111 protein-coding genes (2 of these 111 only partly in view) are annotated in these 112,836 nt (G+C 69.0%); 37 read left to right on the top strand and 74 right to left on the bottom strand.

Annotation, left to right across the window (positions count from 1 at the left end):
• Positions 1-391: the 5' portion of a HEAT repeat domain-containing protein gene (locus DL990_RS23745; RefSeq protein ID WP_125799926.1), read on the bottom strand. 290 nt of this gene lie to the left of the window's left edge; 391 of the gene's 681 nt are visible here — the first part of the coding sequence; it begins with the start codon at positions 389-391; its stop codon lies beyond the left edge, outside the window.
• A 131-nt stretch (positions 392-522) separates the two neighbouring features.
• On the opposite strand from DL990_RS23745, the gene DL990_RS23740 reads away from it, so the two are divergent.
• On the top strand, positions 523-1,560 hold the full coding sequence (locus tag DL990_RS23740; protein WP_125785498.1) for an acyl-CoA desaturase: 1,038 nt from the start codon (positions 523-525) through the stop codon (positions 1,558-1,560).
• Here the strand turns inward: DL990_RS23740 and hsaB are convergent.
• From hsaB to DL990_RS23715, 5 genes are read right to left on the bottom strand one after another with little or no spacing between them, the layout of a single operon-like run.
• Positions 1,526-2,080, bottom strand: coding sequence for a 3-hydroxy-9,10-secoandrosta-1,3,5(10)-triene-9,17-dione monooxygenase reductase subunit (gene hsaB / locus DL990_RS23735; protein WP_125785497.1), 555 nt, complete (start codon positions 2,078-2,080; stop codon positions 1,526-1,528). The two genes, DL990_RS23740 and hsaB, sit on opposite strands and share 35 nt — an antisense overlap.
• The gene (gene hsaC, locus DL990_RS23730) at positions 2,077-2,991 is read right to left on the bottom strand and encodes an iron-dependent extradiol dioxygenase HsaC (RefSeq protein ID WP_125799925.1); all 915 of its coding nucleotides are present in this window, start codon (positions 2,989-2,991) and stop codon (positions 2,077-2,079) included. Before hsaC ends, hsaB begins: the two co-directional genes overlap by 4 nt.
• On the bottom strand, positions 2,991-3,839 hold the full coding sequence (gene hsaD, locus DL990_RS23725; RefSeq protein ID WP_125799924.1) for a 4,5:9,10-diseco-3-hydroxy-5,9,17-trioxoandrosta-1(10),2-diene-4-oate hydrolase: 849 nt from the start codon (positions 3,837-3,839) through the stop codon (positions 2,991-2,993). Before hsaD ends, hsaC begins: the two co-directional genes overlap by 1 nt.
• Positions 3,839-5,014 carry a 3-hydroxy-9,10-secoandrosta-1,3,5(10)-triene-9,17-dione monooxygenase oxygenase subunit gene (gene hsaA / locus DL990_RS23720; RefSeq protein WP_125785494.1) on the bottom strand — a complete coding sequence of 392 codons (1,176 nt, stop codon included), beginning with the start codon at positions 5,012-5,014 and terminating at the stop codon, positions 3,839-3,841. The genes hsaD and hsaA overlap by 1 nt, the downstream gene beginning before the upstream one ends.
• Positions 5,015-5,057: 43 nt before the next feature.
• The gene (locus DL990_RS23715; protein WP_125785493.1) at positions 5,058-6,656 is read right to left on the bottom strand and encodes an FAD-binding protein; all 1,599 of its coding nucleotides are present in this window, start codon (positions 6,654-6,656) and stop codon (positions 5,058-5,060) included.
• Between the two features lie 99 nt (positions 6,657-6,755).
• Between DL990_RS23715 and kstD the strand changes: the two genes are divergently transcribed.
• The 7 genes from kstD (at position 6,756) to DL990_RS23680 (ending at position 13,258) form a co-directional block, all read left to right on the top strand.
• Positions 6,756-8,426 (top strand): 3-oxosteroid 1-dehydrogenase, encoded by a 1,671-nt coding sequence (gene kstD / locus DL990_RS23710; RefSeq protein ID WP_125799923.1) that lies wholly within the window; start codon positions 6,756-6,758, stop codon positions 8,424-8,426.
• Entirely contained in the window at positions 8,423-9,562 is a 1,140-nt protein-coding gene (locus tag DL990_RS23705) for a Rieske 2Fe-2S domain-containing protein (protein WP_125793563.1), read from the top strand. The genes kstD and DL990_RS23705 overlap by 4 nt, the downstream gene beginning before the upstream one ends.
• Positions 9,559-9,819 (top strand): hypothetical protein, encoded by a 261-nt coding sequence (locus DL990_RS23700; protein WP_125785490.1) that lies wholly within the window; start codon positions 9,559-9,561, stop codon positions 9,817-9,819. The genes DL990_RS23705 and DL990_RS23700 overlap by 4 nt, the downstream gene beginning before the upstream one ends.
• Positions 9,816-10,841, top strand: coding sequence for a ferredoxin--NADP reductase (locus tag DL990_RS23695; RefSeq protein ID WP_125799922.1), 1,026 nt, complete (start codon positions 9,816-9,818; stop codon positions 10,839-10,841). Before DL990_RS23700 ends, DL990_RS23695 begins: the two co-directional genes overlap by 4 nt.
• Positions 10,842-10,952: 111 nt before the next feature.
• Complete coding sequence (locus tag DL990_RS23690) at positions 10,953-11,816, top strand: MaoC/PaaZ C-terminal domain-containing protein (protein WP_125799921.1); 864 nt, start codon at positions 10,953-10,955, stop codon at positions 11,814-11,816.
• Positions 11,817-11,868: 52 nt separating this feature from the next.
• Positions 11,869-12,618: a methyltransferase domain-containing protein gene (locus tag DL990_RS23685; protein WP_125799949.1), complete on the top strand. Its 750-nt coding sequence runs from the start codon at positions 11,869-11,871 to the stop codon at positions 12,616-12,618.
• Positions 12,619-12,799: 181 nt separating this feature from the next.
• Positions 12,800-13,258 (top strand): riboflavin kinase, encoded by a 459-nt coding sequence (locus DL990_RS23680; protein ID WP_125785525.1) that lies wholly within the window; start codon positions 12,800-12,802, stop codon positions 13,256-13,258.
• 49 nt (positions 13,259-13,307) lie between these two features.
• Here the strand turns inward: DL990_RS23680 and DL990_RS23675 are convergent, their stop codons facing one another.
• The 7 genes from DL990_RS23675 to DL990_RS23645 all read right to left on the bottom strand — a co-directional run bounded on the left by DL990_RS23675 (position 13,308) and on the right by DL990_RS23645 (position 20,140).
• On the bottom strand, positions 13,308-13,871 hold the full coding sequence (locus tag DL990_RS23675; RefSeq protein WP_125799920.1) for a DUF5134 domain-containing protein: 564 nt from the start codon (positions 13,869-13,871) through the stop codon (positions 13,308-13,310).
• A 75-nt stretch (positions 13,872-13,946) separates the two neighbouring features.
• Complete coding sequence (locus DL990_RS23670; protein ID WP_125799919.1) at positions 13,947-15,116, bottom strand: lipid-transfer protein; 1,170 nt, start codon at positions 15,114-15,116, stop codon at positions 13,947-13,949.
• Positions 15,116-15,511, bottom strand: coding sequence for a MaoC family dehydratase (locus DL990_RS23665; RefSeq protein WP_125799918.1), 396 nt, complete (start codon positions 15,509-15,511; stop codon positions 15,116-15,118). The genes DL990_RS23670 and DL990_RS23665 overlap by 1 nt, the downstream gene beginning before the upstream one ends.
• Positions 15,508-16,422: a bifunctional MaoC family dehydratase N-terminal/OB-fold nucleic acid binding domain-containing protein gene (locus tag DL990_RS23660; RefSeq protein WP_125799917.1), complete on the bottom strand. Its 915-nt coding sequence runs from the start codon at positions 16,420-16,422 to the stop codon at positions 15,508-15,510. The genes DL990_RS23665 and DL990_RS23660 overlap by 4 nt, the downstream gene beginning before the upstream one ends.
• The gene (locus DL990_RS23655; RefSeq protein ID WP_125785483.1) at positions 16,419-17,591 is read right to left on the bottom strand and encodes an acyl-CoA dehydrogenase family protein; all 1,173 of its coding nucleotides are present in this window, start codon (positions 17,589-17,591) and stop codon (positions 16,419-16,421) included. Before DL990_RS23655 ends, DL990_RS23660 begins: the two co-directional genes overlap by 4 nt.
• Before the next feature lie 4 nt (positions 17,592-17,595).
• Positions 17,596-18,660: an acyl-CoA dehydrogenase family protein gene (locus DL990_RS23650; protein WP_125799916.1), complete on the bottom strand. Its 1,065-nt coding sequence runs from the start codon at positions 18,658-18,660 to the stop codon at positions 17,596-17,598.
• An 88-nt stretch (positions 18,661-18,748) separates the two neighbouring features.
• Complete coding sequence (locus tag DL990_RS23645) at positions 18,749-20,140, bottom strand: wax ester/triacylglycerol synthase family O-acyltransferase (RefSeq protein ID WP_125799915.1); 1,392 nt, start codon at positions 20,138-20,140, stop codon at positions 18,749-18,751.
• A 66-nt stretch (positions 20,141-20,206) separates the two neighbouring features.
• Here DL990_RS23645 and DL990_RS23640 point away from each other — a divergent pair, with 66 nt between their 5' ends.
• The gene (locus DL990_RS23640) at positions 20,207-21,457 is read left to right on the top strand and encodes an alpha/beta hydrolase (RefSeq protein ID WP_125799914.1); all 1,251 of its coding nucleotides are present in this window, start codon (positions 20,207-20,209) and stop codon (positions 21,455-21,457) included.
• 96 nt (positions 21,458-21,553) lie between these two features.
• Here DL990_RS23640 and DL990_RS23635 read toward each other — a convergent pair whose 3' ends face one another.
• The 3 genes from DL990_RS23635 to DL990_RS23625 form a co-directional block, all read right to left on the bottom strand.
• Positions 21,554-22,738, bottom strand: coding sequence for an SWIM zinc finger family protein (locus DL990_RS23635; RefSeq protein WP_125785479.1), 1,185 nt, complete (start codon positions 22,736-22,738; stop codon positions 21,554-21,556).
• The gene (locus tag DL990_RS23630; RefSeq protein ID WP_199746554.1) at positions 22,738-25,503 is read right to left on the bottom strand and encodes a DEAD/DEAH box helicase; all 2,766 of its coding nucleotides are present in this window, start codon (positions 25,501-25,503) and stop codon (positions 22,738-22,740) included. Before DL990_RS23630 ends, DL990_RS23635 begins: the two co-directional genes overlap by 1 nt.
• Positions 25,504-25,619: 116 nt before the next feature.
• Entirely contained in the window at positions 25,620-27,695 is a 2,076-nt protein-coding gene (locus DL990_RS23625) for an acyl-CoA dehydrogenase (RefSeq protein ID WP_125799912.1), read from the bottom strand.
• Between the two features lie 149 nt (positions 27,696-27,844).
• On the opposite strand from DL990_RS23625, the gene kstR reads away from it, so the two are divergent.
• On the top strand, positions 27,845-28,492 hold the full coding sequence (gene kstR, locus DL990_RS23620) for a cholesterol catabolism transcriptional regulator KstR (protein ID WP_125785524.1): 648 nt from the start codon (positions 27,845-27,847) through the stop codon (positions 28,490-28,492).
• Between the two features lie 72 nt (positions 28,493-28,564).
• On the opposite strand, the gene DL990_RS23615 is transcribed toward kstR, so the two are convergent.
• The 3 genes from DL990_RS23615 to icmF are packed head-to-tail and all read right to left on the bottom strand — an operon-like array spanning position 28,565 to position 33,674.
• Positions 28,565-29,554: a TIGR03557 family F420-dependent LLM class oxidoreductase gene (locus tag DL990_RS23615; protein ID WP_125799911.1), complete on the bottom strand. Its 990-nt coding sequence runs from the start codon at positions 29,552-29,554 to the stop codon at positions 28,565-28,567.
• Positions 29,551-30,396 (bottom strand): LLM class F420-dependent oxidoreductase, encoded by an 846-nt coding sequence (locus tag DL990_RS23610; protein WP_125799910.1) that lies wholly within the window; start codon positions 30,394-30,396, stop codon positions 29,551-29,553. Before DL990_RS23610 ends, DL990_RS23615 begins: the two co-directional genes overlap by 4 nt.
• Before the next feature lie 41 nt (positions 30,397-30,437).
• Positions 30,438-33,674: a fused isobutyryl-CoA mutase/GTPase IcmF gene (gene icmF / locus DL990_RS23605; protein ID WP_125799909.1), complete on the bottom strand. Its 3,237-nt coding sequence runs from the start codon at positions 33,672-33,674 to the stop codon at positions 30,438-30,440.
• 135 nt (positions 33,675-33,809) lie between these two features.
• Between icmF and DL990_RS23600 the strand changes: the two genes are divergently transcribed.
• From DL990_RS23600 to DL990_RS23585, 4 genes are all read left to right on the top strand, one after another.
• Positions 33,810-34,148 carry a helix-turn-helix transcriptional regulator gene (locus tag DL990_RS23600; protein WP_125785473.1) on the top strand — a complete coding sequence of 113 codons (339 nt, stop codon included), beginning with the start codon at positions 33,810-33,812 and terminating at the stop codon, positions 34,146-34,148.
• Positions 34,141-34,584 carry an SRPBCC domain-containing protein gene (locus DL990_RS23595; RefSeq protein ID WP_125799908.1) on the top strand — a complete coding sequence of 148 codons (444 nt, stop codon included), beginning with the start codon at positions 34,141-34,143 and terminating at the stop codon, positions 34,582-34,584. The genes DL990_RS23600 and DL990_RS23595 overlap by 8 nt, the downstream gene beginning before the upstream one ends.
• Positions 34,581-35,231: a DUF899 domain-containing protein gene (locus tag DL990_RS23590; RefSeq protein WP_125799907.1), complete on the top strand. Its 651-nt coding sequence runs from the start codon at positions 34,581-34,583 to the stop codon at positions 35,229-35,231. The genes DL990_RS23595 and DL990_RS23590 overlap by 4 nt, the downstream gene beginning before the upstream one ends.
• 135 nt (positions 35,232-35,366) lie before the next feature.
• Positions 35,367-35,924: a dihydrofolate reductase family protein gene (locus DL990_RS23585; protein WP_125785470.1), complete on the top strand. Its 558-nt coding sequence runs from the start codon at positions 35,367-35,369 to the stop codon at positions 35,922-35,924.
• A 36-nt stretch (positions 35,925-35,960) separates the two neighbouring features.
• On the opposite strand, the gene DL990_RS23580 is transcribed toward DL990_RS23585, so the two are convergent.
• From DL990_RS23580 to DL990_RS23565, 4 genes are read right to left on the bottom strand one after another with little or no spacing between them, the layout of a single operon-like run.
• On the bottom strand, positions 35,961-36,524 hold the full coding sequence (locus tag DL990_RS23580) for an ATP/GTP-binding protein (protein WP_125785469.1): 564 nt from the start codon (positions 36,522-36,524) through the stop codon (positions 35,961-35,963).
• Between the two features lie 28 nt (positions 36,525-36,552).
• Positions 36,553-37,299, bottom strand: a complete 747-nt coding sequence (locus DL990_RS41520) for a DUF742 domain-containing protein (protein ID WP_199746553.1) — start codon at positions 37,297-37,299, stop codon at positions 36,553-36,555.
• Positions 37,300-37,306: 7 nt separating this feature from the next.
• The gene (locus DL990_RS23570) at positions 37,307-37,759 is read right to left on the bottom strand and encodes a roadblock/LC7 domain-containing protein (RefSeq protein WP_005166055.1); all 453 of its coding nucleotides are present in this window, start codon (positions 37,757-37,759) and stop codon (positions 37,307-37,309) included.
• The gene (locus DL990_RS23565) at positions 37,756-41,163 is read right to left on the bottom strand and encodes a nitrate- and nitrite sensing domain-containing protein (protein ID WP_125799906.1); all 3,408 of its coding nucleotides are present in this window, start codon (positions 41,161-41,163) and stop codon (positions 37,756-37,758) included. Before DL990_RS23565 ends, DL990_RS23570 begins: the two co-directional genes overlap by 4 nt.
• A 969-nt stretch (positions 41,164-42,132) precedes the next feature.
• On the opposite strand from DL990_RS23565, the gene DL990_RS23560 reads away from it, so the two are divergent.
• Both DL990_RS23560 and DL990_RS23555 read left to right on the top strand, forming a co-directional pair.
• The gene (locus tag DL990_RS23560) at positions 42,133-42,558 is read left to right on the top strand and encodes a DUF485 domain-containing protein (RefSeq protein ID WP_125785467.1); all 426 of its coding nucleotides are present in this window, start codon (positions 42,133-42,135) and stop codon (positions 42,556-42,558) included.
• Positions 42,555-44,129 carry a cation acetate symporter gene (locus DL990_RS23555; protein ID WP_125799905.1) on the top strand — a complete coding sequence of 525 codons (1,575 nt, stop codon included), beginning with the start codon at positions 42,555-42,557 and terminating at the stop codon, positions 44,127-44,129. The genes DL990_RS23560 and DL990_RS23555 overlap by 4 nt, the downstream gene beginning before the upstream one ends.
• Before the next feature lie 62 nt (positions 44,130-44,191).
• Here the strand turns inward: DL990_RS23555 and DL990_RS23550 are convergent, their stop codons facing one another.
• Entirely contained in the window at positions 44,192-44,761 is a 570-nt protein-coding gene (locus tag DL990_RS23550) for a TetR/AcrR family transcriptional regulator (protein ID WP_125799904.1), read from the bottom strand.
• Positions 44,762-44,898: 137 nt separating this feature from the next.
• Here DL990_RS23550 and DL990_RS23545 point away from each other — a divergent pair, with 137 nt between their 5' ends.
• Positions 44,899-46,320, top strand: coding sequence for an MFS transporter (locus DL990_RS23545; RefSeq protein WP_125799903.1), 1,422 nt, complete (start codon positions 44,899-44,901; stop codon positions 46,318-46,320).
• Here DL990_RS23545 and DL990_RS23540 read toward each other — a convergent pair.
• The 5 genes from DL990_RS23540 to DL990_RS41515 form a co-directional block, all read right to left on the bottom strand.
• The gene (locus DL990_RS23540; protein ID WP_125785463.1) at positions 46,317-46,670 is read right to left on the bottom strand and encodes a DUF3817 domain-containing protein; all 354 of its coding nucleotides are present in this window, start codon (positions 46,668-46,670) and stop codon (positions 46,317-46,319) included. The genes DL990_RS23545 and DL990_RS23540 overlap by 4 nt on opposite strands.
• 24 nt (positions 46,671-46,694) lie before the next feature.
• Positions 46,695-47,066, bottom strand: coding sequence for a hypothetical protein (locus DL990_RS23535; RefSeq protein ID WP_125785462.1), 372 nt, complete (start codon positions 47,064-47,066; stop codon positions 46,695-46,697).
• A gap of 234 nt (positions 47,067-47,300) precedes the next feature.
• On the bottom strand, positions 47,301-48,188 hold the full coding sequence (locus DL990_RS23530; RefSeq protein WP_125785461.1) for a lytic transglycosylase domain-containing protein: 888 nt from the start codon (positions 48,186-48,188) through the stop codon (positions 47,301-47,303).
• Positions 48,189-48,319: 131 nt separating this feature from the next.
• A complete protein-coding gene (locus tag DL990_RS23525) occupies positions 48,320-48,802 on the bottom strand; it encodes a helix-turn-helix transcriptional regulator (RefSeq protein ID WP_125785460.1) in 483 nt (160 codons plus the stop codon).
• Positions 48,803-49,152: 350 nt separating this feature from the next.
• On the bottom strand, positions 49,153-49,308 hold the full coding sequence (locus DL990_RS41515; RefSeq protein WP_162182762.1) for a hypothetical protein: 156 nt from the start codon (positions 49,306-49,308) through the stop codon (positions 49,153-49,155).
• Positions 49,309-49,441: 133 nt separating this feature from the next.
• On the opposite strand from DL990_RS41515, the gene DL990_RS23520 reads away from it, so the two are divergent.
• Both DL990_RS23520 and DL990_RS23515 read left to right on the top strand, forming a co-directional pair.
• Complete coding sequence (locus DL990_RS23520) at positions 49,442-50,227, top strand: crotonase/enoyl-CoA hydratase family protein (RefSeq protein ID WP_125785459.1); 786 nt, start codon at positions 49,442-49,444, stop codon at positions 50,225-50,227.
• Positions 50,228-50,237: 10 nt separating this feature from the next.
• A complete protein-coding gene (locus DL990_RS23515) occupies positions 50,238-50,774 on the top strand; it encodes a GNAT family N-acetyltransferase (protein ID WP_125785458.1) in 537 nt (178 codons plus the stop codon).
• Here DL990_RS23515 and DL990_RS23510 read toward each other — a convergent pair.
• Together DL990_RS23510 and DL990_RS23505 are read right to left on the bottom strand one after the other, a co-directional pair.
• Complete coding sequence (locus DL990_RS23510) at positions 50,771-51,913, bottom strand: CaiB/BaiF CoA-transferase family protein (protein ID WP_125799902.1); 1,143 nt, start codon at positions 51,911-51,913, stop codon at positions 50,771-50,773. The two genes, DL990_RS23515 and DL990_RS23510, sit on opposite strands and share 4 nt — an antisense overlap.
• 32 nt (positions 51,914-51,945) lie before the next feature.
• Positions 51,946-53,097, bottom strand: coding sequence for an acyl-CoA dehydrogenase family protein (locus DL990_RS23505; protein WP_125785522.1), 1,152 nt, complete (start codon positions 53,095-53,097; stop codon positions 51,946-51,948).
• Positions 53,098-53,201: 104 nt separating this feature from the next.
• Between DL990_RS23505 and DL990_RS23500 the strand changes: the two genes are divergently transcribed.
• From DL990_RS23500 to DL990_RS23490, 3 genes are all read left to right on the top strand, one after another.
• A complete protein-coding gene (locus DL990_RS23500) occupies positions 53,202-53,816 on the top strand; it encodes a TetR/AcrR family transcriptional regulator (protein ID WP_199746552.1) in 615 nt (204 codons plus the stop codon).
• A 104-nt stretch (positions 53,817-53,920) separates the two neighbouring features.
• Positions 53,921-54,709: a hypothetical protein gene (locus DL990_RS23495; RefSeq protein ID WP_125799901.1), complete on the top strand. Its 789-nt coding sequence runs from the start codon at positions 53,921-53,923 to the stop codon at positions 54,707-54,709.
• 116 nt (positions 54,710-54,825) lie between these two features.
• Positions 54,826-56,439, top strand: coding sequence for a succinic semialdehyde dehydrogenase (locus DL990_RS23490; RefSeq protein ID WP_125799900.1), 1,614 nt, complete (start codon positions 54,826-54,828; stop codon positions 56,437-56,439).
• A 72-nt stretch (positions 56,440-56,511) separates the two neighbouring features.
• On the opposite strand, the gene DL990_RS23485 is transcribed toward DL990_RS23490, so the two are convergent.
• From DL990_RS23485 to DL990_RS23450, 8 genes are all read right to left on the bottom strand, one after another.
• Positions 56,512-59,535: a helix-turn-helix transcriptional regulator gene (locus DL990_RS23485; RefSeq protein WP_125799899.1), complete on the bottom strand. Its 3,024-nt coding sequence runs from the start codon at positions 59,533-59,535 to the stop codon at positions 56,512-56,514.
• 63 nt (positions 59,536-59,598) lie between these two features.
• Complete coding sequence (locus DL990_RS23480; RefSeq protein WP_125785453.1) at positions 59,599-59,811, bottom strand: hypothetical protein; 213 nt, start codon at positions 59,809-59,811, stop codon at positions 59,599-59,601.
• Between the two features lie 154 nt (positions 59,812-59,965).
• Positions 59,966-60,184, bottom strand: coding sequence for a DUF397 domain-containing protein (locus DL990_RS23475; RefSeq protein WP_125785452.1), 219 nt, complete (start codon positions 60,182-60,184; stop codon positions 59,966-59,968).
• Between the two features lie 50 nt (positions 60,185-60,234).
• Entirely contained in the window at positions 60,235-61,113 is an 879-nt protein-coding gene (locus DL990_RS23470; protein ID WP_125785451.1) for a helix-turn-helix transcriptional regulator, read from the bottom strand.
• Between the two features lie 456 nt (positions 61,114-61,569).
• Entirely contained in the window at positions 61,570-62,469 is a 900-nt protein-coding gene (tesB, locus tag DL990_RS23465) for an acyl-CoA thioesterase II (RefSeq protein WP_125785450.1), read from the bottom strand.
• 173 nt (positions 62,470-62,642) lie between these two features.
• Complete coding sequence (gene pyk, locus DL990_RS23460) at positions 62,643-64,067, bottom strand: pyruvate kinase (RefSeq protein ID WP_125785449.1); 1,425 nt, start codon at positions 64,065-64,067, stop codon at positions 62,643-62,645.
• Between the two features lie 108 nt (positions 64,068-64,175).
• Positions 64,176-64,841, bottom strand: coding sequence for a DUF2461 domain-containing protein (locus DL990_RS23455; RefSeq protein ID WP_125785448.1), 666 nt, complete (start codon positions 64,839-64,841; stop codon positions 64,176-64,178).
• 99 nt (positions 64,842-64,940) lie between these two features.
• Complete coding sequence (locus DL990_RS23450; protein WP_125799898.1) at positions 64,941-66,161, bottom strand: glycoside hydrolase family 18 protein; 1,221 nt, start codon at positions 66,159-66,161, stop codon at positions 64,941-64,943.
• 164 nt (positions 66,162-66,325) lie between these two features.
• Here DL990_RS23450 and DL990_RS23445 point away from each other — a divergent pair, with 164 nt between their 5' ends.
• Positions 66,326-66,634, top strand: a complete 309-nt coding sequence (locus DL990_RS23445; RefSeq protein WP_125799897.1) for a helix-turn-helix transcriptional regulator — start codon at positions 66,326-66,328, stop codon at positions 66,632-66,634.
• Here DL990_RS23445 and DL990_RS23440 read toward each other — a convergent pair.
• Positions 66,628-66,969 (bottom strand): helix-turn-helix domain-containing protein, encoded by a 342-nt coding sequence (locus tag DL990_RS23440; protein WP_125799896.1) that lies wholly within the window; start codon positions 66,967-66,969, stop codon positions 66,628-66,630. The genes DL990_RS23445 and DL990_RS23440 overlap by 7 nt on opposite strands.
• Positions 66,970-67,074: 105 nt before the next feature.
• Between DL990_RS23440 and DL990_RS23435 the strand changes: the two genes are divergently transcribed.
• The 3 genes from DL990_RS23435 (at position 67,075) to DL990_RS23425 (ending at position 69,535) form a co-directional block, all read left to right on the top strand.
• Positions 67,075-67,545: a group II truncated hemoglobin gene (locus DL990_RS23435; protein ID WP_125785445.1), complete on the top strand. Its 471-nt coding sequence runs from the start codon at positions 67,075-67,077 to the stop codon at positions 67,543-67,545.
• Between the two features lie 38 nt (positions 67,546-67,583).
• Positions 67,584-69,026, top strand: a complete 1,443-nt coding sequence (locus DL990_RS23430) for an aromatic amino acid ammonia-lyase (RefSeq protein WP_125799895.1) — start codon at positions 67,584-67,586, stop codon at positions 69,024-69,026.
• Between the two features lie 71 nt (positions 69,027-69,097).
• A complete protein-coding gene (locus DL990_RS23425; RefSeq protein ID WP_125785443.1) occupies positions 69,098-69,535 on the top strand; it encodes a VOC family protein in 438 nt (145 codons plus the stop codon).
• Positions 69,536-69,539: 4 nt separating this feature from the next.
• Here DL990_RS23425 and DL990_RS23420 read toward each other — a convergent pair whose 3' ends face one another.
• Together DL990_RS23420 and DL990_RS23415 are read right to left on the bottom strand one after the other, a co-directional pair.
• The gene (locus DL990_RS23420; protein ID WP_125799894.1) at positions 69,540-71,051 is read right to left on the bottom strand and encodes an amidohydrolase family protein; all 1,512 of its coding nucleotides are present in this window, start codon (positions 71,049-71,051) and stop codon (positions 69,540-69,542) included.
• Positions 71,052-71,184: 133 nt separating this feature from the next.
• Positions 71,185-72,210 (bottom strand): 6-phosphofructokinase, encoded by a 1,026-nt coding sequence (locus tag DL990_RS23415; protein ID WP_125799893.1) that lies wholly within the window; start codon positions 72,208-72,210, stop codon positions 71,185-71,187.
• 282 nt (positions 72,211-72,492) lie between these two features.
• Between DL990_RS23415 and DL990_RS23410 the strand changes: the two genes are divergently transcribed.
• Complete coding sequence (locus DL990_RS23410; RefSeq protein ID WP_125799892.1) at positions 72,493-73,569, top strand: 3-deoxy-7-phosphoheptulonate synthase; 1,077 nt, start codon at positions 72,493-72,495, stop codon at positions 73,567-73,569.
• A 370-nt stretch (positions 73,570-73,939) separates the two neighbouring features.
• On the opposite strand, the gene DL990_RS23405 is transcribed toward DL990_RS23410, so the two are convergent.
• Positions 73,940-74,425, bottom strand: coding sequence for a polyadenylate-specific 3'-exoribonuclease AS (locus tag DL990_RS23405; protein WP_034322519.1), 486 nt, complete (start codon positions 74,423-74,425; stop codon positions 73,940-73,942).
• Positions 74,426-74,445: 20 nt separating this feature from the next.
• On the bottom strand, positions 74,446-75,207 hold the full coding sequence (locus DL990_RS23400) for a 1-acyl-sn-glycerol-3-phosphate acyltransferase (protein WP_125785439.1): 762 nt from the start codon (positions 75,205-75,207) through the stop codon (positions 74,446-74,448).
• Between the two features lie 214 nt (positions 75,208-75,421).
• Between DL990_RS23400 and DL990_RS23395 the strand changes: the two genes are divergently transcribed.
• Genes DL990_RS23395 through DL990_RS23385 form a run of 3 tightly spaced genes read left to right on the top strand, consistent with a single transcriptional unit; the run spans position 75,422 to position 77,855 of the window.
• Positions 75,422-76,192 carry a carboxylesterase gene (locus tag DL990_RS23395; protein WP_125785438.1) on the top strand — a complete coding sequence of 257 codons (771 nt, stop codon included), beginning with the start codon at positions 75,422-75,424 and terminating at the stop codon, positions 76,190-76,192.
• Positions 76,189-76,692 carry a hypothetical protein gene (locus DL990_RS23390; protein WP_125785437.1) on the top strand — a complete coding sequence of 168 codons (504 nt, stop codon included), beginning with the start codon at positions 76,189-76,191 and terminating at the stop codon, positions 76,690-76,692. Before DL990_RS23395 ends, DL990_RS23390 begins: the two co-directional genes overlap by 4 nt.
• Positions 76,693-76,712: 20 nt before the next feature.
• Positions 76,713-77,855 carry a glutamate--cysteine ligase gene (locus DL990_RS23385; RefSeq protein ID WP_125785436.1) on the top strand — a complete coding sequence of 381 codons (1,143 nt, stop codon included), beginning with the start codon at positions 76,713-76,715 and terminating at the stop codon, positions 77,853-77,855.
• A gap of 20 nt (positions 77,856-77,875) precedes the next feature.
• On the opposite strand, the gene DL990_RS23380 is transcribed toward DL990_RS23385, so the two are convergent.
• From DL990_RS23380 to DL990_RS23350, 7 genes are read right to left on the bottom strand one after another with little or no spacing between them, the layout of a single operon-like run.
• A complete protein-coding gene (locus DL990_RS23380; RefSeq protein WP_125799891.1) occupies positions 77,876-78,745 on the bottom strand; it encodes an NUDIX domain-containing protein in 870 nt (289 codons plus the stop codon).
• A gap of 4 nt (positions 78,746-78,749) precedes the next feature.
• The gene (locus DL990_RS23375; RefSeq protein ID WP_125785520.1) at positions 78,750-79,709 is read right to left on the bottom strand and encodes an ROK family protein; all 960 of its coding nucleotides are present in this window, start codon (positions 79,707-79,709) and stop codon (positions 78,750-78,752) included.
• A gap of 16 nt (positions 79,710-79,725) precedes the next feature.
• Positions 79,726-80,148: a hypothetical protein gene (locus tag DL990_RS23370; protein ID WP_125799890.1), complete on the bottom strand. Its 423-nt coding sequence runs from the start codon at positions 80,146-80,148 to the stop codon at positions 79,726-79,728.
• Positions 80,145-81,287, bottom strand: coding sequence for an ArsA family ATPase (locus tag DL990_RS23365; protein WP_125785433.1), 1,143 nt, complete (start codon positions 81,285-81,287; stop codon positions 80,145-80,147). Before DL990_RS23365 ends, DL990_RS23370 begins: the two co-directional genes overlap by 4 nt.
• Before the next feature lie 14 nt (positions 81,288-81,301).
• Positions 81,302-81,742 carry an SRPBCC family protein gene (locus tag DL990_RS23360; RefSeq protein ID WP_125785432.1) on the bottom strand — a complete coding sequence of 147 codons (441 nt, stop codon included), beginning with the start codon at positions 81,740-81,742 and terminating at the stop codon, positions 81,302-81,304.
• A 27-nt stretch (positions 81,743-81,769) separates the two neighbouring features.
• Positions 81,770-82,558, bottom strand: a complete 789-nt coding sequence (locus tag DL990_RS23355; RefSeq protein WP_125785431.1) for a metallophosphoesterase — start codon at positions 82,556-82,558, stop codon at positions 81,770-81,772.
• 8 nt (positions 82,559-82,566) lie between these two features.
• A complete protein-coding gene (locus DL990_RS23350; protein WP_125785430.1) occupies positions 82,567-82,977 on the bottom strand; it encodes a polyketide cyclase / dehydrase and lipid transport in 411 nt (136 codons plus the stop codon).
• A 125-nt stretch (positions 82,978-83,102) separates the two neighbouring features.
• Between DL990_RS23350 and DL990_RS23345 the strand changes: the two genes are divergently transcribed.
• A complete protein-coding gene (locus DL990_RS23345) occupies positions 83,103-84,893 on the top strand; it encodes a long-chain fatty acid--CoA ligase (protein ID WP_125799889.1) in 1,791 nt (596 codons plus the stop codon).
• 218 nt (positions 84,894-85,111) lie between these two features.
• Here DL990_RS23345 and DL990_RS23340 read toward each other — a convergent pair whose 3' ends face one another.
• The 3 genes from DL990_RS23340 to DL990_RS23330 form a co-directional block, all read right to left on the bottom strand.
• On the bottom strand, positions 85,112-86,221 hold the full coding sequence (locus DL990_RS23340) for an NAD(P)/FAD-dependent oxidoreductase (RefSeq protein ID WP_125799888.1): 1,110 nt from the start codon (positions 86,219-86,221) through the stop codon (positions 85,112-85,114).
• 67 nt (positions 86,222-86,288) lie between these two features.
• Complete coding sequence (locus tag DL990_RS23335) at positions 86,289-87,236, bottom strand: ferritin-like domain-containing protein (RefSeq protein WP_125799887.1); 948 nt, start codon at positions 87,234-87,236, stop codon at positions 86,289-86,291.
• 404 nt (positions 87,237-87,640) lie between these two features.
• Entirely contained in the window at positions 87,641-88,885 is a 1,245-nt protein-coding gene (locus DL990_RS23330; RefSeq protein ID WP_125799886.1) for an aminotransferase class I/II-fold pyridoxal phosphate-dependent enzyme, read from the bottom strand.
• Between the two features lie 177 nt (positions 88,886-89,062).
• On the opposite strand from DL990_RS23330, the gene DL990_RS23325 reads away from it, so the two are divergent.
• Entirely contained in the window at positions 89,063-89,566 is a 504-nt protein-coding gene (locus tag DL990_RS23325; protein ID WP_125785425.1) for a hypothetical protein, read from the top strand.
• A 71-nt stretch (positions 89,567-89,637) separates the two neighbouring features.
• On the opposite strand, the gene DL990_RS23320 is transcribed toward DL990_RS23325, so the two are convergent.
• The 13 genes from DL990_RS23320 to DL990_RS23260 all read right to left on the bottom strand — a co-directional run bounded on the left by DL990_RS23320 (position 89,638) and on the right by DL990_RS23260 (position 101,411).
• On the bottom strand, positions 89,638-90,132 hold the full coding sequence (locus DL990_RS23320; RefSeq protein WP_125785424.1) for a hypothetical protein: 495 nt from the start codon (positions 90,130-90,132) through the stop codon (positions 89,638-89,640).
• Positions 90,129-90,617 carry a hypothetical protein gene (locus tag DL990_RS23315; RefSeq protein ID WP_125785423.1) on the bottom strand — a complete coding sequence of 163 codons (489 nt, stop codon included), beginning with the start codon at positions 90,615-90,617 and terminating at the stop codon, positions 90,129-90,131. Before DL990_RS23315 ends, DL990_RS23320 begins: the two co-directional genes overlap by 4 nt.
• The gene (locus DL990_RS23310) at positions 90,617-91,852 is read right to left on the bottom strand and encodes an MCE family protein (RefSeq protein WP_199746551.1); all 1,236 of its coding nucleotides are present in this window, start codon (positions 91,850-91,852) and stop codon (positions 90,617-90,619) included. The genes DL990_RS23315 and DL990_RS23310 overlap by 1 nt, the downstream gene beginning before the upstream one ends.
• The gene (locus DL990_RS23305) at positions 91,849-93,054 is read right to left on the bottom strand and encodes an MCE family protein (RefSeq protein ID WP_125799885.1); all 1,206 of its coding nucleotides are present in this window, start codon (positions 93,052-93,054) and stop codon (positions 91,849-91,851) included. The genes DL990_RS23310 and DL990_RS23305 overlap by 4 nt, the downstream gene beginning before the upstream one ends.
• Positions 93,051-94,232: an MCE family protein gene (locus DL990_RS23300; protein WP_125799884.1), complete on the bottom strand. Its 1,182-nt coding sequence runs from the start codon at positions 94,230-94,232 to the stop codon at positions 93,051-93,053. Before DL990_RS23300 ends, DL990_RS23305 begins: the two co-directional genes overlap by 4 nt.
• Positions 94,229-95,260 carry an MCE family protein gene (locus DL990_RS23295; RefSeq protein WP_199746550.1) on the bottom strand — a complete coding sequence of 344 codons (1,032 nt, stop codon included), beginning with the start codon at positions 95,258-95,260 and terminating at the stop codon, positions 94,229-94,231. The genes DL990_RS23300 and DL990_RS23295 overlap by 4 nt, the downstream gene beginning before the upstream one ends.
• A complete protein-coding gene (locus DL990_RS23290) occupies positions 95,257-96,294 on the bottom strand; it encodes an MCE family protein (RefSeq protein ID WP_125785419.1) in 1,038 nt (345 codons plus the stop codon). Before DL990_RS23290 ends, DL990_RS23295 begins: the two co-directional genes overlap by 4 nt.
• 136 nt (positions 96,295-96,430) lie before the next feature.
• On the bottom strand, positions 96,431-97,747 hold the full coding sequence (locus DL990_RS23285) for an MCE family protein (protein ID WP_125799883.1): 1,317 nt from the start codon (positions 97,745-97,747) through the stop codon (positions 96,431-96,433).
• Complete coding sequence (locus DL990_RS23280; RefSeq protein ID WP_125799882.1) at positions 97,744-98,592, bottom strand: ABC transporter permease; 849 nt, start codon at positions 98,590-98,592, stop codon at positions 97,744-97,746. The genes DL990_RS23285 and DL990_RS23280 overlap by 4 nt, the downstream gene beginning before the upstream one ends.
• A 1-nt stretch (position 98,593) precedes the next feature.
• Positions 98,594-99,379 carry an ABC transporter permease gene (locus DL990_RS23275; protein WP_091597335.1) on the bottom strand — a complete coding sequence of 262 codons (786 nt, stop codon included), beginning with the start codon at positions 99,377-99,379 and terminating at the stop codon, positions 98,594-98,596.
• 91 nt (positions 99,380-99,470) lie between these two features.
• Positions 99,471-100,232: a glucose 1-dehydrogenase gene (locus DL990_RS23270; RefSeq protein WP_125785416.1), complete on the bottom strand. Its 762-nt coding sequence runs from the start codon at positions 100,230-100,232 to the stop codon at positions 99,471-99,473.
• A 17-nt stretch (positions 100,233-100,249) separates the two neighbouring features.
• Positions 100,250-101,134, bottom strand: a complete 885-nt coding sequence (locus tag DL990_RS23265; RefSeq protein WP_125799881.1) for a 3-oxoacyl-ACP reductase — start codon at positions 101,132-101,134, stop codon at positions 100,250-100,252.
• Positions 101,135-101,219: 85 nt separating this feature from the next.
• Positions 101,220-101,411, bottom strand: coding sequence for a ferredoxin (locus DL990_RS23260; protein WP_125785414.1), 192 nt, complete (start codon positions 101,409-101,411; stop codon positions 101,220-101,222).
• A 103-nt stretch (positions 101,412-101,514) separates the two neighbouring features.
• On the opposite strand from DL990_RS23260, the gene DL990_RS23255 reads away from it, so the two are divergent.
• From DL990_RS23255 to DL990_RS23245, 3 genes are read left to right on the top strand one after another with little or no spacing between them, the layout of a single operon-like run.
• On the top strand, positions 101,515-102,696 hold the full coding sequence (locus DL990_RS23255; RefSeq protein WP_125785413.1) for an acyl-CoA dehydrogenase family protein: 1,182 nt from the start codon (positions 101,515-101,517) through the stop codon (positions 102,694-102,696).
• Positions 102,697-102,705: 9 nt separating this feature from the next.
• A complete protein-coding gene (locus DL990_RS23250) occupies positions 102,706-103,779 on the top strand; it encodes an acyl-CoA dehydrogenase family protein (RefSeq protein WP_125799880.1) in 1,074 nt (357 codons plus the stop codon).
• Complete coding sequence (locus DL990_RS23245; protein ID WP_125799879.1) at positions 103,776-105,284, top strand: long-chain-fatty-acid--CoA ligase; 1,509 nt, start codon at positions 103,776-103,778, stop codon at positions 105,282-105,284. Before DL990_RS23250 ends, DL990_RS23245 begins: the two co-directional genes overlap by 4 nt.
• On the opposite strand, the gene DL990_RS23240 is transcribed toward DL990_RS23245, so the two are convergent.
• The 6 genes from DL990_RS23240 to DL990_RS23215 all read right to left on the bottom strand — a co-directional run bounded on the left by DL990_RS23240 (position 105,281) and on the right by DL990_RS23215 (position 110,483).
• Positions 105,281-105,826, bottom strand: a complete 546-nt coding sequence (locus tag DL990_RS23240; protein ID WP_158632650.1) for a LuxR C-terminal-related transcriptional regulator — start codon at positions 105,824-105,826, stop codon at positions 105,281-105,283. The genes DL990_RS23245 and DL990_RS23240 overlap by 4 nt on opposite strands.
• A gap of 238 nt (positions 105,827-106,064) precedes the next feature.
• Positions 106,065-107,831 carry an ABC transporter ATP-binding protein gene (locus DL990_RS23235; protein WP_125799878.1) on the bottom strand — a complete coding sequence of 589 codons (1,767 nt, stop codon included), beginning with the start codon at positions 107,829-107,831 and terminating at the stop codon, positions 106,065-106,067.
• Positions 107,828-108,259, bottom strand: a complete 432-nt coding sequence (locus DL990_RS23230; protein WP_125785408.1) for a lasso peptide biosynthesis B2 protein — start codon at positions 108,257-108,259, stop codon at positions 107,828-107,830. Before DL990_RS23230 ends, DL990_RS23235 begins: the two co-directional genes overlap by 4 nt.
• Positions 108,256-108,513, bottom strand: a complete 258-nt coding sequence (locus DL990_RS23225; RefSeq protein ID WP_125799877.1) for a lasso peptide biosynthesis PqqD family chaperone — start codon at positions 108,511-108,513, stop codon at positions 108,256-108,258. Before DL990_RS23225 ends, DL990_RS23230 begins: the two co-directional genes overlap by 4 nt.
• Positions 108,510-110,354 (bottom strand): lasso peptide isopeptide bond-forming cyclase, encoded by a 1,845-nt coding sequence (locus DL990_RS23220; RefSeq protein ID WP_125799876.1) that lies wholly within the window; start codon positions 110,352-110,354, stop codon positions 108,510-108,512. Before DL990_RS23220 ends, DL990_RS23225 begins: the two co-directional genes overlap by 4 nt.
• Before the next feature lie 21 nt (positions 110,355-110,375).
• Positions 110,376-110,483, bottom strand: a complete 108-nt coding sequence (locus DL990_RS23215; protein ID WP_125785405.1) for a keywimysin-related RiPP — start codon at positions 110,481-110,483, stop codon at positions 110,376-110,378.
• Positions 110,484-110,706: 223 nt separating this feature from the next.
• Between DL990_RS23215 and DL990_RS23210 the strand changes: the two genes are divergently transcribed.
• Positions 110,707-111,801: an alpha/beta hydrolase gene (locus DL990_RS23210; protein WP_125799875.1), complete on the top strand. Its 1,095-nt coding sequence runs from the start codon at positions 110,707-110,709 to the stop codon at positions 111,799-111,801.
• Here DL990_RS23210 and DL990_RS23205 read toward each other — a convergent pair.
• A complete protein-coding gene (locus DL990_RS23205; RefSeq protein WP_125799874.1) occupies positions 111,753-112,358 on the bottom strand; it encodes a TetR/AcrR family transcriptional regulator in 606 nt (201 codons plus the stop codon). The genes DL990_RS23210 and DL990_RS23205 overlap by 49 nt on opposite strands.
• 65 nt (positions 112,359-112,423) lie before the next feature.
• On the opposite strand from DL990_RS23205, the gene DL990_RS23200 reads away from it, so the two are divergent.
• Positions 112,424-112,836: the 5' portion of an SgcJ/EcaC family oxidoreductase gene (locus tag DL990_RS23200; protein WP_125785402.1), read on the top strand. Its footprint extends 13 nt past the window's final position; the window shows 413 of its 426 coding nt (coding positions 1-413); its start codon is at positions 112,424-112,426; its stop codon lies beyond the right edge, outside the window.

Genomic DNA, 112,836 nt, shown 5'->3' with positions numbered 1-112,836 from the left:
CGGCGGCACGCCACGCGCTCCGCGCGACCTCGTCGTCGGCGTCGTGCAGCAGCGACCGGGTGATCGCGGGCCACGCGGTGACGTCCCCGATCTTGGACAGCGTGTGCAACGCCTGGCTCCGCGCCTGCGGGACGTCGGAACCGAGCTCCGTCAGGAGCGCCGGCATCGTGTTCTCCGCCGGGAGCCGGGTCAATGCCCAGGTCAGCATGTCCCGCACGAAGAAGTCCGGCTCGACCGCGCACCGTGCCATGAGCGCGTCGACGAACCGGGCGTCCGGGTGCGTCCCGGCCGCCAGGGCCGCCTGGAGCCGCGTCGACGAGCTTTCGGAGCTCAAGGCGTCGAGCAGCCGTGTGTCCGGTGTAGTCCGTTGTGTCGTGTCGATGACGATCACCTCCTGCCCACCAGTGAAGACCTTGTCACAATGTCAAGGTCAAGTGCGAGCCCGGTGCGGGGTAGGGCCAGCCCCCGCAGGGACCCACCGGCGCACCGCATTCACCCTGGCCCACCCCATGGACCAGACTCATGACGGTGACCGCAAACCTCCGCACAGGCAGCGATTTCGCCCGCCTGTCCCGCCGCGTCAGCGAAGCGGGCCTTCTCGACCGCCGTCCCGGCTACTACGTCTTCCGCATCGGACTGGTGGCCACCCTCTTCGTCGCCGGCTGGATCGCCTTCTTCGCGATCGGGGATTCCTGGTGGCAGCTGGGGATCGCCGTCTTCCAGGCGGTGATGTTCGGCCAGATCGCCCTGCTGTCGCATGACCTGGCACATCGCCAGGTGTTCCGGACCCGCCGCCCGGCCGAGATCGCCGGCCGCATCGCGGGGAACCTCGGCGTCGGTATGAGCTACGGCTGGTGGATGGACAAGCACACCCGCCACCACGCGAACCCGAACCACGAGGGCCTCGACCCCGACGTCGATCCGGACATCCTCGTGTGGTCGAAGGACCAGGCGCGGGCCAGCAAGGGCATCCCCCGGTTCATCGGCCGCTACCAGGCGTTCCTGTTCTTCCCGCTGCTCACCCTCGAAGGCCTGAACCTGCACGTCTCCGGTATCCGCGCGGTTTCGAAGCCGGGCATCCGGGCCCGCTGGCTCGAAGCTGCGTTGCTGCTGACGCATTTCGCGCTCTACTTCAGCGCGCTGCTCGTGGTCCTCTCCCCCGCCAAGGCGCTCGTCTTCTTCATCGTCCACAAAGCACTGTGGGGCGTCTACATGGGATCGATCTTCGCGCCCAACCACAAGGGGATGCCGATCCTGTCCGGGGACACCGAACTCGACTTCCTCCGCAAGCAGGTGCTCACGTCACGCAACGTCCGCGGCGGCCGGATCGTCGACGTCGCGCTCGGCGGGCTCAACTACCAGATCGAGCACCATCTCTTCCCGAGTATGCCGTCACCGCACCTGCGCCGCGCCCGGCCCATCGTCCAGGAGTACTGCGCCGAGCTCGGTGTTCCGTACCACGAGACGGGGCTCGCCGAGTCCTACAAGCTCGCGTTGCGCAGCCTGCACGAAGCGGGCGAGCCGATCAGAGCCAATCGTCAGGACGCGGCCAGGGCATGAGCGCCGCGAGTTCGTCCGCGACCGGCTCGGTCACCGTGTACCGCCCACGATGGAACAGCAGCGGACGATCGTCCGAAGGTTCCCCGAGCGCGGTGACCCTGCCGACGACGACGTAGTGGTCACCCGCCTCGTGCACGGTTTCGAGCGTGCAGTCGATCCACGTCAACGCCCCTGTCAGCAAAGGGGAACCGGACGGGGCGGGGGTCCAGTCGATCGACGCGAACTTGTCCGCTCCCCGCGCGCCGAACACGGCGCTGACGTCCTGCTGGTCCTCGGCGAGCACGTTGACGGCGAACCGGCCGGACTCGGCGAGGACCGCCCAGGTCCGGGAAGTCTTGGCGGGACAGAAGAGCACCAGCGGCGGATCGAGGGAAAGCGCCGCGAACGACTGGCACGCGAAGCCCACCGGGGCCCGGCCGTCGTGCCCGGTCACCACCGCGACGCCGGTGCAGAAGTGCCCGAGCACCGTCCGGAACCGCGCCGGATCGATCTCCGCGCCGAGGTCCGTCACCGGGGTCACGACTGCCCCGGCGGGCGCGCGCCGACTGAAAAGTCGTGTCCCCACAAGGAAACCGCCGTACTCTCTCGGGCGATCCAGCTTTCGTCGTCCACTTGACGCCCCTCGCAGCCGTATTCGACGTCGAATCCGCCGGGGGTCTTCATGTAGAACGAGAGCATCAGATCGTTGACGTGCCGCCCGAGGGTGGCCGACATCGGCACCTTCCGGCGGATGGCCCGGTCGAGGCAGAGGCCGACGTCGTCGGTGTTCTCCACTTCGACCATGAGGTGCACGATGCCGCTGGGAGTCGGCATCGGGAGGAACGCGAGGCTGTGGTGACGCGGATTACAGCCGAAGAACCGCAGCCAAGCCGGAGCGCCGTCGGCGGGCCTGCCGACCATCTGCGGCGGCAGTTTCATCGAGTCCCGTAACCGGAATCCGAGCACGTCACGGTAGAACCGCAGAGAAGCGTCATCGTCGTGTGTGGACAGTACGACGTGTCCGAGGCCTTGCTCGCCGGTGACGAACTTGTGGCCGTACGGGCTGACCACGCGCCGGTGTTGCAACGCGACACCGTGGAACACTTCGAGCGTGTTGCCGGAAGGGTCCTCAAAGGACACCAGGCCGTCGACCCGGCGATCGGCCAGCTGATCCGGGGCGCCTTCCTTGTACGGCACCGAATGCGCGTCGAGCGATGCCCGGATCTCGTCGAGTTCGCCGGCGTTGGCGACCTCCCAGCCCGCCACGGCGAGCCGGTCGTGCTCACCGGGGAAGATCACGAGCCGCGCGGGGAAGTCGTCCATGCGCAGGTAAAGCGCTTCCGGATTCGTGCCGGAACCCTCGACCATGCCGAGGACCTTCAGCCCGTATTCGCGCCACGCGGCCATGTCGGTGGCTTCGATGCGAAGGTAGGCGAGCGAACGGATACCCATCAGGAGGCTCCCAGGAAGTCGAGTGCCAGCCGGTTGAACTCGTCGAACTTCTCCAGCTGCGCCCAGTGGCCGCAGCCACCGAACACGTGCAGCTGGGCACGCGGGATCGTCTTGAGCGCGAGCAGGGCGCCGTCGAGCGGGTTGACCCGGTCTTCCCTGCCCCAGATGAGCAGCACGCGTTGGCGCAGGCGATGCGCCTCACGCCACAGCATGCCCTCTTCGTAGGTGTCGGGCTGGGCGAACGACTTGCCCATCGCCTTCATCGCCGCCAGGGACTCCGGCGCGCTCGCGGCGGCGAACCGTTCGTCGGGCTGTTCGTCGGTGATCAGGGACTGGTCGTGCACCATGATCCGCAGGAAGGCTTCGAGCTTCTCGCGGCTCGGACCCGGCGGTGCGCTGAACCGGCCGAGGTTCTTGATGCCCTCGGTGGGATCGGGCGCGAACAGGTTCAAGCTCAGGCCGCCAGGCCCCATCAGGACAAGGCGGCCGGCGCGCTTCGGATGGTTGAGCGCGAGGCGCACCGAGGCGCCGCCGCCGAGCGAGTTCCCGACGAAATGGGCGCGTTCGATGCCGAGTTCGTCCATCAAGCCGACCACGGCGTCCGCGCTGTGGCGGAAGTACTGCGGATGCTCGGCCGGTTTGTCCGACCGGCCGAACCCGGGCTGGTCGATCGCCAGCGTCCGGTAGTTCTTGCCGAAGACCGGCAGGTTGCGGCCGAAGTTGCTCCACGCCGACGCGCCGGGCCCACCGCCGTGCAGCAGGATCACCGTCTCCGGATGTTCCGCGCCCGCCTCGTGGTAGTGCAGCTTGAGTCCATCTTGGACGGTGACGTACTTGCCTTCGGTCATCAGACCATCGCATTCTCGACGGGCAGCCCGAAGGCGCCGGTTCCGAACATGACGTAGGCGCGCTCGGCGTCGTTCGCCGCGTGCACCCGGCCGGCGTGGGCGTCGCGCCAGAACCGCTGGATCGGGGTTCCGGCTTGCAAGGCCCGGCCACCGGAGTTCTCGAAAAGCCTGTCGATCGCGAAGATCGCGCGTTCCGTGCCGCGGACCTGGTCACGGCGCACTCGCAGCCGGGTGGGGAACGGCAGCTTCTCCCCCTTGCACGCCAGCTGGTACAGCTCGTCGATGTTGTGCGTCAGCTGGAGCCAGGCCGCGTCGATCTCGCTCGCCGCCTCGGCGATCCGCACCTTGGCGAACGGGTCCTCTTTGGACTGTTCGCCCGCGTACGCCGCGCGGACGCGCTTGCCCTGGTACTCGACGTGCGCGTCGTAGGCGCCTTGCGCCATCCCGATGATCGGCGCGGTGATCGTGCTCGGATGCACCGATCCGTAGGGGAGCTTGTACAGCGGCCCCGGATTGATCTCCTGTCCGGGCGTCTTGCACTTCGACGTCGCGATGAAACTGAGCGCACGGTGCTTCGGCACGAAGACGTCGTTCACGATGATGTCGTTGGACCCGGTGCCGCGCAGGCCCACGGTGTCCCAGACGTCCTCGATCGTGTAGTCGGAGATCGGCACCAGATAAGTGCAGAAGTCGACCGGTTTGCCATCCTTGAACACCGGGCCGCCCAGCAGCACCCAGGTCGCGTGGTCGCAGCCGGAGGAGAAACTCCAGCGCCCGCTGAGCCGGTAGCCGCCGTCGACGACGTCCGCCTTGCCCATCGGCGCGTACGACGACGAGATCCGGACGTCGGTGTCGTCGCCCCAGACGTCCTGCTGTGCCTGCGCCTCGAACAGGCCGAGGTGCCACGGGTGGACGCCGAGGATGGAGGCGACCCAGCCCGTGGACCCGCACGCGCTCGCGACGAGTTTGACCGCGGTGTAGAAGCTCACCGGGTCGGCTTCGAGACCACCGAACGTCTTCGGCTGCAGGAGTTTGAAGAACCCGGTCTCCTGCAAGGATTTGACGGACTCCTCGGGAACGCGCCTGGCGTCCTCCGCCTCCTGCGCCCGCTCCCGCAGGACCGGCAGCAGCTCCCGGATCCCCGCGATCACGTCCTGCGCGGCGTGCTCGCTCATATGCGTTCCCTCTCTCGCCATACTCGGTGAACCGAGTCCAAGACTAGAACACGTTCTCGTTTTTGTCGACCGAACCCCGGTCGAGCGCACTGTGCAGTCCGGCACGCCGACCGGAAAACACGCAGTCGGCCAGCGACAGACCGCTCACATAGGACCTAGAACAGATTCCCACCGCGGTCCGCCCCGCCGCGTACAGCCCGCGGATCGGAGTGCCGCCGGCGGAGCGCACCGCCCCGGTCTCCTCGTCCACGACCAGGCCGCCCAGCGTCAGCATCGGGCACGGATAGCCGAGGTTCGGCTTGATCGAAACGTCGATCATCGAGTACGGCGCCTGATCCAGCGGCCGCGCGAACTCCGCCGGTTTGCCCGTCGGGTCCGCGCCGGACCGTGCGGCCTCGACACTGGCGGCCAGCCCGCCGGGGTCGACGCCCGCCTTGCGCGCGACCTCGTCGAGCGAACCGGCGACGACGCGTTGCCGCAGCAGATACCGCACCTGAAGTCCTTGGAACCATTGACTTTGCCCGCGTGCTTCCCGCTGGACCTGCCGGACGATGGCGTCGTCGACCAGCAGCCAGCCACGCCCTTCGTGTCCGGTGATCATGCGTTCGCCGACGGCCGCGCCGTACCGGGATTCGTCGATGATCCGGCCGCCCGTCTCGTCCACGAGCAGGCCACCCAGGAACGCCGACGGCGGCGTGATGAACCGCCAGGCCGAGATCCGGCCGAGTTCGGCGGTCGCCCCGCCGGCCTCGACCCCCATCCGGATACCGGATCCGTCGTCGGCCGACGTCCCGAGCGCCAGCCCGCCGCGATACGCGGGGGCGTGCTCACGCACCATCTCGCGGTTCGCGATGAACCCGCCCGCCGCGAGGACGACCCCGCGCGAGGCGGAGATCCGCAGCTCACGGCCGTAGCGACGCTCGATCCGCTCCACCCGCCGGTGCAGCGACTTCCGCAGTGACGGCACGTAGATCCCCGGTTTCGCGGCATACGCCGACAGCCTCCGGTGTGCGGCCCGCACGCGAGCGGGCGCGTCCCGCAGGGTGGACACGACGACGCCGGTCACAGCACCGTCGGCGTCCACGATCAGGTTTCGGGCGGCGGTCTGCGGCAGCACCTGGATCCCGCGGCTCCGGACGGCCTCCATGAGCCGTTTCATCAGCAGTTTTCCCGACGTACCCGGCCCTTTGACGCGATGTCCGCGCGGCGCGGGCTTGGCGGCGTCGCGGAAACCGCCCGCCGCCTCGCTGCCCGAGTAGTACAGATAGTGCTTGTCGCTCGGGTAAGACGTCTTGTACGGGCACAGGCTCCCCTCGAAGGGGACACCGTTGCCCTCCAGCCAGGTCACCATCTCCGTACTGCCCGCGCAAAACCGCCGCAGGGTCTCCTCGGAGACGACGTCGCCGACCTCGAGCCGCAGGTAGTCGTACATCGCGTCGACACTGTCGTCGACGCCCGCGTCCCGCTGCTGCGCCGTCCCGCCACCGGCATAGACGACACCACCGCTGACCGCGCTCGCGCCACCACCGGAAAACCGGTCCAGCACAAGCACCCGAGCACCGGCGTCGGCGGCCTCGATCGCCGCACAGGCGCCTGCCGCTCCGAAGCCCACGATCACCACATCCGCGACGAGGGAGTCCATGACCCCACCCTAGAACTAGAACACGTTCTCGTCTATGGTGACTGGAGCAGCGCGGATGCTGCTACATGCTTCCTACAACGTGTTCCAGGTGAGGGGCGTATGGACTACGACGTGATCGTGGTCGGCAGTGGTGCCGCCGGGATGACCGCCGCACTGTCCGCGGCCCACCGGGGACTCGAGGTCCTGGTCGTGGAGAAGGCCGCCCACTTCGGCGGCTCGACGGCGCGCTCCGGCGGCGGCGTCTGGATCCCCGGCAACCACGCGCTGCGGGCGGCGGGGATCTCCGAACCCCCGGAGCGGGCGCACGAATACCTCGAAGCGATCGTCGGTGACGTCGTCCCCGCCGAACTCCGGTCGGCCTTCCTCGACCGCGGCCCCGAGGTCCTGTCCTTCGTCTGCGACAAGACGCCGTTGCGCTTCCGCTGGGTCCGCGGCTACTCGGACTACCACCCGGAGGCCCCCGGCGGGCGCGCCGGCGGACGGTCGGTCGAACCGGCCGCGCTCGACGGCAACCTGCTCGGACCGGAGCTGGCGAAGCTGGAGCCACCGTACAGCGCTCCCCCGCTCGGCGCCCCGATCACCCAGGCGGACTACCGGTGGCTGAGCCTGCTCGCCCGGCATCCGCGCGGCATCCTCCGTGTACTGAGTCTTGGCGGCCGCTGGCTCACGGGCCGGATCCGCCGTCAGCGGCTGCTTTCCATGGGGCAAGCGCTTGCGGCCGGTCTCCGTGAAGGTCTGCGGCGAGCGGATGTCCCTGTCTGGCTGAATACGCCGCTGGTGGACCTCGAGATCGAAGGCGACCGGGTGACCGGCGTCGTGGTCCGCCATGAGGGTGCGGAGAAGACGATCCGCGCGCGGCTCGGCGTCGTCCTCGGCGCGGGCGGGTTCGAGCGCAACGAAGAGATGCGGGTCAAGTACCAGCGCGCGCCCATCGGTACGGAGTGGACCGTCGGCGCCGAGGCCAACACCGGCGACGCCATCGACGCCGGGCTCAAACTCGGCGCGGCCGTCGACCTGATGGACGACGCGTGGTGGGGTCCGTCCATCCCGCTGACCGGCGGCCCGTGGTTCGCGCTCGCCGAACGGTCGCGGCCGGGCTGCCTGATGGTCAACGCGCGCGGCGAACGCTTCGTCAACGAGTCGGCGCCGTACGTCGAGGCCGTGCACGCGATGTACGGCGAAGGTGACGGTCCCGGCGCGAACATCCCGACCTGGCTGGTGTTCGACCAGCGCAACCGCAACCGGTACATGTTCACCGGCCTCGGCCCGCGCCAGCCGCTGCCCGGCCGCTGGTTCAAAGCGGGCATCGCGGTCAAAGCGAGCACGATCGCGAAACTCGCCGAGCGGATCGAGGTCCCGGCCGACGCGCTGGAGGCCACCGTCCGGCGGTTCAACGGCTTCGCGAAAAGCGGCGTGGACGAAGACTTCCACCGCGGACGCAGCGCGTACGACCACTACTACGGCGACCCGCGGAACAAACCCAACCCGAGCCTGGGCCCGCTGGACGTCGCGCCGTACTACGCGGTGAAGATCGTGCCCGGCGACCTGGGCACCAAGGGCGGTTTGAGGACCGACCGGCACGCGCGCGTCCTGCGCGAGGACGGGGCGGTGATCGACGGACTTTACGCGGCGGGCAACACGAGCGCGGCGGTGATGGGCCGCACCTACGCCGGCCCCGGCGCGACGATCGGCCCGGCGATGGTGTTCGGCTACCTTGCGGCCGAGCATCTCGCGCAGCAAGATCACACCAAAGCGGGAGGCAGCCGATGACGACGGAATCCGTACGGCAGATCGACGCGGGCGCGCCCCCTTCGCGGTTCGCGCGCGGCTGGCACTGTCTCGGCCTGGCCGAGCCGTTCCGCGACGGGAAACCGCACGCCATCACGGCGTTCGGGACGAAACTGGTGGTCTTCGCCGATTCGTCCGGCAAGCTGAACGTGCTCGACGGGTACTGCCGTCACATGGGCGGCGACCTCACCCAAGGCGAGGTCAAGGGCGACGAGATCGCCTGCCCGTTCCACGACTGGCGCTGGAACGGCAACGGCAAATGCGTCTCGATCCCCTACGCCAAGCGGGTTCCGCTGCGGGCGCGGACCAAGTCGTGGACCGTGCTGGAGGAGAACAAGCAGCTGTTCGTCTGGCACGACCCGGAGGGCAACCCGCCGCCCGAGGACGTCGTCATCCCGCGGATCGAAGGCGTGTTCAACGGCGAGTGGAGCAACTGGACCTGGGACTCGGTGCTGATCGAGGGCTCCAACTGCCGCGAGATCATCGACAACATGGTCGACATGGCGCACTTCTTCTACATCCACTACGCCTTCCCGACCTACTTCAAGAACGTGTTCGAAGGCCACATCGCCACGCAGTACCTGAACACGAAGGGCCGTCCGGACAAGGGAATGGCGTCCAACTACGGCGGCGAGGAGAACCTGCTGCGGTCGGAGGCGTCGTACTTCGGGCCGTCGTACATGATCAACACGCTGCTCAACACGTACCAGGGTTTCGAGATCGAGAACGTGCTGATCAACTGCCACTACCCGGTCACCGAGAACTCGTTCGTGCTGCAGTGGGGCGTGAGCGTGAAGAAGTTCGAGGGCGTCTCGGACGAGCACGCGGACAAGATCGCCGGGAAGTTCGCCAAGGGCATCGGCGTCGGCTTCCTGCAGGACGTGGAGATCTGGCGCAACAAGACGCGGATCGACAACCCGTTGCTGTGCGAGGAGGACGGGCCGGTCTACCAGCTGCGCCGCTGGTACGACCAGTTCTATGTGGACGCCGCAGACGTAACCGAGGACATGACGCGGCGGTTCGAGTTCGAAGTGGACACCAGCCGCGCCAACGAGGTCTGGGCGGCGGAGGTGGCCGAGAACCTGGCGCGGCAGCAGTCGGAAGAGGCCGGGGTGTGAAGCCGGAAACCGTCGAGTTCCTCACCGCCGGGCTGCGGCCGCTGAGCTGCCGCGCGTGCGGAACGTGCGTGCTGGTCAAGAAGAACAGCATGCAGCACACCAGTATCCAGTGGACGAGCGACGCGTCCCGGAGCTGCCCGGTGTTCGCCGAGCAGAAGGCGTCGGGCGCGCAGACGGCGTTGCTCGACACCTGCGGCAATCTCAGCGAAAGCATCGACGCCGCGTTGAAGGACGGCCTGCTGGAGGTGCCCGAATGAGCGGCCCCGTCACCGTGACCGTGGCCGAGGTGATCACCGAGACTGCCGACGCGCGCTCGATCGTGTTCGAGATCCCGGCCGAGCACGTCTCCGTTTTCGCTTACATCCCAGGGCAGTTCCTCACCGTGCGCGTGCCGAGCGAGCGAACCGGGTCGGTGGCCCGCTGCTACTCGCTCTCCAGCGCGCCGCACGAGAACCGGGTGCAGGTCACCGTCAAACGCACCGCCGACGGCTACGGGTCGAACTGGCTCTGCGACAACCTCCAGCCCGGTCAGGAGGTCCAGGTCCTTCCGCCGGCCGGGGTGTTCAGCCCCGCGTCGCTCGACGAGGACTTCCTGCTGCTCGCGGGCGGCAGCGGCATCACACCGGTGATGTCGATCCTCAAGTCCGCGCTGGAACACGGAACCGGCAAAGTGGTGCTGCTGTACGCCAATCGCGACGAGCGGTCGGTGATCTTCGCGCGGGAACTCGCGGACCTCGCCGCTCGATACCAGGACCGGCTGGTCGTCATGCACTGGCTGGAAAGCCTGCAAGGACTTCCGACCGAGGCACACCTTCGCGCCTTGGTGGCGCCGTACACCGCGCACGAGGCGTTCATCTGCGGTCCTGGCCCGTTCATGGACGCCGCGCGCACGGTGCTCAAGGACCTCGGACTGCCGCGCAAGCGGATCCACCTGGAGCGCTTCCTGTCTTTGGGCGGGAACCCGTTCGAGGTGGCCGAGCCCGTCGCCGTCGAAGAGGCCGAGACCCCCGCGGCGGTCGAAGTCACCCTCGACGGGGAGACGAAGAAGCTCACCTGGCCGCGCCGGACTAAACTGCTGGACCTGTTGCTGGAAAAGGGTTTCGACGCGCCGTACTCGTGCCGCGAGGGCCAGTGCAGTGCCTGCGCTTGCCGAGTCACCTCCGGTGAGGTGAAGATGCTGAACAACGAGGTCCTCGACGGCGACGACATCGCCGATGGCATCGTGCTGGCGTGCCAGTCCCTTCCACTGACCGACGAGGTCACCGTCACCTACGAGTAGGAGTTCCGCCTCCAGTCACGTGTGTTACGCCTCCAATCACGCGAGATCGGCCTCCGATCACGGGTGTTCCGCCTTCGATCACGAACCAACCACAGCATCTGAGGAGTTCCCGTGCCCATCGATCCCTCGGTCGCGATCGGCGCCGACCTCGGCGAGGTGAGTTTCGCCTGGACCGCGTCGGACGTGCAGCTCTACCACCTGGCGCTCGGCGCGGGCGCGGATCCGACGAGCCCGCGGGAACTGCGCTACACGTACGAGGACGGCCTCCAGGTGCTGCCGACGTTCGCCACCGTGGCGGCGAACCTGCGCGTGTTCGAACCGCCCGCGGTCTCGTTCCCCGGTGTCGAGGTCGATCTCGGGAAAGTGTTGCACGGCAAGCAGGAAGTGATCGCGCACCGGCCGATTCCGACATCGGGCAAGGCGGTGGCGCGCACGCGGATCGTGGACGTCTTCGACAAGGGCAAGGCGGCCGTGATCGTGAACGAGACGGTCGCCACCGACTCGGACGGCACTCCATTGTGGACACTCCGGTCGAGCATCTTCGCCCGTGGCGAAGGGGGTTTCGGCGGCGAACGCGGCCCGTCCGACCGCGTCGAACTCCCGCCGCGCGAACCGGACGCGGTCATCGACACGCCGACGTCGCCGCAGCAGGCGCTGCTCTACCGGCTCTGCGGCGACCGCAACCCCCTGCACGCCGACCCCGGGTTCGCCGCGGCGGCCGGGTTCGACAAGCCGATCCTGCACGGCCTGTGCACCTACGGCGTCATCGCGAAGGCCGTCACCGACGAGTTCCTCGACGGCGACGCCTCCCGCGTCGCGTCGTTCTCGGCCAAGTTCGCCGGCGTCGTCTTCCCCGGCGAACCGCTGCGGACCCGCGTCTGGCGCGAGCCCGCCGGGCTGATGATCACCACCACGGCACCGGATCGGGGCGAAGCACCCGTCCTTTCCGACACTTTCTTGACCACGACAGACTGAATCATCGTTCCCGCAGGTAGCGGCTCTGGCTAGACTCGGGCAGGTGCGCCCCTTGATCTCGGACCCGTATGCCGAACTCGGCCGGGACTACGCGCGATCAAGACGCCCGGATCCCCGTATCGCCGCCGCCGTCACCGCCGCCCTCGGTGACGCGCGCTCGGTGGTGAACGTCGGGGCCGGAGCCGGTTCCTACGAGCCGGAAGACCGCGACGTGGTGGCCGTCGAGCCCTCGCGGCGGATGATCGCGCAGCGTCCGGCCGCCGCGGCCCCCGCCGTCCAGGCGTGCGCGGAAGAGCTGCCGTTCCCCGACGACGCCTTCGACGTGGCCCTCGCGGTGCTCACCGTGCACCACTGGGCGGAGGTGACCGCCGGGCTGGCCGAGTTGCGGCGCGTGTCCCGCCGCCAGGTGATCGTGACCTGGGATCAGGCGGTGTTCGCGCGGTTCTGGCTGGTGCGGGACTACCTGCCGGAGATCGCCGAACACGAGAGCAGGCTCGCCTGCCTCGACCGGGTCGTCGAGGAGCTGGGCGCGGCGGGCGTGACACCCACGGTGGACCCGCTGCCGGTGCCCTCGGACTGCGTCGACGGGTTCCTCGGCGCGTATTGGCGCAGGCCGGAGGCGTACCTGTCCGAACGCGTGCGCGCGGGGATGTCCGGGGTGGCGCTGCTGGACCAGAACGTCGTCGCGACGGCGGTCGAGCGCCTGCGTGCCGATCTCGCCGACGGACATTGGCATCGGCACCACGTCGCCCTGCTCGGCCGGACGGAACTGGACCTGGGATACCGGCTCGTCACGGCCTGATCGAGGCCGGACGGCGAGGGGCCTGGACGACCAGGCGGCGCCCTGCCGACGCCGACCGCGGACGCGGGTTCTTCCAGGTGATTCAGTACACAGTGGACACTCTCGCGGCGTGGACGGCGGTCGACCCCGGGTGCGGGGCGTGGTATTCATGGCTCTCGTGACGACTGCGACGGGGAGCGGCATGACGGCGGAGTACTTCGTGGTCCGTGGCCAGGTGGAGAAGGGCGATCAGCGGGGCCGGGAACTGGGCTTCCCGACCGCCAACATCGCGCTGCGCGACCAAGACGGCCAAGTCGGCGACGGAGTGTGGGCGGGCTGGGCCGAACGCGCCGACGGCACCCGGATCGCGGCGGCGGTCTCGGTCGGCAGGCGGCCGACCTACTACGGCGCGGACGGCTACCGGCTCGTCGAGGCGCATCTGCTGGAGTTCAGCGGCGACCTCTACGGCGAGGTGCTGACCGTGTGGCTGGGCCACCACCTGCGAGAACAGGAGGCGTACCCGTCGTCCGAGGCGCTGATCGTCGCGCTCAACAAGGACATCGCCGACGCCGCGAAGTGGGCCGCGGACAACCCTGCCGACGGCCTGCCGGCCGCGGGCACCGCCGAGGCGGGGGTCGTGCGCCGCATCCCCCGCAATTAGTCACCTGGTTGCGCTCGCCGACCGCGCAAGCAGGTGACTGATTGCGCGGTCAGACGGCGGCGCCGAGCAGCATGTAACCCATCCCCAGCCCCATGACGACCCGGCACACCCGCCGCGACGTCTGGGCGGAGCCGCCGTCGCCCCGCGCCGCCGAAAAGCCGGCACGCACCGCGTCCGCGGCGAAGTACGCGGCCACGACACCGAAGACCAGCGAAAGCCACAGCGCCGAAGCGCCGCCGGGGCCGGACATCACCAGCCACGGACCGTGGGTGACGTCGCTGTGCGGCATGAACGTCACCATGAACAGCATCGCGGTGGCGGAGACGGCGTGGTGCCCGCACGCGGCGTGCCCGGATCGCCGTCCCTTCCACCACGCGACGGCGAACCAGCCCGCGGTCAGGGCCAGGACCGCCTGCCAGCCCGCCGCGGGGATCGGGCCGCCGACCGGGGACAGCATCGCGACCATGGCGACGACGAGCAGCAGTTCGGCCAGGTCACCGTTGCGGATCGCCGCGCCCTGCGTGCCGTAGTCCAGTCGGACGAGTCTCAGCACGCACGGCAGGACCAGCGCGGCGAACACCGCGGTGAGTGTCCAAGCGACGATTCCGGACATGGCACCTCCTCCGGCGGTGGTCCCTTTCACCGTCGCAGGTACCGCTCTAGTACACCATCGGACATTGAGGTGATCTCAGCCCGTGGTCAAGACCAATCCGCTCGTAGGTACGCCGGTGCCGGCGGTCACCAGCACGCGTGCGGCCCCGTCGACCTGGTTGACGGCGTCGCCCCGCAGCTGCCGGACACCTTCGGCGATCCCGTTCATCCCGTGGATGTAGGCCTCCCCGAGCTGTCCGCCGTGCGGGTTGAGCGGGAGTTTCCCGTCCAGTTCCAGGGTGCCGCCGCCGATGAAGTCCTTGGCCTCGCCCTTCCCGCAGAAGCCGAGTTCTTCCAGCTGCATCAGGACATAAGGGGTGAAGTGGTCGTACAGCACAGCGAGGTCCATGTCGCCGGGTCCCAGCCCGGACTGCGCCCACAGCTGCCGTCCCACGACACCCATTTCGGGCAGCGCCGGGAGGTCGTCGCGGTAGTAGCTGGTCATCACGTACTGGTCCGGCCCGCTGCCCTGCGCGGCCGCCGCGATCACGGCGGGCCGGTGCGGCAGGTCGCGCGCCCGCTCGGCGCTGGTGACCACGAGCGCGACGCCACCGTCGCTCTCCTGGCAGCAGTCCAGCAGGTGCAACGGTTCGGCGACCCAGCGGGACGCCTGGTGGTCTTCGAGCGTGATCGGCTTGCCGTGGAACCAGGCCTTCGGGTTCGTCGCCGCGCGGGCGCGGTCGATGACGGCCACCCGGCCGAAGTCCTCGCTGGTCGCGCCGTACTCGTGCATGTAGCGCCGGGCGAGCATGGCGACGGTCGCGGCCGGGGTCGCGATGCCCATCGGGTAGTGGAACGCGTTGTCGACACCGGAGGAGTTCACCTGGCCTGCCGCCGCCGAGGACACCTGCCCGAACCGCATCCCGGACCGTTCGTTGAAGGCCCGGTACGCGACGACGACGACCGCGACGCCGGTCGCGACGGCCATCGCCGCCTGCTGCACGGTCGCGGCCGCCGCCCCGCCGCCGTAGTGGATCCGGCTGAAGAACTTGAGTTCGGGGATGCCGAGCTCACGCGCCACGGCGATCTCGCTGTTGCCGTCCATGGTGAACGACACCAGACCGTCCACATCGGACGGCGCGAGCCCGGCGTCCTTCAACGCGCTCGAAACCGCTTCGGCCGCCAGCCGCAGCTCGCTGCGACCCGAGTCCTTGGAGAACTCCGTGGCGCCGATCCCGGCGATGGCCGCCCGTCCGGACAGGGTCATCACTCGCCTCCCAACGTGAGCGCCACGGTGCCCACCACGTGTTCGCCGAGACTGTCCACACCGGACACCGCGACCACCACGTCGTCGCCGTCCCGTTCCGTGACCCTGCCGGTGAAGGTCAGGGTGTCGTAGGCGTAACAGGGCACGCCGAGCCGGATCTTGATCGACCGCACGAACGCCTCCGGGCCCGCCCAGTCGGTCACGAAGCGTTGCACCAGGCCGGTGTCGGTGAGGATGTTGAGGAAGGTGTCCTTCGATCCGCGCCGCTCGGCGGCGTCGCGATCGTGGTGGACGTCCTGGAAATCCCGCGTCGCCAGCGCGGTGCTCACCACGAAGGTCGGGGTGGCCTCGATCTTCAGCGGCGGCAACTCGGTGCCGACCGAACAGTCCTTCATCGCGCGACCCTCCAAGCGGGCAACGTCAGTTCCTCGTCGATCTTCACGAAGGCGGCCTCCACCGGGAGTCCGATGTGGACGGACTCGGGATCGGCGTCGAGCAGCTCGGCCATCACCCGGACGCCTTCCGCCAGCTCGACGAGCGCGACCACGAACGGCAGCTCCTTGCCGGGAACCTTCGGATGGTGGTGCACCACGTAGCTGTAGACCGTTCCGCGGCCGCACGCGACGACGTAGTCCGGCTTGACGTCGAGATCACCGTCCGGCGGCATCGGGCCGGGCGGATGCCGCAGGGTCTCGCCCCACCGCTGGATCCGCAGTTCCCCTTCACGAAGTCCGTCCCAGAAGAACTCGGTGTCCTTGCTGATCACCGGTCGCAGTACCGGGGCGGCCGCCTTGACGGGCCCATCGCCCGGCGGTCGGAACTTCAGCACCCGGAACACCATGTCCGCGACGGCCTCGTCGCCGACGTACCAGGTGGTCTTCGTCGTCACGAACCAGCCTTCGCCGAGCGCGGTGCGTTTCGGCCCGACGACGCTCTCGAGTTTCGCGGTCGCTTCTACCCGTTCACCGTGCCGGAGGTAGCGGAAGTAGTTCTGCTCGGAGTTGGTCGCGACGACCGAGGTGAACCCGGCTTCGTCGAGCACCTCCATCATCGCGCCGAGCGGATCGTCCGACGCCCTCGTCCAGTGCAGGCCGCCCATCGTCCACACCTGCGCCATCGCGGGTGGCGCGACGAGTCCCTTGTGGACACTCCGGGCGGCGAACTCCTCGTCGAAATACACCGGATTGCGGTCGCCGATGGCTTCGACCCAGTTGTTCACCATCGCCTGGTTGACCGCGTCACGGGCGGCCCTCGGCGCGGATTCCCCACGCGCGGCGATACGTTCGGCGGCTTCCTGGATGCTCATCGCGGCACCCTCGGCAGGCCGAGTCCGGCGGTGGCGATCAGCTCGCGCTGGATCTCGCTGACACCGCCGCCGAAGGTCAGCACCAGATTGCGTTTGGCCACCACGTCCAGCCACTGCGCCAGTTCCGCGGTTTCGGCGTCGGCCTGATCGCCGTGTCGCGCCACGATCTCCTCCAGTCTCCTGGTCAGCCGCTGGATGCGTTCGGAGCCGACGATCTTGGTGGCCGACGCGTCGGCCACCGCCACCGGTCCGGTCGCCGACGACGCCGCGACCTGCCAGTTCAGCAGTTCGTTGATCCGGGCGGTCGCCAGGGTTTCCGCGAGGACGGCCCGGACGTCGGGCAGCTGGAGCAACGGCGTGCCGTCCGGGGCCTTCCTGACCGCCGCCCACTCGCGGACGCGGTCGTGGAGCCCGCCGATCCGCCCGGCGGGGCCGAGCATGACGCGTTCGTGGTTCAGCTGTGTGGTGATCAGCCGCCAGCCCTCGTTCTCCTTGCCCACCAGCATGTCCGCCGGCACCCGGACGTCCGAATAGTAGGTGGCGTTCACGTGGTGCGCGCCGTCGCAGGTGATGATCGGCGTCCACGAATAGCCCGGATCGCGGGTGTCCATGATGAGGATCGAGATCCCCTTGTGCCGGGGCGCGTCGGGCGCGGTCCGCACGGCGAGCCAGATGTAGTCGGCATCGTGCCCGCCGGTGGTGAAGATCTTCTGGCCGTTGACGACGTACTCGTCACCTTCGCGCACCGCCGTCGTGCGCAACGCCGCGAGGTCCGTTCCCGCGTCGGGTTCGGTGTAGCCGATGGCGAAATGCACCTCGCCCGCGAGGATCTTGGGCAGGAACAAGGACTTCTGCGCCTCGGTGCCGAACGCCTGCAACGTCGGCCCGACGGTCTGCAAGGTCACCGACGGCAGCTGGACGTCGGCCCGGGAGGCCTCGTCGACGAAGATGTGCTGCTCGATCTCGCCGAAACCCCGGCCGCCGTACTGTTCCGGCCAGCCGACGCCGAGCCGGCCGTCACGGCCCATCCGCCGGACGATCTCGCGGTACACCGGTCCGTGCCGCTCCCGCAGCATCGCTCGCCGTTCGTCGGCACTCACGAGCCCGGCGAAGTACTTTCGCAGTTCGGAGCGCAATTCGTGTTGCGCCGCGGTCAGTTCGATCAGCATCGGTTCACCCCGCCACCAGTTCGCCCAGTCCGGCCAGCCGATGAGCGGCGCCGCCGAGCGTTCGTCCCAGATCCTTGACCGCCGACGAGAACCGGTGCAGCGGATACGTTTCGTCCACGCCGATCCCGCCGTGCAGGTGGTGGCAGACGGCCAGCGCCTCGGGCGCCTCCGCCGCCAGCCAGTACGCCGCGATGTCGAGTTCCGCCTCGGCGTCGAGCCCCGCCGCGAGCCGCCAGACCGCCGACCGCGCGGCCAGCTGGACCGTCCTCGACGCGACGTAGACGTCCGCGATCTGTTGCGCCACCGCCTGGAACGCCGCCAGCGGGCGCCCGAACTGTTCGCGTTCGCCGATGTGTTTCGTGGTCAGCGCCAGCGCGCCGTCGAGCAACCCGTCGCCGAACGCCACGGCACCCGCGAGCGCGAACCGGTGCAGGGTCGCGATCGACTCGCCGGGCCCGGGCCCGTTGAGGAGATCGGCGTCGGTGACGGTCACGGCGTCCAGCGTCATCGTGTAGTCCGGTGTGCCGGAAGAGGTTCTCGTCGGCGTCAGCGTCACGCCGTCCGCGTGAGGATCGACGAGGAAGACACCGGTGCCGCCGGGCAGCGAGGCAGGCGTCAGGATCCGGGTCGCCTCCGCGGCGAACGGCACGCCGACCTTGACCCCGCTCAGCCGCCAGTCCCCCGCCGATTCCGCGACGGTCGCGGGCCGGGTGGTGAACGGCGCGGAAGGTTCGCTCAGCGCAGCGGTGAGCACGGCTTCGCCCGCGGCGACCGGCGGGAGCAGCGACGCGCGCTGGTCCGGGCCGCCGAGCGCCGTGACCGGCAGGACACCGAACGCCAGCGACGCCAGCGCGGGCGTCGGCGAGGCGACCCGGCCGAGTTCGGTCAGCACCAAGGCGACTTCGGCGACGCCGAGTCCGTCACCGCCGAGTTCGGCAGGCAGCGCCAGCGCGAGCAGACCGGCGTCCGCGAGCGCGCGCCACGTGTCGGCGGGCTCGCGATCCTTGCCGAGCACGCGCGCGGCCAGCGCGGTGACCTCGGTCTGCGTCTCGTCGAACTGGAAGTCCACACTGGCTCCTCACCGGGGCGAACGGGCACAATATTGAAACCTGTTCTAGTCTTAACCGGAAGGAGGCGTGACGGCAAGGGGTGCGGATCTAGGAGATGGCTTTCAGCAGTTCCGCGAGCGCGTCGGGGAAGTGGTCGGCGAGCGGCCACAGGTCACCGGTGAGTTCGCGCGCGCCGAGCAGACCGACGTCGACCCGGCCCGCGTTGGACAGCACGGTGACGTTGAGCCCGGCGCCGTGGAACACCGGGCCGAGCGGGTAGAGCCCGGTGATCCGGCAGCCCAGCAGGTACAGCGGCATCGGCGGACCGGGCACATTGGAGACCACCAGGTTGTGCACCACCGGATGCCGTTCGGCCAGGCGCAGCGCGGAATACGCGCGCACCGCGAGGCCGAACATGGTCGCCGCCGAGAACTGCGCCCAGTCCTGGAGCATGTCGGCGTCGATGTCGTGGTGATGGTCCTTCGAGTGCCGGTTCGACTCCGCGAGCATGAACACCCGCGCGGCGGGATCCTCCAGATGGGTGGGCAGCGACGCGAAGAACGCCGAGACCTTGTTGGTGCCGTGCTCGCGTTCGGTGCGGGCGTGCACGGAGACCGGCACGGTCGCCACCAGCGGATCTTCCGGCAGTTCGCCCCGGTCTCGCAGGAACCGCCGCAGCGCACCGGAAACCACGGCGAGGACGACGTCGTTGACGGTCACCCCGAAGGCGTTCTTGACCCGTTTGACCTCGTCGAGGTCGAGAGAGGCGTAGGCGACGCTGCGATGCGCGGTGATCGTCCCGTTGAACGACGTGCGCGGCGCGGTGAACGGGACCGGCATTCCCTTGCCCTGCAACGCTTTACCCAGCCAGCTCGGGACGAGCTCAAGCAGGTCGGGGAGCAGTTTCACCAGCTCGGCGGGGCGTTTCACGAACGACGTCAGCCCGGCACCGAGCAGCGCGCGCCTGCCGGGAACGTCTCCGTTGCGGCGTTCGTCGTACGCGACCTCCGGCGGCGGGGCGTCCGCTTCGAGGCCGGCGAGAGAAGTGATCAGGCTGGCGCCGCCGACCCCGTCGACACTGGCGTGGTGCATCTTCAGCAAGACCGCGATCCCGCCGTCCGCCAGGCCTTCGATCACGTACAACTGCCAGAGCGGCTGCGCGCGGTCGAGTCGTTGTCCCGCGATGTGGGCGCAGAGTTCGGCCAGCTCCCGCCGGTCTCCGGGAGCGGGTACGCCGATCCGGTGAACGTGGGCTTCGAGGTCGAAGTCCTCGTCCTCGACCCAGACCGGATGCGTCAGATTCCAGAGTGGATTGTGCAATTTGCGCCGGAACGCCGGGATCAGGTCGACCCGTTCGGCCAGTCTCTCCTTGAAGCGTTCGAAATCGTAGCCACCGGGCATGGTCGAACCGTCCAAGGTGAGCAGTCCGCACACGTGCAGCACCTGGGCCGGTGTCTCCAAGTAGAGGAAACTCGCGTCCAGACCACTCAATCTCCGCATAAGAATCACCTTAAGTGAACTTTGCAACCGGTTCTAGGCTGTCACCCGGCGGTAGGATCGGTGCCCATGCAGCCGAGTTTCGTCGTCCGCCAGGCACTCCAGCTCGCGCTCACCGCGAACGCGCTGAAGCCGCCGAGAGGTGCCAGGACGGCGGTTCCGGCGTTCTTCGCGGGCTGGCTCACCGGGGAGCTCGCCCCGCATCTGCTCGCGCTCACCGCGGCCGACGCGGCGGCGCATGTCGCCCGGCACCGGGGCGGTTCGAGCAAGGCCGGACTCGCGCTCGCGGCAGCGTCGGCGGCCGGGCTCGGCACGCTGATCGCGCAGTCCCAGCGAGCCCGGGGCGAGATCGAAACCGCGCTGACCGAAGGCATCGGCACGGCCTACACCGACGAACTCGAGCATCCGCCGAGCCCGACCGACCTCGCGACACCGTGGGGACAGCTGGCCATGCCGTTCCGGATGCGCGACCCGGACGTCCGGCGGACCCGCGACGTCGCCTACGCGCCCGGCGGGAAGCGGTTCCTGCTCGACGTCTACGCCCCGCGCGAACCGGTCACCGGCGCGCCGATCCTGCTGCAGGTGCACGGCGGCGCGTGGGTGATCGGCAACAAGGACCAGCAGGGCCTGCCGTTGATGCTGCACATGGCCAAACGCGGCTGGATCTGCGTCGCGATCAACTACCCGCTCTCCCCCGCCGCCCGCTGGCCCGCGCATATCGTCGCGGCGAAACGCGCGCTGGCCTGGATCCGGGACAACGCCGAGTCCTACGGCGGCGACCCGTCGTTCGTCGCCGTCACCGGCGGTTCCGCGGGCGGGCATCTCGCCGCGCTGCTGGCACTGACCGCGAACGATCCCGCGTTGCAGCCCGGCTTCGCCGAGGCCGACACGAGCATCCAGGCGTGCGCCCCGCACTACGGCGTGTACGACTTCGCCGCGACCAGCGGGCGGCGCTCCAGCCAGACCCGGCTCAAGACGCTGATCGCCCGGCACGTCTTCGAGGCGGACCGGGACCCGGTGAACTACCTCGACGACTACATCGCGGCGTCACCGCTGGACCGCATCACCGAGGACGCGCCGCCGTTCTTCGTCATCCACGGCGTCCACGACTCGCTGGTGCCGGTGGGCGAGGCCCGCGAATTCGTGCGGCGTCTCCGGGAGAAGTCCCAGCGTGAAGTCGCGTACGCGGAGATCTCGGGCGCGCAGCACGCCTTCGACGTCTTCCCCTCGATCCGCAGCGCGCACGTGGTCCGCGGGGTGGAGCGGTTCCTGGAGTGGAGCTACCGCACCTGGCGGCGGTCCAGCGGGCCCTGTCCGTGAAGGACTCCTTGAGGGACTCTGGGTCCCTCAAGGAGTCCTTCACGGACTCGGCACACACGACCACCCCGCCCCAAAGTCTGTCCAGGTGGCTCGCGGTCAGGGCGGGTAGATCACATCCGTCGGCCGCGTGGACGGCGGGCCGTCGACCCGCCAGCCCTCGCCGTCGCGCACGAAGCGGTACCACCGTTCGTCACGGCCGTAGCGCAGCTGCAAGTCACCCTGGGTGATCCGGTTCCGCCAGGTCTTCGGCTTTCCCGGCAACCCCGATTCCGCGAGATCCGCTGTGGCCTGCGCGAGCGGCGCCTGCCCCGGCCGCCAGGGCTCCCGCACCACCGCCATCCCGCCCCGGCCCGCCTCGCGCCAGGCCTGCGCCCAGACGGCCAGATCCCGCACCGGGACTCCCGCAGCCTCGGCGAGCTCGGCGACCACGTGAGGATCGCCGGGCGCCGCGCGCCGGGCGAGGTCCTCCTCGAATGACAGCTCCACTTCGCGTTCGGGCCCCATCACCAGCAGTTCCCAGGCCCGCGCGGCGGCATCCGCGGCCAGTTCGACGAACATGTCGCCGCTCCAGCCCGTGCGGTGCGGCGGATCGAGGTCGAGGACCGCGGGCGGTCCGACCGTGCCGGGAACGGCCGGTCGCGGCGGGAGCGCGGCGATCCGCCGGGTATAGGCACGTTTCGGATCCACCCCGGGTGCGGCGGGGGCACGCATCCGTTTACCCGGCTCGCTCGCGGGAGCACGGCGGGACCGCAGTTCCGCGAGCACGGCCTCCCTCGGCCTACCTCTGAGCAGGAACAGCACGAACGGATCGACATCGACCTCGTCCGCGACCAGGTAGTACACCGCGGCGACATGTTTGCACGGGTTCGCGCTGTCGGGACAGGAGCATTTCGGCCGCAGATCGCCGGGGCCAGGGAGCAGATCCGCGCCGGCGGCCCGCGCGTCCTCGGCCAGCTCGCCGGGCAGTTCGCCGTCGAGGAGGGCCGCGACGTGCCCGAGACGGGAACCGACCATGCGGAGCAGGCTCTCCCACTGCGCCTCGGTGAACGCCCGCATGCGGATGGTCACCCGGTACGGCACCGCCCGGCTGCCCTGTACCCACGCGGTCACCTCGCCGGCGCCGACCGCGAGTTTGCTGACCGTGCCTTTGCGCGCGTACGTGCGCCCGCGCGGCAGCCTGTTCGGATCGAGCTTGGCGCGCTCCTCCAGGGCTTCGACCCAAGCCTTGCCCCACCACGTGTTGCCGAAGGTGCGCCGCTTCCGCCCTGTCGCGCTGGGCATCAGGTCTCCCCGAGGCGGACGAGGTCGGCGAGTTCGTCGTCGGACAGTTCGGTGATCCAGTTCTCGCCCGCGCCGATGACCGCGTCGGCCAGCCCGCGTTTGGTCTCCAGCACCGTGGCGATGCGCTCTTCGAGCGTGCCCTCGGCGATCAGCCGGTGCACCTGGACCGGCCTGTCCTGCCCGATCCGGTACGCGCGGTCGGTGGCCTGGTCCTCGACCGCCGGATTCCACCAGCGGTCGTAGTGGATCACGTGGGTCGCCTTGGTCAGGTTGAGCCCGACCCCGCCCGCCTTGAGCGACAACAGGAACACCGGCACCTCGCCCGCCTGGAACCGGGCGACCATGTCCTCCCGGACCTTGGGCGTGCTCGACCCGGACAGCAGCATCGTCGGCAGCCCGCGTTCGGCAAGGCGTTTCTCCAGCAGGCGGCACAACTGGACGTACTGGCTGAACACGAGCACGCTGTCACCCTCGTCGAGGATGACGTCGAGCAACTCCTCGAACGCGGCGAGCTTGCCGGACCGGCCGTGCAGCACCCCGGGTTCCTTGAGGTACTGCGCCGGGTGGTTGCAGATCTGCTTGAGCTCGGTGAGCAGTTTGAGCACCTGCCCGCGCCGGGCCACCCCGTCCAGCTCGCGGATCATCGCGAGGTTCTCCCGCACCACGGCCTCGTACAGCGTCGTCTGCTCGGCGGTGAGCGGGACGAACCGGTCGGTCTCGGTCTTGCGCGGCAGTTCGGGCGCGATGTCCGGGTCGGTCTTCTTGCGGCGCAACAGGAACGGCCGGACGGTCGTGGCGAGCCGCTCGGTGGCGGCGACGTCACGGTCGCGTTCGATCGGGCGGGCGACCTTGCGGCGGAACCCGTCGAGCGAGCCGAGCAGACCCGGTGTCGTCCAGTCCATGATGGACCACAGCTCGGTGAGCCGGTTCTCCATCGGCGTGCCGGTCAGCGCGACCTTCGCGGCGGCCGGGATCTTCCGCAATTCCTTGGCGGTGACCGAAAGCGGGTTCTTGACGTGTTGCGCCTCGTCCGCGGCGATCATCCCCCAGTCCACTTCGGACAGTGTCTCGCGATCCCGGCGAAGAACGCCGTACGTGGCGAGCACGACCTCGTCCGGCGCGACCTCGTCGAGATGCCGTCCGCCGCCGTGGAACCGGCGCACCGGGATATGCGGCGCGAACCGGGCGAACTCGCGTTCCCAGTTGCCGAGCAACGACGTCGGGCACAGGACGAGCGTGGGACCTTCCCCGCGCGGGCGGCGGTGCAGATGCAGGGAGATGAGCTGGATCGTCTTGCCGAGCCCCATGTCGTCGGCCAGGCAGGCGCCGAGGCCCAGCCCGGTCATCGTCGACAGCCACGCCAGGCCCGCCTTTTGATACGGCCGCAGGGTGGCCTTCAGGTCCGCGGGTTGCTCGATCGGTTCCGCGGCGCTGTCACGGATTCGCTGGAGCAGCCCGGTGAGCGCCGACGGAGCGGTGAACTCGACTTTCTCGCCGTCCAGTTCCAGTTCGCCGGTGAGCGCCGCGACCAGTGCCTCGGCCCCGGACAGCTTTTTCGCGCGATGGGCGCGCACCTTCGCGATCAGGCGTGCGTCGACCTTGACCCATTTGCCCCGCAGCCGCACCAAGGGCCGTTTCGCCTCCGCGAGCGCGGTGACCTCGGCGTCGGTGAGGTCCTCGTCGCCGAGGCTCAGCCGCCAGCGGAACTGCAGGAGACTCTTGAGCGTGAACTCGGGCCCGGTGACACTGCCCGGGACCTGGGTCGCGCTCGCCTTCGCCTTGAGCTCGCCCGCGAAGAGATCCTTCGGCCATTGCACCTCGATGCCGGCGCCGCCCAGCGCCGCGTCCCCGTGGGTCAGCAGGTCGACGACCTCGTCGTACTCCAGCATCAGCCCGGTCGGCGCGGCGGACCGGAGCATGCGGCCGAGCGGCGCCCATGCCCTGGCGCCCCGGCGCAGGCCGAGCAGCAACTGGGTCTCGACCTGCTCACCCATCCGTTCCAGCACCGCTTCGGGCGCGTCCCAGAGCGTCGCCGCCTCGACGATCAGGCTCGGGTCTGCGGCGCTCCGCACGGCGAGGACCGCGGCGAACGTGGGCTCTTCCTCGGGGCTCTCGGGCTCGTTCACCTCCATGCGCAGGACGAGATGCGCGCCCTGCGCCTGCCGGGCACTCAGCTCCGCGAGCCACGCGGCACCGTCCGGACCGACCAGCGTCGGCTCGGCCGAAGCGAACGCGGGCCCACCCGCCGCGACACTCGCGGCGGGCGTGCGGACCAGCACATCCGCCGTGGCGTCCCAGAACGCGCGGATCAACGACTCCGGCGAATGCAGCCGGATCCGTTTCAGCCCGGACAACGGCAGCGCGTGCGCCTCGGGAGGCAGCGCGGCGGCGAGCCCGCGCAACATCTCCTCGTCGGCGACGTCGAGCGGGCCGACCCGCCACGAATCCACCCCGCCGGGTGAGGCCGCGGGCAGCAACCTCCCGCGGGCGATGAGGTTCACCCCGGCTTCGGCGACGGCCGACCACGCGGCGATGGCCGCGCTCAGGTCTCCCTCGGCGGTCAGGAGTCGCGGAATCGCGCGTGACAACGGGACGAGTGCCGCGTCGACCTTCGTGCGCCGGAAGACCTTCCCCACCGGCAGCACGAGTTCGATCGCGGTGTCACCCGCTACGCCGTCTCCCCAGAGCGCCAGCACGCCGTCCCGCGGGGGATCCGAGGGGACGAAGGTGGCTTGGGTTCCTGTGTCGAACTCCACGACCCGCACGTTAGAGCACGGGACCGACAGCCGGCCTGCGGCGGGTGCTGTGAACGGTCCGTTCCTTGCAAATTTTGCCAGGAACGGACCGTTCACAGCACGACAAAGTGCCGTGACAGGAACTTTCAGGACCGAGGCAGCCCCAGCAACCGCTCGGCCGTCAGCGACAGCAGCACCTGCGTCGTACCGCCCGCGATACTGAGGCACCGCGTCAGCAGGAACTCGTGCTGCGCGGGGTCACCGGCGACGAGCGCGTTCTCCGCCAACGCCTCCAGCGCGAACTCCGCCACCGCCTGCCGATGCCGCACTCCCAGCAGTTTGCGCACGCTCGACTCGGCGCCCGGATCCTGGCCGTCGAGCCGCCGCAGCGTCGCCCGCAGGTCCAGGACCGAACACGCGCTGCCGTCGGCGATCAGCGCACCGAGCCGCTCCCGATCGGCGTCGTCGCCCAGCGTGGCGAGCAGATTTTCGACACCCTCCCCCACCGCGGATCCGCTCCCGAGGGCCACCCGTTCGTTCGCCAGCGTCGTCCGCGCGAGCCGCCAGCCGCCGTCGACCTCCCCGACCACCATGTCGTCCGGGACGAAGACGTCGTCGAGGAACACCTCGTTGAAGACGGCGTCGCCGGTGATCTCGCGCAGCGGACGCGTACTGATCCCGCCCGCGGTCATGTCGACGAGGAAGTAGGTGATCCCCTTGTGTTTCGGGGCTTCCGGGTCGGTGCGCGCCAGGCAGATCGCCCAGTCGGCTTCGCGCGCGAGCGAGGTCCACACCTTCTGGCCGTTGAGCAGCCAGCCGCCGTCGACACGGCGGGCCGTCGTGCGGAGCGACGCGAGATCCGAGCCCGCCTCGGGCTCGCTGAACAGCTGGCACCAGGTGATCTCGCCGCGCAAAGTGGGCGCGGCGAACCGTTCGCGCTGTTCCTCGGAGCCGTGTTCCAGCAGTGTCGGGACCGCCCAGGCGCCGATGACCAGATCGGGACGGCGGATGCCCGCGTCGGCGAGGGCTGCGTCGATCCGCAGTTGCTCGGCGGCGGTCGCGCCTCTGCCGTATGGCGCGGGCCAATGCGGGGCCAGCAGTCCCGAATCGGCCAGCGCGACGCGTCTTGCCTGCTCGGGTGAAGCGGCGATTTCGCCTACCAGGTCACGAAGTCCGGTGTCTTCGCCGACGTCGATACTCAACGTCCGGCGGTCGCCGCGCAGCGCGAGTTCGGCGGCACGACGTCGCCAGCGGGCGGAACCGCCCAGCCATTGCCGCAGTGCCACGGCGCGCCGCAGGTAGAAGTGCGCGTCATGCTCCCAGGTGAAGCCGATGCCGCCGAGGACCTGGATGCAGTCTTTCGCGTTGGCCACGGCCGCGTCGAGCGCGTAGGCCGCCGCCGTGGCGGCCGCGAGGGTGTGCTGCGCCGGGTCTTCGGCCGCCCTCGCCGCGTCCCACGCGAGCGCGTCGGTGGCTTCGGCCCGGCACAGCATTTCCGCGCACAGATGCTTGATCGCCTGGAACGACCCGATGGGACGGCCGAACTGCTCTCGCACCTTCGCGTACTCGACGGCGGTCCGAAGACACCATCGGGCGATCCCCGCGGCTTCGGCGGCACCGAGAGTGGCGGCGTAGGAATCCACCGGCAGAGCCTCGAAAACCGCTTCGGGCCGGACCTTCGCGCATCGGATACGGCCGACGGGCCGGGACACGTCGAAGGGCTCGCAGTGGTCGATGTCCATTCCGGACGTCCCGGGTGGAATGAGCGCGGAGACGCCCCCGTCGGAGACCAGCGTCCATGCCGACGGGTGAACGTCGAGAGCCGGCCCCGACTCGCCGTCGACGACCGGACCCGAGATGCGGAAACCCCGGCCCAGCACCACCGCCATCCGTTCGGTCCCGTCCGCGAGACCGGGCAGGATCTCCTTGGCGGCTTGGGGAACCGTCGCGAGCAGCGCGCCGCCCAACGCCGTCCCGAGGACAGGTCCTGGCACGAGTGCTTCGGCTGCTTCGGCGAGCCCTGCGGCCAGGTCGGCGACCGTACCTCCGGCGCCGCCGACGTCTTCGGGAATCGCCACGCCGAACAGGCCGAGTTCCGCCAGTCCTGGTGGCGGCTCGGTGATCCGGCCATTGCGGACGGCGTCGACGGGGCGGGCGGAAGCCGCCCAGGCCCGGATCGACGCGGCCAGCGCCGCCTGTTCCTCGGTGAGCGCGATCGACACGGGTGAGACCTCCTGCTCGGACCTACCCGCGAGTGTAGAACGTGTTACAGTTTCTTGCCCAGTGGGTCACGTCTTGAACAGTTCGTCCGCTTAGGTACGCTACGCGGGGAAAGTGGAACAAGTTCCGTTCGATGAAGGGGGACGTGGCGATGCCAGGGAAGGCCAAGGCACCCACGAGCGCGAAGGCGCGAAGCGGCAACGGTCTCTCCGCGCTGGGCGGCGAGGAACTGGGCTCCGCGGCGCAACGCGACCGGCGGCGCCGCATCATCGACGCGACCCTGACCCTCGCCGCGAAAGGCGGGTACGACGCGGTCCAGATGCGGGCGGTCGCCGAGAAGGCGGACGTCGCACTCGGCACGCTGTACCGCTATTTCCCGTCGAAGATCCACCTGCTGGTTTCCGGGCTGGCCAGGGAATTCGAACGCGCGCAGGAGAAACTCGACCGCGCGGCCATCCCCGGCGAAACCTCGAGCGAGCGGCTGATGTTCGTCCTCGGCCGCAACACCCGGCTGATGCAGCGGGACCCGCACCTGACCGAGGCCATGGTCCGCGCGTTCATGTTCGCCGACACGACCGCGGCCGCCGAGGTCGAACAGGTCGGACGGCTGATGGAGAACATGTTCGCCAAGGCCATGGGCATCGAGGACCCGACCGAGGCCGACCGTGACATCTTCCACGTCATCGCCGACGTCTGGATGGCGAACCTGGTCGCGTGGGTGACGCGGCGCGCTTCGGCGGCCGACGTCGCGAACCGGCTGGAGCTGTCGGTGCACCTGCTGCTGGACAAGAACGTCTGACCCTGCCCACTCATGCCATGAAAGGTCCTTTCCTTGCGAAATTTGCAAGGAAAGGACCTTTCATGGCGCGCGTCAGGCGGTCAGCTTCGGCAGCACGTCCCGCCCGAAGGTCTCGATGAACTCGTCCTGGTTCCGGCCCACGTTGTGGATGTAGATCCGGTTGAAGCCGGCGTCGACGTACTTCTGCAGCGCCGCGCGATGCACGTCCGGATCGGACGAGACGACCATGCGCCCCTCGAAATCCTCACGCCGCACCAGCTTCGCCATCTGCGCGAAATCGAACGGCGAGCGGATGTCGGCCTTCGGGAACTTCATGCCACCGTTGGGCCATTGGTCCATCGCGTTGGCCCACGCCGTCTCGTCGTCCTCGGCCCACGACAAATGCACCTGCAGCAGCTTCGGCATCGCGTCCGGATCCTTGCCCGCCTTCCGCGCGCCGGTACCGAAGTTGTCGAGGATCCCCGCCAGCTTCTCGATCGACGCGCCCGGCGTGATCAGCCCGTCCGCGAGCTCACCGGTCTTACGCGAGGTATACGGACCCGCCGACGCGATATAGATCGGCGGCGGCTCATCCGGCAACGTCCACAGCCGGGTCGTGTGCAACTTGAAGAACTCGCCACTATGCTTGACGTCCTTGCCGGTGAACAACTTCCGGATGACCTCAAGCGCCTCGAACATCCGCCGCACCCGCTCGGGCGCCTCCGGCCAGTAACCGCCGATGACATGCTCGTTGAGCGCCTCACCAGACCCGATACCAAGCCAGGTCCGCCCCGGATACGTCGCCTCCAGCGTCGCCGCGGCCTGCGCGACCATCGACGGATGCAACCGGAACGACGGGCAGGTCACACCCGGCCCGAGGTCACCGGTGGTGTTCTCCGCCAACGACGCGAGCACACTCCACACGAAGGATGCTTCACCCTGTTGAGGGACCCACGGCTGGAAGTGGTCGGCGGCCATCTGGCCAGAGAATCCGTGCTGCTCGGCCAACGCCGCCAGCCGGATCGACTCGCGCGGCGAAAACTGCTCGAGTGCCGCGGCCAAGCCGATTTGTACCTCAGTCACGCCTGCTGCCCCTTTCGAAAGCTCTCGGCGACCTTCGCGTACTGGTCGAGTCGTTCCAGTGTCGCCGCTTCGGGCTCTGTCGGCAGGAAGAGCGTGGCCTCGTCGACGCCACCGTCGACCAGCCTGCCCAGCGCGTCCTCCTCCGGGGTGGCGCCGAAGGCCGAGAACTTGAGGTCACCACGGCCCTGGTCGGCCAGCCACTGACGAGCCCGGCGAAGCTCCTCCGGCGGGGTGTGGGCGTGCGGCAGCCAGCCGTCGCCGTACTTGGCGATCCGCTGCATCGCCTTCTCCCCCGCGCCACCGATGTAGATCGGCGGATGCGGCTTCTGCACCGGCTTGGGCCACGCGAAGATCGGGTCGAAGTCGACGAACTCGCCGTGGAACTCGGCCTCGTCCTTGGTCCAGATCTCCTTCAGCGCGGCCAGTTGCTCGTCCACGAGCACACCCCGGGTGCGCGGATCCGTGCCGTGATTGCGCATTTCCTCCCGGTTCCAGCCGACGCCGACCCCGAAGACGAACCGGCCTCGCGAAACCAGGTCGAGCGAAGCGACCTCTTTCGCCGTGTGGATGACGTCGCGCTGCTGCAGCAACGCGACGCCCGTCCCGAGTTTCAGGTTCGACGTGGCCCCGGCCGCCGCCGTCAGCGCGACGAACGGGTCCAGGGTCCGGTAGTACACGCGCGGCAGCTCGCCACCGCCCGGATACGGCGATTCACGGCTGACCGGGATGTGGGAATGCTCCGCGATGTGGAGCGAGCTGAACCCGCGCTCTTCGACGGCCGCGCCGAGGACGTCCGGCCTGATGCCTTCATCGGTGATGAAGGTGGCGATTCCGATCTCCATGTTCAGCAACTACCCGAACACGCGCCGCGATATTCCCGCCGCTAGACGTTGCGCCGGTACTGGCCCCCCACTTCGAAGAACGCCTCGGTGATCTGGCCGAGCGAGCACACCCGCGCGGCGTCCATCAGCACGCCGAACAGGTTGCCGCCGCGGGTCGCGGCCTCGCGCAGCGTCTTGAGCGCGACCTGAGCCTCGGCGTGGTGGCGGCGCTGGAAGTCCTCGAGCCGCTCCAGCTGCGACCGCTTCTCGTCCTCGGTCGCCCGCGCGAGTTCGACCTCGACGTCGTCCTCCCCGGCGTTCGGGTTGCGGAAGGTGTTGACGCCGATGATCGGCAGCGTGCCGTCGTGCTTCTGGCGTTCGTAGAGGATCGACTCGTCCTGGATCTTGCCGCGCTGGTAGCCGGTCTCCATCGCGCCCAGCACGCCGCCGCGTTCGGAAATGCGGTCGAACTCCAGCAGGACGGCCTCTTCGACCAGGTCGGTCAGCTCGTCGATGATGAACGAACCCTGCAACGGGTTCTCGTTCTTCGACAGGCCCCACTCCTTGTTGATGATCATCTGGATGGCCATCGCACGCCGAACCGAGCTCTCCGACGGCGTCGTGATCGCCTCGTCGAAGGCGTTGGTGTGCAAGGAGTTCGCGTTGTCGTATAGCGCGCACAGCGCCTGCAGCGTGGTGCGGATGTCGTTGAAGCTCATCTCCTGCGCGTGCAGCGACCGGCCGGAGGTCTGCACGTGGTACTTGAGCTTCTGCGAGCGTTCGTTGGCGCCGTAGCGCTCCCGCATCGCGACCGCCCAGATCCGGCGCGCGACCCGGCCCAGCACCGAGTACTCGGCGTCCATGCCGTTGGAGAAGAAGAACGACAGGTTCGGTGCGAAGTCGTCGATGCTCATTCCACGCGCGAGGTAGCTCTCGACGTAGGTGAAACCGTTCGACAGCGTGAACGCCAGCTGCGAGATCGGGTTCGCCCCGGCCTCGGCGATGTGGTAGCCGGAGATCGACACCGAGTAGAAGTTCCGGACGCCGTGCTCGATGAACCATTCCTGGATGTCGGCCATCATGCGCAGGCTGAACTCGGTGGAGAAGATGCAGGTGTTCTGCCCCTGGTCCTCCTTGAGGATGTCCGCCTGCACGGTGCCGCGAACGTTGCGCAGCGCCCATTCGCGCAGTTCGGCGGCCTCGGCTTCGGACGGCTCGCGGCCGTGCTCGGCCTTGAACGCCGTCATCCGCTGGTCGATCGCGGTGTTGAGGAAGAACGCGAGGATCGTCGGCGCCGGGCCGTTGATCGTCATCGACACCGAAGTGCTCGGCGAAGTCAGGTCGAAGCCGCCGTAGAGCACCTCCATGTCTTCGAGGGTCGCGATGGAGACACCCGAGGTGCCGACCTTGCCGTAGATGTCGGGACGGGTGTGCGGGTCGTGCCCGTAGAGCGTCACGGAGTCGAAGGCGGTCGAAAGACGCTTCGCCTCGGAGTCTGCGGAAAGGAGTTTGAACCGCTTGTTGGTGCGGAACGGGTCGCCCTCGCCCGCGAACATCCGCGCCGGGTCCTCACCCTCGCGCTTGAACGGGAAAACGCCGGCGGTGTAAGGGAAGTATCCGGGAAGGTGCTCGCGGCGCAGGAACGACAGCAGCTCGCCGGACTCGGTGTAGCGCGGCAGCGCCACGCGCGGGATCCGGTTGCCGGACAGCGTGTCGCGCCAGAGCTGGGTGCGCAGTTCCTTGTCGCGGATCTTCACGACTAGTTCGTCGGCACGGTAGGACTCGGCCAGTTCCTGGAAGCGGTCGAGCAGATTCGTCGTTTCACCGTCCACATCGGACTCGGCGGCGGCGAGCAGGCCGTCGAGCGCGTCGGTGCTCGCGTCGACGGCGGCCAGCGCCTCCTTGGCGACGGCGAGGTGCTCACGTTTGCGCAGCGCGGCGACCTGCTGCCCGGTCTTCGTGTGATAGCCGCGGAGGGTCTCGGAGATCTCGGCGAGATAGCGCGACCGGTTGGCCGGGATGATCGTGCTGGCGTCGGTGGACACCTTGCCCTCGACCTTCGGGAGCACGCCTGCCGAGACGGTCAGGCCACGCTCGGCGAGGGTGTCGCGCAGGTGCTGGTAGAGCGCGGTGACGCCGTCGTCGTTGAACTTCGCGGCGCTGGTGCCGTAGACCGGCATGTCCTCGGGCGAGGAGCTGAACGCCTCGCGGTTGCGGACGAGCTGGCGCGCGACGTCGCGGCGGGCGTCCTCGGCGCCGCGGCGCTCGAACTTGTTGATCGCCACCGCGTCGGCGAAGTCGAGCATGTCGATCTTCTCCAGCTGCGACGCCGCGCCGAACTCCGGCGTCATGACGTACAGCGACTGGTCCACGTAGTCGACGATGCCGGCGTCACCCTGGCCGATACCCGGCGTCTCGACGATCACCAGATCGAAGCCGGCGGCCTTGCAGGCGAGGATCGACTCGGAGAGACCGGTCGGGATCTCGCCGCTGGTGGTGCGGGTGGCCAGCGAACGGAAGTAGACCGGGCTGCCGTCGAGGCAGTTCATCCGGATGCGGTCGCCGAGCAGCGCTCCCCCGCCCTTGCGGCGCGACGGGTCGACGGCGAGCACGGCGATGCGGAGCTTGTCCTCCTGGTCCAGCCGGAACCGGCGGATCAGTTCGTCGGTGAGCGACGACTTGCCGGAACCACCCGTACCGGTGATCCCCAGGACCGGCACCGTCCGCGACTTGGCGGCCTCGGTGATCTTGTCGAGCGCGTCCTGCGGCAGTGCCTCGCGCTGAAGCTGCGTGATGACCCGGGACAGCGCCGGGATGTCACCCGAAAGCAGTTTGTCCAGCGAACCGGGCGACTGCGCGGACAGATCCGTGTCGCAGGCCTTGATCATCAGGTTGATCATGCCGGGGAGGCCCATTTCGTAGCCGTCCTCCGGCGAGAAGATCCGCGCGACGCCCCGCGAGTGCAGCAGGTCGATCTCCTCGCGGACGATGACCCCGCCACCGCCGCCGAACACCTTGATGTGCCCCGCGCCGCGCTCGTTGAGCAGCTCGACCAGATAGCTGAAGTACTCGACGTGCCCGCCCTGGTAGGCGCTGATGGCCACGCCCTGGACGTCCTCGGCGATGGCCGCCGTGGCGACTTCGTCGACCGACCGGTTGTGCCCGAGGTGCACGACCTCCGCGCCCTGCGACTGCAGGATGCGCCGCATGATGTTGATGGACGCGTCGTGCCCGTCGAAGAGGCTCGACGCCGTCACGAAGCGAACGGGGTTCACGGGCCGGTGCAGGTCGCTGGTCATCCCTCCAAAATACTTGGACTTCCGACTATTTTAAACCCATCCACTCGCGTGACGGCGCTCTCACTCGTCCTTGACATCCCGGCTGACACCACTATATTCAACCGCTAGGTTAATCAACCGACTGATTGAGCAGCGATGACCACTGATCAGCTCAGCGCCACGTTCGCCGCGCTGGCGGACCCCATCCGCCGCGCCATCCTGGCGCGCCTGGCCGGCGGCGAGGCCACCGTGAACGAGCTGGCGGAGCCCTTCCCCGTGAGCCTTCAGGCCATCTCGAAGCACTTGAAGGTCCTTGAGCGTGCGGGCCTGATCAGCCGCGGCAAGACGGCTCAATGGCGGCCCTGCCGCCTCGAGGCGGGGCCACTCGGCGACATCTCGGACTGGGTCGAGCGATACCGCCGGTTCTGGGACGACGGTTTCGACCGTCTCGACGAGCACCTGACCGAACTCCAGAAAGGCAAGCCGAATGAGTGAGAAGGAGCTGACCATCACCCGCGTCTTCGACGCGCCACGGGAACTGGTGTTCCAGGCGTGGACGGTTCCTGAGCAGTTCGCGAACTGGATGGGCCCCAAGGGGTTCACCGCCTCCGGCGTGCAGATGGACCTCGCCGAGGGCGGCGCCTGGCGAGCGACCATCGGCAACGACGAAGGTGTCGAGCACACCTCGACCGGGGTCTACCGCGAGGTCTCCGCGCCCGAACGGCTGGTGTTCACCTTCTCCTGGGCGTCCTCACCCGAGGAGACGACGCTGGTGACGATCGATTTCACCGATCTCGGCGACAAGACCGAAATGACCTTCCACCAGGGCGAATTCAGCTCCGAGGAAACCCGCGACGACCACCGCGCCGGGTGGTCCGAAACCTTCGAAGACCTCACCGCACACCTGATCCGACAGGAGACGAACCGATGACCCCGACCCTCCCCGAAGTCGTGTCGCGCGAAGAATGGCAGGCCGCGCGGGACGCCTTGATGATCAAGGAAAAGGAACTCACCAAAGCCACCGACGCGATCAACGCCGAACGCCGGCGGCTGCCCATGGTCCGCTTCGACGGCAAGTACGAGTTCGAAGGCCCGGACGGCCGGGTCTCGCTGCTGGACCTGTTCGCAGGACGCCGCCAGCTGATCGTCTACCACTTCATGCTGAATCCCGGCCAGAAGGCGGGCTGCGTCGGCTGTTCGATGGTCATCGACCACGTCGGCCCCCTCGCCCACCTCCACGACCGCGACACGACGTTCACCGCGGTCTCGCCCGCCACGCTTCCCGAGATCGAGAAGTACAAGGAGCGGATGGGCTGGACGATCCCGTGGGTCTCGACGACGGGTGATGACTTCAACCCCGACTGCGGTCTCGACGGCGGTTTCGGCATCAGCGTCTTCCTGCGCGAGGGCGACGAGGTCTTCCGCACCTACTTCACCTCCGGCAGGGGCGCCGAGCAGTTCGTGAGCACCTTCCGTTACCTCGACCTGACACCGTTCGGGCGACAGGAGGCATGGGAGGAGTCCGGCCGCGGGACCGACGGGCCGGGCCACTGGTGGAAACGGCACGACGAGTACTGAGCACTTAGTCATCTGGATGCGGTCAGACGCATTCAGATGACTAAATGCGTGGGGCATGTCGAGAACCCCGCGCCCGCTCCGACTCCTCGGTGTCCGGCGCCCGGAAGGCGGGTGCCACACCGAAGGGATCAAGCCATGCGCAAGCTCGTCTACGCCGTCCACACCTCACTCGACGGCCGCATCGAAGGCCCGGACGGCGAGTTCGACTGGGCCGAGATGGGCCCGGAGCTGTCCGCCCACTCCCAGGAACTGGTCGACCGCGCCGACACCTTCGCCTACGGACGGCGGGTCTGGGACATGATGTCGTCGTACTGGCCGCAGGCGGAAGAGATCTCGGACCACCCCCACGACCTGCGGTTCGCCCCGATCTGGCGGCAGACGCCGAAGATCGTCTTCTCCAGGACACTGGAGAAAGCGGACTGGAACACCGAGATCGTCGCCGGTGATCTCACCGAATGCGTGACCGGACTCAAGGCCAGGCCCGGCAAGGATCTGCTGCTGATGGGCGGGGCCGAACTGGCCACCGCGCTCGCCGACCGCGGCCTGATCGACGAGTTCCACGTCATCGTGCACCCGGTGGTGCTCGGCGGCGGCAAGCAGGTGTTCGCGGGCGGAGTGCGCACTGACCTGCGACTGACCGGCACCCGTACCTTCGACGGGCGCTCGGTACTGCTGACCTACGAAGCGCGGTGAAACCGGGCGGCGGCCCCTACGCTGCCGCCGTCAGGTTCACCTCGCGTTGCTCGCACGCAAGGCGATCCACTGCCGCATCGCGTACTCGACCAGCGTGATCAACGTCTGCTTGGTCGACTCCCGCTCCCGGGCGTCACAGCGGACGATCGGGATGTTGGGGTCGATCGACAGCGCTTCACGCACGTCGTTGATGTCGTGCTCGAGGACGCCGTCGAAGGTGTTCACCCCGACGATGTAGGGCAGGCCCCGGTCCTCGAAGAAGTCGATCGGCGCGAACGAATCGGCCAGCCGTCGCGTGTCGGCCAGCACCACGGCGCCGATCGCGCCGCGGACGAGGTCGTCCCACATGAACCAGAACCGCTGCTGCCCGGGCGTGCCGAACAGGTAGAGGATCAGGTCCGCGTCGAGGGAGACCCGGCCGAAGTCCATCGCGACCGTGGTGGTCGACTTGTTGGGCGTCTGGTCGAGGTTGTCGATCCCCCGACTGGCGTCCGTCATCATCGCCTCGGTGGTGAGCGGGACGATCTCCGACACCGAACCGACGAAGGTCGTCTTACCCGCACCGAAGCCACCCGCCACGACGATCTTCGCGGATGTCATGGTCGGGGGCGCGGTTTCCCGCGGTGCCTTAAAGCCGACGGAGTCCACTCAAAACCCTTTCCATCAACACCAGATGTGCCTCGGCGCCGTCATTACCCGAAATCGTCTTGTGCACGCTGACCAGTCCCGCGTCCGCCGCGTCGCTGATCAGCACGCGTGCCACACCCAGCGGTACGCGCAGGGTCGCCGCGATCTCGGCGACCGAACGCGGGGTGCGGCACTCTTCGATGATCGAAACGCACTCGATCTGGTCCGCGGCGACCGCGGCGAGGCTACCCGCGGCGACATGGTCCTTGGTGGAGATGAGCGTCTCCAGCTCGAGAGCGTAGTTCGCCTTGGTCCGGCCCCCGGTGAGGGCATAGGGACGGACGATCGCCGTCTCTTCGAGCGGCGACGGCGACTGCTCGAAGACGGCGGGCATGATGAACTCGCCGCTGGGTGGACCCGGGTCGAAAAGACCACCTGGTCTCGGCCCGACGGCGCCTGCGCCGCTGTCGGGTGGAGAGGCAAGTGAGGTCACGCGGTCTCCTTGATCGGTCGGCTGCGGGACTGCCGATTCCCCGGCGGAGTGGGCTCCGCCCGGCTGGGAATCCTGGGCTTGCTTGTTCTTCTTGCGCTTCCGACGACCACGGCCCGAATCCAGGGTGAACCCGTTCAGGACATCGGCGAAGGTGCCGTCGTCCCGTGAACCGGCAGCATGGGCAGCCCCCGCGTGCGGAGGCTGGTGTTCACCCGTCCCCGGCGGTTCGCCGAAGGATCCGGATCCGGTGCTCATCGGGACATCATCCCACCGGTTCGCCGATCAGCGACCCACCGGCGCCCTGCAATTGAGCGCGGAGTTCCGGGGTGAGGATCTGGCCGACACGGTCGACGAGCATCGTCATCTCGTAGGCGACCTGTCCGATGTCGCAGTTCGGGGCGGCGAGGATGGCCAGACAGGAGCCGTCGCTGATGGACATCAGCACCATGATGCCGAGTTCCATCTCGACGACGGTCTCGTTGACCGCGCCCGCCTCGAAGCACCGGGCGGCGCCCTGGGTCAGGCTCACCAGCCCGGACGCGACGGCGGCCAGCTGGTCGGCCCGGTCCAGCGGGAGCCTGCTGGACGCGGTGAGCAGGAGGCCGTCCGCCGACACGACCACGGCGTGCGCCACTCCGGGCACCCGCTCGGCGAAGTCATTCACCAGCCACCCGAACTGGTTCTGCTGGGGCTGGGCCGGGTTCGGCGAGGTCATTCACCCTCCAGGGTTTCGTGGTTGGCTTCGGTCGCCTGGGCCGTGCGGTGCCGTCCGCGCTGGATGCCCTGCTGGAAACTGCTCAGGCGACCGCGCACGTCGTGCGCGTCTCGCTGTGGTCGGGGGGTGACCGCCCCGGCAGGCGGTCCCGCGCTGCCCGGGAGCAGTTGCTCCCCGCGGCGGCGCCTGGGTAATCCTGCCGAAGTCATCTTCGAGGGGACAGACTGGGACACCGCTTGGGCTGCTTTCCAGCCTTCGTCGGAGCCGAAGTTCCAGGCGTCCGTCTGCTCGGTGGCGGCGACCGGTTCCGGTTCCGGTTCCACTGCCTGCGGTTTCCGGCTCGGCAGCGCGGCGGGCGGGGCCGCCGGACGCGAGGCCGTCTCCGCTGCCTTCGCCGTCTCCGCTGCCTTCGCGGGCTCGGAGGCCTTCGGCGGCTCGGGTGCCGCTGCCGGCTCGGGGGTCGCGTCCGGCTGAGTGGCGAGGGCCTCGGCGGGCGTGGCCTTGTCCGCCGCCTCCTTGCGCCCCCGCTTGACGCCCTGCTGGAAGCTGCTCAGCCTGCCGCGCACGTTCGCCGGGTCGCGGACCGGCAGCTCCGACTTGGCGGCGGGTTCGGCGCCCGGGACCGACGGCGCCGCGCTGCCCGGCAGGAGCTGCTCGCCCTTGCGGCGGCGGGGCAACCCGGCCTGGGTGAAGGTCGACGGAGCGTTCTGGGAGACCTCCTGCACCGTGCGGAAGGCCTTGTCGCTGGCGAAGTCCCAGGTGCGGGACTCCTGCTCGGCGGTGGGAGCGGACTCGGCCGTCTTCTTCTCTTCGGGTTCCTTCGCCCCCGGCTTCTCCTTCTTCGCCGCGGGTTTGGCCGCGGGCTTTTCCGGAGCGGGCGAACGGAACCACGCCGAGAGCATCTCGTCGAAGATCGGCGTCGTCTCCGACGCGGTGGGCGCGGGCGCGGCCGGGGGCGGCGTGGTCGCCTGGTTCCACCATTCGCTCAGCGTGGTGCTGTTCTTGGCCTCGAACAGTTCCTTGCCGCTGGGCAGCTCGCCTTCCACCGAGGCGGGCTTCTCCGCCTCTTTCGCGACGGGCTTGGGCTCCGCGGCGGGCTCCGGCTCGGGACGACGGGGCTCCGGCGCCGGCGGGCGGGCGGGCGGCGGTGCCGTCTCGTCCTTGGGGATCGGGCTGAACAGCGCCGTTCCCGAGATCTCCAGATCCGACGGCGGCCGCTGGTCCTGGGTGTGGCTGTGCCCGTTCAAGCCGGGTTTGGTGTGGCCCGCCAGATCGTTCGCCGACGGCCAGCGCTCGCCGCCCTGCGACGGCACGTTCGGCGTTCCCGGCCGCGAGCCGTTCGTGGGGCGTTGGCGGCGGGGCAGGCCGCCCGCCTGCTGCGGCGGCAGCGGCGCGAGGCGCTGGGTGATCGGGCCGGTGGCGGGACCGGGGTCCCCGCCGGGCGGGACCATCACGAGATCCGCCGGGACCGAGACGGTGGCGCGCACGCCGACGATGTCCTTGCCGCCGTGCAGCGAGACGCCGATGCGGTGCCTGTTGGCCAGCCGCCCGACCACGAACAGGCCCATCCGGCGTGAGGTGGTGAGGTCGACGTTGGGGGCCTCGGTGAGCCGGGCGTTGGCCTCGGCGACCTCGGCCTCGTTCATCCCGATGCCCTTGTCGAGGATGTCGATGCCGAATGAACCGTCCTCGACGAGCCTGGTCGCGACGGTCACCTGGGTTTCCGGTGCGGAGAACGCCGTGGCGTTGTCCAGCAGTTCGGCGATCAGGCGCATCAGATCGTTGGCCGCGTACCCGACCAGCCGCACCGGCGGCGGGTTCTGCACGGTGACCCGCTGGTACTGCTCGATCTCGGACACGGCCGCGCGCACCACGTCGGTGGCGGAGACCGGCTGGCCGGACCGCCTGCCGGGCTCGGCGCCGGAGAGGACCATCAGGTTCTCGTTGTTGCGGCGCATGCGGGTGGCGAGGTGGTCGAGCTGGAAGAGCGTGGCCAGCTGGTCGGCGTCCTCTTCGTCGCGCTCCAGCCGCTCGATCAGCTGTAGCTGGCGCTGCACGAGACTTTGGCTGCGGCGGGAGAGGTTGACGAACACGTTGCTGTAACCGGTGCGCATCGAGGCCTGCTCGGTGGCCAGGCGCAGCGCCTGGTGGTGCACCTTGTCGAAGGCCCTGGCGACCTCGCCGATCTCGTCGTCGCTGCCGACCGGGACCGGCCGCACGTCGGTGCCCTGCGAGCGGCCTTCCTGGATGTTGCGGACCGCGTCGGGCAGCTGCTTCTCGGCGACGTCGAGAGCGCTGGCACGCAACACTTTCAGCGAGCGCAGCAGCTGGCGCGTGATGAGGAAGACGACGGCGACGGCGAGCACCATCGCGCCGAACAGCAGGACCGCGAGCAGACCCGCGCCGCTGCTGGCGTCGTCGACCAGTTCGGCCGAGACCGCGCTGGTCTCACCGCCGAACTTGTTCGCGACCTCACCGACCTTGGTGATCACCGCGGTCGAGGCGTCGGTCCAGCCCTGCGCGGACATCGAGCGGAACGCCTGCGCGGACGGGGTTCCCTGTTCACCGAGCGCGGTTTTCGCGAGCCTGTCACGGTTTTCCATCGCCTCGTCGGTGACGACGCCGCTGAACTCCTGGCGCTGCTGCTCCGAAGCGGCGGCACGGAAGTCGGTGAACCGGTCGGCCAGCCTCAGTTCGGCGGTGCGCAACCGGTCGAGTTCGCTCGGCGCGAGACTCGACCGGGCGATGCCGAAGGAGACCAGCGCCTGGCTCAGCGACAGTTGTTCCTTCATCACGGCCAGGTCGTGCAGTGCCGTGGGAGTGCCGCCGAGGACATCCTGGCCCGCACCCGCCGCCAGCGCGGTGTCGAGGGCCAGCAGCGCGGTGGTGACATCGGTGTACTCACCGATCGCCTGGACGGGGTCGAGCTGTCCGGAGGAGGCCCGCTGCCGGATGTCGGGCAGCCTGTCGAGCTGGGCGGCGGCCGCTTCCCGCGCCTGACGGAGCGACGGCTCGTTCTCCACCGCGCGGGTGGCGGCGGCGCCGTAGAGAGGAATGGCGGTGTCGACGTCCGCGCGGGCCGACCCGAGCTCCAGTGTCCCGCCGACGGTGCCCGCCGTCAGCCCGGCGGCGGACTGGGTGCGTTCGCGGCCGAGGCCGTCGACGAGCGCGCGGATGTGCCCGCTCAACGCGACGAGCCGGTCCAGCCGCTGGTAGCCGTCGGACCGGCCGACCTGGCCGGCGATGGTCGCGATGCCCAGTGCGAGCGCGATGAGGATCGGCACCAGCGTCACGGCCGACAGCTTCACCGGCAGGCTCCAGTCCCGCCAGCGCACGAGCGTGCGCCAGCCGGTGGCCCACCGAGATGGCCGGGGAGTGCGTCCCAGCAGCTCCCCGACAGGCACTTGGCCTTCTCCTGCAACGGTCACGTAGGTGACTCCCTGTCCGGCGTCCTGGCACGGTCTGAGGCGTCCGTTCCCGCGAGACGTCCACTCGCGGGGAACTCGACCCCGGACTGACCCTGTGATCGATCGCGACGTGAGGGACCCCGTCCGGCGATCCAGGTGTCCCCAGGAACACCGGTCCGCTTCGGGAGGTCTTGCACCTGCACGTGCAGGTCGCAACCTGCGAAGTGCATGGTCGTCGAGATCAACTTTTCTTTGCCAATCGGTCACAGCGGGTCAGCCGGGCCAAAGAATCGTACACCAATCCGGGTGCCGTCAATTCCGTTCAGCATACGGGGGCTGACCAGCGAAAAGTGTGTTCACGGACGATCTACGGGGCCCGGAAACCGCCTGCGCGTCACAAAAGAGGGAATTCCGGTTACCGCTTGCACGGATACACAGGGTGCCCTTATCACCCGTTCAGCCTACGTACGGTAGCCGCGTCGCCCGGTCGAACTACTTTCCGTGCCCCCAACGGGTGGGTCAAGCCCAAATATGTGCCCGATGTTGTGGCCTTGCCACCCAAGCCGGTTCGTTGTCGCCCGACATGGTGATTTCTTTCGAGACACCCGGTGAAGCGGGGGATCTTCCCCGGTCCGGGATGGCGGGCACGGTATCGGAACCGATCGCGGGCCGGTAGCGAAACTACGATCTGTCACCAAAACGAGGGACAGAGCGTGGTCACCGTCCATCGTTTGCCGCAGTGGGCCGTTCGGGCGACGACCCCGCGTGACAACTCTACTCACTATTACGAGTGATAAAGCCGGTTCATTCCGGCCGAAACGATTTCCGGAAACACTAATACGAGGTAAAACCGAATACCGGGCTCTTGCCTTCGCGGAACAGGGGTCGCCTATTCAGAGCGCGTGAAGCCGTAGTTAGTATGTGCGCTCCCGTACCGCGCCACGGATGCAAGCCCCGGAGGAACCCATGCCCGACGTCGCGCGTCCTTACGCGGCGAGCAACGCCCTGGAGGACACCGGGCAGATGCCCGCGCTGTTCGTCCGCGAGCGCCAGCCCACTCCCCCGCCACCGCCGCGCGCCACCGGCCCCGACTTCGACCGGATCCAGCACGGCAAGGAGTTCGTCGCGCTGCGCAAGACCTTCCGCCGGTTCGTGTTCCCGATGAGCCTGCTGTTCTTCACCTGGTACATGACATTCGTGCTGCTGGCGGCCTACGCGCACGACTTCATGAGCCGGAAGGTGTGGGGCGAGGTCAACGTCGGCATCCTGCTCGGGCTCGGCCAGTTCGCCAGCACGATCCTGATCACCATCGCCTACCTGAAGTTCGCGAACAAGCGGCTCGACCCCAAGGTCGAGGCGCTGCGGGCCGCCGTCGGGGCGGGTGAGCGATGAGCATCCCCGACAACGACCCGGTGCTGAACATCGCGGTGTTCGCGCTGTTCGTCGCGATCACCCTGTACGTGGTGTACCGCGTCAGCACGCGCAACTCGTCCACTTCGGACTACTACGCCGCGGGCAGCGCCTTCACCGGACGGCAGAACGGCATCGCCCTTTCGGGTGACTTCCTGTCGGCGGCGTCGTTCCTCGGTATCGCCGGGGCGATCGCGATCCACGGCTACGACGGCTTCCTGTACTCGATCGGGTTCCTCGTCGCGTGGATGGTCGATCTGCTGCTGATCGCGGAGCTGCTGCGCAACACCGGCCGCTTCACCATGGGCGACGTGCTCAGCTTCCGGATGAAGCAGCGCCCGGTCCGCGCCGCTGCCGCGACGTCGACGCTGGTGATCTCCTTCTTCTACATGCTCGCGCAGATGGCGGGCGGCGTCGGGCTGGTGGCGCTGCTGCTGGACATCCACGGCGGCATCGGCCAGGCGCTGGTGATCGGCGTCGTCGGTGTCGTCATGGTGCTGTACGTGCTGGTCGGCGGGATGAAGGGCACCACGTGGGTGCAGATCATCAAGGCGACCATCCTGCTGCTGACCGGCGCGCTGATCACCGTGTTCCTGTTCGGCAAGTTCGGTTTCAGCTTCTCGAACCTGCTCTCGGCCGCCGCCGACAACAGCCCGCTCGGTGACGAACTGCTGCAGCCCGGCGGCTCGTACGGCAAGAGCGAGGTCACGAAGCTCGACTTCGTCTCGCTGGCGCTGGCGCTGGTCCTCGGTGCCGCCGCGCTGCCGCACGTGCTGATGCGCTTCTACACCGTGCCGAACTCGCGCGAGGCGCGGCGCTCGGTGGTCTGGGCGACCGCCTGCATGACCCTGTTCTATCTCTGCACGCTGGTCATCGGCTTCGGCGCGGCCGCGCTGGTCGGCCCGGAGGTGATCAAGAACGCGCCCGGCGGGGAGAACTCGGCGGCGCCGCTGCTCGCACTGAACATCGGCGGCACCGTCCTGCTCGGCGTCGTCTCGGCGGTGGCCTTCGCGACCATCCTCGCCGTCGTCGCCGGGCTGACGATCACCGCGTCCGCCTCCTTCGCCCACGACGTCTACGCCAACATCTTCAAGAACGGCAAGGCGGAACCGGCCTCGGAGGTCCGTGTCGCCCGGCTGACCGCGGTCGCCGTCGGGGCGTTCGCGATCGTCGGCGGCATCCTGGCGAACGGGCAGAACATCGCGTTCCTGGTGGCGCTGGCGTTCGCCGTCGCGGCGTCGGCGAACCTCTCGACGCTGCTGTACTCGCTGTTCTGGAAACGCTTCAACACCACCGGCACGCTGTGGGGCATCTACGGCGGGCTGATCGCGAGCCTGGTGCTCGTGTTCTTCTCACCGGTGATGTCCGGGGCCGCGGACTCGATCATCAAGAGCGTCGACTTCCACTGGTTCCCGCTGAAGAACCCGGGCCTGGTGTCGATCCCGTTCTCGTTCCTGTGCGGGTTCGTTGGCACCTTCGTCGGCCGCTCGAAGGCCGATCCGGTCAAGCACGCGGAGATGGAGGTGCGGTCCCTCACCGGGATCGGCTCCTGACTCCGGCCCCGCGCGTGCCATGAAGGACGCTTTCATAGCAAATTTTGCTATGAAAGCGTCCTTCATGGCGTCCGGAGCCCGTCCAGCACGATCGTGAGAAGCCGCTTCGTGTCCTCCTCCGAAGCCTTGCTCGCCGCCGAACCCAGGCCGTGGCCGAGCCGCAGGATGTCGACGCCGGTGACGTCGGACCGGAGCACGCCCTCGTCCTGCGCCGCCTTCACGATCGTGTCGGCGGCGGCCCGCAACCGCGACTGACACCAGCCGAAGACTTCGGAGCCCGCGTCGACGGACGCCTTCAGTGTCATCGCGAGCCCGTGCTTCTCGACGACGTAGATGACGTGCGTGGCCAGCCATGTCTCGAGCGCCTTGCCCGGTGGCAACTCGTCGAGCAGGTCGTAGGCCTGCTGCGCCAATCCGTCGATCTCGTCGCGGTAGACGGCCTCGATCAGTTTGTCGCGCGTCGGGAAGTGCCGGTACAGCGTGCCCGCGCCGACGCCGGCGCGTTTGGCGATGTCGTCGGCGGGCACGTCCACACCGTCGGCGGTGAACGCTTCTTTCGCCACGGCCACGATGCGCTCGTAGTTGCGCCGCGCGTCCGCGCGCATGGGGCGGGCCGGCTCGGCCGTGACCATCTGCACCTCCTCGGGCGACGAAAACGGAGAGGTTCTCCGAATTCACTTGCGTATGCGGAGAGTGTCTCCATATCATCGCTCACGACCTCAAGTGGAGAGTCTCTCCGCTTCATCTCGTTACGTCTTTGGAGTATTCCTTGACCGAGCGAACCCTGCGTGCCGAGCCTAGGCCGGAGACGGCCGGGGCCCCACCACCTCCACACCGGCTGGTCCTCCCCATCATCCTGACCTGCCAGCTCATGCTCATCCTCGACGCGACGGTGATGAACGTCGCGCTCCCCCGCATCCAGTCCGAACTCGGCTTCACCGACACTGGCCTGTCCTGGGTGATGACGGCGTACAGCCTGGTGTTCGGCGGCTTGCTGCTGCTCGGCGGCCGGGCAGGCGACCTGTTCGGGCGCCGCCGGATGTTCGTCGTCGGCGCGGCCGTGTTCACCGCCGCCTCCCTGCTCGGCGGCCTCGCCGGCTCGGCGGAACTGCTGATCGCCGCGCTGATCGCGCAGGGCGTCGGCGCCGCGCTCGCCGGGCCGAGCACGCTGGCACTGATCACCAGCACGTTCACCGAAGCCAAGGCACGGGTACGCGCGCTGGCGTTGTTCTCGGCGATGTCCAGCAGCGGTTTCGCGATCGGCCTGCTGCTCGGCGGGCTGCTGACCGAATGGATCTCGTGGCGCGCGGCGCTGTACATCAACGTCCCGTTCGGGCTCGCGATCGTCCTGCTCGCCTCGCGCTACGTCGCCGACCCTCCTCGGCGACACGCCCGGCTGGACCTTCCCGGCGCGTTCACCGGCACCTTCGGCGTCGGCTCGCTGGTGTTCGCCTTCACCCACGCCGCTTCGCACGGTTGGGGCGACCTGATCACCCTCGGCGCTCTCGCCACGGGGCTGGCGCTGCTGGCCGCGTTCCTCACCATCGAGACCAGGGTGAGCGAACCGCTGATCCCGTTGCGACTGTTCGCCGAACGCGACCGCGCGGCGGCCTACGTCAACTTCTTCCTCGGGCCGATGGCCATGATGTCCATGTTCTTTTTTCTGACCCAGTTCCTGCAGGACATCGCGGGCTTCGCCGCGCTGGAGACCGGCTTCGCGTTCCTGCCGATGGCGGTCTGCATGTTCGGGCTCAGCAGGCTGATCCCGAAGCTGCTCCCCCGGTTCGGGCCGAAACCGCTCGCGCTGACCGGGACCGCGCTGATGACCGGCGGGGTCGTCTGGCTGACCACGCTCACCACGGACAGCGGCTACTTTTCCCATCTGCTCGGCCCGATGCTGCTGATGGGCGTCGGCGCGGGGCTGGCGTTCTCCCCGCTCAGCGTGATCATCATGGCGACGGTCCCCACCGACGACGCGGGAGCCGCGGGCGGCGCCTTGCAGACGTTGCAGCAGGTCGGGGCGACCTTGGGGCTGGCGATCCTGATCACCGTATTCGGCGCGGTGACGCGGACGCCGTCCGGCACTCCGACGGAGACCACCGTCGACGGGATGACCGCGGCCTTCACCGCCGCCGCCGTGGTGACGGCGGTGTCCTTCCTGGTGGCGCTGACCTTCCGGCGCCGGGCTTAGAGCTTCGCGCCCGCCTGGACCTTGTGCGTGACCTTGCGCTCCATCACGAAGGAGAAGAACGGGATGCAGCCGGCGATCAGCACGAGGAGGGTGCCCTTCATCGACCAGCGGGCCTTGATCGCGAGGTCGACCGCGAGCAGCAGGTAGACCAGGTAGAGCCCACCGTGGACCATGGGGATCATCTTCACGAACTGGGGCAGCTCCACGCGGAAGACGTACTGCAGCAGCATCTCGACGACCAGGCCGAGCAGGGCCACACCGGTGGCGTACGCCGCGACGCGGAAGCGGATCAGCGGTCCGCCCAGCGAAACCGGGCGGGCCGGGGCGGCGTCGTCAGTTCGGGTGGTCATAGGGTCTCGAACCTCTCTGGGGAACTACTTGTCGCGGGCGTTGAGTTCGCGAAGGTACCTGTTGTACGCGGCGAGCTCGTCGTCCTCGGGGGGCGGCGGCGCCGGGGCACGCCGCTGCCGGGGCGCGGGCACCTCGGGGACGGCGGGCTCGGCCACCGTTTCCTGGGCGTCGGCCTCGGCGGCCTGACGGCGGAGCTTGCGGATCCGCCAGAACATGAACGCGGGGAACAGCCCGAACAGCGGCCACTGCAACACATAGCCGAGGTTCTGGAACGTCCCGCTCGCCGAGGAGAACCGCTCCCACTGCCACCAGGCGAGCCCGCAGCACAGCGCCAGGCTCACCAGGCAGACGCCGGCGATGCCGAGACGGCGCAGGGTGGCGGACGATGCGGACACGCATCGACGCTAGCACTGGTCGCGGTGGGAAACTTCGCCGACCTGGGCGCTCGGGACCTTGGTCCCGGCCGCGACCTCGCACGCGGCGAGGACGGTTATCGAGGGGTGGGCGACGCTGTCGTGAGGTCACGCCTGTGAGACCGGGGCGTGTCGCGAAAGCCACTTTCGCGACGCTGGATGTCCCGAAAGTGGCTTTCGCGACATGATCGCCCGACGGTCGTGAGCGTTATCCACTCACGAGCGGCCCGCAGCGACAGCCTTCGCGTAGTCGTCCGCCAGCCCGAAGACCTTCTGCGCGTACTCGGTCGAGTTGTTGTACGACAGGATCCCCTGCCACCAGCCCGAGGCGGCCGACATGTCGCGGTTGTTCACACACAGGTAGCGCGCCGCCGCCAGCGTCGCGTCGTCGATCTGCTGCGGGTCGCCGACGCCGTCGCGGTTGCCGTCGGCGGCGTAGCGGCGCCAGGTGCTGGGGATGAACTGCATCGGGCCGACCGCGCGGTCGACGGCCGCGTCGCCGTCGAACTGGCCTCGGTCGGTGTCGCCGATCGCCTTCACGCCGGGCGACCCGTCGAGCGGCACGCCGATGATCGGCTTCGAGGGCCGTCCGTCCTGGCCGAGGACGGCGCCGCCGTACTGGCCGTGGTTCGACTCGATCCGGCCGATGCCCGCCAGGGTCGCCCACGAGATCTTGCAGTTGGGCTGCATCTGGCGCATAGCCAGTTCGGCGTTGCCGTAGGCGAACAGCGCCCTGGCCGGGATGCCTGTTGCCTGTGACGCCCGCTCGGTCCAGCCGGTCAGCGGGTCCTTGCCCGGCTTCGGCTGCGCCTGCTGCGGCGCGGTCTGCTGGGTGGCGCCGCCCGCGAGGGTGGCGTTGACCGGGGCGACCGAGCCGGGTTTGACGTCGGCGGCCTTGACCTGCAGCGCGGGGATCTCCATCGTCGTGGGGCTCGCGACCGGGGCGGATGCCTTGGTCACCAGCCAGATCCCGCCCCCGGCGAGGCCGAGCACGGCCAGCACGATCACCAGCCTGCCGAGTACGGCGGCGCCCACCCCGCGGCGTGGCGGAGCGGGCGTGGCCGGGTCTGCGACGAGCTCGTCGTTTTCCGGGGTGGTGCGCACGAAGCGGGTCCTCCAGCGTGGGCGGCGATCACGACCGATGCTCGAACAACGAGCCCGCGCAGGTTAGCGTTACGCGCTGGTCGAGATCGCCCCTGCCACGCCGGTTCACCCGCGCGTGCGAGAAGTTCTCATCAGGCGGACTTCTGCTGCCTCGCCAGCCGCGCCACGCACCAGGCCGGGGCGCTGCCGCGGCGAAGGTGCTGCAAGACGGTCATCGGGCCGAGACGGCGGCTCAGGTCGGACGGGGCGAGCCCGGCCGCGCGGTAGTCGAGGGCGCGCTGGTCGAGCGGGCTGATGCCGGCGTCCCACCAGGCTTCGGCCTCGGCGACGCCGCCGACCATCTGCCACCAGCCGGCGGCCGCGACGAGCAGGTCCTGCGGGACCTCCGGGAGCCGGCTGCGCATGGCGTCGAGGTAGCCGGGGTCTGCGGCCTCGACCGGCGCCCAGCGCGCCTGACCGGACTGCTGACGCTGGCCGGGAATTCCGGGAGCCTGCCGCGGCACGTCCGCCAGCCACGCCGACGCGATGCGGTCGGCCTCCTGCTCCTCGGGGGTCTGCTCGCGTTCCGCGGCCCACTGCCGGATCAACGCATCGACTCCGGGATCTCCGGTCATCCCTGCCTCCTCATGATTCCCCGACTGACAAGTCCTGACTTACTTGCCCGGCTGAAAGTTCCGCTGCCCTGGGGCTCGCACCTGCGGAAACTCCTCACTCAGGAGGCCGGCTCCGGCGCCTGGAGGACCAACCGATCACGCAATGTGAGCACCGTAGGGGCGCGGAGGTCTTTTCCGCCAGAGCTTCCAGGGCACGAATTCGTCGACCAGCGGGTTTTCGGGGGCAATCCACCCGGATGGTCGAGTCGCTCGACCGAAACCGGAGGCGGGTGACTCTGTGTGATAACCGCTGGTGGCCGCGCACGGTGATCACCGGCGTCACCAAGGACACCGGTGATCACCGCGGCGGGTCAGGAGAAGAGACTCCGGACGAACGTGACGATGGCTTCGGCACCGGACCGCAGCCAGCCGAGCGCGGTGTGGACGGCGTCGGCGGATTGGGTCGGCCTGCTGATCAGAAAGAAGAGCACGAGCGCGACAACGGCGATCACAACGAATTTCTTCAAGCCGGGCGACATGGCTCCATCCCATCACACCGTAGTGTCCAGACGATGACTCCGCGCGCACTGCGGACTTTGTCACCACTTTAAGGAGATCGGGGCCCTGTTGCCCACCTGGATTCGCCTGAGGGAGCGATCGATGAGCGAAAACGTTCTCGTACACCGGGACGGACCCGTGACGACGATCACGCTGAACCGGCCAGGGTCCCGCAACGCGGTGGACGGACCGACCGCGGCCGCGCTGGCGGACGCGTTCCGCGCCTTCGACGCCGACGACGAGGCCGCGGTCGCCGTCCTCACCGGTTCGGGTGACGCCTTCTGCGCCGGAGCCGATCTGAAGGCCGTCGGCACCGGCCGCACCAACTCGCTCAGCCCGGCGGGTGACGGGCCGATGGGGCCGTCGCGGATGACGCTGTCGAAGCCGGTGATCGCCGCGGTCCGCGGGCACGCCGTCGCGGGCGGCCTCGAACTGGCGCTGTGGTGCGACCTGCGGGTCGCCGACAGCACGGCCGTCTTCGGCGTGTTCTGCCGCCGCTGGGGTGTCCCGCTGATCGACGGCGGCACGGTGCGCCTCCCCCGGCTGATCGGGCATTCGCGGGCGATGGACCTGATCCTCACCGGCAGGCCGGTCGACGCCGACGAGGCGCTCGCGATCGGGCTTGCGAACCGGGTCGTCCCCGACGGCGAGGCGCTGGCTGCCGCGCAAGCGCTGGCGCGCGAACTGGCCGCGTTCCCTCAGGCGTGCCTGCGCGCGGACCGCAAGTCCGCGTACGGCCAGTACGGGCTCACCGAAGGCGAAGCGATGCGCGCCGAGTTCTCGAACGCGCTGATCGGCGGCGGGCTCGCCGAAGAAGCCGTCAAGGGCGCGAGCCGGTTCAGCGACGGCGCGGGGCGTCACGGCAGTTTCGAGGGCGATCAGTCCTAAAGTCTGTCGGATGACAGAAACCGGAGTCGCGCTCAGACCGGTGTACGAAGACGACCTGCCGATGCTCGAAACACTGACGAACGATCCGCTGGCCGCGGGGGCGTTCGAGTGGCACGGCTGGCACGATCCGCATTTCCTGCGCCGCCGCTGGGCGGAGACCGGCATGCTCGCGGCGGACAACGGGATGCTGATGGTCGACCTCGACGGGCAGCGGCTCGGTTTCGTCTCCTGGCACAAGACCAGGTCCGGGGCGACGTCGTACTGCTGGAACGCCGGGCTCGTGCTGATCCCCGAGGCCCGCGGACACGGCTACGGCACCGAGGCCCAGCGGTTGCTGGCGCGCTACCTCTTCGCGCATACGCAGATGAACCGCGTCGAGGCGTCGACGGAAGCGGGCAACGTCGCCGAGCAGCGCTCGCTGACGAAGGCAGGCTTCACCCGCGAAGGCGTGCTCCGCGGCTACGCGTTCCGGGACGGGGCCTGGCGCGATCACATTCTCTATTCGATGCTGCGATCGGACCTTGGCCCCGCCCCGGAACACCTCTAGGCGATCGCCCCGGCGGCCTTGAGCCGTTCGATCCCGTCGGCGTCCACGACGCGTTCGGCGAGGACCCCGGCGGTGTCGCCGCCCTTGGGCCGCGGCGGTTCCGGCGTCTCGGCAGGCGTGCGGTCGAACCTCGGCGCCGGCGCGGGCTGCATCATGCCGCCGACGTCGACGAAGGTCTTGCGCGCGACGTTGTGCGGATGCGACGGCGCCTCCCTCGGCGAGAGCACCGCCGTCAGGCACGCGTCGGTGCCTTCGGCCTTCGCGACCAGCTCGTCGCGAGTGTGCTTCGCGACGGCCTCGGCGACGATCTTGCGCAGCTTCGGCCACTCGTTCTTGTCGACGTGGACCGGCGTCTCCTCGGGATCGAGGCCGAGCACCTTCACCAGATCGCCCCAGAACCGCATCTCGATCGCGCCGATGGCGACGTACTTGCCGTCAGCGGTCTCGTAGGTGTCGTAGAACGGCGCGCCGCCGTCGAGCATGTTCTCGCCGCGCCCGCCCGGCCACAGCCCGGAATCCAGCAGTCCGTGCAGGCTGGTGGTCAGCAGCGCCGCACCGTCCACCATGGACGCGTCGACGACCTGTCCCTTGCCGGACGACTGGCGTTCGAACAGCGCCGCCAGCACGCCCATGGCGAGCAGGAGGCCACCGCCGCCGAAGTCGCCGACGAGGTTGAGCGGCACCACCGGCCGCTGTCCGGCGTGCCCGATGGGTTCGAGCGCGCCGGAGATGCCGATGTAGTTGATGTCGTGCCCGGCGACGGTCGCCAGCGGGCCGTCCTGGCCGTAGCCGGTCATCCGGCCGTAGACCAGCCGCGGATTGCGGGCGTGGACCTGTTCCGGTCCGATGCCCATCCGCTCGGCGACGCCGGGGCGGAAGCCCTCGATGAGCACGTCGGCGTCGTCGGCGAGTTTCAGCACCAGTTCGACGCCCTCGGGGGTCTTGGTGTTGATGCCGATCGAGCGCCTGCCCCGCGCGAGCGGATCGTTCGGGAACCCGATGACGTCGTTGCCCGGTGTCGCCCGGTCGATCCGGACGACCTCCGCGCCGAGATCGGCGAGGATCGTGCAGGCGAACGGCGCCGGGGCGAGCCCGGCCAGTTCGACGACCTTGAGCCCGCTCAGTGGCCCAGCCTTCATCGCCACGTCCTTTCCTGGTACGGCAACGGGTTTCACAGCGTGCGGGAGATGATTTCCTTCATGATCTCGCTGGTGCCGCCGAAGATACGGGAGATCCGGATGTCGGCCCACGCGCGCGCGATCGGGTACTCGGTCATGTAGCCGTAGCCGCCGAAGAGCTGCAGGCAGTCGTCGACGACCTTGTTGACCCGTTCGGTGGTCCACAGCTTCGCCATCGCCGCGCCCTGCACGTCGAGTTCCTTGCGCAGATGCCGTTCGATGCACTGGTCGAGGAACGCGCGGGACACGGCGGCCTCGGTCGCGGCCTCGGCGAGCTTGAACTTCGTGTTCTGGAAGTTGTAGACCGGGCGGCCGAAGGCCTGGCGATCCTTGGTGTAGGCGATGGTCTGGTCGATCGCGGCCTCCATCCCGGCCACCGCGGTGACGGCGATGATCAGCCGTTCCTGCGGCAGCTGCTGCATCAGCTGGATGAAGCCGAGGCCTTCCTGGCCACCGAGGAGGTTGGCGGCGGGCACCCGGACGTCGTCGAAGTTCAGCTCCGCGGTGTCCTGCCCCTTGAGGCCGATCTTGTCGAGGACGCGGCCACGGCTGAAGCCTGGGGTGTCGGTCTCGACGGCGATCAGCGAGACCCCCTGCGCGCCCGCGTCCGGGTCGGTCTTCACCGCGACGACGACGAGGTCGGCGTGGAAACCGTTGGTGATGAACGTCTTCGCGCCGTTGATCACGTAGTGGTCGCCGTCGCGGACCGCGCGGGTCTTGATGTTCTGCAGATCCGAACCCGTGCCGGGTTCGGTCATCGCGACCGCGCCGACCATCTCGCCGGAGGCGAACTTCGGCAGCCACGCCTTCTTCTGCTCTTCGCCCGCGTACTCCAGGATGTAGTGCGCGACGATTCCATTGTGGACGGTGACGCCCCATGCGCTGTCGCCGGATCGGGCCTGCTCTTCGTAGAGCACGGCCTCGTGGGCGAACGTGCCGCCGCCACCGCCGTACTCCTCCGGGATGGACAGCGCCAGCAGGCCGACCTCGCCCGCCTTCGTCCACAGCTCGCGGTCGACCTTCTTCTCGGCCGCCCAGCGCTCCTGGTTCGGTACGAGTTCCTTCTGGCAGAAGGTCCGGGCGAGGTCCCGGAGGTCTTCGAGCTCCGTCGTGCTCCACGAACTCTTCTGGATCTGCAAGGGCACGGCCAACGCCTCCTGATCGGACCTGGAAAACATGACGCTTAGGATGTAAGTTCCAAGCGGAATGTACATCCGTACCGAGCTGCACGTAAAGGGGGCCGGATCCGGTGAGCGTGCTCGGCAGGACCCACCGCACCCAGGCCGAGCGGCGTGAGCAGACGCGCACCGCCCTGCTCGACGCGACCATCGACTGCCTGGTCGACCTCGGTTACGCGCGCACGTCGGTCCAGGAGATCTGTGTCCGCGCGGGCGTCTCGAAGGGCGCCGTGCAGCATCACTTCTCCGCGAAGGCCGAACTCATGGCGGCCGCCGTCGAACATCTGACGGAGAAGCTGCGCGGACGGCTCGCGACGTCGATTTCGGCGCTTCCCGGTGGCGCCTCGGGCGTCGCGGCGGCGATCGATCTGCTGTGGGAGGGCTACTCGGGCACGCTGTCCACGGCCGCCACGGAGCTGTGGGTCGCGGCGCGCACCGACCCCGAACTCCGCGAGGCGATCCGCCCGGTCGACAGGGCGCTGGGCCGCTCGACACTGGAGCACATCACCGCGGTCGCCGGGGACCTGCCGAAGGAGCGCGCGGAGATCCTGTTCTGGCTGACCGTGAACCTCACCCGCGGGCTGGCGCTGGACGCCGAACTCGGCGGCGATCCGAAGCGGCGGCGGCAGTTGCTCGACGAATGGAAACGGGTCGCGGTGATGTTGTACGAGGACACCTCCGCCTAGCACGCGCGAAAGGCACTTGACCAGAGCACAGCTGACACTTATCCCGTCGGCCGATTCATGGTGGAATTCCTTGCTGGACAACAAAACCGGCGGAGGAGTCGACCATGAACGCGCCGCAGCAGCAGCCGTACCAACCGACTGGCCCGTTCGGCGCAGGGCAGCCCTCGCGACCGCCGTCCGACGTGCGGCTCCCCCGGCTCTTCGCCGCGATGATGGGAGTTTTCGCCGGCCTGCTGGTCCTCCTCGCGACCTTTCTCCCGCAGTCGACGTACGAACAGGTCTCCGAAGGCAAGACGGTGTCGAAGTTCGCCGAGACCGGGTGGACGCGGAGCTTCGCCATCGAGCCGTCGGCGGAGGAGAAGGAGTTCTACGACAAGACGCATGTCGCCCGCTACGGCATCCCGCTGTCCGCCGCCGCATTGACGCTGTTCGCCGGCGCCGCAGTCGGTTTCGCCTCGTACCGGCGGAGTTCGGGGTCGCCCGCCGCGACGACGTCGAGGACGCTGCTGGTCGCCGGCGGGGCGGGGACCGCGATCGGCGTCTGGATGCTCGGCATGGACATCTCGGCGAGCCTGAGCTTCGGGCAGGACACCGGCCGCTTCGTCTCGCGCTACGGCACCGGGAGCGGATTCTGGATCCTGCTCGCGGGCGGGCTCGTGGCGTTGCTCACGATCGGACTGGCGGTCGTGGCCAACCGGCGTGAACCGGCGCCTCCCCCGCAGGCCCCGTACCCGGCCACCTACGCCCCTTACGCTCCTGGCGTCCCTCAGCAGCAGTATCCGCAGGCCTACGAGCCGCCGTCGCCCCCGACACCACCCGCGGGATCCGCCTTGCAGCAGCAGGACATCCTGCGCCCGTCGCCGGACAATCCGCCGCGACCCGACAATATGTGAAACTGATTCATATCAGCGGTGGACAGTCTCCATACCGGCAGTATGCTGTACTCGTCGGTAACACCTGGGCTCTGCGTGGCGCCTTCCGGCTCCACGCCGCATGGAACGGAGACGGCATGACGAGCACGACACCGGCGAGTGCGGGCCAGCACACCGAAGGACCGTCCACCATCGGCGGCGTTCCCGGCGCCCCGGCCATGGCCAGGGCGGAACGGCTCGTGCGGCGGGTCGTCGGCGGGGAGGACTCGGCGCCGGTCCAGATGCGGGCGCCGTTCACCGGGCAGCCGATCGCGACGCTGCCCCAGGCCACCGACGCCGACGTCCGCGCCGTGTTCGACCAGGCGCGGGAAGCGCAGCGCGCGTGGGCCGAACGGCCGGTCGAAGACCGCCAGCGCATCCTGATCCGCCTGCACGACCTGGTCCTGAAGCGGCAGGAAGAGGCGCTCGACCTCGTGCAGATCGAGGCGGGCAAAGCCCGGATGGACGCCTTCGACGAGGTCAGTGCCACCGCGCTCGTGGCCGCCTATTACGGCAAGCACAGCGCGAAGTTCCTTTCGCCGCGCCGCGCCGCCGGGCTGATCCCGGTGCTGACGAAGGTCGGCGAGATCCGGCACCCCAAGGGGGTCGTCGGGATCATCTCGCCGTGGAACTACCCCCTCGCGCTGACCGCGATGGACGTCCTGCCCGCGCTCGCGGCGGGCAACGCCGTCGTGCAGAAGCCGGACAACCAGACCGCGCTCTCGGCACTGTGGCTGCAGGAGATCGCCGAGGAGGCCGGGCTGCCCGCCGGCGTCTGGCAGATCGTGCTCGGCCGCGGCTCGCGGATCGGCGACGCACTCGTCGAGGAGTCGGATTACCTGTGCTTCACCGGATCCACGCCCACGGGTAAGGGCCTCGCCGCGAAGGTGGCGGAGCGGCTGACGAGCTACTCGCTCGAACTCGGCGGCAAGAACCCGATGATCGTGCTGCCCGACGCGGACATCGCCAAGACCGCGACCGGCGCGGTGACCGCGTGCTTCTCCTCCGCGGGGCAGCTGTGTGTTTCGGTCGAGCGGATCTACGTCCACGAGTCGATCCGCGAGGAGTTCACGCGGGCCTTCGTCGCCAAGACGGCCGCGCTCCGGCTCGGAGGCGCACTGGACTACCAGGCGCAGATGGGATCTTTGACCTCCGAAGCCCAGCTGGAGACTGTGTCGGCGCACGTCGAGGACGCCCGGTCCAAGGGCGCGAAGGTGCTCACCGGTGGCAAAGCCCGGCCCGACCTCGGCCCGCTGTTCTACGAGCCGACCGTGCTCACCGATGTCACCGAGGACGTCAAGCTGTTCGCCGAGGAGACCTTCGGGCCGGTCGTGTCGATCTACGGCTACACCGACGTCACCGACGCGATCGAGCGCGCCAACGACACGAAGTTCGGGCTGAACGCGAGCGTGTGGTCGCGTAACGGCCGCGCGGGCTGGGAGGTCGCGGCGCGGCTGAAGGCCGGGACCGTCAACGTCAACGAAGGCTTCGCGGCGACCTTCGGGACCGTGGGGCTGCCGATGGGCGGGATGAAGGAGTCCGGTGTCGGGCGGCGCAACGGTGCCGAAGGGCTGCTCAAGTACACCGAGGCCCAGGCGATCGCGGTGCAGCGCGGGATGCCGTTGCGTCCCGGCCGCGGAATCCCGCCGAAGCTGTGGGCGCGAGGGCTGAGCGCCGGCCTGAAGGTGCTTCGCCGCCTCCCGCGCCGCTGACCCCTCCGCAATTCGGCACCTGATTGCGATCGTTGCGTGTGCAAGGACCGCGACCAGGTGCCGAATTGCGGGTCAGGAAGAGGTCGGGGCGGCGAGCAGGCCCCGGTCGTAGGCGATCGCGACCGCACCGTCCCGGCGGCTCGCGCCGAGTTTCGCCATCACGCGCGAAAGGTGGACGCTCACCGTCTTCTCGCTGATGTACAGCTCTTCGCCGACCTGCCGGTTGGTCCGGCCGAGCGCGACGCGTTCCAGTACGTCGCGTTCGCGGTCGGTGAGCGGGTCGACGACGTCACGTCGCGGGGCCGCGGCCTCGCCGGGAAGCTCGACACGCGCCCGGTGGCTGAGCTCGCGGACGGCTTCGCGCAGCGGGCAGGCGCCCAGCCGGTCGGCCACCGTGTGCGCGGCCAGCAGCTCCGACGTCGCGAGTGCGGTGTCACCGTCGGAGGCCAGCAAGGACTTCGCGTGCTGCAGGCGGCATATCGCCTGCTCGTATACCGCGCCGTACCCGAACGCCTCGACCGCCTTCGCCCACAGCGCCGGATCTCCCGCACCGCGCAGGCAGCCGCCGAGCGCCTCCAGCCGCGCGAGCCACGCCAGCGCCTCCGGGCCCAGCGACACCGAACGCGGGACGCCGTGTTCGGCGCAGTGGCGGCCGTGGGCGAGCATCTCCTCACCCGCTTTCACCGCCGCCTCGACCGTCGCGAGATCGCCGCGCACCCGGGCTTCGGCGGCCTGCGCGACGGCGGCCGCGACGCCGTGCACGCTGATCCGGATCCCGCCGAGGATCGCGGGCTCGACCTCTTCGAGCCAGCCGATCAGCTCCTGCGCCTGCCGCACCGCGCCCGCGTGGTCCCCGCGCCAGGACGCGAGCTGGATGGCGGCGTCACCCGCCGCGAGCGCGATGGAGATGTCCGTGCTCCAGTGCTGGCGCAGGCTGGGCAGGATCTTGTCCGCGTCCGCGAACCGGCCCCTGCCGACGACGAACTGCGCCCAGATACTCAGGAACCGCCCGGCGACGACACTCGAAACGCCGCGGCCCGCGCGGCCGGCGTCGTCGTCTTCCGGCCAGTCCCCGCTGACGTACCGCAGCGTGAGGTGCTTCGTCCGCAGCTCGATCCCGAAGGAACTCCAGGTCAGCCCGGTCTCCTTGGCCCGCTTGATGCCCTTGGCGTAGTACTTCAGCGCGGAGTGGATCTCGGCCCTGTCGTCGTAGCTCAGCCCGAGGAAGTGCAGTGCCCGCAGTTCGCCGTTGAGCGCGCCGGAATCCCTGGCCTTCCGCTCGGCCTGGCGCAACCGCTCCCGCGCCTCCTCGACGTCACCCGCCGAATCGGCCAGCGTCCCGAGCGAGACCAGCGCGGCCGCCTCCGCCCCGCCCGCGCCGACGGCCCTGGCGTCGGCGACCGCGGCCAGCGCGCACTGCAGTGCCTCGTCGTGCCTGTCGATCAGCCGCAGGATGCCCGCCCGGGTGGCGAGCACCCAGGCCCGCGCGGAACTCGCCTCGGTGTGTTCGACCAGCTCCCAGGCCTTGTCGATCGCCTCGACGACCTCGTCGAGCGTGCCGTCGACCGAAAGCAGTGCCTCGGCGTGCCGTCGCCAGACCTTGGCGGCGCGCTCGTTGCCGGTGTCCGGGCCGAGGGCCTCGGTGGCGGATCGCGAATAGGCGACCGCCCGCTCCGGCTCGCCCGACGTGCTCGCGAAGTACGAAGCCTCGTGCAGCAACCGGAGCTCGTCGACGTCCGACGGCCGGTCCGCCGCGGGCACCGCGTCCCAAATGGACAGTGCCTGTTCGACGTGGCGCAGCGCGGAACCGGGCGCGCCCAGCTTCTCCGCCTCGTCCATCGCGCGCAGCAACGCGGCCAGCGCGGTGACGAAGTCCTTGCTCTCCAGGCTGTGGTGCGCGAGCCGGGCGTCCTGGCCGCGCCCCTGCGTCCGGTTGCGGATGCGCGACGCGTACGCCGCGTGCATGCGCACCCGCTCCCCCGGCAGCAGATCGCCGTAGACCGCTTCCTGCAACAGCGCGTGCCGGAAGGTGTAGAAACCGTTCTCGATCACCAACACGTGATGCTGCACCGCTTCGCGCAGTGCCTCGTCGAGTTCGAGTTCGTCCAGACCGGAGATCTCGGCGAGCGCGGCGTGCGCCACCGCGTCCTTGGCGACCGAGACCACACGCAGCACACGGCGGGTGATCTGGGAAAGCTGTTCCACCCGGGCGAGCAGCACTTCGGCAAGCCCGGCGGGGAGTTCACGGCAGTCCTTCGCCGACGCGAGCAACTCCTCGACGAAGAACGGATTGCCCTCGGAGCGGGCGACGATGTCGGCGATCATGTCCTGGGCGATCGGCTCGTCGGCCAGCGCCTCGACGAAGGCGCGCGCGTCCTCGGCGCCGAACGGTTTGACCTCGACGCGTTCGACCGCGCCGAGGCGCACCACCTCCGACAGCACGGCCCGGAGCGGATGCCGCCGGTGGACGTCCTCCTCGCGGTAGCTCGCCACCACCAGCAGCCGCTGGGTGCGCAACCTCGTCAGCAGGAAGGACAGCAGGTTCCGGGTGGAGCCGTCGGCCCAGTGCAGATCCTCCAGCAGGATCACCACGGGCCGGCGCTGCGCGATGACGGTCAGCACCCCCAGTACCGCGTCGAACAGCTGGAGCTGGCCGAGGTCCTGCTCGGGCCGGAGCCGTTGCGTCGACACCCGTTCGCTCGCGGTGAGCTGACCGTCTTCGATGGCGGGGTAGTCCTCCGCCTGCTGCATCTGCGGGAGCAGCCTGCCCAGCGCCGGCCGGGCCCGGACCGCGGCGGTGACCGCGGGATCGGACGTCGTCGCCAGCGGCGCGAGCGCCTCGGCGAACGGAAGATAAGGAAGACCGCCCTCATGGACGTCGATACAGCGCCCGGTGAGCACCAGGGCGCCCGTGCCCGTGGCGAACTCGCCCAGCGCGGTCAGTAGACGGGTCTTGCCGACGCCGGCGTCACCGGAGAGCAGCACCGCGCCGGCCTCGGCCCGTTCTGCACGGGCGAAGGCGGCGCGGAGCTGCCGCATCTCCTGAGTGCGGGCGACGATCGGGATTCCGGAGCCAAGACGGGGCACGAGGTGCATTCTTGCCTACCGGGCCGACAACTTCGCCTGTGTTTTAGCCGAGAGCTTCATCGCACTCGGCCTCTACCGGGTGATCTCGCCGCTGCGGGCGGGCGCCTGTCGCGCCTCGCGCCGCTGCTGGGCGGGCACCCGGACTTCGGCGCGGTGCGCGCGGATCCGCTTGCCTGCCCGGCGGGCCCGGTCGACCCATACGCTGCGGCCCGCTCGCTGGAGCTCTTCGCGCCGGTACTCGACCTCGGCCAGTACTCCGGTGAGCAGAGCGTCGTTCGTGTTCATCACTGTTTCCCCTTAGGAACTCACTGCCTTGTTGGTAGTGATGAGATTCGTCCTGAGGGGTGCCCTGCGGCATCGGGTGATCACCTACACCCGGACGTGATTCGACCCCTTACGCCGGCCCATCCCCTGCTCGGGCGGCGTAAGGGGTCGAGTTTCAGTGGTTCTGGGCGTGACCCGGGCCACTCGGGCGCACGGCGCCGAGCAGCCCCCGCCAAGCCTGCGGCGAGAGGCGGAAGGCACCTCCCTCGGGGTCCTTGGAGTCCCTCAGGGCGGCACCGGAACCGGTGAAGGCGACCTCTACGCAGTCGTTGCCGCCGCCACTGTGGCTGCTCTTGAACCACCGGGCCTGGGAAAGATCATCGTTGGGCGTCATGCTCCCCACTCCTTACTCGTTTCCGGGGACGTCGAGCGCTCCGAGTCCCGTCACTGCGGTTTCTCCGGAAGGGCCGCCCGTTCGGCGAACCTTCCGGCGGCCTCGGCGATCACCTCGACCGAGTCGTCCGGCTTCAACGCGGCGGCACGCAGATGGTCGAACATCAACGCGTATCGCCGGACGTCCGGGGGTTCCTCCAGGTAGAGCCCGCTGGAGGTGCTGTCGACGTAGACCACGTCGGTGTCGGCCAGTTCGGGGAAGCCCATGATGAGGAACGGACCCTCCATCCCGGGATGGGCACCCGCGCCGAACGGCACGATCTGGACGGTCACGTTCGGCTGCGCCGCCATCGTGACCATCCGGTACAGCTGTTCCGCCATCACCTCGGCGCCGTCGACCGTGCGATGCAGGACCGCTTCGTCCATGACGGCCCAGTACTCGGGCGGCGAAGGATCCGTCAGCAGCTCCTGCCGCGCCATCCTCGCCGCCACCCTGCGTCTGATCTCGGCGTCTTCGGCGTCGGGCCGCATCGCCCTGATCACGGCCTTGGCGTAGCGCTCGGTCTGCAACAGTCCCGGCACCAGCAGCGCCTGGAACGCACGCAGTGAACTCGCGTCCGCCTCCAAGCCGACGAAAGTGCCGGTGAACACCTCGTTATACGCATGCCACCAGCCGCGTTTGCGGGCTTCCCTGGCCAGCTGGACGAGCGCTTCCTGCTCGTCACCCGCGATGCCGTACAGCTCGAGCATGTCGCGCGCGTCGCGTGGGGTGACGCCGACGTGCCCGGTCTCGATCCGGCTGACCTTCGACGCCGAGCATTCGAGCTTCTCGCTCACCTCGTCGATGGTGAGATCCGCCGCCTCGCGCAATCGCCTCAGCTCGCTCGCCAGCCGTCGGCGGCGCACGGTGGGCCCCTGACCCCTCGTCATCACGGCACCTCCACAAGCTGTCCGAGCACCATCGATCGCGACACGGCGAGGAGAACAGTGTTCAGTAACGCCGCACGAAGCACATCTAACCAGCCCGAGACACATTCGGTGAGATGGTCACACCACCATTTTCCGACCCGGCCGGGTTTTCATCCTGCAATTTGCAGATTGCCGTTGTAGGTTGAGCATTGTGCAACGCGGTACGCCCGCCTTCACCGGCGGCAGCGGACCCTTCGCGGCACGGGCGCGGGGCCGCGAGCTGCACCGATGGGTTCCGGAAGGACACCCGTCGAGGCCGGATTCACCCCCGGAGCAGGGCCGGAGCCGTCCCCCGATCGGTTCCGGCCCTCCCTTTATGTCCACCATTCCGTAATGCTCTGGCTCCAGATGTTAATGCGTTTCGTCATTCCCTCTAAAGAGTGGACAAGACGCCTCTCCGATGCGGAACGTCACCGTTCACACCACCCGGAGAAGGCCTTCCTGCACGACGGTCGCGATATGCGTTCCGTCCGCGGCGAAGAACCGGCCGGTCGCCAGACCACGGGCACCCGACGCCGTCGGCGACGCGCTGTCGTAGAGAAACCACTCGTCGGCCCGGAACGGGCGGTGGAACCAGAGCGCGTGGTCGAGGCTCGCGCCGATCACCTTGTCGAGGTCCCAGTAGACGCCATGGCGCGCGAGGACCGAATCCAGGAGCGTCATGTCGGAGGCGTAGGTCAGGACGCAGACGTGCAGCAACTGCTGATCCGGGAGCTTGCCGTCGGCCCGCATCCAGACCTGGTTCCTGGCAGGGCGCTCGCCCGATTTCCTGGTCACCCACGGCGGGTCGTTGACGTACCGCAGGTCGATCGGGCGCGGCCGGTCGAGATGGCCCATGAAGTAACCCTCGGCGCGCTCCTGCAACGTCGGGAGCGACTCGGGGTCCGGGACGTCCGGCATGTCCTCGGAGTGCTCGATGCCGCCCTCGTCCTTCTGGAACGAGGCGGACAGGGAGAAGATCGCCTTGCCGTGCTGGATGCCGACGACGCGGCGGGTGGTGAACGAACGGCCGTCGCGGATCCGGTCGACCTCGTAGACGATCGGGACGCTCGGGTCGCCGCCGCGGATGAAGTACGCGTGCAGCGAGTGGACCTTCCGCTCCTCGGGGACCGTGCGGCCCGCGGCGACCAGCGCCTGCCCGGCGACCTGTCCGCCGAACACCCGCACCGGCGAGTGAGCGGGCGAGACCCCGCGGAAGATGTTCTCCTCGATCTTCTCCAAGTCCAGCAACGCGACCAGCCGGTCGAGCACGGGCTGTCCGCCCACTCCGCCGGCGTTGTCGAATCCGGCCGCGGCTTCCCTGGCCATCTCAGTCATGTCCTGAACTTTAGGCCGTAAGGGTGTCCCGGTCCCGGGTGAGGCGGGACGTTTGTCGCGAAGGCCACCTTCGGTACAGGTGGTCGTGAGTGGCGATTCGGGTTCTAACCCGAATCGCCACTCACGACCACCCCAGCCACGGCACAGTCGCGGCCTGGCAATACCGCGGAAGGTCAGGCGTGGTCGTCCTCGCCGAGGCGGTGCACCCGGATGAGGTTGGTCGAGCCGACGGTCCCGGGCGGGGAACCGGCCACGATGACCACCAGGTCGCCCTTGGCGTACTTGCCCATTTCGAGCATCGCGTGGTCGACCTGCTGGATCATCTGGTCGGTGGAGCCCACCTTCGGCACGATCCGCGTCGTGGTGCCCCAGGTCATCGCGAGCTGGCTGCGGACGCTTTCCTCCGGCGTGAACGCCAGCAGCGGCAGCCGCGTGTGCAGCCGCGCGAGCCGGCGGACGGTGTCACCGGACTGGGTGAAGGCGACCAGTGCCTTGGCGTTCAGCCGCTCACCGATGTCACGGGCCGCGTAGGAGATGACGCCACGCTTGGTGCGCGGGACGTGCGAGAGCGGCGGCACGACCGGCGAGTCGGTCTCGACGGCCTCGATGATCCGGCCCATGGTCTGGACGACCTCGATGGCGTAGCGGCCGACGCTGGTCTCACCCGACAGCATGAGGGCGTCCGCGCCGTCGAGCACCGCGTTGGCGACGTCCGAGGCCTCGGCGCGGGTCGGGCGGGAGCTGTTGATCATCGACTCGAGCATCTGCGTCGCGACGATGACCGGCTTCGCGTTCTCTCGGGCGATCTGGATGGTGCGCTTCTGCACCAGCGGGACCTGCTCCAGCGGGAGTTCCACGCCGAGGTCACCACGGGCGATCATCACCGCGTCGAAGGCCAGCACGATGGCTTCGAGGTTGTAGACCGCTTCGGGCTTCTCGATCTTCGCGACCACCGGGAGGCGTCCCTTGCCGACGCGGTCCATCACCTGGTGGACCAGGTCGATGTCGGCGGGCGAGCGGACGAAGGACAGCGCGATGAAGTCCACGCCGAGTTCGAGCGCGAACTCGAGGTCTTCGATGTCCTTTTCGGACAGCGCCGGCACGGACACGTCCATCCCCGGCAGGGAAACGCCCTTGTTGTTGCTGACGGGGCCGCCTTCGGTGACCTCGCAGACGACGTCCGGGCCCTCGACCTGCTTGACGACGAGGCCGACCTTGCCGTCGTCCACGAGGAGACGGTCGCCGGGCTTCGCGTCGTCGGCGAGTCCTTTGTAGGTGGTCGAGACGCGGTCGTGCGTACCCGCGACGTCCTCGACGGTGATGCGCACGACGTCGCCGTTGTGCCACTCGACCGGACCGCCCGCGAAGGTGCCGAGACGGATCTTCGGCCCCTGGAGGTCGGCGAGGATGCCCACGGCGCGGCCGGATTCGGCGGCGGCGGTGCGGATGAGGTCGTAGACCTGCTTGTGGTCGCTGTGCGTCCCGTGGCTGAAGTTCATCCTCGCGACGTCCATCCCGGCGTCGACGAGTTGCCGCATCTTCTCCGGCGTAGCGGTCGCGGGGCCCAGGGTACAAACGATCTTCGCGCGTCGGCTCACGTTCGTACAGCGTAGTCCCTCATCGCGGATACGTCTGTACCGATACCGAAAGTTCAAGAAAAGTGTCAGTTCACCTGGGATGGACAACCGCCGATCAGGGTTCGCTGGTTATCGTCGCGGCTTCTCGCTCGGCCCGACCCGGTCACGGGCCCACTCGTTGAACGCGCGGACCTGCCGCCATGCCTTTCGCACCCGGTCGAGCGTGCCCCGTTCGTGCAGGACGTCGTCCGGTTCCCAGCCGCGGACGGCGTACACCGAGCGGTACCTCAGCAGGTCGATGCGGGGATGGTCCTCGGCGAACCCTCGCGGCTTCGACTTGAGCCTGTCCCCCTTGACCTCCCAGCCCGCCTTCTCCAGCTTCGCGAGGATCTTGGCCAGTTCGGCGCCGCGCAGTTCGGTGTCGACGGCCTTGCGGAAGCGGGCGAGCTGATCGGACTCGAAGTGGAAGCAGCCGCCGCCGACACGCAGCCCGGCCGGGCCGACCTCGACGTAGTACGCGCCGCCGCCGCGGCCCTGCTCGATCACCGCGCCGCAGTGGGTCTTGTACGGCGTCTTGTCCTTGGCGAACCGGACGTCGCGATACGGGCGGAACACCTTTCCCTCGCCGAAGCCGTCACCGAACTCCGGCACCAGCTCGGCGAGCAGCGCCTCCATCGGCGCGCGGACGTCGGCCTTGTAGGTGGCGAGGTTCGCGTCCCAATAGGACTTGGAGTTGTCCGCCTCGAGACCGTCGTAGAAGTCGATGGCGTACTCGCCGAAACCCTCGAAACCCATGCGGTGACGTTAATCCCCACCCCCGACAGAAGCGCGTGAAGGCCCCCTTCCCTCGGCTGAGCCGAGGAAAGGGGGCCTTCACGCGCGCCCGAGAGGGGCTTACTTGGCCAGAGCGGTGATCAGCTCGCCGTCGGTCGTGTCACCGGACAGCTCCCAGAAGAAGGCGCCGCCGAGACCCTGGTTCTTGGCGTAGGTGACCTTGCCGCCGATGGTCGCCGGGGTGTCGTAGCTCCACCAGTCGCTGCCGCACTTGGCGTAGGCGGTGCCCGCGACGGTGCCGGTGGCCGGGCACGTGTTCTTCAGGACCTTGTAGTCCTGGATACCCGGCTCGGTGCCCGCCGCCGGGCCGGTCGCGGTGCCACCGGGGGCGTCCTGCGTGACACCGGTCCAGCCGCGGCCGTAGAAACCGATACCCAGCAGCAGTTTGCCCGCCGGAACGCCCTTGCTCTTCAGCTTCTGGATCGCCGCGTCGGAGTGGAAGCCGGCGGTCGGGATACCCGCGTAGTCGTTCAGCGGCGAATGCGGCGCGGTCGGACCCTGCGCGGCCCAGGCGCCGAAGTAGTCGTAGGTCATGACGTTGTACCAGTCGAAGTACTGCGAAGCGCCGCCGTAGTCCGCGGCGTCGATCTTGCCGCCGTCGGTGCCGTCCGCGGTGATCGCGGCGGTGACGAGCTTCGAGCCGAACTTCTCCCGCAGGGCCTGCGCGAGGTTCTTGATGGCCGCCGGGCCGCTGGTGTCACAGGAGAGACCGCAGGCGTTCGGGTACTCCCAGTCGATGTCGATGCCGTCGAAGACGCCGGCCCAGCGCGGGTCGTTGACGAGGTTGTAGCAGGACTCCGCGAACTTGGCGGGGTTCTTCGCCGCCTCGCCGAAGCCGCCGGACCAGGTCCAGCCGCCGAAGGACCACAGCACCTTGAGGTTCGGGTGCTTGGCCTTGAGCTTCTTCAGCTGGTTGAAGTTTCCGCGCAGCGCGCCGTTGTCCCAGCTGTCGGCGACCCCGTCGACACTGCCGGCGGCGTCGTAGAACTTGCTGGTCGCCGCTTCCGCGTCGCCGATCGCGCAGCCACCGTTCGTCACATTGCCGAACGAGTAGTTGATATGGGTCAGCTTGCTCGCCGAACCGGAGGTGTCGATGTTCTTCACATGGTAGTTCCGCTGGTAGACGCCCCATTCGGCGAAGTACCCGAGTACCTTGCCGACCGAGGCGTCCTGCGCTTCGGGGGCGGCGGTCGCCTGCTGCGCCGGTGCGGCGACGGCCAGCGCGCCCAGCGCGACGGCCGCGGCACCCACGATCGCGGTGATCCTGCTCAGACGGGGCATGCGTTCTCCCTTCAACGTCACCATCGGTGACGAGAGGACTGCGGCGGGACACGCACAAGTTAAGTGGACTAGACCACTTCGTCAATGGTTCAGACCGCGACTTTCGGATGGACATTTTCGAACATTCCTTGACGGAAATATGCCGCACGGGGCACATTTCCCGGATGATGCAGACTTTCGAGATCCTCGCCGAGCCGCGGCGGAGAACCATCCTGGACCTCTTGCGCGACGGCGAACGGTCGGTCAACGAGCTGGTCGAGGTCCTCGAATTGAGCCAACCGGCCGTATCGAAGCACCTGCGTGTCCTACGCGAGGCGGGTCTGGTCACCGTCCGCGTCGCCGCCCAGCGCCGCTGCTACCGGCTCCGCCCGGAGCCGCTCGCGGAAGTCGACGCGTGGCTCGCGCCGTACCGCCGGTTCTGGGAAGGAAGGATCGACGAGCTCGAGCGGCACCTCGACGAAGACAGTCAGTGAATAGGTAACGGCTCGAACGGGATTCCGCGGTCGGCCGCGCGCCGCGTCCCCCAGTGGTAGAGCGCCTGGAGTGCGGGGCGTAACCGCTCCCCTTCCTCGGTGAGCCGGTACTCGACGTGCGGCACCCGGCCTTCCCGGCTCTCACGGAGCACGAGGCCGTCCGCCTCCAGCTCGCGCAGGTGCTGGGTCAGCATCTTCTCGCTGACGCCCGGCATCCGGCGCCGCAGTTCGCCGTACCGGTGCACCCCTTCCTTCAGATGCGACAGGATCACCGGCTTCCACTTGCCGCCGATGACGTCGACGGCGAGCTCGACCGCGCAGTGGTATCGCTTCATCGCCACTCCCGTTGGTACGCACCGAAAAGTAAGCGGTTGTCCGGAGCGGTCGGAGGATGGTTGCCTTGCCCGACCGGGAGATCATCGCCGCTGGGAGGACCCTACGTGACCGAGACGCCGACGTTGTACGAATGGGCTGGCGGGCTGGACGCCCTGCGACGGCTGACCGCCGTCTTCTACGGCCATGTGCTGAAGGACCCCTTGCTGGAGCCCGTTTTCCGCCACATGGACCCCGGCCATCCCGAGCACGTGGCGGTCTGGCTCGCCGAGGTGTTCGGCGGCCCCGAGACCTACAGCCACGACCACGGCGGCCACCGGCACATGGTCGGACGGCATCTCGGGCGGGCCATCACCGAAGAGCAGCGCCGCCGCTGGGTGAACCTGCTCTTCGACGCCGCCGACGAGGCAGGGCTGCCCGCCGACCCCGAGTTCCGCTCCGCGTTCGCCGCCTACGTCGAATGGGGCAGCAGGCTCGCGGTGATGTTCTCGGAGCCCGGCCGCGAGGTCACCGTCCCCGAGCCGATGCCGAAGTGGGACTGGGGCAACCGACCGCCCTGGCAGCCGCCGTCGGACTGAGTGCGGTCATAGTGGGGCGGTCGGGAAAGGAGGCCGCCGTGATCCGGGTCGACGGCCGGACCCTGCGCTGCGCGGACGTCGTGACCGCCGCGGGCACCGAGGGACCGCTGGGCATTGACGTTTCCATCGCCGCGCTGCGCGGCGCCGAAAGCGCGTGGAAACTCGCCGAGGAGCTGAGCACGCGGCGGATCGTCTACGGCCGCACCACCGGCGTCGGCGCCAACAAGGAGGACCCGGTCGGCGAGGGCGAGTCGCCGGATCACGGGCTGCGGCTGCTGCGCAGTCACGCCGGCGGCAGCGGCGACGTCATGTCCCCCGCCCAGACCAGGGCGATGATGCTGATCCGGCTCAACCAGCTGCTGGCCGGACGTTCCGGGCTCAGCCCGGAGCTGATCGGGGCGCTGGCCGCCGCGGTGCGGACCGGGTCGCTGCCGCTGGTGCACCGGCTCGGCGCGATCGGCACCGGCGACCTCGCCCCGCTCGCGGAGACCGCGCTCGCCCTCACCGGCGAACGGCCGTGGCTGACCGGCGGTGTGCCGCCGGTACCCGTGCAGGCCGGTGACGCGCTCGCGTTCATGAGCAGCAACGCCGCCACCCTGGCCGAAGCGACCCTCGCGGCGATGCGGCTCGACACGCTGACGCGGGCGAGTCACGTTGTCGCGGCACTGACCTACATCGCGCTCGACGGGAACCCGGAGGCGTACGCGACTCCTGTGCACGAGGCGCGTCCGCACGCCGGGCAGGTCGCGTGCGCGGCGGAGATGCGGCGACTGCTCGGGATGGAGGGCACGCCCAAACCCGGCAGGCGCATCCAGGACCCGTTCGGGCTCCGCGCTTTCCCGCAGGTCCAGGGGCCGGCACTGGACGCGATCCACTACCTGCGCGACGTGCTCGCGGTGGAGATCAACGCCAGCACCGAGAACCCGATGATCTCGACGGTGCACCAGGACGCCTACCACCACGCGCATTTCCACACCGCGTACGTCTCGACCGCACTCGACCAGGTGCGCGCGACCGTCCACCAGGTCGCGGAGCTGTCGGTGGCCCGCCTCGGCGACCTGGTGGAACCGGAGTTCACCGGGCTGCGGCCGTTCCTCGCGGCCGGGCCGTCGGGCAGTTCGGGCGTGATGATCCTGGAGTACGTCGCCCACGACGCGCTCACCGAACTGCGGCAGGCCGCGCTCCCGGCGACGCTGGGCACCGCCGTCGTCTCGCGCGGGATCGAAGACCACGCGAGCTTCTCCACCCAGGCCGCGCGGGCGGCGACCGCGGCCGGGACGGCGTATCAGCAGGTGCTGGCGTGCGAGCTGGTCGCGGCCGTCCGGGCGCTGCGGATGCGGAAGGCCGAACTCGTCTCCCTGCCCGCGCGGGACGCCTACGAGACCGCCGCCTCCGTGCTCGACCCGAGCGTCGAGGACCGGCCGCTCACCGAAGACATCGCGCGCGCCGTCTCGCTTTTGGACACCTTCGCGCTCATCTGACCCTCCGATGTCGAGAACCGCCGGACGGCGTCGTCCCTGGGGCAGCACACCCCCACAGCGAGGAGATCACCATGGCCATCCGGCAGCTGGACCACGTCGGCGTCATCGTCAGCGACCTCACGGCCGCCGTCGCGTTCTTCGTCGAGTTCGGCCTCGAACTGGAAGGCAAGATGACGATGGAGAGCGACCTGGCGGACCGCATCACCGCGGTCGGGCAGGCCAAATCGGAGATCGCGATGGTGCGCGTCCCCGGCGGCGACGGGCGGCTCGAACTCATCCAGTACCTCACGCCCGAGTCCCACCCCGGTGACTCGCACGCTCCGGCCAACACGCTCGGCCTGCGCCACCTCGCCTTCCAGGTCGACGACATCGAAGGCGTCCTCGACCGGGTGCGGCCCCACGGAGGCACACTCGTGGGCGAAGTCGTGAACTACGAGGACAGCTTCCGGCTCTGCTACCTTCGCGGCCCCGACGGGATCATCATCGAGCTGGCCGAGAAGATCGGCTGACACCTCAGCAGCAACAGCCCCGCCGGGCGAGCGACCGGATCCGGGGACTCGTCGAGGGCCGGTTCGCGGCGGCCTCGACGGCGGCGAGCATCCGCCCTCGCTCCGCGTGGTCGAGTACGCGGCCGCGAGTGATCACGGTGTCGATCTTCGCGACGTTGCGGATGTCGGCGGCCGGGTTCGCGTCCAGCAGCACGAGATCCGCCTCCTTCCCCGCCGCCACGGTGCCCGAAGTCCTTTCCCTGCCGAGGAACTTCGCGGCGTCGCCGGTGACGGTCTTCAACGCCCGCAACGGCGAGAGCCCGGCCTCGACCAGGAAGGCGAGCTCCTCGTGCAGTCCGCTGCCGGGGAAGGTGTACGGATTGAGGCAGTCGGTGCCGCCGATGAGCCCGACGCCCGCTTCGTGCGCGACGCCGACCAGCCGCAGCGTCTCCTGGTAGTACCGCTCCTGAAGGGCGATCTCCGACGGCGTCTTCGGTGCGAACAGTTCGATGCCCTTGACCCAACTCTCGCGCAGGTCCGCGGGGATGTATTTCAGCCGGGGGTCGTGCTGGTGGGTTTCGGCGGGCTGGGTGACCACCCGGTTGATCGTCAGCGTCGGCGAGTGCCAGGTGCCGTTGCGCCGCAGCCCGCCGAAGTAGGCCCGCGCCACGCCGGGGTCGTACGTGGTGACCGAATCGAACTCCAGTTGCCGCGCCAGGTTGAAGAAGGCGCGCGGCGCCGCGGGATCGTAGGGCGTCGTTTTCAGCCTGGCGAGGATCTCGTCGCGCCGGGACGAACAGTGGACGGACACCCCGAAGAAATGCTCGAAGCTGTGCTGGCCGAGGTCGCTCGCCTCGAGGTGCGACAGCTTGTACGGCCAATGCCCGGAGAACCTCAGGCCCTGGTGGCGGGCCTCGTCCGCGATCGCTCGCACGGCGTCGGGCCCGAGGTAGGAGTAGGTCTTCACGAACTCGGCGCCGGCGGCCTTCTCCGCGCGGACGGCGGCCCGCGCCTCGGCCGCCGTCGTCACCTGGAGCACCGGCGGGCCGAGGAGCGTGACCGGCCCGTCGACGATCCCGCTCGCCAGTACGAACCGCGGGCCGAGCAGCTCCCCGCGTTCGATCTTGTCCCTGGTCGCGCGGTTCTCCGCGTACCCCCACATCTCGCGGGCGCCCGTGACGCCGTGGACGAGGTGCAGCGGCGGGACGATCTCTTCGAGATCCGCGCCATGGGTGTGCATATCCCACAGACCCGGGATGAGGTACTTGCCGCGGCCGTCGATCACCCGCGCGCCACCGGTTTCCGGAACCTGGCCGGAGGCGCCGACCCAGGCGATCCGGTCGCCGACGAGCACGACCGAGACGTCACGCCGCGGCGCCGAACCCGTGCCGTCGATCAGCGTGACCCGGTCGATGACGACGATCTCGCGCGTGTCCGCGGCGGCCGTGCCGGGCAGCAGCCCGGCGAGCGCCACCCCGGTCCCGCCGGCGGCCAGCCATCTCAGGAACTCGCGCCTGCTGGATCCCGCTCCCGCCATGAGAACCGCCGCCTTTCCACCCAGATCCCCCAGGCGGCCGATTCAACTCGCCGCGATGGAGGCGCCGCAAGGAAAGCGAAGGCCCCTTACCCGAGCTCAGCACAAAGTAAGGGGCCTTCTCCTGAAACACGGCTCAGCCGAAGAAGACCTCGGCCTCTTCGTACCGCTCGACCGGGACGGTCTTCAGCTCGGCGGTCGCCTCGGAGAGCTTGACGCGGACGATGTCGGTGCCGCGCAGCGCCGTCATCACGCCGAAATCACCGTCGGCGACGGCGTCGACGGCGTTGAGCCCGAACCGGGTGGCGAGCACGCGGTCGTACGCCGTCGGGGTGCCGCCGCGCTGGACGTGCCCGAGCACGACCGCACGGGACTCCTTGCCGGTGCGGGCGGCGATCTCGTCGGCCAGCCAGGTGCCGATGCCGCCGAGCCGGACGTGCCCGAAGGCGTCCTTCTCACCGGTCAGCAGCTTCTCCTCGCCGCCCTCGGGCAGCGCGCCCTCGGCGACCACGATGATCGGCGCGTACTCCTTCTCGAAGCGGCGCTCGACCCACGAGACGACCTGGTCGACGTTGAAGTGCCGCTCCGGCACCAGGATCACGCTCGCGCCCCCGGCGAGACCGGAGTGCAGCGCGATCCAGCCCGCGTGCCTGCCCATGACCTCGACGACCAGGGCGCGGTGGTGCGACTCGGCCGTGGTGTGCAGCCGGTCGATGGCCTCGGTGGCGATCGAGACGGCCGTGTCGAAGCCGAACGTGTAGTCGGTGGCGCCGAGGTCGTTGTCGATCGTCTTGGGCACCCCGACGACGCCGACACCGTCGTCCGTGAGCCGCTTCGCGACACCGAGGGTGTCTTCGCCGCCGATCGCGATCAGCGCGTCGACCTGCTGCTCGGCGAGCACGGCCTTGATCTTGTCGACCCCGCCCTCGACCTTGTACGGGTTGGTCCGCGACGAACGCAGGATCGTGCCGCCGCGGGTCAGGATGTCCTCGACGTCGTTCAGGCCGAGCGGGCGGCTGTCCCCGGTGAGGGGACCGTTCCAGCCGTTGCGGAACCCGACGATGTCCCAGCCGTGTACCTCGATGCCCTTGCGCACCACAGCGCGGATCACCGCGTTGAGCCCCGGGCAGTCGCCACCGCCGGTCAGCACACCGACACGCATGAGAAGCCTCCGTCTTGTGTTCCGTAGAGATGACAGTCACATGTCCCGCCGCCAGCGTAGCGGGAGTTCTCTGGATCGGTGCAGGGCGGACCACCTCGGGAATCGGTCCACGTCCGCGATGTGCTAGCTTGGCGCCGTGCAGCGCTATTTCTGGTTTACGAAGCCGGCCCCGGGTGGGCACGGCGGCGTGAACCTGCGCTGACCTCCACCCCGAGCCGGAATCACACCGGCTCGGCGAGTTCCCGCGGGTCGGTATCCCTTTCGAAAGGAACCAGACCCGCGATGTCTCCCTCCGCTGACACCCTGATCGCCCTCGACGGGCACCGCACGGCGGCCATCGACCCGCTGCTCTCGCCCGCGATGCTGCGGCACGAACATCCGATGACGGCGGAAATCGCCGATACCGTCCTAGCCGGGCGGGCCTCGGCCGTCGACATCCTCGACGGCCGGGACGACCGGCTCCTCGTCGTCGTCGGGCCCTGCTCGGTGCACGACACGGACGCCGCGCTCGACTACGCCCGCCGCCTCGCCGCCAAGGCCGAAGAACACCGCCGCGACCTGCACATCGTCATGCGGGTCTACTTCGAGAAGCCGCGGACCACGCTCGGCTGGAAAGGCCTGATCAACGACCCCGGCCTCGACGGCACCTACGAGGTCAACCACGGTCTCCGGATGGCGCGCAAACTGCTGCTCGACATCTCGGCGCTCGGACTGCCGGTCGGCTGCGAATTCCTCGACCCGATCACCCCGCAGTTCATCTCCGACACCGTGACCTGGGGTTCCATCGGCGCGCGGACCGCGGCGAGCCAGGTGCACCGGCAGCTGTGCAGCGCGCTGTCGATGCCGGTGGGGATCAAGAACTCGACCGAGGGCGACGTACAGGTCGCCGTCGACGCCACCCGCGCGGCCGGCGCGAGCCACGTCTTCGCCGGGATCAACCCCGACGGGCTCGCCGCGCTGATCACCACCGCGGGCAACGAGGACTGTCACGTGATCCTGCGCGGCACTTCCGCCGGCCCGAACTACGACCCCGCGACGGTGGCCGACACGCTGGCGCGGCTCGCGAAGTCGGGGCTGCCGGAGCGCGTGATCATCGACGCGAGCCACGGCAACAGCGCGAAGGACCATGTGCGCCAGGCCTCGGTCGTCCGCGAACTCGCCGGGCGGATCGGCGCCGGTGAGCGGGGTATCGCGGGGCTGATGCTGGAGAGCTTCCTGGTGGCGGGGCGACAGGACCTGACGCTGGGCTCGGCTTCGTCGCTGACCTACGGGCAGTCGATCACGGACGCCTGCCTCGGCTGGGAGACGACCGCCGAACTGCTGGACACGCTCGCGGAGGCGGTGGACTCGCGCCGCTGAAGGGTCCCAGCGGCTGCAATGAAGGGGCCTTTCATTGCAAAATTTGCAATGAAAGGCCCCTTCATTGCACGGCACGGGGGGTGGAAGGCCGGGGCTTATGCCGCGAAGGGAGCTTTCGTCGCATGGCACGCGGGGATGGCGTCCTTCGCGTCAGGGACGTCAGGCCCAATCCGTAGTGAAGGCCTCCTTCCCTACCTTGAGGGTAGTGAAGGAGGCCTTCACGGATTCTGGACCGGCCGCTCCGCCACTCCAGCCCCAGCAGCCACACCAGTCACAAGCGCCGCGCGTGAGGACCACCCAAGTACATGAAGGACCCCATCCTTGCGCCTAGGTACAGGAAGGGGTCCTTCACGTACTTCAGGCAAGGGACCTACCGGTGCCAGTAAGACTCGATGATCTGCCACCGCTGGTAGTTGTGCCGCGCGTCGGCCAGCGCGTCGTGCTGGTCGTCCGGGGCGGCGGGCAGCTTCGGCTTGCCCGCGTCCTCCCAGCGTTGCCGCAGATCACGCGTGAAGCGCGGCAGTTGGCGCGGCAGCGCGGGCATCGGACCCCACAGTTGCGCCAGCGCGACGTGGTCGTAGGCGGCGAACCAGGCCCACAGTTCGATCCCGCCTGGCGGCTTGCCGAAGAACTCGAGCAGGTCCGTGCGGATCTTCTCGCGGCTGCGCCACGCCGGGTCTGCGGGCGACGGGAGTTTCGGGAGCACGTGGTCGCGGACCCAGGGGCCCGCCTTGCCGGGATCGAAATCGGTCGAGACCGCGTAGAACTCGCGGCCTCTTTCGTCCACGACACCGATCGACACCAGATCGATGGTCACGCCGTCCTCAATGAATTCGGTGTCGTAGAAAAAGCGCACCGGAGAACCCTAGTGGGGCCTCAGCCGACCTTGGTGTCCGGGATACGGGCGACGTCGTGGGCGGACGGCTGCGCGGGCACCTTCGGGCGGATTCCCGCCTCCTCGGCGGCGAGCAGTTCCTTCGCCTTGGCGGCGTAGATGTCGACGTACTCCTGGCCGGAGAGCTCCATGAGGGCGTACATGATCTCGTCGGTGATGGACCGCTCGATGAACCTGTCGCCGGCGAGGCCTTCGTAGCGCGAGAAGTCGAGCGGCTTGCCGAAGCGGATCTCAAGGCGGCGCGGCCACCACATCTTCGAGCCGATCGGGTTCACCTTGTCGGTACCGATCATGGCCACCGGGACCACGACGCCGCCGGACTCCAGCGCGATCCGCGCGACGCCGGTCTTGCCCTTGTACAGACGGCCGTCCGGGGAGCGGGTGCCTTCGGGGTAGATGCCGAGGAGGTGGCCTTCGCGGACCAGCCGGGTCGCGGTGTCGAGCGCGGCCTGCGCGGCGTTGCCGCCGGAACGGTCGATCGGGAACTGGCCGACGCCGGTGAAGAACCACTTCTTCAGCAGGCCCTTGAAGCCTTTTTCGGTGAAATACTCCGATTTGGCCGGGAAGGTCACCTTGCGCTTGACGCGCAGCGGCATGAAGAAGGAGTCGGCCACCGCGAGGTGGTTGCCCGCGAGGATCGCGCCACCGTCTTCGGGGATGTTCTCCGCGCCGACGACTTTGGTGGGCCACAGCGCCTTGAGCAGTGGCCCGATAAACACGTGTTTCATGAGCCAGTACAGCACTGCGAAAACTCCTCCTAGCAGCTCAACCCCTGCGCCCGATGGTCAAGACTACGAATCGCGCACTCCTGGCACAACGAAGTCCACCCGGTTACCCGCGGCCAGCGACGGATCTCACACCCGATCCGGCCTGATTCCGGCAGTGGCCGGGGGCCCACAAGCCGCTCCGGTCGTGCGAACATAGTAGACCTACCCAGCTCTCACGGAAGGCGATCGCATGGCCGTCCTCGCCGGCGCGGAACCGTTCGCTCACACCGGTTCGTCCGAAGCAGGGTTCCTGCTGTGCCACGGGTTCACCGGCACCCCCGCGAGTATGCGGCCCTGGGGCGACCATCTGGCCGAGGCCGGTTACACGGTGCGTTGCCCGCTGCTCCCCGGGCACGGGACCCGGTGGCAGGACATGAACCGGACAGGCTGGGAAGACTGGTACGGCGCGGTCCGCGAAGAGCTGCTGGCGCTCTTCTCGACCTGCGACACGGTGTTCGTCGCCGGGATGTCGATGGGCGGGACACTGACGCTGCGGCTGGCCGAGGAGTTCGGCGACCGGATCGCCGGCATCGTGCTGGTGAACCCGTCGGTGCTGACCCTGCGGTGGGACGCCAAACTGCTGCCCGTCCTGTCGCGGATCCTGCCGTCGGTGCCGGGCGTGGCCAACGACATCGCGAAGCCGGGCGAGACGGAGCTGGCCTACTCGCGGACGCCTGTGCGCGCGGCGGCGAGCCTGGCGAAGCTGTGGAAGCTCACCCGCGAGGATCTGCGCAAGGTGACCCAGCCCGTGCTCCTCCTCCACTCGGCCGTCGACCACATCGTGGAGCCGGTCAACTCCCAGGTGATCCTCGACGGGATCGGCAGCGACGACGTGACCGAGGTGGTGCTGGAGAACAGCTTCCACGTCGCCACGCAAGACCACGACGCGGGCCTGATCTTCACGCGTACGGTGGACTTCGCCCGGTCCGTGCGCCGGGCGGGACAGGTGGACGCCGGATGAGCAGAGGCAAGGACGGGCCGGAGGACGTCGACGCGACGTTCGCCGAGATCGTGGCCGACCTCCGTGCGGAGGGCGTCGGGCTGTTCCCGGAAGACGACCTGGGGAAGACGGCCGGGAAGACGGCGGAAAAGCCGGCGGAGAAGGCACCCCGGCCCGAACAGTCGGACGCCGAATCCGAAGCGGGCTGGCGAGGCGGCGGCACCAGCTGGGACAAGACGCTCTTCGAGGACGATCCCGCCGGGCCGGGCGAGGACGAGGGTCACTTCGTGCCGCCCGAGCCGCCTCCCCTGCCGCGTCCGCGCAAGGGCGCCTTCATCGTCCTGCTGTTCTTCGTGCTCGGCCTGCTGCTCCTGATCGCGCCCAATCTGATCGGCATGGGCACGCGGCTCGGCACCCCGCTCGGCATCCTCGCCCTCGCGACCGCGATCGCCCTGCTCCTGCTGCGGGTTCGCCAGGGGCCGCCGCCCGGCGCGGATCCGCACAACGGCGCGCAGGTCTGAACTGCCGGACAATTCCGATCATGAAGATCGACTTCACTCCCTCGCGCCGGTCGACGGTCGGCGCGGAATGGGAGCTCGCCCTCGTCGACCGGCGGACCGGTGAGCTCTCGTCGGTCGCGGAGCAGGTGCTCGACGCCGTCCGGCCCGACGGCGAGGAGGAGCACCCGAAGATCAAGCAGGAGCTGCTGCTCAACACCATCGAGGTGATCAGCGGGATCTGCGACACGATCGCCGAGGTCAAGGCCGATCTGAACGAGTCGCTGGACGTCGTCCATTCGGTCCTCGACCCGCTGGGCGTCGAGCTGTTCTCGGCCGGGTCGCATCCGTTCTCGACGTGGTACCAGCAGAAGGTCACCGACAAGGAGCGCTACGCCAAGCTCATCGACCGGACCCAGTGGTGGGGGCGGCAGATGCTGATCTACGGCGTCCACGTGCACGTCGGCGTCGACCATCGCGACAAGGCCCTGCCGATCCTGGACGCGCTGCTCAACTACGCGCCGCACCTGCAAGCGCTTTCGGCGTCTTCGCCGTACTGGGGCGCGGAAGACACCGGCTACGCGTCGAACCGCGCGCTGATGTTCCAGCAGCTGCCGACGGCCGGGCTGCCGTTCCAGTTCCGGAAGTGGACCGAGCTGGAGAGCTACGTCGACGACATGTTCACCACGGGCGTGATCGACCACTTCTCCGAGATCCGCTGGGACGTCCGGCCCGCCCCGCATTTCGGGACGATCGAGATGCGGGTGTGCGACGGATTGCCGACGCTGGAGGAGGTCGGCGCGATCGCGGCGCTGACGCAATGTCTCGTCGACGATTTCACTTCCCGGCTCGAAGACGGCGAGATCCTGCCGACGCTGCCGCCTTGGCACGTCCAGGAGAACAAGTGGCGCGCGGCGCGCTACGGCGTCGACGCGATCATCATCCTCGACGCGGCGGGCAACGAACGGCTCGTCACCGACGACACCTACGACCTGCTGGAGCGGCTCGAACCGGTCGCCCGGCGCCTGGACTGCGTCGACGAACTGCGGTCGGTGGAGACGATCCTGGCCTACGGGCCCAGCTACCTGCGTCAGCGCGCGGTGGCGAAGCACTACAACGGCAGCCTTCGCGCCGTCGTCGCTTCGCTCATCGCCGAAATGCGGGACGGAAAGATCGCACGCCCCTGACTGACCCCGCAATTCGGCACCTAATTGCGATCGAGATGCCCCAGGAGGGTGCTCGGGCCGAAGGTCGAAGCGCCAAGCGCCTCGACGCGGGAACGCAGCTCGCGATCGGCGGTCACCACGACGACGTGGTCTTCCGGGCCCGCCTCCCTGGCCTCCCGCGCGACGGCCACGATCTGGGAGTCCCCGTCGGACTCGGCGTCGACGACCTCGACGCCGGGCACGGCCGCGACTCCCCGCGCCTTCCCCTCGACGACCAGCACGACCCTCGGCCACCACGACCATTCGCCGCCACCCGGGAGCGCCGGATCGGCGAGCCCGGTTCCGGCCAGGGTCGCGAGCTTGTCCCGCAACCGTTCCGCGGCGCCACGCCGGTCGCGCCACCAGCCGTCCGGCCGCGACCCGACCACGTTCGCGCCGTCGACCACCAGTACCAGTTCGCGATCCAAGTGTTCCTTCAATCCCGGCCACGCCACCGCGAAATCGCGGTGCAGCCGGAAGTCCGCGACCTCGCCCGCCCGGACCCACCGCAGTTCCGCGCTCTCCGCGTTCTTCACCCTGGCCGAAAGCGCGCCGATCGGCGCGGCCAGGATCGTGGTGTAGCGCCAGTTCCCGTGGTCGACGTGCGACGCGGCCAGCGCGCGGACGCCCGACGGCGGGATGTCGGCCTCTTCGTGCGCCTCGCGGGTGGCGGCCTCGCGCGGGCTCTCCCCCGCCTCGACCGCGCCCCCTGGCAGCGCCCACGTACGCCCGTGATGCACCCACCAAGCCCGGCGTTGCAGCAGGACACCGCGCGCGGGATCGGACAGCAGCAGCCCGGCGGCGCCGTTCAAACCCCAGTGGAGATGCCCGAAGTCGCATTTCACGAAGCCGTTGCCGTCTTGCCGGGTCACGGCTTCAGCCTGTCACACCGACTTCGGCGCCGGGAGCCTTCGCCGCGTCGACGGCGAGCGCCGCCGCGCCGACGATCGTGCTGTCGTCCCCGTGGTGCGCGGTGCGGATGCGGGCCAGCGGCCGGTGCCCGGCGCCGGTGATCTTGCCCGCGTACTGTTCCCGCGCCTCGTCGAGGAACAGCGGCGCCGATTCGGACACCCCGCCGCCGATCACGATGATCTCCGGGTCGAAGACATCCGCGACCAGCGCCAGTCCTTCGGCGAGCCACTTGCCCAGTTCGGTCATCGCGCGCTGGGCGATCGGGTCGCCGTCGCGGGCGGCACCGGCGACCCGGCGGCCGGTGACCGAACCGGGGTCTCCCCTGGTCTCCCGCGCCAGCACGGTCGACCGGCCGGGGTGCCGGGCGAGCAGTTCCACCGCGGTCGCGGCGAGCGCGGTCCCGCTGCAGTACCGCTCCCAGCAGCCGTACTTGCCGCACGGGCAGGGCCGCCCGCCGGGAACGACCGTGAGATGCCCGAGTTCGGGGGCGACGCCGTACGCGCCCCGGTAGATCTTGCCGTCGAGCAGCAGACCCGCGCCGATCCCGGTACCGAGCGCGATCAGCGCGGCCACCTGGGCGCCGCGGGCGGCCCCGAACCGGTACTCGCCGATCGCCGCGGCGTTCACGTCGTGTTCCAGGGTCACCGGCAGGCCGACGCGTTTCTCGATCCGTTCGGCGACCGGCGCGGCACGCCAGGACAGATGCGGCGCGAACATCACCGTCCGCCGGTCCTTGGCGACGAACCCGGCGACCGCGAGCCCGACACCGGAGACGTCGTGCCGGTTGCGGAGGTCTTCGATCACACCGGCGATGGCGTCTTCGAGCGCGTCCTCCCCGCTGGGCGTGCCGACCCTGGCGGTGTCCATCAGCGAGCCGTGCTCGTCCACCACGCCGGCGCGCACACTCGTGCCCCCGACGTCCACCCCTACCGTCAGCAACTCAGTTCTCCCGGTCCGGCTGCCAAGCGTCGCGCCTGGTCACCGTGATGTGCTGGACCCGCGAAGCTCCCACCGGCGCATCTTCCCGCGCCGGCTCCTTCCGCGCAGGCTGGAACCCCGGCATGTGCACCCCGCCCTCGGGCTCCCAGCGATCGGCGAGCACCGCCCGCAGCAACGCGACGAGCTGCGCGGCCTGCTCCATCAGCCGTGCCACGAACTCGGGCCGTTCCCCGCGGAAGACGCCGACGACCGCGCAGAGCGGGCACCAGCCGCCGTCGGTGTCGTGTTCCGAGCAGCCGTGCCCGGCGGAGATCAGGCCCTCCAGCCACGGCGCCGCGTGCTCGACGACGAGTTCGACCAGCAGCCGGATCTCTTCGGCCAGTTCGAGGCCGTCGGCCTTCGTGTGTTCGCTGTACTCGCTCACCCGGGTCCCCGGTTCCCGGCCAGGCTCACGACCAGGCCGTGCGCGTCGGATTCCGCACCGGTGATCCGGCACGGGCGCAGCATCTCCGGCAGCGCGATCAGCCGCCGGAAACCGTCCACGGTGACGGCGAGATCATCGTCCACTCTGGCCAGGTCCACTTCGGAGTCACGGTGCAGCGGCACCGCGATCCGTAGCTGATAGCCACCGTCCGATTCGGACACCTGCAGCAGTGGGGTGACACCTTTTTCGTCGCCCGTCAGGGGATCCAGCCCCTGATAGAGCTCGTACGCGATTTCCTGCAACGCCTCGAGCCCCACCGGCTCGACGGCGCGGTGCTCGACGGGCTTCACCTGTCCGGACCCGAAACCGGCGTCGGCGAGCTCGGCGAGGACGGCGTTCTGCTGGGTGCGCCTGGTCCGCATCCACGAGGCCGCGGCGCCGCGCCAGAACCCGGGCGCGGGCATCAGCCGGTTGACGATCAGGCCGTCGACCAGGATCCCGCGCAGGGCAAGGGAACTGAGGGTGCGGCGGGCTTCCGCGACGACCACGCGCTCCGGCGTCAGCACGAGCCGTACGGTGGTGGTGGCCGGGTCGGTGAGCAGGGTGCGCAGCGAGTCCAGATGCGCGCCGAGCCGCCGCACCGCGGCCGCCGTCCGCCGCGCGCCCGGTTTGAACATCCTCGACAGATAGCCGGAGACGGCTTCGGGCAAAGCCAGCAGGCGCAGCGTTTCCGCGGTCGGTCCACAGTCGACGACGACCGTCTCCCAGGGACCGTGTTCGGCGAGGCGCTGGACTTCGGTGAGCGCGAGGAGTTCGTCCACGCCGGGCACCACGGTGAGTTCTTCGGCGTCGAGCGAGCCGAGGCCCGCCCCCGCGAGCGCGGTCTGCAACTCCTGCCGGAGTTCGCGCCAGGTGCTGTCGACGAGGCCGCGGGTGTCGATTTGGGCGGCATGCAAAAGGGTGTCCACTTCGGACGGTTCGCCGCCGAGAGCGCGGCCGAAGGCGTCACCGAGGGAATGGGCCGGGTCGGTCGAGACCACGAGCGTCTTCCTGCCCCGCCCGGCCAGTGCGGCCGCCGTCGCCGCGGCCAGCGTGGTCTTGCCGACACCCCCCTTGCCGGTGAAAAGCAGGATCCGCATGCCTACCCTTCGACTCAGGATGCTTCAGCGCGCTTCTTGAGCTCCTTGAGCGCGGTGTCCATGACCATCTTCTCGGCCTTGCGGCGCAGCAGCCCGATCATCGGCAGCGCCAGCTCGACGGACAGCGTATACGTGACCTTGGTGCGGCCGGCGCCCAGCGCTTCGAGGGCGTAGCGGCCGTTCTGGGCCTTCTGCATCTGCCCCTTGACCAGGTGCCAGCTGACTCCGTTGCCGTCGGCGTCCCAGTCGTACTCGAGGGTGTAGACGTCCTTGATCGGCCCGGCGTCGAGGGTGAGTTTCACCTGCTTGGCGCGGCCGTTGTCATCCTCGCCGAGTACCTCGGTCTCCCGGACGGCCTTGGCCCATTCCGGGTACGCGGGGAAGTCGGCGATGACGGCCATCACCCGCGCGGGCTCGGCGTCGACCTCGATGGACTGCGTGGACTGCTCGGCCATGGTCCAAACTGTAGCCGCAGCCGAGGGTCACCAGCGCAGCACGTACGGCTGTGCCGTCTCTTTGAAGTGACCGACGTTACGGCATTCGGTCCTGCCGAGCCTCGTCCGCGGCGTCAGCGGCTGGTGGACGTGCCCGAACACCGACCAGCGCGGCCGCTGCTCGCGGATGAGACCGACCAGCGCCGCCGACCCGATCTCGGACCGCCGCGCGATCACGTCGTAGGTCAGTTCCGGGAGGGCGGGCGGGATGTGGGTGCACAGGACGTCGACGTTCTCCAGCGCGCCGACCGCGACGTCGTACTCCTCGCGGGTGCGCAGGTACGGCCGCCAGAAACCGTTGCGGCGCGGGACCACGTTCGGCGGGAGGAGCGCGCCACCGACGAACCCGAAGCGCAGGCCGCCGAACTCGGCGACCTCGCCGTCGAGGACGGTGATGCCGTCGCCGGCGAACTCCGGCCACAGCGACGGGTCGTCGACGTTGCCGGGGGTCGCGAACGTCGGCGCGGTCAAAGCGCCGAACAGGACGGCGTACTGGTCCTGGATCGCCTCACCGACGGCGGCGGCGGGATCGGCCAAAGTGGCCCACAACGATCGCGAGAAGGCAACGGTCTCATCACGAGTGCCCTCACGCCGAAGCCTCGCGAACTCACCGACCTTCTCGGCGCCGAACAGCGCGCCCATGATGCCCTTGTCGTGCTCGCGGTAGTCGACGAAGTCCAGCAGGTCGCCCAGCACGATCAGCGCGTCGGCGCCGTCGCCCGCGCGTTTGAGCGCGTCGGCGTTGCCGTGCACGTCCGACACCACGTGAACCCGCATGCTCTCCCCTACTCGACCCGGGGACCGACCCCGGGCTCGCGCCCGTCCTCGAGGACCTCTTTGAGCCCGAGCGCGATCGCCTTGGCCGCACGGGCCCTGCGATCGAACTCCCGCCGCAGGTCACGGGCCTGGAGCACAAGAGGCTCCCCGTCCGGACCGGCGGGAGTGGCGCGCAGGAAGTAGTGCAGCAAAGTGCCGTCGAGCACCGGCTCGAGCCAGACCTCCATGGTACCGATCAAGGCACCGCGCACGGTCCAGCGCAATCCTTGGTCGCCACGGTCGGTGTAGACCTCCAGAACGAGGTCCGGCCAGTAACGTGACCAAGATCGCGGATCGGCGAAAGCGGCGGCCACGGTGGAGGGCGGGACCACGAGGAAGGTCTCGTCGACGATGTCGAGAGCTGGCGGCGCCTGGTTCACAGCGGCAGAATGTCATGCCCTGGGTATGGCCGATTCGTCAGCATGGTCTTAAGGTGCACGGCACGCTAAGTTGACTGGCGGGTAACACCGGTCACACCACTTGCACGCGAACACGGAGGTTCCTCGTGCGCGAATACAGCGCCCCCGCCGCCAATCCGGTGACCGACGACGAGAATCTCGCCGACGTCGTCTGGGCGAACGCGGAGCGGTTCTCCGATGTCGTGAGTTTCCGCCGCCAGGTCGACGGTACCTGGTTGGACATCACCGCCAAAGACTTCGCCGCCCAGGTTCTGGCCGTGGCCAAGGGAATGGCACAGGCGGGCATCGCCCCGGGCGACCGGATCGGGCTCATGTCCAAGACCCGGTACGAATGGACCCTGATCGACTTCGCGATCTGGGCCGACGGCGCGGTCACCGTCCCGATCTACGACACCTCCTCGGCAGAGCAGGTGCACTGGATCCTCTCGGACTCGGCGGCGAAGGGCGTGTTCGTCGAGACCGACGAACACCTCGCGACGCTCGAATCCGTCAAGGGACGCCTCGACACGCTCGAGCACACCTGGCAGATCGAGGCAGGCGCCGTCGACCAGCTCACCGAGCAGGGCGCCGCGCTCGGCGACGACGACCTGCACGAGCGCCGCCGCACGGTGAAGGCGGGCGACCTGGCCACGATCGTGTACACCTCGGGCACGACCGGCCGTCCCAAGGGCGTCGAGCTGACCCACCGGAACCTCCTCGCCGAGATCCGCGCCGACATCGCCGCGTTCCCGCAGCTGATGGAGCAGGGCAACTCGCTGCTGGTGTTCCTGCCGCTCGCACACGTCCTCGCCCGCGCCATCGCGGTGACCGCGCTCAGCGCGCGAGTGACCCTCGGGCACACCTCGGACGTCAAGGACCTCGTCGCCGACCTCGGCACCTTCCGGCCGACGTTCGTCGTCGCCGTGCCGCGGGTGTTCGAGAAGGTCTACAACGGCGCGAAGCAGAAGGCGCACGGCGACGGCAAGGGCAAGATCTTCGACGCCGCCGAAGCCACCGCCGTCGCGTACAGCCAGGCTCAGGACACCGGCGGCGCAGGGCTGGGCCTCAAGGTCAAGCACGCGCTGTTCGACAAGCTCGTCTTCAGCAAGCTGCGCGCGGCCCTCGGCGGCCGGTGTGTCGCCGCGGTGTCCGGGGGTGCCCCGCTCGGCGTGCGGCTGGCGCACTTCTTCCGCGGTATCGGCGTCCCGGTGTTCGAGGGCTACGGCCTGACCGAGACGTCCGCCGCGGCCTGCGTCGGCACCCAGGACGGCTTCCGCGTCGGCACCGTGGGACGCCCGGTCGCCGGCACTTCGGTGCGGATCGCCGACGACGGCGAAATCCTGCTGAAGGGCGACGTCGTCTTCGGCGGCTACTTCAACAACGCCCAAGCGACCGCCGAAGCGCTCGAAGACGGCTGGTTCCACACCGGTGACCTCGGCGAACTGGACCGCGACGGATTCCTCAAGATCACCGGGCGCAAGAAGGAGATCATCGTCACCGCGGGCGGTAAGAACGTCGCCCCGTCCGGGCTCGAGGACACCATCAAGGCCAGCCCGCTGATCAGCCAGGCGATGGTGGTCGGCGACCAGCGGCCGTTCATCGGCGCGCTGATCACCATCGACGAGGAGTACTTCCCGTCGTGGAAATCGCAGCACGGTAAGCCTGCCGACGCCTCCGTGTCCGACCTGGCCGGCGACGCCGAGCTGCGCGCCGAGGTCCAACAGGCCGTCGATCAGGCCAACAGCGCGGTTTCGCAGGCCGAGGCGATCAAGAAGTTCACGATCCTCTCGAAGGACTTCACCGAGGCCGGTGGCGAGATCACGCCGAGCCTGAAGCTGAAGCGCAACATCGTGAACAAGAACTACGCGACCGACATCGAAGCGCTGTACAAGAAGTAGCTCTTCGCGCGTGAGGGCCTCCTTGCCTACCGTGAGGGTAGGCAAGGAGGCCCTCACGGACGAACGAGGTGTGGCTGGGTAGGTTCGGGGCTGAGCCGACGTTGCGAAAGCCACTTTCGCAACGTTGAAGGTTGCGAAAGTGGCTTTCGCAACGCCCGCGCGGGCCGGTGAGCGGGCCGCGGCAGGTGTCCAGGCGCGTCACCACCGCAAGTAGGTGACTAATTGCGGGTGATCGTCGCGTCCCACTCGATGTGGTGCTGGTACAGCCAGTTCCGGTCCCGGTCGGACGTCGTCCCCGAAGACACCGCCGCGCTGCCGGCCACCAGTTTCTCCACCCGCGCCCGCCGCAGCCGCTCGTAGGCCATGAAAGCCGTTGGCGCGTCAGGAAGATCTCGTAGGCACTGCGCCAGCACGACACTGTCCTCCAGTGCCATCGACGCTCCCTGCCCCTCGGCGGGCGAGGCCGCGTGCGCGGCGTCGCCGACGAGCACCATCGACGCGTTGAACCACACCGGCGTCGAGGGGACGTCGTAGGAGTGGCCACCGAAGACGTCGTCCCCCGTCGACTGGATGATTTCCGCGGCAGGCAACGGTTCCCCGTCGAAGGCGGCGAAAGCCGCCGAGCGCCACTCAGCCGCCGAAAGACCGGTGCGGACGCCTTCGGCCGTGGGAAGCCGCGCGAACCAGTACGTCGAGCCGTCGGGTGTGCTCGTGTAGCCGAAGGAGGCGTGCAGGCTTTGAATCATCCGATAGAGAGACGGCGCCTGCGGGATGTTCGTGTCGGTCGTGTAGCCGTAGACGACGTCGAGGCCGGTCGAGCGCGGAGGCGGGCACGCCGGGTCGATGATGGTCCGGACGACCGACCGCAGCCCGTCGGCGCCGATCAGGATGTCCCCCTCGGCGACGGACCCGTCCTCGAAGCGAGCGACTCCCGGCGAGGCGGAAACCAGCCGCTTCCCGCGTTCTAAGGTGATCCCGCGCGAGATCGCTTCCTCTTGCAGCGCACGGTAAAGGGACGCACGCGTCAAGGTGCGCGGCCCGGCGAGACCGTCAGTGCCGTCTAGGTCGAACGACCGCCGCTCGACGGTCTTCCCGTCCGGCGTCACGAGTTCCAGCCCGACGGCGGCGAAGGAGTTGTCGATCACCGGAGCCTCGGCGCCGATCGCGCGCAGGGCGTCCATGCCGTTGTGCATGATCGTCAGGAACGCGCCCGCGTCCTCGCCGCCGGACGGGTACGCCTCGTGAACGCTCGCTTCGATCCCGGCCAGCCGCAACGCCATCGCGGTCACCGTGCCCGAGACGCCGCCGCCGATGATCACAGCCTTCACCGCGAACCCCCTCCGTCGTGTCGCCGTCACCCGACGGTACCGGGAAACGGCGACACGACAGCGGGGATCACGCGCCGCCGCTGGCGACGATGTCGCCGTTGACCCCCTTGGGGAAGAACCCGCCCTCCTTCACCGGACCGGGGTTCAGGTAGACGATGTTCAGCACCCTGTCGGCGCCGCGGCCGAAGCAGATGCCGTTGTTGTCGGCGGGGACGATGTTGGCCTGGTTGCCCAGCAGGATGCCCTGGTCGTCGACGCCGGGGCCGTCGAGCGCGTCGCGGGCGTTGGAGATCTTGGCCGCCGCGTCGCCGAGGTCCCGGTCGAACAGCGACGTCCGGATGGTGGCGGCGTGGTAGGCCTCGGCGGCCAGGATCCCGGCGGCCGCGTCCAGGAACGTCTTGTTGGTGATCAGCGGCGCGGCCCCCTTGTAGGCCGTGACGCCGACGTCTTCGAACAGGTACGCCGCGAGCAGGAAGTTCTTCTCGTTGGCGAACGGGTCGAACTGCTGGTATTCGCTGATCAGCCCGGCCGCCTTGGCCGCGGCGGTAAAGCTGTCCTTGAGGTCGATCTCGGGCCGCGACACCGCCGCCTCGCCCAGCGCGCCGCGCAGGAACTTGACGTGCGCGACCTCGTCGCCGGCGATCTCCTTCGCGAACTGGTGCAGCGTCTTGTCGTGGAACATCACCTTCTTGCCGCCGACCACGCCACCCTGGGCGCCGACGCCGCCGGTGAGATCGTCCGGCAGCCCGCGGCCGTGGACGGCGAAGGAGTAGAACTCGGCTTCGAGGTACTCCAGGTTGAGCGCGAAGTTGAGCACGGCCGCGTCACTGGGGGCTTCCGCAACGGCAGCGGCCTCACCCGTCGCCGAAGCGGACGAAGTGGCCTGCACCCCGAGGTAGGTCGCGCCGACCACACCGAGCCCCGCCGCGCCGGCGGCCTTCAGGAACCGGCGGCGATCCGTGCGGTTCTCGGCGCTGCGCGAGATCAGGGTACGAACGAAGGGCTTTCCGAACACGAGTGATTCCTCTCGTCTTTGCGGTGCACACCCACCCACTCGGACGTTCGGAACCACCCGTGACCCGGATTGGAAAAGATCTCGGAATTATTTCTTCGTCGCCGCGGCAAGGCGAACGGCGACCGTGCCACGCCACGCTCTCGGGCGAGAGAAGCGCAGATCAGGGGGTCTCGTGAGTGCTAAGGACGGTTAGAACGAACCCTCTCTTAGACACCTGCACGTGGCCTGCGGCTTTGCTCGCGTGAAGTACATGAAGGCCCCCATCCTTGCGCCAGGCGCAAGGATGGGGGCCTTCATGTACTGGGGAAGGTGTGAAGGTCGAGTTTCCTCGGCTGAGCCGAGGGAAGGCCAGAACCGTCCTTAACACTCACGAGGTCCAGTACTGGCGACGTCACGTGACTGACTTACTTCTTCGTCGCCGCGGCAAGGCGGACGCAGACGGCGAGCCCGCGGATGGCCTCTTCGACTTCGGCCGGCTCAGGGTACGTCGGCGCGATGCGGATGACGGCGTCCTCGGGGTCGTCGCCGTACGGGTGGGTCGCGCCGGCCGGGGTCAGGGCGATACCCGCCTCCTTGGCCAGCCGCACGACCTCCTTGGCGGTCCCCGACGGCACGGTCAGCGAGATGAAGTACCCGCCGGTCGGCTTGGTCCAGGACGCCAGGCCCGATTCGCCCAGTTCCTTGGTGAGGATCTCGTCGACGGCCGCGAACTTCGGCCCGATGAGCTCGGCGTGCTTGCGCATGTGCTCGCGGACGCCGTCCTCGTCGCGCAGGAACTGCGCGTGGCGGAGCTGGTTGACCTTGTCCGGGCCGATGGTCCGCTTGCCGATGAGGCCGGTCCACCAGGCCAGGTTGGCCTCGGAGGCGCCGAAGAAGCCGACGCCGCCACCCGCGTAGGTGACCTTCGAGGTGGAGCCGAAGACGAACACGCGGTCGGCGTTGCCCGCCTCGGTGGCCAGCGCGAGCAGGTCCGCCAGCTGCGCCTCTTCGTCGGTGAGGTGGTGCACGGCGTAGGCGTTGTCCCAGAAGATCCGGAAGTCCGGGGCGGCCGTGACCATCGTCGCCAGGCGGCGCACGGTGTCGTCGCTGTAGGTGACGCCGGTCGGGTTGCTGTACTTCGGCACGCACCAGATGCCCTTGATCGCGGCGTCCTCGGCGACGAGACGCTCGACGAAGCCCATGTTCGGGCCGGTCTCGGTGAGCGGCACCTGGATCAGCTCGATCCCGAAGCGCTCGGCCAGCGCGAAGTGGCGGTCGTAGCCCGGCACGGGGCACAGGAACTTGACGCTCGGCTCGTCGGCCCATCGGCGCTCGGCGCCGGGGAGCTTGCTGAGGAAGGCCTGCACGATCGAGTCGTGCATGAGCTCCAGGCTGGAGTTGCCCGCGGCCAGCAGCTGCTCGGCCGGGACCTGCAGCGGCCCGGCGAAGATGCGGCGGAGCTCGGGCAGGCCCTTGAGTCCGCCGTAGTTGCGGACGTCCGTGCCGTCCTCGGCCTTGCGCACGTCTCCGGGCAGGGCGAGCAAGCCGTCGGCGAGGTCCAGCTGGCGGGGGGACGGCTTGCCGCGGGTGATGTCCAGGGAGAGGCCACGGTCGACGAGGGCCGCGTAGTCGCGGCGGGCGCTCTCGACATCGACAGGTGCAGTGGTCATGCCTAACGCTAAACCCGGCGGTGATCCGGCGTGAGACGAGGGTGGCTTCCGGCCCGCGCGCCCAAGATCCGATAACGGTTCCGGCGCGTTTTTCACCATTCGTAACGAGGACAAATCCTCTGGTGACGCGACCGTTGTTTCCCACATTCTCGGTAGCACGAGGAAAAGGGGAGAGAAATGGGAACGATGAATCGGGCGGCGGTGACGCTGATGGCGGCGGGCGCGTTGGCCGCGTGCGCGGTACCCCAGCAGGGAACGCCGGCTCCGGCCGTCGTGGTGGCCGCTCCGCCGACCACGATCGTGATCCAGCCGCCCGCGGTCGCGGCCCCGCCTCGGACGGTTTATGTCGCACCGCCGGCGACACAGACGGTCCATCCCGCGCCGGCGGTTCCCGTGGCGGATGCGGTGATCGCGTACTACGACGCGCTCAACCGGCGTGATTTCGCCACCGCGTGGAATCTCGGCGGGCAGCGGCTGGCGAAAGGCGGCACTTATGCCTCCTACGTCAAGGGATTCGCGACGACTTCCTGGGCAGCCCTCACCGTGACGGGCGTGAGCGGGAACACCGTGCATGTCCATCTTTCGGCACGCCAGACCGATGGTTCACTGCGTACATTTTCCGGTTCTTACACCGTTTCCGGCGCTGCGATCTCCGGGGCGAACATGAAACGCCTCTCCTGACACCGCGATTCGTCACCTGGTTGCGGTGGTCGCGCGCGCGACCACCGCAACCAGGTGACGAATCGCGGCCGTCACAGCGGGGTCAGCTGTGAGATCTTCCACCGGCCGTCGACGCGCTGCGCGGTGACCGAAAGCTGGGACACCGTCGACTGCGGTGCACCGCCGCCGGCGGCGATCGTCTGCTGGTCGAGGAACAACAGGACTTCGGCCTGGTCTCCGCGCAGGGTCCGGACACCGAGCGATCGGACCGTCGTGGTGCGCACGAGCTTCTGCTCTTCGGCCCGTTTCCGCGCCGAAGCGAACTGGTCCCGGTACTGCCCGGTCGCCTCGCCGGTGAGCACGTCGGCCGCGGCCCGTTCGGTCCGCGCGAGGTTGCTGTAGTCGTAGGAGAAGACCGCCTTGACCCCGGCGCCGACCTGGTCCGCGACCTCGGCTGTGGCGGCCTGGTCCACCAGTGCCGCGTTGCCGTCCGAGCCCAGCGAGGACGCCTGGAGGCCGAACCACACCGCACAGCCGGTGGCCAGCACGATGAGCGCGATCAGGATCCGCGGGGTGCGCCCGGTCACGAGCCCGCCGCCTGTACCGCGCTGACCTTCCAGCCGTCCTCGACGCGCTGGTAGTCCACGGTCAGCCTGCTCACCTTGGGCGCGGCCGATCCGCCGCCGGTGCTGACCCGCACGTCCAGCACGGCCATCAGCCGTGCCGTCCCGGCGACGGCGTCGAGTTCGGTGACCGCGGCCTGTTTGAGCTTGGCCGTGGCGACGGTCTTGCTGGTGGTCGCGCGGTCGATCTGGACCTTCCGGTCGCCGGTGAGATCCTTGCCGAGGCGTCCGGTGGTGACGCCCAGCCAGCGGTCGACGTCCTGGGCGCCGCTGCGGTAGTCGATCGTGTTGAGCACTTCGAGCTGGCCGGACGCGGCGGCCAGCACGGCTTCACGTTCCCGGCCGCGGGCAAGGCCGTCGTCCCGGGCGGCGCTCCACCACGACCAGCCGAACCAGGCGGCGGTGAGGAGCGCGACGACAGTGCCGACAGCGAGAGCACGGGTGAGCATTACTTGCCGCCCAGCAACGCGCCCAGTCCGCCCGGCGCGGATCCGGTGAGCAGGCTCAGCACGCCCGGCAGCTGAGCGGATTCCGCCGCCTGCGGGGTCTGCTTCGGACGCTCAGGGACCGCGGGCGGCTTCCCGGCGTACGGAGCGTTCTGCGAGCCTCGCACGCCCGTGGGACTTCCCGGCGGCTCGGCACAGTAGGCCTGCGTGTTCACCGGGGCCTCGGTGGTGTCGTTGGCGGGGCGCTGTTTCGTGCCCTCGTAGCCCTTGGTGCACGAGACCGGATCGAAGAAGTTGAACACGACGCCGAGGTGACCGGTGCCGTCCGGCGACGTCGACCGCGAGAAGGCCGAGATGATCGGGTACGCGACGAGGAGTTCCTCGATCGCGTCGGTGCGAGCGGAGGTGATCTGGGCGGTGGTGAGCGTGTTCGCGAACAGCACCCCGAGGTCGGTCCCGGAAACCGCGAGCACGTCGCTGATCTGGCGGCTCAGCTTGGGTGCTTCGTCGATCACCCGCCGCAGATCCGGATCGGACGTCTTCAGCTGCGCCGCGATCGTCTTGAGCCCGCTGGAGAACTGGGTGATGTTGTCCGCCTGCCGCCGCTGGGTGTCCAGCACCGTGCGCGAGTTGGCGAGCAGGCCCTGGGTGTCGGGCAGGTACTGCGTCGCCGTCGCGGTGAGGGAACCGGTGCTGTTCAGCAGCTGCCTCAGATCCGGACCGGCGTTGGCGAACGCCTCGTAGGTCTCGTCGACGACGGTCTTCAACGATTCCGGCTTCACACTCGACACCAGCTTGTCCAAATTGGACAGCACGGTGTCCGGCGCGAGCGGGATCGAGGTTTTGTCCCGTTCGATGACCGATCCCTCGGCCAGGTACGGCCCGTTTTCGTGCATGGGCAACAGATCGACGTACTGCTCCCCCACCGCCGACCGGTTCGCGACCGCGGCCTTGGTGTCCGCGGGGATCTTCGGCGCACCCTCGTCGATGTCGAGGCCGAGGTCGATGCCGTGCTCGGTGAGCGTCATCGAGGCGACCTTGCCGACCGCGACCCCGCGATAGGAGACCTCGGCGTTGACGAAGATCCCGCCGGAGTCTGCGAGCTGGGCGGTGACGAGGTAGCCGCGGGTGCCGAACAGCCGGTCCAGCCCGGCGTACTTGCCGCCCGCGTAGACGACCGAGACCACCGCGATGACGACGAACACCGCCATCTTGATCTTGGTCTTGCGCGTGATCACCGGCCACCTCCCAGCAGCGGTCCGAGGATCCCGCCGAGCACCCCACCGAGCACGTCCCCTTGGGGCGTCCGGGGAGCCTGCGGGAGATCGCCGGCGGGCAGGGGCAGCACCGGCGGCGCGGCACCATTGTTGAACGGGATCGCGCCGGGGGTGCCGGTGCCTTGAGTGCCGGGCAGCTGGATGATCGGCTGCGACGAGTTGTTCATGTTCTCCAGGAACGTGTCCAGATTCAGGTCGATCTTCGCTTCGACGTTCGCGTAGTCACCCTTGATCACGTTGCCCGCGTAGTCCGGGAACGGATAGGTGAGCAGGATCCGCAGCGCCGTCGGCAGGTCCTGGCCCGCCTCGGTGAGCTTCTTCAGCGTCGGCTGCAACGCGCGCAGGTTCGCCACCAGCGTGTCCTTGCTCGCCTTGATCGTTTCGGTCGCCACCCCGGACAGCGTGTTCAGCGACTGCAGCATGCCGACGAGCTGATCCCGTTGCTCGGTCACGACCTTGAGCCCCGGCGAAAGATTGTCGAGCGCGTTCGTGAGGTTCTGCGTCTGGCCGACCAGGGTTTTGGACAGCTTGTCGAGACCGTCGATGGCGCGCAGGATCTCGCCCTTGTGCCCGTCGAGTTCGGTGGCCAGCTTGTCCACTTGGGACAGCAATGAGCGCACCTCGGCCTCGTTGCCGGTGAGCGCCTCGTTGAGTTCGTGGCTGATCTTCTGGATCTGCTCGACCCCGCCGCCGTTGAGCAGCAAGGAAAGCGCGCCGAGGACCTCTTCGACCTCGGGGTTGCGGTTCGTGCGGTCCAGCGGGATCTTCGCGCCCTCGGCGAGGGCGCCTTCCGGTTTTTCGGGGGCGTGCAGGTCGACGAACTTCTCCCCCAGCAGACTCGACTGCCGCAGCTCGGCACGAGCGTTCGCGGGCAGCGCGATGTCGCCGTTGACGACCATGCTCACCCACGCCGATCGCGTGTCCGGCGCGAGGTCGATCTTCTCGACCCGGCCGGCCGGGACGTCGTTGACCTTCACACTCGCCTGCGGCACGAGGTCGAGCACGTCGGAGAACTGCGCGGAAAGCCGGTACGGATGGTCGCCGAGATCCGCGCCACCCGGCAAGGGAGTGTTGTACAGCCCGGAGAAACCACCGTCGCTGCATCCGGCCAGCACCAGGACGCCCGCCATCACCCCCGCGATCTTCTGCCGTTGCCGCCTCATTTCGGGAGCCCCTTGGTCATGACGTCGACGAGCGGGAGAGGCAGCGGTGGCAGCTCACCGCTCTGCAGTGAGGCCAGCACCTGCGGCACCGACGGGAGTTTCAGCGTGCCGTCGAGGACGGGCGCGAGCTGTTTGCAGATGTTGCCCAGGGCGTCCGGGATCGGCTTCGGCGTGCTCGCGCTGATCAGGCGGCACACGGTCAGGATCGGCGGATGCGTCAGCTCGTTCAGGTTGTCCCGCACCGCGATCGTGCCGGACGCCGCGTCGTAGGAGTTGATGAAGTTGGTCGCCCCGGTCGGCGCGATGTCGATCACCTCGGCGAGCGAGGCCCGCTGGTCCACGAGCACCTTCGTCAGGCCCGCCAGTTTGTCCACATTGGACGAAAGCAGGTCCTTGTTCTCCGCGACGAACTTCTCGACGTCGCCCATCGCCGTCGCCAGTGAGTTCAGCGCGGCGCCAACGTCGGCGGAATCCGCGGCCAGGAAGCCGCTGACGTCCGCGGCCCGGCGGTAGAACTCGTTGAGCTGCTTGTCGCTTTCGGCCAGCGCGCCGGTGAACGAGTTCAGGTTCTGCACCGTGGTGAACAGGTCGCCTTTGGAGCTGTCCAGGGTCTTGGCCAGTTCGGACAGCCGCGTCACCGTGGTGTTGAGGTTCTTCCCGTTACCGGCGAGGTTCGCCGCCGCGGTGTCGAGCACGTCGGACAGCGCGCCGTTCTTGTTGGCACCGTTGGGTCCGAGGCTGGTCGAGAGCTTGTCGAGACTGGTGTAGAGGTCGTCGAGTTCCGCCGGCGTCGCCGTCTTCTCCTTGGCGATCACCGTGTCCGAGGCCATTTCGGGGCCGCTCTCGTACGCCGGGGTCAGCTGGACGTACCGGTCGCTGACCAGGCTCGGCGCGACGACGACGGCGCCCGCGTCGGCCGGGATCGGGGTGTCGCCGTCGATCCGCATGTCGACCCGGACCGCCTCACCCTGTGGCGTGACGCCGGTGATCTCCCCGACCTTCACCCCGAGCACCCGCACCGACGAACCCGCGTAGAGCCCGACCGTCTTCCCGAAGTAGGCGCTGATCCGCGTCCCGCCGGGTTCCTTGAACACCAGCCACAGTCCCGCGGTGAGGAGCAGCACGAGGACGCAGGCGGACGCGACCCAGCGGTAAAGCGTGCGGTGCTGAGCGCTCATCGTCCGCCCACCCCCTGGTTCGGCGCCGCGATCGGCGGCGTGCAGCCCTCCGGGTTGACCTGGAACGCGCCCGCGATGATCGTCGGCGGCAGCAGCCCGCACAGGTACCCCTCGAACCAGCGCCCGTTGCCGGTCGCGTTGGCGCCGACGCGGGCGAACGGCGCCATCAGCGCGAGGCTGCGGCTGAGGTTGTCCTGGTTGCGCTGCAGGATGTCGGTGACCTTGCCGAGTTTCTCGAGGGTCGGCTTCAGCTGTTGCCGGTTGTCGGCGACGAGACCGGACAGCTGCGCGGAGACCTGTTGCGTGCCCTTGAGCAACGTACTGATCGCGTCCTTCCGGTTCTGCAGTTCGGCGAGCAGGAGGTTGCCGTCGTCGAGGATCCGTTTCAGCTGGGCGTTGCGGTCGGACAGCGTCTTGGACACCTTGCTCGTGTTGGCCAGCAACGTCTTCAGGTCACCGTCGCGTGAGGACACCGTCTTGGACAAGGAGGACAGGCCGCTCAGCGCGTCCTTGAGATACTGCGGGCTGTCCTTGAGCGCGTCGGAAAGGACAGTGAAACTCGACGCCAGCTGCGCGGTGTCGATCTCGCCGACGGTGCCCGACAGCTCCTGGAACGCGTCCTGCAGTTCGAACGGCGTCCGCGTGCGGTCGAGCCCGATGGTGGTGTTCGGATCCTGGTTCGCCTTGCCCTTCGGGGTCAGCGCGAGGAACTTCTCCCCCAGCAGGGTCTTGATCTCGATCGAGGCGGCGGTCGCGTCGCCGACCCTGACATCCTTGACCCGGAACTTCACCAGCACCTTCTTGCCTGCCAGCTCCACGGAGCTGACCTGGCCGACCTTGACCCCGGCGACCTGGACCTCGTTGTCCGGCGCCAACCCCGCCGACTCGCCGAAGTACGCGGAGTACGTCGTCCCGCTGCCGAACAACGGGATCCGGTCGGAGAAGTACGTCGTCGCCGTGATCAGCACGATCAGGATGAGCGTCACGCCGCCGACCAGGGCCTGGTTGCGTTCCTTGAGCGGTTTCACGGCCCGCACCTCTCCGGTCGCTGCGTGCCGGGCAGCGGCGTGATCGGCAGTTCGATGTTGAGCGACTTGATGCCGATGCTGCCGGAGATCCCGCACAGGTAGTAGTTGAACCAGCTGCCGTAACTCAGCGTCCTGGTGAACTTCTGCAGGTTGCCCGGCAGCACCTGCAGGAGATGGTCGATCAGTTGTTCCGAGTCGCCGAGGTTCTGCGACAGCGCGCCGAGCTGCGCGACGTCTTCCTTGAGCGCCGGCCGCGCGTCGGCGAGCAGCCCGGTGGTGGCGACGGTGAGGTCGCCCAGCGCCTTGACCGCCTCCCCGATCGGCTGCCGCTGCTCGGCCAGCCCGGTGACGAGCCGCTGGGTCTGGTCGATCAGCTCGCCCAGCTCCGGCGACCGCTTCTCGACCGTGCCGAGCACGGTGTTGAGGTTCGCGATGACGTCACCGATGATCTTGTCCTTGCCCGCGATGGCCGACGTGACCGACGCGGTGTGCGCGAGCAGACTGGTGATCGTGCCGCCCTCACCCTGGAATACCTGGATGATCTCGTAGGACAGTTTGTTGACGTCCTCGGGGTTCAGCGCGCGGAAGAGCGGTTTGAACCCGTTGAACAGCACGGTCAGGTTCAGCGCCGGTTTGGTGCGCTCGGGCGGGATGACCCCGCCGCGCGGCAACGACTTCTCGTCCCCGATATCCGTGCCGAGCGAGAGATACCGCTGGCCGACCAGGTTGCGGTACTTGATGGTCGCGGTCACCGACGCGGGCAGCCGATGCGAGGTCTGGACGTCGAAATGGACCTGGGCGAAGCTGCGGTCGCCTTCCTCGACCTCGATCCTGGCGACCTGCCCGACCTTGACGCCGACGATGCGGACGTCGTCGCCCTCCTTGAGCCCGGACGCGTCGGTGAACTTGGCCGTGTAGCCGGAGGTCTCGCCGAAGTTGGTGTTCGCGATGGTGGCACCGAGGATCGCGGTGAGCAGTACCGTCACCACCGCGAAGATGAGGATCTTGACCAGATCCGGGACGAAGGACCTCATCGGAGTTCCACCTCCCTCGCGGATCCGGTGATTGCCGTGGCTCCGCTGGCGCGCCGAGCGTGTTGCGAAAGCCACTTTCGCAACGTTGAAGGTTGCGAAAGTGGCTTTCGCAACGTCGGCTGAGCAGCCGAGTACCTCATCGGAGTTCCACCTCCGCCCCGCGGTACAGCGGCCCCACCAGCAGGCTGCCCCAGTTCGGCACCTGGTCCGGTGTCGTGCCCATGGCGGGCGACACGAGCAGGTCGATCAGCCGCTGTTCGTCCGGTGTGTTCACCACCGAGCCACCCGCGCTCCCACCAGAGGGCAGGGTGCCGTCGGGATCCCGCGGTGGCGCGGGTTTCGAGGACCCGTCGTCGATGGCGCCGTCCGGCGGGTACTGCGGCCAGCGTCCCGGCGGCGGCACCTGCGGATAGCAGCGCGGGCCGCGTTTGTCGTCGTACTTCGGCTCGTCGACACCGGGCAGGTACTTGCCCCTGCTCGGTGTGAACTCGATGGTCACCCGGCTGACCTCGGGATGCGCGGTGCCCTTGCCGAACGCGAGTTCCGCGCGCGGCACCGATTCGGCCAGCTGCTTGAGCAGGCACGGATACTCCGGCGCGTACTTCGCGAGGACGTCCAACGTGGGCTGCAGGTTGGTGGTGAGCCGGATCAGGTTGTCCTGATTCACTTTCAGGAAGCTCGTCAGGTCGATCGAAGCGGCGGTCACCGTCGAGTAGACGTCGGCGAGACCGCGCTGGCTCTCGACCAGGGTCTTGCTCGTGGTGGTCAGATCCGACAGCGCGGCCAGCAGATCCGGCGCGGCCTTGTCGTAGATCGCGGTCGCGTCGGCCAGCCCGGTGATGTCGGCCTTGAGATCGGGCAGCGACGGGTTCACCTTGCCGAGATAGTCCGAAAGCCCGGCCAGCGTCGTGCCGAGCTGTTTCCCCTGACCGTCCAAAGCGGACGCGACGGCGTTGAGCGTGCTGGCCATCTTCTCCGGCTGTACGGCCTGCAGCAGCGGCATCACGTTGCCCAGCACGGTTTCCAGCTCGATGGCGCTGCTGCTGCGGTCCTGCGGGATGACGTCGCCCTCGGCGATGTGCCGCTGGGGTTTCTCGGGTACCTGCAAAGCGACATACCGCTCACCGAACAGTGTCTTCGGCAGCAGGCGCGCGGACACGTTCGACGGGATGACCGAAGTCTTGTCCGGTTGCAGCGCCAGTTCCATCGTCGCGCGATCACCGTGCGCCCGGATCGTCCGTACCTCGCCGACGACCATCCCGCGCACCTTGACGTCCGCGCCTTCGCGCATCTGGTTGCCGATGCGGTCGGTCTCCAGGTTCACCAGGGTCACCTTGGTGAAGGCCTTCTGGTAGAAGGCGATGGTGGTGACGAAGAACAGCACGACCACCACGAGGAAGATCAGTCCCAGCACCTGGTGCCGGAGCCGCTGCAGCAGAATCCTCCTGTTCACCCGGAAATCCTCACCGTCGTCGTGGCACCCCAGATCGCGAGGCTGAGGAAGAAGTCGAGTACCGAGATCAGCACGATCGACGTCCGCACCGCGCGCCCGACCGCGACGCCGACCCCGGCGGGCCCACCGGTGGCGGTGTAGCCGTAGTAGCAATGGGACAGGATGACGAGCACGCTGAAGATGATCACCTTGAGGAACGACCAGAGCACGTCCTCGGGCGGCAGGAACAGCGTGAAGTAGTGGTCGTAGGTGCCCGCGGACTGGCCGTAGAGCCAGATGGTGATCTGCCGCGAGGCGAGATAGGACGAAAGCAGGCCTACGGCGTAGAGCGGGATGACCGCGGTGACGCCGGCGATCACCCGCGTCGTCACCAGGTACGGCAGGCTCGGCACGCCCATCACTTCGAGCGCGTCGATCTCCTCGGAGATCTTCATCGCGCCCAGTTGCGCGGTGAACCCGCAGCCGACGGTGGCCGAGAGCGCGAGCCCGGCCGAGAGCGGCGCGACCTCGCGGGTGTTGAAGTAGGCCGAGATGAACCCGGTCAGCGCGGCGGTGCCGAGCTGGTTCAGCGCCGAGTAGCCCTGCATGCCGACGATGAGACCGGTGAACAGCGTCATCCCGATCATCACGCCCAGCGTCCCGCCGATCACCGCGAGCGCGCCGGTGCCGAAGCTGACTTCGGTCAGCAGGCGGAAGATCTCGCGGCCGTAGCGCCGGATCGTGCGCGGGGTCCATGCCAGCGCGCGGAAGTAGAACGACAGCTGGCCGCCGAAGCCTTCCAGCATCGCGCCGGGACGCGCGATGATCTCGAGCGTCCGATCCGAAACAGCGGGTTCGCCTGCCATGTCACATCGCCTTCGGCGGCACGATCCGCAGGTAGATCGCGGTCAGCACGACGTTGATCAGGAACAGCAGCAGGAACGTGATGACCACGGCCTGGTTCACCGCGTCGCCGACGCCCTTCGGCCCGCCCGCCGGGTTCAGCCCGCGGAACGCCGCGACCACCCCGGCGACGAAACCGTAGAGCAGCGCCTTGATCTCGCTGATCCACAGGTCCGGCACCTGGGCGAGCGCGTTGAAGCTGGCGAGGTACGCGCCGGGGGTGCCGCCCTGCATGACGACGTTGAAGAAATAGCCGCCGAGCACCCCGACGACGCTGACCAAACCGTTCAGCAGTACCGAAACCACGATGGCCGCGAGGACGCGGGGGACGATCAGGCGCTGGATCGGGTTGACCCCGAGTACCTCCATGGCGTCGATCTCTTCGCGGATCTTGCGGGCGCCGATGTCCGCGCAGACCGCGCTGCCGCCCGCGCCAGCCACGAGCAGCGCGGTGATCAGCGGGCTCGCCTGCTGCACGATCGCGAGCGCGCTCGCCGCGCCGGTGAACGACTGCGCGCCGATCTGCTGCGTCAGCGAGCCCAGCTGCAAGGCGATGACGGCGCCGAACGGGATCGCCACCAACGCCGTCGGCAGGATGGTGACACTGGCGAAGAACCAGCACTGCTGGATCCACTCGCGGAACTGGAACGGGCGTTTGAAGATCGCGCGCAGGACTTCCCACGACAAGGTCGCGAGCCTGCCGACCTGGATGAGCGCACCCGTACCCGGGACGGACACCGATGCGTTCACAGAACCTCCCAGTAGCCTGCCCCGAGTCTTACTCCACCTGTCAACGCCCCATTGCGTTAGCGGTGTTCACTTTGCTCTCGGCACCTCCACGCTAGAACTTGAGTGCGTGCGTAGCGGTCGCACCGCCATCGGCGACGAACTCCGCGCCCGTGCTGTACGAACTTTCGTCACTGGCCAGGAACAACACGAGTTTCGCGATGTCCTCCGGTTGCCCGACGCGGCCGAGGGCGACTTTCTTGCCCACCCACGACATGTCGACTTTCTGCCCACCCGCGGCGGCGGCGACCATCGGGGTGTCGATCGCGCCGGGGTGGACCGAATTGACCCGGATGTTCTTCGCGCCGAGTTCGAGCGCCGCGACCTTGGTCATCCCGCGGATCGCGAACTTGCTCGCGGTGTAGGCGACGAGGAACGGCATCCCGGCGAGGCCTTCCACTGAGGACACGTTGACGATGGAGCCGCCTCCGGCCCCGGTCATCGGTTCAACGACCGAACGCATCCCGAGAAACGCCCCGATCTGGTTGACCCGGATGACGCGTTCGTAGTCGGCGAGCGTGGTCTTGCCCAGTTCCGAGAAATGCAGGATGCCCGCGTTGTTGACCAGCACGGTCGGCGGGCCGAACTCCGAGCGGGTGCGCTCGATCGCGGCGTCCCATTCGGCCTCGTCGCCGACGTCGAGATGCTGGTAGACGGCGGACTCGCCCAGATCGGCGGCGAGTTTCTTGCCGTCGAGGTCGTTGATGTCGGCGATCACCACACGCGCGCCCTCGGCCACGAACAGCCGCGCGGCCGCTTCGCCCTGCCCACGGGCACCGCCGGTGATCAGGGCTACCTTGCCGTCGAGCCTGCCCATCCCATCATCTCCTCTGTTCACGGCAGCGACATGATCTCGGAGGCGGCGAACATGCGTTCCTGGTCGCGGTCGGCGAAGTAGCCACCCACGTTGGCCGCGAGTTCTTCGGTGGTCCAGGTGCCGTTGACGGTGTCGAACCGCTGTTCCACCGACGGCGGCCGCATCAGCGCGACCATCCCGCCGTAGACGAGGAAGACCTGACCGTTGATCCGGTCGGCTTCCGGCGAGCAGAGGAAGGACACGAACGGCGCGACGTGGTCGACCGAAAGCGGGTCGATCCCCTCCGGCGCGTCGGCTCCGAAGACGGCTTCGGTCATCGCGGTGCGGGCGCGCGGGCAGATCGCGTTGGCGCGGACGCCGTAGCGGGAAAGACCGCGGGCGGTCGAGACGGTGAGCGCGGCGATGCCCGCCTTCGCGGCGCCGTAGTTCGGCTGGCCGGGCGCACCGAGCAGGAACGACTCCGACGCGGTGTTGACCACCCGGCCGTACACCGGGGCTCCGTCTACTTTGGACTTGTCGCGCCAGTACGCCCCGGCATTGCGGGAAAGCAGGAAGTGCCCGCGAAGGTGGACCCGGAGCACCGTGTCCCATTCCTCGTCGGACATCGAGAACAGCATCCGGTCGCGCAGCACGCCCGCGTTGTTGACCAGGACGTGCAGACCGCCGAAGTGGTCGACGGCGGCGGTGAGCAGTGCGTCCGCGGTCGAGGACTCCGAGACGTCGCCGGTGACCGCGACGGCCTTGCCGCCTTCGGCCTCGATCTCGTCGGCGACCGCCTGCGCCGCGGCCGACACGTCGTTGACCACCACCGACGCCCCCGCGGCGGCCAGCGCCAGCGCCTCGGCCCGGCCGAGTCCCGCGCCGGCCCCGGTCACGATGGCCGTCTTGCCGTCCAAACTCACTCCGGGCCTCCAGCCTTTCAACGCACAGCCTCTCCGCACACACTAGAATCTGTTCTCGCCGTATGCAAGCGTCAAATAAACGGCGCTAACCACGTATGAGCAGGGCGTTTTTCGGGCAGCTCGCCACAGCTTGAGTAACACGTTCTACTTGATTATGCGGAACTTCGGCCGACGCGAGGACAAGCTCCTCGTCGTCGTCGAGATCGAAGACCTCCGGCGCGAAGCCGACACAGATCGCGTTCGCCTCGCAGAGCGACCGATCGACGTCGATCTCCATATTCCCTCCTCGCCGTCACACCTGGTACAACTAGAACAGGTTCTACCCTACCGCCGCGAGCGGCCATGGCACCAGTAACGAGCACCGACGGCAGAGGTGACGGATGCGGATCGACTACACGCCGGAGCAGCGCGCACTGGCCGGGGAACTACGGGAGTATTTCGCCGGGCTGATGACCCCCGAACGCCGCGAAGCCCTGGCCGGTGACGGCGGCGAGTACGGCGACGCCGTGGTGTACAAGGAAATCGTCCGGGACCTCGGCAGTTCGGGCTGGCTCGCGATCGGCTGGCCCCGCGAGTACGGCGGGCAGGACCGGCCGATGCTCGACCAGCTCATCTTCACCGACGAGGCGGCCGCCGCGGGGGTGCCCGTCCCGTTCCTCACGGTGAACACCGTCGGGCCGACCATCATGCGTTACGGCACCGAAGAACAGAAGGCGTTCTACCTGCCGAAGATCGCCGCCGGCGAGCTGCACTTCGCGATCGGCTACTCCGAACCGGGCGCCGGGACGGACCTGGCGGCGCTGCGCACCCGCGCGATCCGCGACGGCGACGACTACGTCATCAACGGCCAGAAGATGTGGACGAGCCTGATCGAGTACGCCGACTACATCTGGCTGGCCGCCCGCACCGACCCCGAGGCCCACCGGCACAAGGGCCTGAGCATGCTGATCGTGCCGACGTCGGCGCCGGGCTTCTCGTGGACGAAGGTGCACACGGTCGCCGGACCGGGCACGAGCGCGACCTACTACGACGACGTGCGCGTGCCGGTGACGTCCCGGGTCGCCGGGGAGAACGAGGGCTGGCCGCTCATCACGAACCAGCTCAACCACGAACGGGTCGCGCTGACCTCGGCCGCGCCGATCCAGACGTCGCTGCGAGAGGTGCGGACCTGGGCGCAGACCACGAAACTGCCCGACGGCTCCCGCGTCATCGACCAGCCGTGGGTGCGGCTGCATCTGGCGCGGGTCCACACGCACGCCGAGTACCTGAAACTGCGGAACTGGCGGATCGCCTGGGCGGCCGCGACCGGCGACCTCGGCCCGGCGGAGGCGTCGGCGACCAAGGTGTTCGGCACGGAGTTCGCGACCGAGGCGTACCGGCTGATGATGGAGATCCTCGGCGCGGGCGCCGTCGTCCGCGAGGGCTCCCCCGGCGCCCTGCTGCGCGGCCGGATCGAGCGGCTGCACCGGTCTTCGCTGATCCTCACCTTCGGCGGCGGCGCCAACGAGATCCAGCGGGACATGATCGCCGCGACCGCCCTCGGCCTGCCCGTCACGCGCTAGGAGGCACCCATGGACTTCACGCTCACCGAAGCACAGCAGGATCTCGCCTCGCTCACGAACCGGATCCTGACGGACAAGGTCACCCCCGACGTGCTGGGACCGCACGGTTCCGGCGGCTTCGACGCTCCACTGTGGACTTCACTGGCCCAGGCGGGGGTGCTCGACGCCGCCCTGCCGCAGTCGGTCGGCGGTGGCGGGTTCGGCTTGCTGGAGCAGTGTTCCGTACTGGCCGAGATCGGCCGCGCGGTCGCGCCCGTGCCGTATCTGACGTCGGTCGTCCTCGGCGCCGCGGCGGTGGCCCGGTTCGGGGACGGGCGGCTCGCGGAGCGCTGGGTCGTCCCGGTCCTGCGCGGCGACCACGTCCTCGCGGTGGCGCTGCCGGATTACGGTGTGCCCTGCGGTTTCACCGCCGAGGCCGACGGCGACGGCTGGCGGCTGACCGGTGCCCAGACGGCGGTGCCTTCGGGTGCTTTCGCGCACGGGTTCCTCGTCGAAGCCGCCATCGACGGCGGACGGCAGGTGTTCCTGCTCGACCGGGACGCGGTGACCGTCTCCCCGCAGCGGACCGTCGACCACGCCGACGCGGCACTCGTCGAACTGTCCGGCGCGAAAGCCGCGACCTCACTGGGCGACATCGGCGAATGGCTGCGGCTGCGGGCCACGATCGGCATCTGCGCCCAGCAGCTCGGCGTCGTCGAACGGGCGCTGGAACTGACCGCGGCGTACGCGCGGGAGCGCAAGCAGTTCGGCCATCTCATCGGGAGTTTCCAGGCGGTGCGGCAGCGGCTCGCCGACGCTTACGTCGACGTCGAAGCCGTCCGGCTGACGTTGTGGCAGGCCGCCTGGCGGCTGAGCGAAGGCCTTCCGGCGGCCGAAGAGGTCGCGACGGCGAAGTTCTGGGCGGCCGAAGCCGGGCATCGGGTCGCGCACACCGCCGTGCACATCCACGGCGGGGTCGGCATCGACGTCGACCACACGCTGCATCGTTACTTCGTCGCGGCGAAGCGGCTCGAGTTCACGCTGGGCGGCGCGACCGCGCAACTGCGCGGACTCGGCGACCTGCTGGCCGCGGATCCGGCATGACCCCCACGGTCACGGAACTCCTGCTCGCGCGGGCGGAGGACCGCTCGACCGGCCTGCTGTTCGAAGACCGGCGCTGGACCTGGGCCGAGCACGTCCGGGCCTGCGCCGGATACGCCACCTCGCTCGCCGGGCTCCTGCGGCCCGGCGGGCATTTCGGGCTGCTGGCGGACAACGTCCCCGAGTTCTCGTTCCTGCTCGGCGGCGCGGCGCTATCGGGGCACGTGCTGGTCGGCCTGAACCCGACGCGCCGGGGCGCGGCGCTGGCCCGCGACGTCGCGCTGGCCGACTGCGAGCTGGTGTTCGCCGAGGAAAAGTACCTGCCGCTCCTGTCCGAGGCCGGCGTCCCGGTGCTGCCGCTGAGCGAGCTCGAGCCGGCGCGGGAGGCCGTCGTCCCCGTGGCCGCGAAGCCCGAAGACCTGCTCATGCTGATCTTCACCTCCGGCACCAGCGGCGACCCGAAGGCCGTCCGGTGCACACACGGGAAGATCGCCTACCCCGGCGAGATGCTGGCGACGCGGTTCGGTCTGTCCACAGAGGACGCCGTGTACGTGTCGATGCCGATGTTCCACTCCAACGCCATCATGGCGGGCTGGTCGGTCGGGCTCGCCGCGGGCGCGGGGATAGCGTTGCGGCGGCGGTTCTCCGCTTCGGGCTTCCTGCCGGACGTGCGGAAGTTCGGTGCGACGTACGCCAACTACGTCGGCAAGCCACTGTCCTATGTGCTCACCACTTCCGAGCGGGACGACGACGCCGAAAACCCGCTGAAACTCGTCTACGGCAACGAAGGAGCGGAAGCCGACCTCGCCGCTTTCGGCAAACGCTTCGGCTGCCACGTCGTCGACGCGTTCGGCTCGACCGAGGGCGGCGTGAACTTCGGCCGGGACGCCACCACCCCGGCCGGCTCACTCGGCCGACTGCTCGACGGCGTCGCCGTCCTTGATCCGGGGACCGGGAAACCCTGTCCCCCGGCGGAATTCGACGCGGGCGGGAGGATACTCAACGCCGCCGAGGCGGTCGGCGAACTGGTCAACACCGGCGGCGCCGGCTTCTTCGCCGGTTACTACGGCGATCCGGCCGCCGAGGCCGAGCGGATGCGCGACGGGATGTACCACACCGGAGACCTGGCATATCTCGACGCGGATGGTTATTGCTACTTCGCGGGACGACTCGGCGACTGGCTCCGCGTCGACGGCGAGAACCTCGGTACCGCGCCGATCGAACGCGCGCTCCTCCGCCATCCTTCGGTCAGCGAGGCGGCCGTGTACGGGGTGCCGGATCCGAGGGTGGGCGACCGGGTGATGGCCGCCTTGGTCTGCCGGACGCCGATCGACGCGGCCGAGTTCGCCGCTTTTGTTGCCGCGCAACGCGATCTCGGGCAGAAGCAGTGGCCCCGGTTCGTGCGAATGGTCGAGGAACTGCCGCGGACGGCGACGCACAAAGTGCTCAAACGGGCGCTGGCGGCGGACGGGACCTCGGGAGCCTGGGAGGTGCGGTACCGGGACTAGACGCGCTTGGTCACCCGGCCGAGACTGAAACCCAAGGCCATCCGCGAGGTGGTGCCGAACCGGTCGTGCAGCTCGGACACGATCGTGCGCACGGTCCTGCTGCTCATGCCAAGGCGGTTGGCGACCTGATGGTCCGTGGCTCCCTCCACCAGCAGGTCCGCGACCTGCCGCTGCCGTCCCTTGAGACAGGCGCCCCGTCCGGGCCCGCCACCGAGCGGCCGCGACTCCGACCAGAGGACCCCGAAGAACTGACCGCAGGGACCGACGAGCGGGGGACGCAGCACCAGCGCGCCCGCGTGCAGGCTCACCTCGTCGAGCGGCACGACCGCGTACCGGGCGTCGAAGACCAGCATGTGCCGCAGCACTCCGCCGTACACCCTGATTTCGGTCTGCCTGGCCTTTTCGTGGTGCCGCACCAGCTCACCGCCCGCCAGCCGCGAGTCGACCACCAGCCGCCTGCGTCCCGGACTGAAGAGCATCGACTCCAGCAGCGCCGGGTCGCAGACGCCGGCCCGGCCGCCGTTGGAAAGAATTCCGGACACGAGTTTGGTGGTTTCACAAAACCGGTCGATACGCCTGAGCGTATCGCATCGTCCCGACAGCACCTCCACGAATTCCATTTGCCGACTCAATTGGCCACCGGCCAGTCGGTTGTAGATCATCTGAGCATCATCACCCGCCCATCCGAATAACCCATCCGACATCCCAGCGATCCATTCTCAAGAGCGCCCGGAAGATGCGACAGGGCCATCCGGGGGACGAGATGTCCACCATCGGGGACTATCCGGCGGAAGCCGCTTCGGCCGGTCGGCTTCCGGCAGACCGATCATCGGACAACTGATTCTCGACGAGCCGCCGGTACAGCGGGCAGGACACGGCGAGCTCGTCGTGCGTGCCGTCACCGGCGACCCTGCCCTCGTCGAGCACCAGTATCCGGTCGGCCCGGCGGACGGTGGCCAGCCGGTGCGCGATGATCAGCAGCGCGCATTCACGTCCGGCCCGCTCCAGCGCCATGGCCAGCGCGAGCTCGTTGATCTGGTCGAGATGCGCACTCGGCTCGTCGAGAAGCAGCAGGTCAGGCCGGGTGAGCAGAGCGCGGGCGATGGCGACCCGCTGCCGCTCACCGCCGGAGAGCATGTTCCCGCGTTCACCGACCTGGGTGTCGAGCCCGTCGGGCAGGCCGGCGACGAGCCCGGCCAGGTTGACCATGTCCAGCACTCGCGCGAGTTCCCCCGCGTCGGCGTCCGGTGCCGCGTACACGAGGTTTTCCCGCAGCGTGCCGTGCAGGATGGGCACGTTCTGGTCGACCAGTGCCAGCCGGGAACGGCAGTCGGAGAGTGACATTCCGTTCAGGTCGACGCCATTCAGCAGTACCGTTCCGGAAAAGGGCTGATAAAAACGCTCGGCCAGCGAGAAAATTGTCGACTTTCCCGCCCCCGACTTTCCGACCAACGCCACACTCGTACACGGTTCGACCCGGAACGAAACATCGTCCAGCACCGTCCTTTTCCCGTAGGAGAATCGGACGTCGCGAAATTCCAGCACCGGCGCGGACCGCCCGGGGAGTATCGGTGAGCGGCTTACCGTGTCGCTTTCGACGGGCAAGAGGGAGGCCTCGTGCACCCGCTGCAGCGCGCCCATGCCGCGCTGGACGAGGCCGATTCCCTGGAGCAGGGAGATGAGCGGCACCACCAGATAGGTCGCGTACAACAGGAACGCCACCAGCTCGCCCAGCGAGGTCGCGTTCGCCGCCACCCGCGCCCCGCCGATGAGCAGCACCAGCAGAAGCGAGCCGCGGATGGCCAGTTCGACGGCCGGGGTCATCACCGAGGTCAGCTTGGCCGCCTGCACCCCCGCGGCGAAGGCCGACTCGGCCCGTTCGCCGATCCGCCGCTCCTCTCGCGGCTCCGCCCGGTTCGCGCGCACCATCCGGATCGCGCCCAGCGCGCGTTCGAGGTCCGCGGCCATCTCACCGACGCCGCGTTGCGTCCGCTCGCCGGCCGCGCGGAGCCTGCCGAGCAACGCGGCCACCACGACGGCGGCGACCGACACGGTCGCCGCCACCAGGCCGAACAGCACCGGGTCGAGCAGCAGCATCAGCACCGCCGTGCCCAGTCCGGTCAACCCGCCCGCGACGAGCTGGACCGACGCGGTCGACACCACGTCGCGCAGCACGGTGGTGTCGACGCTGAGCCGGGAGATCAGGTCGCCGAGCCGATGGTCCTCGTAGGCGGGCATCCGCAGCCGCAGCAGGCGCGCGATCATCCGTCTGCGCACGCTGAGCACCACGCGTTCACCCGATCGCTCCAGCATGAACAAGCCGAGCCCGTCCACGGCGGCCTGGACGAGGAAAAGCCCGGCTATGCCCGCGATGAACCACCAGGAGAGTGGCCGCGTGCCCACCGAGTCGATCCCGTGCCGGACCAGCAACGGCTGGAGCATCCCCAGTCCGGACGCCGACACGGTGAGCACGATGGCCAGTGTCAGCACCCTCCGGTGGCCCGCGGTCAGCCGCAGCAGATCCCGGAAGCCCGCCCGATCGCTCATCGGACCCGATCCGGCGGTCCGACCGCGACGAGCCTCGCGAAATACCCGGCGGAGACCCCTTCGCCGACAGGCTGCCCGTCCACCTCGACCCAGGCGTGCGCACCGAACGGCGGCCGCGCCCGGACGCCGACGCACCACGTCGGCCAAACACCACGCAGCCTGCACAGCAGCGTGACCGCCAGCGACCTGGGCAGGCAGCCTTTCGGACCGAGGCAGACCAGGCTGACCGCGAGCACCGCCTCCCTCGCGGCCTCCGCCTGCTCGCGGGTGGCGGGCCGGGCGCCGCGGCGGAGTACGCCGAACACCAGCCGGATCCGGTGGGGCGGCAGCATCGCGATCAGCCTGGCCACGGCGACCGCCTGCCGCGCGGCGAGCCGCCGCCCGAACGGCAGTGATCGCGGCCTGCTGAGCGCGCTCGGGGTGGTCACGGTGTCACCAGGCCCGCCGCGCGCAGACCCTCCACCAGCGCGGTCACGTCCTGCTCGGCACGCTCACGCGAGACGTCGTACTCCTCGATGAGCGCGCCGGCCGCCTCGTCGCTGCCACCGCCTTCGAGCAGCGTCCGCACGACGATCCGGCCACTCGGGTTGAGCTGGAAATACCGGCCCTTGCGCTCGTCGAGCAGCACTGACCCATAGTCGGTGTCCACAATGGACACGTTGGGGCGGAACGCGAGGCTCATTTCTCCTCCAGAGAGAGCAAGGGCTTCGAGAACGTGCGCAGCCAGACCTCGCAGCCGATGGTCGGATACAGGATGCTGTCGCGAAGTTCCGGTGTATCGGGCCGCGATGCCAAGGCGCCCAAGCGATTCCGGTCGACGAGGCCGAGCTCGGCCAGCCGCGGGTCCGCCCACAGCTCGCGCAGGTCGCCGCGGCAGGCCCGCAGACCCGCCGCGGCGTCCATCGACGCCTGCGCCTTGCTGGTGCGGGCCAGGCATTCGCCGGGTACCACGCCGCGCATGGCTTCGGTGAGCACCGGTTTGTACGCCCACGGCGTCACCCGGTCGTCCGGCCTGATCGACAGACAGGCCTCGATCACCCGGTCGTCGAGGAAGGGCGACTGGATCGGCAGCCCGGCCCGCGCGCTCATCTGCTCCCATTGCCGGATGATCCGCGTGCAGGACAGGATCTGCTCCAGGTCCGCGTGCTCGCCCCTGGTCCTGCCGAGCGGCTCCGCGGTGAGCGCCGCGTCGCGGATCGCCACGCTCGCCAGCTCTTTCGCCTCCGGCGTCACCCAGTCGAACAATCGGGGCGGAGTGCTCCAGCCCAGCGCCGCGGTCACCGGTGCGGTCTTCGGCGCGCGGACGTCGGCCGCGGCGTCCGAGAGCCACCGGCGGTACGAACGGGAATCGGCCAGCGCGCGGACCATGCCACCGAGCGGCCAGGTGAACAACGCGCGGAAACCCCGGAGCGCGCCCAGTGCGAACAACGGGCGTCGCCGCAGAATCGTGTGATAGTGCGCTTCTGAGCACCAAGCGACGTGATCGCCGCCGATGCCGGTCAGCCGGACCCTGCTGCCCTTGGCCGCCAGCGGCGCCAGATCGCTGAGCAGCCTGGCCCTGTCCATCATCCCGATGGTCGGTTCGTCGAGCGGATCGTCGATTTCGAGCAGGCCCGCATAGACCAGCGGAGACGCGGCGACGTCCCACACCACATGCTCGACCTCGGGCAGATGCGCCGCCGCGCGCGTCGCCCAGGTGAGGTCGTCGTCGGCCGGGTCGAGTCCGGGCCAGGTGCTCGCCACGATCTTCGCGTCGCCGCGTGCGGCGAGGAAGGTCACCGAGGTCGAGTCCAGGCCACCGGAAAGATCACAGGCGACCACGCCACCGGCGGCCGTGCGCGCGTCGACCGCGGCGGTGAGCGCTTCCCGCACCAGCGGCGCGCCTTCCGCGAGCGAGCGTTCCGGGCGCGGCGGATCCCACCACCGCACCGTGCGGGCGGCGAGGCCGTCCGGCGCGAGCACGAGCGCGCTGCCCGGCTCCACCCCGTGCACCCCGCGCCACATCGGCTTGTGCAGCAACGGATGCGGGACCGGGAACAGCAGCCGGACCGCGAGCATCCGCTCGTCGATGTCCGCGCCGGCCGCGTGGGCGAGGATGTCCGCGCGGTCGGCAGCGACCACTACGCCGCCGATCCTGGTGTGGTGGACCAGCCGCAGCCCGGACGCGGTGCCCTGCACCCGGCAGTGCCCGTCCACCGAGGCCACCAGGTGGAAGCTGCCGGGCAGTTTCGCCGCCAGCGCGCCGAGCCCGCCGGGATCGCGCAGCCGCGCGGCCGCGATGGTCAGCTCCTTCTCGGTGACCGGGCACCAGCCGATCACCGCCAGCCTGGTCCGCCCAGCCGAGGCCACGACGATCCCGTCGTCCGGCCACCGGCCGGTCAGCCACGGCCGCCCCGACGCGTGGGCGAGCGTCCGGGACCCAGGTGCGTGCAACCGCGGGGCCACGGCGAGAGCGGCTTCGTGGTCGGGAAAGACCGCGAAGTACTCCTCGCCGTGACCCAGCGTGTCAACGACTTGACGCATCGACGCAGACGGTCAGCGCGTTCAGTTCTTGCTGAGGATCAGCCGGTCGTTGCCCGACGACTGCAGCAGGCCGGTGACCTCTTCGAACTCGCCGGCCTCGATCAGCATGGGGGTCTCGTATTCCTTCATGGCACTCACCTCTCGTCGGATTTCCTTCGGTCCGGGCGTGCACGCGCCATCACCGAACGTAACAAGGTGCTCGCCGGTTCTACAGCGAACGAAGCTTCCGGAACCGGCAATTGCCACAAGCGGCACTCGAGGTGCGATCGAGGAGACCCGGGGCCGATCCCAGGGTCGGCACCGGTGATCTTCCCGATGTCCCGGGACCGGCCAACTCCCTACGTTCGGTGCCATGGAACGAATCACGCGCCGGATCGGCGTACTCGCCACCGCGCTCGCCCTGCCCGCCGTCCTCCTCACGCCGTCCGCGTCGGCGGCACCCGTCCGCTTGAGCCTTCCCGTGCCGACAGGCCCGTACGCGGTCGGCATCACCGATCTTCACTTGGTCGACCACTCCCGCCAGGACCCGTGGGTTCCGGGCGTGACGCGGGAATTGATGGTCACCGTGCGGTACCCGGCCCTGCCGACGGGACCGAAAGCGCCGTACATGGCGCCGGGTGTCGCGAAGGTGGTGGCCGAGGGCGACGCCGTCAAGCTGGGCATCGCCGCGGATCGGCTCGACTACCGCTTCCCCACCCACTCCCGGACCGGTGCCCCCGCGGTCGGCGGCAAACGGCCTGTCGTGCTGTATTCGCCCGGGGGCACCTTGTCGCGTTCGCACGGCACCACGCAGATGGAACAGCTCGCGAGCGAGGGTTACGTCGTGGTGGCCATCGACCACACCCACGAGGCCGAGGCCGTCGAGTTCCCCGATGGCCGCGTCGCGAAGAAGGCCTTGCCGCCGTCGAGCATCGAGGTGTCGAAGCGCCTGATCGAGACCCGCGTCCAGGACACCCGCTTCGTCCTCGACTCACTCCACCTGACCCGGGTCGGCATGTTCGGCCACTCCGCCGGCGGGTTCACCGCGGGCGAGACGATGGTGACCGATCGGCGCGTCGTCGCCGGGGCGAACCTGGACGGCAGCATGGCCCATTCGCAGTCGCAGCGGATCTTCGGCCGCGTCGCCGACGAGGGGCTGGACCGGCCGTTCCTGCTGATGAGCGCGGGTGACCACAGCGCCGCGTCGGACGCGTCCTGGCAGGAGTTCCTCCGCAACCAGCGCGGCTGGACCGGCGAGTCGCGGTTGCCGGACGGCGAGCACTTCAGCTTCACCGACTACCAGACCTTGTTGCCACAGCTGGGCAACGCCCCGGCCGCGTTCATCGGCACCGTCGACCCGGCGCGGAGTGTCGCCGCGCAACGCGCGTGGCTCTCGGCGTTCTTCGGCAAGAACCTGCGTCACCGGAGCAGCGACACGACCAGTGTGTCCTTGAGCCAGGCTTCGTAGTCGTCGTGACTCCACCCAGCCTCGGTGACGAGGCTGGCGTGGACGTCTGCGCTCATCAGGGCCACGGCGATGTCCGCGGCCCTGGGCACCACGGCGCGGCCGCCGGTCCGGACCCGGTCGATGACCAGCTCGACACCGAGCCGGTTGCGCCGGGCGCCTTCCGCCTGTGTCGCGGCGATGTCCGGGTCCACGGCCGCGCCGGAACCCAGCATCGTGACGATGTCGCCACAGCGCTCCCGAACCTGCCGCGCGACCGTGGCCAGCAGGCCGAGCAGCGCGACCGGGTCCTCGGTCCGCCCCGCCTCGGCGACGAGGTCGGGAATCCCGGCCTCGTCGTGGAGGAGGTCGACGAGGCCGCCGAGAACACCGGCTTTCGAGCCGAAGTGGGCGTAGATGGTCTGCGGGGACACCCCGGCTTCCTGGGCGATGAGGCGGATCGGCGTCCGCGCGTACCCGCGTTCGGCGAACAGCCCGCGGGCCGCCGTCAGGATCGTGCGCAGCGTCAGAGCCTCACGACGGTCGCGCAACCGGACGATGCCGGGAAGGTCCGCGGGCATGTATGCTCCTCGAAAGTTGGAACGTTGTTCTAACTTATGGATCGCTGTTACAAGAGAGGATAGCGATGACCACCGAGGAGATCATCACCGCGCTGGAACGCGCCTGGAACGCGGGCGACGGCGAGGCGTGGGCCGCGAACTTCGCCGAGGACGCGGACTTCGTCGACGTCGTCGGCCGGATCCAGCGCGGGCGGGCGACGATCGCGCGCGAGAGCCAGAACATCTTCGACACCATCTACCGGGGCAGCACATTGGAGATCCGGCAGGTGTCGAGCCGCCCGCTCGGCGGCGGGTTCGACCTCGTACACACCGCGACCAAACTGTCCATCCCCGCCGGTCCCATGGCCGGGGAGGCGCAGGCGGTCCAGACGAAGCTCATCCACGACGGGCGAATCGTCGCGTTCCACAACACCATCCGGGGAGACATCGCGGCGTTCGCTCGCCACGACGCGGACCTCGGCGCCCGCTCGCCCCAAGA

It is taken from the genome of Amycolatopsis sp. WAC 01416 (genome assembly GCF_003947485.1).
Classification (GTDB): Bacteria; Actinomycetota; Actinomycetes; order Mycobacteriales; family Pseudonocardiaceae; genus Amycolatopsis.
Note: the sequence above shows the minus strand (reverse complement) of the source record. Positions and strands in the feature narration are given on the sequence as shown.

Coding starts and splice junctions, on each gene's coding strand:
- DL990_RS23740 (WP_125785498.1), top strand. CDS start 523: ATGACGGTGACCGCAAACCTCCGCACAGGCAGCGATTTCGCCCGCCTG.
- hsaC (WP_125799925.1), bottom strand. CDS start 2,991: ATGGGTATCCGTTCGCTCGCCTACCTTCGCATCGAAGCCACCGACATG.
- hsaD (WP_125799924.1), bottom strand. CDS start 3,839: ATGACCGAAGGCAAGTACGTCACCGTCCAAGATGGACTCAAGCTGCAC.
- hsaA (WP_125785494.1), bottom strand. CDS start 5,014: ATGAGCGAGCACGCCGCGCAGGACGTGATCGCGGGGATCCGGGAGCTG.
- DL990_RS23715 (WP_125785493.1), bottom strand. CDS start 6,656: ATGGACTCCCTCGTCGCGGATGTGGTGATCGTGGGCTTCGGAGCGGCA.
- kstD (WP_125799923.1), top strand. CDS start 6,756: ATGGACTACGACGTGATCGTGGTCGGCAGTGGTGCCGCCGGGATGACC.
- DL990_RS23705 (WP_125793563.1), top strand. CDS start 8,423: ATGACGACGGAATCCGTACGGCAGATCGACGCGGGCGCGCCCCCTTCG.
- DL990_RS23695 (WP_125799922.1), top strand. CDS start 9,816: ATGAGCGGCCCCGTCACCGTGACCGTGGCCGAGGTGATCACCGAGACT.
- DL990_RS23680 (WP_125785525.1), top strand. CDS start 12,800: ATGACGGCGGAGTACTTCGTGGTCCGTGGCCAGGTGGAGAAGGGCGAT.
- DL990_RS23675 (WP_125799920.1), bottom strand. CDS start 13,871: ATGTCCGGAATCGTCGCTTGGACACTCACCGCGGTGTTCGCCGCGCTG.
- DL990_RS23670 (WP_125799919.1), bottom strand. CDS start 15,116: ATGACCCTGTCCGGACGGGCGGCCATCGCCGGGATCGGCGCCACGGAG.
- DL990_RS23665 (WP_125799918.1), bottom strand. CDS start 15,511: ATGAAGGACTGTTCGGTCGGCACCGAGTTGCCGCCGCTGAAGATCGAG.
- DL990_RS23660 (WP_125799917.1), bottom strand. CDS start 16,422: ATGAGCATCCAGGAAGCCGCCGAACGTATCGCCGCGCGTGGGGAATCC.
- DL990_RS23655 (WP_125785483.1), bottom strand. CDS start 17,591: ATGCTGATCGAACTGACCGCGGCGCAACACGAATTGCGCTCCGAACTG.
- DL990_RS23645 (WP_125799915.1), bottom strand. CDS start 20,140: ATGCGGAGATTGAGTGGTCTGGACGCGAGTTTCCTCTACTTGGAGACA.
- DL990_RS23640 (WP_125799914.1), top strand. CDS start 20,207: ATGCAGCCGAGTTTCGTCGTCCGCCAGGCACTCCAGCTCGCGCTCACC.
- DL990_RS23635 (WP_125785479.1), bottom strand. CDS start 22,738: ATGCCCAGCGCGACAGGGCGGAAGCGGCGCACCTTCGGCAACACGTGG.
- kstR (WP_125785524.1), top strand. CDS start 27,845: ATGCCAGGGAAGGCCAAGGCACCCACGAGCGCGAAGGCGCGAAGCGGC.
- DL990_RS23610 (WP_125799910.1), bottom strand. CDS start 30,396: ATGGAGATCGGAATCGCCACCTTCATCACCGATGAAGGCATCAGGCCG.
- icmF (WP_125799909.1), bottom strand. CDS start 33,674: ATGACCAGCGACCTGCACCGGCCCGTGAACCCCGTTCGCTTCGTGACG.
- DL990_RS23600 (WP_125785473.1), top strand. CDS start 33,810: ATGACCACTGATCAGCTCAGCGCCACGTTCGCCGCGCTGGCGGACCCC.
- DL990_RS23595 (WP_125799908.1), top strand. CDS start 34,141: ATGAGTGAGAAGGAGCTGACCATCACCCGCGTCTTCGACGCGCCACGG.
- DL990_RS23590 (WP_125799907.1), top strand. CDS start 34,581: ATGACCCCGACCCTCCCCGAAGTCGTGTCGCGCGAAGAATGGCAGGCC.
- DL990_RS23585 (WP_125785470.1), top strand. CDS start 35,367: ATGCGCAAGCTCGTCTACGCCGTCCACACCTCACTCGACGGCCGCATC.
- DL990_RS23580 (WP_125785469.1), bottom strand. CDS start 36,524: ATGACATCCGCGAAGATCGTCGTGGCGGGTGGCTTCGGTGCGGGTAAG.
- DL990_RS41520 (WP_199746553.1), bottom strand. CDS start 37,299: ATGAGCACCGGATCCGGATCCTTCGGCGAACCGCCGGGGACGGGTGAA.
- DL990_RS23570 (WP_005166055.1), bottom strand. CDS start 37,759: ATGACCTCGCCGAACCCGGCCCAGCCCCAGCAGAACCAGTTCGGGTGG.
- DL990_RS23560 (WP_125785467.1), top strand. CDS start 42,133: ATGCCCGACGTCGCGCGTCCTTACGCGGCGAGCAACGCCCTGGAGGAC.
- DL990_RS23555 (WP_125799905.1), top strand. CDS start 42,555: ATGAGCATCCCCGACAACGACCCGGTGCTGAACATCGCGGTGTTCGCG.
- DL990_RS23550 (WP_125799904.1), bottom strand. CDS start 44,761: ATGGTCACGGCCGAGCCGGCCCGCCCCATGCGCGCGGACGCGCGGCGC.
- DL990_RS23540 (WP_125785463.1), bottom strand. CDS start 46,670: ATGACCACCCGAACTGACGACGCCGCCCCGGCCCGCCCGGTTTCGCTG.
- DL990_RS23525 (WP_125785460.1), bottom strand. CDS start 48,802: ATGACCGGAGATCCCGGAGTCGATGCGTTGATCCGGCAGTGGGCCGCG.
- DL990_RS23520 (WP_125785459.1), top strand. CDS start 49,442: ATGAGCGAAAACGTTCTCGTACACCGGGACGGACCCGTGACGACGATC.
- DL990_RS23515 (WP_125785458.1), top strand. CDS start 50,238: ATGACAGAAACCGGAGTCGCGCTCAGACCGGTGTACGAAGACGACCTG.
- DL990_RS23510 (WP_125799902.1), bottom strand. CDS start 51,913: ATGAAGGCTGGGCCACTGAGCGGGCTCAAGGTCGTCGAACTGGCCGGG.
- DL990_RS23495 (WP_125799901.1), top strand. CDS start 53,921: ATGAACGCGCCGCAGCAGCAGCCGTACCAACCGACTGGCCCGTTCGGC.
- DL990_RS23490 (WP_125799900.1), top strand. CDS start 54,826: ATGACGAGCACGACACCGGCGAGTGCGGGCCAGCACACCGAAGGACCG.
- DL990_RS23485 (WP_125799899.1), bottom strand. CDS start 59,535: ATGCACCTCGTGCCCCGTCTTGGCTCCGGAATCCCGATCGTCGCCCGC.
- DL990_RS23480 (WP_125785453.1), bottom strand. CDS start 59,811: ATGAACACGAACGACGCTCTGCTCACCGGAGTACTGGCCGAGGTCGAG.
- DL990_RS23475 (WP_125785452.1), bottom strand. CDS start 60,184: ATGACGCCCAACGATGATCTTTCCCAGGCCCGGTGGTTCAAGAGCAGC.
- DL990_RS23470 (WP_125785451.1), bottom strand. CDS start 61,113: ATGACGAGGGGTCAGGGGCCCACCGTGCGCCGCCGACGGCTGGCGAGC.
- tesB (WP_125785450.1), bottom strand. CDS start 62,469: ATGACTGAGATGGCCAGGGAAGCCGCGGCCGGATTCGACAACGCCGGC.
- DL990_RS23455 (WP_125785448.1), bottom strand. CDS start 64,841: ATGGGTTTCGAGGGTTTCGGCGAGTACGCCATCGACTTCTACGACGGT.
- DL990_RS23450 (WP_125799898.1), bottom strand. CDS start 66,161: ATGCCCCGTCTGAGCAGGATCACCGCGATCGTGGGTGCCGCGGCCGTC.
- DL990_RS23445 (WP_125799897.1), top strand. CDS start 66,326: ATGATGCAGACTTTCGAGATCCTCGCCGAGCCGCGGCGGAGAACCATC.
- DL990_RS23440 (WP_125799896.1), bottom strand. CDS start 66,969: ATGAAGCGATACCACTGCGCGGTCGAGCTCGCCGTCGACGTCATCGGC.
- DL990_RS23425 (WP_125785443.1), top strand. CDS start 69,098: ATGGCCATCCGGCAGCTGGACCACGTCGGCGTCATCGTCAGCGACCTC.
- DL990_RS23420 (WP_125799894.1), bottom strand. CDS start 71,051: ATGGCGGGAGCGGGATCCAGCAGGCGCGAGTTCCTGAGATGGCTGGCC.
- DL990_RS23415 (WP_125799893.1), bottom strand. CDS start 72,210: ATGCGTGTCGGTGTGCTGACCGGCGGTGGCGACTGCCCGGGGCTCAAC.
- DL990_RS23410 (WP_125799892.1), top strand. CDS start 72,493: ATGTCTCCCTCCGCTGACACCCTGATCGCCCTCGACGGGCACCGCACG.
- DL990_RS23395 (WP_125785438.1), top strand. CDS start 75,422: ATGGCCGTCCTCGCCGGCGCGGAACCGTTCGCTCACACCGGTTCGTCC.
- DL990_RS23390 (WP_125785437.1), top strand. CDS start 76,189: ATGAGCAGAGGCAAGGACGGGCCGGAGGACGTCGACGCGACGTTCGCC.
- DL990_RS23385 (WP_125785436.1), top strand. CDS start 76,713: ATGAAGATCGACTTCACTCCCTCGCGCCGGTCGACGGTCGGCGCGGAA.
- DL990_RS23365 (WP_125785433.1), bottom strand. CDS start 81,287: ATGCGGATCCTGCTTTTCACCGGCAAGGGGGGTGTCGGCAAGACCACG.
- DL990_RS23360 (WP_125785432.1), bottom strand. CDS start 81,742: ATGGCCGAGCAGTCCACGCAGTCCATCGAGGTCGACGCCGAGCCCGCG.
- DL990_RS23355 (WP_125785431.1), bottom strand. CDS start 82,558: ATGCGGGTTCACGTGGTGTCGGACGTGCACGGCAACGCCGACGCGCTC.
- DL990_RS23330 (WP_125799886.1), bottom strand. CDS start 88,885: ATGACCACTGCACCTGTCGATGTCGAGAGCGCCCGCCGCGACTACGCG.
- DL990_RS23325 (WP_125785425.1), top strand. CDS start 89,063: ATGGGAACGATGAATCGGGCGGCGGTGACGCTGATGGCGGCGGGCGCG.
- DL990_RS23315 (WP_125785423.1), bottom strand. CDS start 90,617: ATGCTCACCCGTGCTCTCGCTGTCGGCACTGTCGTCGCGCTCCTCACC.
- DL990_RS23305 (WP_125799885.1), bottom strand. CDS start 93,054: ATGAGGCGGCAACGGCAGAAGATCGCGGGGGTGATGGCGGGCGTCCTG.
- DL990_RS23300 (WP_125799884.1), bottom strand. CDS start 94,232: ATGAGCGCTCAGCACCGCACGCTTTACCGCTGGGTCGCGTCCGCCTGC.
- DL990_RS23290 (WP_125785419.1), bottom strand. CDS start 96,294: ATGAGGTCCTTCGTCCCGGATCTGGTCAAGATCCTCATCTTCGCGGTG.
- DL990_RS23280 (WP_125799882.1), bottom strand. CDS start 98,592: ATGGCAGGCGAACCCGCTGTTTCGGATCGGACGCTCGAGATCATCGCG.
- DL990_RS23270 (WP_125785416.1), bottom strand. CDS start 100,232: ATGGGCAGGCTCGACGGCAAGGTAGCCCTGATCACCGGCGGTGCCCGT.
- DL990_RS23260 (WP_125785414.1), bottom strand. CDS start 101,411: ATGGAGATCGACGTCGATCGGTCGCTCTGCGAGGCGAACGCGATCTGT.
- DL990_RS23255 (WP_125785413.1), top strand. CDS start 101,515: ATGCGGATCGACTACACGCCGGAGCAGCGCGCACTGGCCGGGGAACTA.
- DL990_RS23250 (WP_125799880.1), top strand. CDS start 102,706: ATGGACTTCACGCTCACCGAAGCACAGCAGGATCTCGCCTCGCTCACG.
- DL990_RS23245 (WP_125799879.1), top strand. CDS start 103,776: ATGACCCCCACGGTCACGGAACTCCTGCTCGCGCGGGCGGAGGACCGC.
- DL990_RS23235 (WP_125799878.1), bottom strand. CDS start 107,831: ATGAGCGATCGGGCGGGCTTCCGGGATCTGCTGCGGCTGACCGCGGGC.
- DL990_RS23225 (WP_125799877.1), bottom strand. CDS start 108,513: ATGAGCCTCGCGTTCCGCCCCAACGTGTCCATTGTGGACACCGACTAT.
- DL990_RS23220 (WP_125799876.1), bottom strand. CDS start 110,354: ATGCGTCAAGTCGTTGACACGCTGGGTCACGGCGAGGAGTACTTCGCG.
- DL990_RS23215 (WP_125785405.1), bottom strand. CDS start 110,483: ATGAAGGAATACGAGACCCCCATGCTGATCGAGGCCGGCGAGTTCGAA.
- DL990_RS23210 (WP_125799875.1), top strand. CDS start 110,707: ATGGAACGAATCACGCGCCGGATCGGCGTACTCGCCACCGCGCTCGCC.
- DL990_RS23205 (WP_125799874.1), bottom strand. CDS start 112,358: ATGCCCGCGGACCTTCCCGGCATCGTCCGGTTGCGCGACCGTCGTGAG.